At 58.3% G+C, this 82,003-nt stretch carries 74 protein-coding genes and 2 pseudogenes (1 of these 76 running past the window's edge); 51 read left to right on the top strand and 25 right to left on the bottom strand.

Features of this window, described 5'->3' with window-relative positions:
- Positions 1-272 (top strand): transposase (locus AD668_RS29285; protein ID WP_156322401.1); only part of this gene is annotated, 272 nt, incomplete at its 5' end.
- A gap of 31 nt (positions 273-303) precedes the next feature.
- Here the strand turns inward: AD668_RS29285 and AD668_RS27245 are convergent.
- Positions 304-1,071, bottom strand: coding sequence for a TerC family protein (locus AD668_RS27245; protein ID WP_053164117.1), 768 nt, complete (start codon positions 1,069-1,071; stop codon positions 304-306).
- An 85-nt stretch (positions 1,072-1,156) separates the two neighbouring features.
- Positions 1,157-2,464 (bottom strand): CitMHS family transporter, encoded by a 1,308-nt coding sequence (locus AD668_RS27240; RefSeq protein WP_053164115.1) that lies wholly within the window; start codon positions 2,462-2,464, stop codon positions 1,157-1,159.
- Positions 2,465-2,790: 326 nt separating this feature from the next.
- Between AD668_RS27240 and AD668_RS27235 the strand changes: the two genes are divergently transcribed.
- On the top strand, positions 2,791-3,192 hold the full coding sequence (locus AD668_RS27235; protein ID WP_053164114.1) for a GFA family protein: 402 nt from the start codon (positions 2,791-2,793) through the stop codon (positions 3,190-3,192).
- On the opposite strand, the gene AD668_RS27230 is transcribed toward AD668_RS27235, so the two are convergent.
- A complete protein-coding gene (locus AD668_RS27230) occupies positions 3,193-3,519 on the bottom strand; it encodes a DOPA 4,5-dioxygenase family protein (protein WP_053164113.1) in 327 nt (108 codons plus the stop codon).
- Between the two features lie 83 nt (positions 3,520-3,602).
- On the opposite strand from AD668_RS27230, the gene AD668_RS27225 reads away from it, so the two are divergent.
- Entirely contained in the window at positions 3,603-4,268 is a 666-nt protein-coding gene (locus AD668_RS27225; RefSeq protein ID WP_053164110.1) for an NAD(P)-dependent oxidoreductase, read from the top strand.
- Between the two features lie 33 nt (positions 4,269-4,301).
- Here the strand turns inward: AD668_RS27225 and AD668_RS27220 are convergent, their stop codons facing one another.
- On the bottom strand, positions 4,302-5,252 hold the full coding sequence (locus AD668_RS27220; RefSeq protein WP_053164108.1) for a LysR family transcriptional regulator: 951 nt from the start codon (positions 5,250-5,252) through the stop codon (positions 4,302-4,304).
- 114 nt (positions 5,253-5,366) lie between these two features.
- Here AD668_RS27220 and betC point away from each other — a divergent pair, with 114 nt between their 5' ends.
- From betC to AD668_RS27205, 3 genes are all read left to right on the top strand, one after another.
- Positions 5,367-6,881, top strand: coding sequence for a choline-sulfatase (gene betC / locus AD668_RS27215; RefSeq protein ID WP_053164106.1), 1,515 nt, complete (start codon positions 5,367-5,369; stop codon positions 6,879-6,881).
- Positions 6,882-6,897: 16 nt separating this feature from the next.
- Positions 6,898-7,818, top strand: a complete 921-nt coding sequence (choX, locus tag AD668_RS27210) for a choline ABC transporter substrate-binding protein (protein ID WP_053164104.1) — start codon at positions 6,898-6,900, stop codon at positions 7,816-7,818.
- 150 nt (positions 7,819-7,968) lie between these two features.
- On the top strand, positions 7,969-9,537 hold the full coding sequence (locus AD668_RS27205) for a SulP family inorganic anion transporter (RefSeq protein ID WP_053164102.1): 1,569 nt from the start codon (positions 7,969-7,971) through the stop codon (positions 9,535-9,537).
- Between the two features lie 81 nt (positions 9,538-9,618).
- Here AD668_RS27205 and aroE read toward each other — a convergent pair whose 3' ends face one another.
- Both aroE and hemF read right to left on the bottom strand, forming a co-directional pair.
- Positions 9,619-10,440: a shikimate dehydrogenase gene (gene aroE / locus AD668_RS27200; protein WP_053164100.1), complete on the bottom strand. Its 822-nt coding sequence runs from the start codon at positions 10,438-10,440 to the stop codon at positions 9,619-9,621.
- A gap of 80 nt (positions 10,441-10,520) precedes the next feature.
- Complete coding sequence (gene hemF / locus AD668_RS27195; protein ID WP_053164098.1) at positions 10,521-11,435, bottom strand: oxygen-dependent coproporphyrinogen oxidase; 915 nt, start codon at positions 11,433-11,435, stop codon at positions 10,521-10,523.
- A 163-nt stretch (positions 11,436-11,598) separates the two neighbouring features.
- On the opposite strand from hemF, the gene AD668_RS27190 reads away from it, so the two are divergent.
- Entirely contained in the window at positions 11,599-12,576 is a 978-nt protein-coding gene (locus AD668_RS27190; protein WP_053164097.1) for an NADPH:quinone reductase, read from the top strand.
- Between the two features lie 97 nt (positions 12,577-12,673).
- On the opposite strand, the gene AD668_RS27185 is transcribed toward AD668_RS27190, so the two are convergent.
- The 3 genes and pseudogenes from AD668_RS27185 to AD668_RS27175 form a co-directional block, all read right to left on the bottom strand.
- Positions 12,674-13,231, bottom strand: coding sequence for an L-threonylcarbamoyladenylate synthase (locus tag AD668_RS27185; RefSeq protein WP_053164096.1), 558 nt, complete (start codon positions 13,229-13,231; stop codon positions 12,674-12,676).
- Between the two features lie 54 nt (positions 13,232-13,285).
- Positions 13,286-14,392, bottom strand: coding sequence for a DNA-processing protein DprA (gene dprA / locus AD668_RS27180; RefSeq protein ID WP_053164094.1), 1,107 nt, complete (start codon positions 14,390-14,392; stop codon positions 13,286-13,288).
- Between the two features lie 81 nt (positions 14,393-14,473).
- Positions 14,474-15,229, bottom strand: a pseudogene (locus AD668_RS27175) (peptidoglycan-binding protein); the annotation flags it as partial.
- 254 nt (positions 15,230-15,483) lie between these two features.
- Between AD668_RS27175 and def the strand changes: the two are divergent.
- From def to AD668_RS27150, 5 genes are all read left to right on the top strand, one after another.
- A complete protein-coding gene (gene def, locus AD668_RS27170) occupies positions 15,484-15,990 on the top strand; it encodes a peptide deformylase (RefSeq protein WP_053164090.1) in 507 nt (168 codons plus the stop codon).
- A gap of 69 nt (positions 15,991-16,059) precedes the next feature.
- Positions 16,060-17,019 (top strand): methionyl-tRNA formyltransferase, encoded by a 960-nt coding sequence (gene fmt / locus AD668_RS27165; RefSeq protein ID WP_053164088.1) that lies wholly within the window; start codon positions 16,060-16,062, stop codon positions 17,017-17,019.
- Complete coding sequence (gene rsmB / locus AD668_RS27160; protein ID WP_053164086.1) at positions 17,016-18,326, top strand: 16S rRNA (cytosine(967)-C(5))-methyltransferase RsmB; 1,311 nt, start codon at positions 17,016-17,018, stop codon at positions 18,324-18,326. Before fmt ends, rsmB begins: the two co-directional genes overlap by 4 nt.
- 22 nt (positions 18,327-18,348) lie before the next feature.
- The gene (gene trkA / locus AD668_RS27155) at positions 18,349-19,725 is read left to right on the top strand and encodes a Trk system potassium transporter TrkA (RefSeq protein ID WP_053164084.1); all 1,377 of its coding nucleotides are present in this window, start codon (positions 18,349-18,351) and stop codon (positions 19,723-19,725) included.
- Positions 19,726-19,842: 117 nt separating this feature from the next.
- Positions 19,843-20,157, top strand: a complete 315-nt coding sequence (locus AD668_RS27150; RefSeq protein WP_053164082.1) for a tetratricopeptide repeat protein — start codon at positions 19,843-19,845, stop codon at positions 20,155-20,157.
- Here the strand turns inward: AD668_RS27150 and AD668_RS27145 are convergent, their stop codons facing one another.
- From AD668_RS27145 to tag, 3 genes are all read right to left on the bottom strand, one after another.
- A complete protein-coding gene (locus AD668_RS27145) occupies positions 20,158-20,397 on the bottom strand; it encodes a PilZ domain-containing protein (protein WP_053164080.1) in 240 nt (79 codons plus the stop codon). It lies immediately after the preceding gene.
- A 71-nt stretch (positions 20,398-20,468) separates the two neighbouring features.
- A complete protein-coding gene (locus AD668_RS27140; protein WP_053164079.1) occupies positions 20,469-21,356 on the bottom strand; it encodes a lysophospholipid acyltransferase in 888 nt (295 codons plus the stop codon).
- Positions 21,357-21,396: 40 nt separating this feature from the next.
- Positions 21,397-21,954, bottom strand: a complete 558-nt coding sequence (gene tag, locus AD668_RS27135; RefSeq protein ID WP_053164076.1) for a DNA-3-methyladenine glycosylase I — start codon at positions 21,952-21,954, stop codon at positions 21,397-21,399.
- An 81-nt stretch (positions 21,955-22,035) separates the two neighbouring features.
- Between tag and glyQ the strand changes: the two genes are divergently transcribed.
- The 4 genes from glyQ (at position 22,036) to AD668_RS27115 (ending at position 26,447) form a co-directional block, all read left to right on the top strand.
- The gene (gene glyQ, locus AD668_RS27130; RefSeq protein ID WP_008155694.1) at positions 22,036-22,989 is read left to right on the top strand and encodes a glycine--tRNA ligase subunit alpha; all 954 of its coding nucleotides are present in this window, start codon (positions 22,036-22,038) and stop codon (positions 22,987-22,989) included.
- Entirely contained in the window at positions 22,986-25,040 is a 2,055-nt protein-coding gene (gene glyS / locus AD668_RS27125; protein ID WP_053164074.1) for a glycine--tRNA ligase subunit beta, read from the top strand. The genes glyQ and glyS overlap by 4 nt, the downstream gene beginning before the upstream one ends.
- A 4-nt stretch (positions 25,041-25,044) precedes the next feature.
- Entirely contained in the window at positions 25,045-25,584 is a 540-nt protein-coding gene (gene gmhB / locus AD668_RS27120) for a D-glycero-beta-D-manno-heptose 1,7-bisphosphate 7-phosphatase (protein ID WP_172681868.1), read from the top strand.
- 83 nt (positions 25,585-25,667) lie between these two features.
- Complete coding sequence (locus AD668_RS27115; RefSeq protein ID WP_053164071.1) at positions 25,668-26,447, top strand: 1-acyl-sn-glycerol-3-phosphate acyltransferase; 780 nt, start codon at positions 25,668-25,670, stop codon at positions 26,445-26,447.
- Positions 26,448-26,755: 308 nt separating this feature from the next.
- Here AD668_RS27115 and gyrB read toward each other — a convergent pair whose 3' ends face one another.
- Genes gyrB through dnaA form a run of 4 tightly spaced genes read right to left on the bottom strand, consistent with a single transcriptional unit; the run spans position 26,756 to position 32,966 of the window.
- The gene (gene gyrB, locus AD668_RS27110) at positions 26,756-29,173 is read right to left on the bottom strand and encodes a DNA topoisomerase (ATP-hydrolyzing) subunit B (protein WP_007948108.1); all 2,418 of its coding nucleotides are present in this window, start codon (positions 29,171-29,173) and stop codon (positions 26,756-26,758) included.
- A gap of 5 nt (positions 29,174-29,178) precedes the next feature.
- A complete protein-coding gene (gene recF / locus AD668_RS27105) occupies positions 29,179-30,282 on the bottom strand; it encodes a DNA replication/repair protein RecF (RefSeq protein ID WP_053164069.1) in 1,104 nt (367 codons plus the stop codon).
- Between the two features lie 20 nt (positions 30,283-30,302).
- Positions 30,303-31,406 (bottom strand): DNA polymerase III subunit beta, encoded by a 1,104-nt coding sequence (gene dnaN, locus AD668_RS27100; protein WP_053164067.1) that lies wholly within the window; start codon positions 31,404-31,406, stop codon positions 30,303-30,305.
- A 36-nt stretch (positions 31,407-31,442) separates the two neighbouring features.
- Positions 31,443-32,966, bottom strand: a complete 1,524-nt coding sequence (gene dnaA / locus AD668_RS27095) for a chromosomal replication initiator protein DnaA (RefSeq protein WP_053164066.1) — start codon at positions 32,964-32,966, stop codon at positions 31,443-31,445.
- Positions 32,967-33,532: 566 nt separating this feature from the next.
- Here dnaA and rpmH point away from each other — a divergent pair.
- The 21 genes from rpmH to glmS all read left to right on the top strand — a co-directional run bounded on the left by rpmH (position 33,533) and on the right by glmS (position 53,793).
- Positions 33,533-33,667 (top strand): 50S ribosomal protein L34, encoded by a 135-nt coding sequence (gene rpmH / locus AD668_RS29280; RefSeq protein WP_003213577.1) that lies wholly within the window; start codon positions 33,533-33,535, stop codon positions 33,665-33,667.
- Positions 33,668-33,683: 16 nt separating this feature from the next.
- Complete coding sequence (gene rnpA, locus AD668_RS27090; protein ID WP_053164129.1) at positions 33,684-34,085, top strand: ribonuclease P protein component; 402 nt, start codon at positions 33,684-33,686, stop codon at positions 34,083-34,085.
- Entirely contained in the window at positions 34,078-34,323 is a 246-nt protein-coding gene (yidD, locus tag AD668_RS29275) for a membrane protein insertion efficiency factor YidD (RefSeq protein WP_010207715.1), read from the top strand. Before rnpA ends, yidD begins: the two co-directional genes overlap by 8 nt.
- A 2-nt stretch (positions 34,324-34,325) precedes the next feature.
- On the top strand, positions 34,326-36,005 hold the full coding sequence (gene yidC / locus AD668_RS27085; protein ID WP_053164063.1) for a membrane protein insertase YidC: 1,680 nt from the start codon (positions 34,326-34,328) through the stop codon (positions 36,003-36,005).
- 79 nt (positions 36,006-36,084) lie between these two features.
- The gene (mnmE, locus tag AD668_RS27080) at positions 36,085-37,455 is read left to right on the top strand and encodes a tRNA uridine-5-carboxymethylaminomethyl(34) synthesis GTPase MnmE (protein ID WP_053164061.1); all 1,371 of its coding nucleotides are present in this window, start codon (positions 36,085-36,087) and stop codon (positions 37,453-37,455) included.
- 552 nt (positions 37,456-38,007) lie between these two features.
- Entirely contained in the window at positions 38,008-39,906 is a 1,899-nt protein-coding gene (gene mnmG, locus AD668_RS27075) for a tRNA uridine-5-carboxymethylaminomethyl(34) synthesis enzyme MnmG (RefSeq protein WP_053164059.1), read from the top strand.
- Positions 39,903-40,547, top strand: a complete 645-nt coding sequence (gene rsmG, locus AD668_RS27070; protein WP_053164058.1) for a 16S rRNA (guanine(527)-N(7))-methyltransferase RsmG — start codon at positions 39,903-39,905, stop codon at positions 40,545-40,547. The genes mnmG and rsmG overlap by 4 nt, the downstream gene beginning before the upstream one ends.
- Before the next feature lie 18 nt (positions 40,548-40,565).
- Positions 40,566-41,363, top strand: a complete 798-nt coding sequence (locus AD668_RS27065) for a ParA family protein (RefSeq protein ID WP_053164056.1) — start codon at positions 40,566-40,568, stop codon at positions 41,361-41,363.
- Between the two features lie 9 nt (positions 41,364-41,372).
- Positions 41,373-42,245 (top strand): ParB/RepB/Spo0J family partition protein, encoded by an 873-nt coding sequence (locus AD668_RS27060; protein WP_053164053.1) that lies wholly within the window; start codon positions 41,373-41,375, stop codon positions 42,243-42,245.
- Positions 42,246-42,393: 148 nt separating this feature from the next.
- Entirely contained in the window at positions 42,394-42,801 is a 408-nt protein-coding gene (locus tag AD668_RS27055; protein ID WP_008045685.1) for a F0F1 ATP synthase subunit I, read from the top strand.
- A 16-nt stretch (positions 42,802-42,817) separates the two neighbouring features.
- Entirely contained in the window at positions 42,818-43,687 is an 870-nt protein-coding gene (gene atpB, locus AD668_RS27050) for a F0F1 ATP synthase subunit A (RefSeq protein WP_053164051.1), read from the top strand.
- 124 nt (positions 43,688-43,811) lie between these two features.
- Positions 43,812-44,069: a F0F1 ATP synthase subunit C gene (gene atpE, locus AD668_RS27045; RefSeq protein WP_003097235.1), complete on the top strand. Its 258-nt coding sequence runs from the start codon at positions 43,812-43,814 to the stop codon at positions 44,067-44,069.
- A 58-nt stretch (positions 44,070-44,127) separates the two neighbouring features.
- On the top strand, positions 44,128-44,598 hold the full coding sequence (locus AD668_RS27040; RefSeq protein WP_007934339.1) for a F0F1 ATP synthase subunit B: 471 nt from the start codon (positions 44,128-44,130) through the stop codon (positions 44,596-44,598).
- Positions 44,599-44,610: 12 nt separating this feature from the next.
- Positions 44,611-45,147, top strand: coding sequence for a F0F1 ATP synthase subunit delta (locus AD668_RS27035; RefSeq protein ID WP_008045680.1), 537 nt, complete (start codon positions 44,611-44,613; stop codon positions 45,145-45,147).
- 21 nt (positions 45,148-45,168) lie between these two features.
- Entirely contained in the window at positions 45,169-46,713 is a 1,545-nt protein-coding gene (atpA, locus tag AD668_RS27030; RefSeq protein ID WP_030132553.1) for a F0F1 ATP synthase subunit alpha, read from the top strand.
- A gap of 50 nt (positions 46,714-46,763) precedes the next feature.
- Complete coding sequence (gene atpG, locus AD668_RS27025) at positions 46,764-47,624, top strand: F0F1 ATP synthase subunit gamma (protein WP_008045673.1); 861 nt, start codon at positions 46,764-46,766, stop codon at positions 47,622-47,624.
- Between the two features lie 27 nt (positions 47,625-47,651).
- Positions 47,652-49,031 (top strand): F0F1 ATP synthase subunit beta, encoded by a 1,380-nt coding sequence (atpD, locus tag AD668_RS27020; RefSeq protein ID WP_008045671.1) that lies wholly within the window; start codon positions 47,652-47,654, stop codon positions 49,029-49,031.
- Between the two features lie 45 nt (positions 49,032-49,076).
- Positions 49,077-49,502 carry a F0F1 ATP synthase subunit epsilon gene (locus AD668_RS27015; protein ID WP_007969909.1) on the top strand — a complete coding sequence of 142 codons (426 nt, stop codon included), beginning with the start codon at positions 49,077-49,079 and terminating at the stop codon, positions 49,500-49,502.
- Between the two features lie 111 nt (positions 49,503-49,613).
- On the top strand, positions 49,614-50,981 hold the full coding sequence (gene glmU, locus AD668_RS27010; protein WP_053164049.1) for a bifunctional UDP-N-acetylglucosamine diphosphorylase/glucosamine-1-phosphate N-acetyltransferase GlmU: 1,368 nt from the start codon (positions 49,614-49,616) through the stop codon (positions 50,979-50,981).
- 201 nt (positions 50,982-51,182) lie between these two features.
- Positions 51,183-51,959: a DeoR/GlpR family DNA-binding transcription regulator gene (locus AD668_RS27005; RefSeq protein ID WP_053164047.1), complete on the top strand. Its 777-nt coding sequence runs from the start codon at positions 51,183-51,185 to the stop codon at positions 51,957-51,959.
- Between the two features lies 1 nt (position 51,960).
- Positions 51,961-53,793 (top strand): glutamine--fructose-6-phosphate transaminase (isomerizing), encoded by a 1,833-nt coding sequence (gene glmS, locus AD668_RS27000; RefSeq protein ID WP_053164045.1) that lies wholly within the window; start codon positions 51,961-51,963, stop codon positions 53,791-53,793.
- Positions 53,794-53,977: 184 nt separating this feature from the next.
- Here glmS and AD668_RS26995 read toward each other — a convergent pair whose 3' ends face one another.
- The 4 genes from AD668_RS26995 to AD668_RS26980 are packed head-to-tail and all read right to left on the bottom strand — an operon-like array spanning position 53,978 to position 58,791.
- Positions 53,978-55,015: a DUF2955 domain-containing protein gene (locus AD668_RS26995; RefSeq protein ID WP_053164043.1), complete on the bottom strand. Its 1,038-nt coding sequence runs from the start codon at positions 55,013-55,015 to the stop codon at positions 53,978-53,980.
- Entirely contained in the window at positions 55,005-56,123 is a 1,119-nt protein-coding gene (locus AD668_RS26990) for an HlyD family secretion protein (protein WP_053164041.1), read from the bottom strand. The genes AD668_RS26995 and AD668_RS26990 overlap by 11 nt, the downstream gene beginning before the upstream one ends.
- A complete protein-coding gene (locus tag AD668_RS26985) occupies positions 56,120-57,628 on the bottom strand; it encodes an efflux transporter outer membrane subunit (protein WP_053164038.1) in 1,509 nt (502 codons plus the stop codon). Before AD668_RS26985 ends, AD668_RS26990 begins: the two co-directional genes overlap by 4 nt.
- Before the next feature lie 14 nt (positions 57,629-57,642).
- The gene (locus tag AD668_RS26980) at positions 57,643-58,791 is read right to left on the bottom strand and encodes an AI-2E family transporter (RefSeq protein WP_053164036.1); all 1,149 of its coding nucleotides are present in this window, start codon (positions 58,789-58,791) and stop codon (positions 57,643-57,645) included.
- A 552-nt stretch (positions 58,792-59,343) separates the two neighbouring features.
- On the opposite strand from AD668_RS26980, the gene AD668_RS26975 reads away from it, so the two are divergent.
- The 5 genes from AD668_RS26975 to AD668_RS26955 all read left to right on the top strand — a co-directional run bounded on the left by AD668_RS26975 (position 59,344) and on the right by AD668_RS26955 (position 66,520).
- Positions 59,344-60,246 carry a LysR family transcriptional regulator gene (locus AD668_RS26975; RefSeq protein ID WP_053164034.1) on the top strand — a complete coding sequence of 301 codons (903 nt, stop codon included), beginning with the start codon at positions 59,344-59,346 and terminating at the stop codon, positions 60,244-60,246.
- A gap of 116 nt (positions 60,247-60,362) precedes the next feature.
- Positions 60,363-60,989, top strand: a complete 627-nt coding sequence (locus AD668_RS26970; RefSeq protein WP_053164032.1) for a glutathione S-transferase family protein — start codon at positions 60,363-60,365, stop codon at positions 60,987-60,989.
- 76 nt (positions 60,990-61,065) lie between these two features.
- Positions 61,066-63,096 carry a pyridoxamine 5'-phosphate oxidase family protein gene (locus tag AD668_RS26965; protein WP_053164029.1) on the top strand — a complete coding sequence of 677 codons (2,031 nt, stop codon included), beginning with the start codon at positions 61,066-61,068 and terminating at the stop codon, positions 63,094-63,096.
- Positions 63,097-63,207: 111 nt separating this feature from the next.
- The gene (locus tag AD668_RS26960) at positions 63,208-64,404 is read left to right on the top strand and encodes a DUF3142 domain-containing protein (RefSeq protein WP_053164027.1); all 1,197 of its coding nucleotides are present in this window, start codon (positions 63,208-63,210) and stop codon (positions 64,402-64,404) included.
- The gene (locus tag AD668_RS26955) at positions 64,391-66,520 is read left to right on the top strand and encodes a hypothetical protein (RefSeq protein WP_053164024.1); all 2,130 of its coding nucleotides are present in this window, start codon (positions 64,391-64,393) and stop codon (positions 66,518-66,520) included. Before AD668_RS26960 ends, AD668_RS26955 begins: the two co-directional genes overlap by 14 nt.
- Before the next feature lie 3 nt (positions 66,521-66,523).
- On the opposite strand, the gene AD668_RS26950 is transcribed toward AD668_RS26955, so the two are convergent.
- Entirely contained in the window at positions 66,524-67,150 is a 627-nt protein-coding gene (locus tag AD668_RS26950) for a LysE family translocator (RefSeq protein WP_053164022.1), read from the bottom strand.
- A gap of 145 nt (positions 67,151-67,295) precedes the next feature.
- On the opposite strand from AD668_RS26950, the gene AD668_RS26945 reads away from it, so the two are divergent.
- Positions 67,296-67,769: an Lrp/AsnC family transcriptional regulator gene (locus tag AD668_RS26945; protein ID WP_053164020.1), complete on the top strand. Its 474-nt coding sequence runs from the start codon at positions 67,296-67,298 to the stop codon at positions 67,767-67,769.
- 57 nt (positions 67,770-67,826) lie between these two features.
- On the opposite strand, the pseudogene lpdA reads toward AD668_RS26945, so the two are convergent.
- Positions 67,827-69,226 (bottom strand): annotated as a pseudogene (lpdA, locus tag AD668_RS26940) (dihydrolipoyl dehydrogenase).
- 213 nt (positions 69,227-69,439) lie between these two features.
- Between lpdA and hflK (AD668_RS26935) the strand changes: the two are divergent.
- The 5 genes from hflK (AD668_RS26935) (at position 69,440) to cfaB (ending at position 76,796) form a co-directional block, all read left to right on the top strand.
- Entirely contained in the window at positions 69,440-71,395 is a 1,956-nt protein-coding gene (gene hflK, locus AD668_RS26935) for a protease modulator HflK (RefSeq protein ID WP_053164127.1), read from the top strand.
- On the top strand, positions 71,392-72,426 hold the full coding sequence (hflC, locus tag AD668_RS26930; protein ID WP_053164018.1) for a protease modulator HflC: 1,035 nt from the start codon (positions 71,392-71,394) through the stop codon (positions 72,424-72,426). The genes hflK (AD668_RS26935) and hflC overlap by 4 nt, the downstream gene beginning before the upstream one ends.
- Positions 72,423-73,481 carry a protease modulator HflK gene (gene hflK / locus AD668_RS26925; protein ID WP_053164016.1) on the top strand — a complete coding sequence of 353 codons (1,059 nt, stop codon included), beginning with the start codon at positions 72,423-72,425 and terminating at the stop codon, positions 73,479-73,481. Before hflC ends, hflK (AD668_RS26925) begins: the two co-directional genes overlap by 4 nt.
- Positions 73,478-75,388, top strand: coding sequence for a heavy metal translocating P-type ATPase (locus AD668_RS26920; protein ID WP_053164014.1), 1,911 nt, complete (start codon positions 73,478-73,480; stop codon positions 75,386-75,388). The genes hflK (AD668_RS26925) and AD668_RS26920 overlap by 4 nt, the downstream gene beginning before the upstream one ends.
- 223 nt (positions 75,389-75,611) lie before the next feature.
- A complete protein-coding gene (gene cfaB / locus AD668_RS26915; protein WP_053164012.1) occupies positions 75,612-76,796 on the top strand; it encodes a C17 cyclopropane fatty acid synthase CfaB in 1,185 nt (394 codons plus the stop codon).
- On the opposite strand, the gene cls is transcribed toward cfaB, so the two are convergent.
- Positions 76,793-78,232 carry a cardiolipin synthase gene (gene cls / locus AD668_RS26910; protein WP_053164011.1) on the bottom strand — a complete coding sequence of 480 codons (1,440 nt, stop codon included), beginning with the start codon at positions 78,230-78,232 and terminating at the stop codon, positions 76,793-76,795. The two genes, cfaB and cls, sit on opposite strands and share 4 nt — an antisense overlap.
- Positions 78,233-78,366: 134 nt before the next feature.
- Between cls and AD668_RS26905 the strand changes: the two genes are divergently transcribed.
- Positions 78,367-78,888 (top strand): DUF3617 domain-containing protein, encoded by a 522-nt coding sequence (locus AD668_RS26905; protein WP_053164009.1) that lies wholly within the window; start codon positions 78,367-78,369, stop codon positions 78,886-78,888.
- 3 nt (positions 78,889-78,891) lie between these two features.
- Here the strand turns inward: AD668_RS26905 and folE2 are convergent, their stop codons facing one another.
- Positions 78,892-79,794, bottom strand: a complete 903-nt coding sequence (folE2, locus tag AD668_RS26900; protein ID WP_053164008.1) for a GTP cyclohydrolase FolE2 — start codon at positions 79,792-79,794, stop codon at positions 78,892-78,894.
- 90 nt (positions 79,795-79,884) lie between these two features.
- Between folE2 and zigA the strand changes: the two genes are divergently transcribed.
- On the top strand, positions 79,885-81,090 hold the full coding sequence (gene zigA / locus AD668_RS26895) for a zinc metallochaperone GTPase ZigA (protein ID WP_053164006.1): 1,206 nt from the start codon (positions 79,885-79,887) through the stop codon (positions 81,088-81,090).
- Here the strand turns inward: zigA and AD668_RS26890 are convergent, their stop codons facing one another.
- Positions 81,091-81,459 carry a hypothetical protein gene (locus tag AD668_RS26890; RefSeq protein ID WP_053164005.1) on the bottom strand — a complete coding sequence of 123 codons (369 nt, stop codon included), beginning with the start codon at positions 81,457-81,459 and terminating at the stop codon, positions 81,091-81,093. It lies immediately after the preceding gene.
- A 27-nt stretch (positions 81,460-81,486) separates the two neighbouring features.
- Here AD668_RS26890 and AD668_RS26885 point away from each other — a divergent pair, with 27 nt between their 5' ends.
- A protein-coding gene (locus AD668_RS26885; RefSeq protein ID WP_053164002.1) for a GTP-binding protein crosses the window boundary here: on the top strand, positions 81,487-82,003 show its 5' portion. The gene runs 455 nt beyond the window's last position; 517 of the gene's 972 nt are visible here — the first part of the coding sequence; it begins with the start codon at positions 81,487-81,489; the stop codon falls past the right edge of the window.

Raw genomic sequence — 82,003 nt, 5'->3', positions numbered from 1 at the left:
GGGTGAGGCAGTCAGGACAAAAGGATCAAAGGCGTCGGCTATCCAAGCGAGGGGACTCTGAGTTTCGGCGCCTGTTTCACAACAGTGCCATGGCCGCCAGCCGCTCGCCGGTCTGGAAACCGTACTACCAGAGCTACCTGGCCAGAGGCCTAAAAGGTACTCAAGCCTTGGTTATCCTGGCACGCAAGCTCGCCAGAGTGATGTTCGCGCTGATGAAAAACCAAAGTGAATACACGCCAAATTCTATGCTTGGGAGTTCCCCCCAAACATAGAATCTCCCACAGGGTGTTGCGTATTACCGGGTTATTGCCCCGGAATATCCTTGCGCAGCTTGACCGGCCCCTTCTGTTTGCGCTTTTTCGCGATGGACGAGCGCATCTTGATGTTGATCGCCTCAACCGCCAGCGAGAACGCCATGGCGAAGTAGACGTAGCCTTTTGGTACGTGCACGTCCAGGGACTCGGCAATCAGCACGGTACCGACGATCAACAGGAACGACAGCGCCAGCATTTTCAGCGACGGGTGCTTTTCAATGAATTCGCTGATTTTGCCCGAGGCGAGCATCATCACCAGCACCGCCACGATGATCGCCGCGACCATGACCGGAACATGGGAGACCATGCCGACAGCGGTAATCACCGAGTCCAGCGAGAACACGATGTCGATGATCGCGATCTGCACGATGGTGTAGAGGAAATTGCCGCCTTTGCCGCCAGGCGTTTCGTTGGTTTCGTCTTCACCTTCCAGCGCGTGGTACATCTCTTGCGAGCTCTTCCACAACAGGAACAGACCACCGAAGAACAGGATCAGGTCACGCCCGGAAATGCCCTGGCCGAACACTTCGAACAGGTCGGTCGTCAGGCGCATGACCCAGGTGATCGACAGCAGTAGCAGGATTCGCGTGATCATGGCCAGCGCCAGACCGAAAATCCGGGTGCGCGCCTGCAGGTGCTTGGGCATGCGGCTGACCAGGATCGAAATCATGATGATGTTATCGATACCCAGGACGATTTCCAGGGCAGTCAGGGTGAAGAAGGCAACCCAGAGTTCAGGGTTGTTCAGCCATTCCATGTGTATTCCTTTGAGCGATTGTTTAAACCACAACGGGCCCGGCTTCTTATCACGAAGCCTGGACCCGAAGTGGCGAGTCTTGGGCTTATAGAGTGCTGAACATCGGGAAAGTCCCCAACAGCAGTGCAGCAACCAGTATGCAGATACAAACCAGCACTGCCCACTTCAGGGTGAAGCGCTGGTGGTCACCGAAGTCGATGCCGGCCAAAGCCACCAACAGGTAAGTCGATGGTACCAGCGGGCTCAACAGGTGGACGGGCTGACCGACGATCGAGGCACGCGCCATTTCCACCGCGGTTATACCGTAATGGCTGGCGGCTTCGGCAAGTACCGGTAACACGCCGTAATAAAATGCATCGTTCGACATGAAGAACGTGAACGGCATGCTCACCAGCGCGGTAATCACCGCCAGGTACGGGCCGAGGAAGTCAGGAATCACCGCCAGCAGGCTTTTCGACATCGCATCGACCATGCCGGTGCCCGACAGGATACCGGTGAAGATGCCCGCAGCAAAGATCAGACCGACCACCGCCAGCACGCTGCCGGCGTGGGCCGCGACGCGCTCTTTCTGCATTTGCAGGCAAGGGTAGTTGACGATCATCGCGATACTGAACGCCACCATGAACAGTACCGGCAACGGCAACAGGCCGGCGATCAGGGTGCACATCAGACCCAGAGTCAAGGCGCCATTGAACCAGATCAGCTTCGGACGACGGGCATCCGGGAACTGCGACACGCTGATTTCGCTGTGGTCGACTTCATCGCCCACCAGGTGCAGTTCACCCAGGCGCGCACGCTCACGTTTGCCGTAGAAGTAGGCAATGGCCAGGATCGCCACCACACCAGCGGCCATGGCCGGGATCATCGGCACGAAGATGTCGGATGGGTCCACGTGCAGTGCACTGGCCGCACGGGCGGTCGGGCCACCCCATGGGGTCATGTTCATCACGCCACCGGCGAGGATGATCAGGCCGGCCATGATCCGCGGGCTCATGCCGATACGGCTGTAGAGCGGCAGCATGGCGGCCACGCAGATCATGTACGTGGTCGCGCCGTCACCATCAAGGGAAACGACGAGCGCCAGCACGGCGGTACCGACCGAAACCTTCAACGGGTCGCCCTTGACCATTTTGAGAATCTTGCGCACGGCCGGGTCAAACAGGCCGGAGTCGATCATCAGGGCGAAGTACAAGATGGCGAACATCAGCATCACACCGGTCGGTGCAAGCTTGGTGATGCCTTCGAGCATCATCGGGCCGATTTTCGGACCGAAGCCGCCGAACAGGGCGAAGATGATTGGAATCAGGATCAGGGCGATCAGCGCGGACAGGCGCTTGGTCATGATCAGGAACATGAACGTGATGACCATGGCGAAGCCAAGGAAAGTCAGCATGGGAATACTCCAGGCGTAGCGCGGCTAGGGAATGGGCGGTCCGGGCGAGATCAGCGCAGAACGGGAAGCACGAGACGTACGGGCGGAGTTGCAGCGAAGTGGCGGATAGAAGAGGACATCAGAATCACCATTGTTGTTGTTAAATGGGCTGTGCGAGCGATAAACGCTGGCATTGGCCGACCGGTCTGTTGCCGGTAGTGAGGGCGATCCTAATCTGGGAAGCTTTCAGCCAGCTTTCGGCGATGAAAGTGTTGGCTGCAAGTACGACCGGTCGTCGGGTCGGGACAGGAGGCGTTACGGCACTGATCACATCTGGAGGAATCAGCATGGTCGACACTCACACCGGCGGCTGCCACTGCGGACAGGTCCGCTATCAGTTCAGCGGGCCACTGCACGACATCGCCCATTGCCATTGCTCGATCTGCCGTCGGGTCAGCGGTGGCATCGTGACGACCTGGATCACCGTGCCCGCGTCGGCCTTTCAGTGGTTGGCCGGTACACCGTCGCAGTACGACTCTTCAGCCACCTGCGCACGATACTTCTGCGGCAATTGTGGGGCGCAATTGGCCTTGATCACTCACCTGAGCCCGGAGAGCATCGACGTCACCATCGCCACCCTCGATCATCCGGAACAGGGGCCGGCCGAGCGGCACATCTGGACCGACAGCCGCTTGCCGTGGCTGCATCTCGACGAACACTTGCCCGGCGAATCCGAAGAAACACTCTGATCAAAAAACAGACAGATTCAGCGGTCGCGTCGCACCCATCCAGATCGCGTGCTCGGTGTGGTCCAGCAGATCGTCGCCCGTGTCCGGGTGCAGGAACACCACCAACCCCTTGCGATTGAGCGCCAGCCACGGCAGCACCTCACCGATCAGTTGCGGACCGAACGCCAGTTGGCAGCTCCAGTCCGGGTGCGGGCCGACCGGGCGCTCGTGTACACGCCCCATCTTCAGCGGGAACAACTGCGCCGCCTGCTCACACAAGGTGCGCGCCTGAACGATCGTATTGGCGTCGAAATATACGTGAGCGTGATAACCCTTGATCTGCTGCATGGAAATCCCTCTGAAGCGAGTCGAACCCTCATCGTTTTCTGCGAGTCACACACCATATACGCAGTAAAGAATGGAGCTCAGCCATGAAAAATGCCGAAACCCCCGTCGTGAAAGTGGTGCTCTATGGTGCCATGAGTAGCCTGGGCAGTGCGCTGATGGCTGAAATGCTGCGCCGCCAGCATGAAGTGATTGCCATCCTCGATAACCTGACCGCGCTCGCACCGCGCCCCGGTTTGCGTACCAAGACCGGCGACCTGTTCGATGCACAACGGGTCAAGCAAAGTGTGGCAGGCAGTTCTGCCGTCGTCTGTCTGCTGGACGCACCAGGTTTGCCGTTCAACAGCGAATCCGTGGAAAAAACCATCGTACCCGGCCCCGTCGAGCAGGTACTCGCGGTGGACGCTTTGATTGACGGCATGCAGGCCGCGGGCATTTCACGGTTATTTCTCGTGGGCGATTTCGGCGTGCTGGACGATCCGGAATTCGAAGACCAACTGCAATTGCACGCCGCCGAAGAAATTCGCGAGGCACTGCAAAGCAGCCCTTTGCATTGGACCTTGGTGAACGCGCCGTGGGCGGTAGCAGGGCTCGGCATCGAACATTTCACCCACGTCAGCAGCAGCCTGGAACCTGGCCTGGCAGAAACCCTGGAGCGTCTGAACCGGGTAGCCGTGGGGATCGCCGATGAATTGCGGCTGAATCTGCACATTGGTGAACATGTGAATTTTGTGGCGGTTACGCAACGTTAAAGATCGTCCGCGCGCTCGGGCGATCTTTAACGTTCAAACAGCAATCGATGGAAATGACAACCCCGCCAACGACTCGGCACTACTGGCCTGCTCTGCCATCAACCAGTCCACGAACTGCTGAATCAATGCCCTGCGCCGTTTGCGCTGGGGCAGTACTACGTAATATCCAAGCCGAGACATCGCCGACTCTGCAATCGGTCGACACAACAACCCTTGCGCCAGCAAGTTATCCACAAGATGCCGCCAGCCGATGGCCACGCCTTGGCCACCGATCGCAGCCTGAATCAGCAAGGTGTAGTTATCGAAGCGCAATTGGCCAGGCGCTGGCGGCGATGTAATGCCCAGCTCGCGGAACACGCCGCTCCAGTCGAACCAGTTGCTGCTGTTCTCACCGCGCAGGTGCAGCAGTGGAAGCTCCAACAAGCACTGGGCAGGCAGGGGCGCTGGGCGATCAATCAACAACTGCGGGCTGCACACCGGAAATACTTCTTCACTGAACAGCCAATGACTTTCGCCTTGCTTGAAACGGCCATCGCCGAACAAGACCGCGACGTCGATATCCGTGCGCAGCATGTTGTGGCTGCGTTCACTGGTCACAAGACTCACGTCCACTTGAGGGTTGGCGGCATGAAAACGGTGCAGGCGCGGCATCAACCAGTAGGCCGCGAAGGCAAAATCGGTCGCGACTTGCAACACCTCATGCTGTTGTTGTGAGCTGATCGCACTCAATCCTGCTTCGATATTCTGCAAACCCAACTGAACTTGTTCGAACAGGATCATTCCGGCCTCCGTCAATTCGATGCCGCGATAAATGCGGTCGAACAACCGAGTTGCCAATTGCTCTTCCAGGCGCTTGATCTGCTGGCTGATGGCGGGCTGGGTAGTCCCAAGCTCATTGGCCGCAGCCGTGAAGCTGCGCTGACGGGCGGCCGCTTCAAAGGCGCGGAGCAAATCCAGAGACAGGTCACCGAGAGCCTCAAACATAAGCTGTGCTTATCCTAGTCATTGCCGCGCATGGGCTTTACCGCAAAAGGCATGGGTTACATCCTCGATCCCAGCACCTTCGCATAAACATCCACTATGGAATGCCGCGATCACATGAAGCGCAAGAACATTCTTTTCATCATGGCCGATCAAATGGCCGCGCCAATGTTGCCGTTTTACGGCCCTTCGCCCATCAAACTGCCTAATTTGAGTCGCCTCGCTGCCGAAGGCGTGGTGTTTGATTCTGCCTATTGCAACAGCCCGTTGTGCGCGCCATCGCGCTTCACCCTGGTCAGCGGCCAGTTGCCGAGCAAAATCGGCGCCTACGACAATGCAGCCGATTTCCCTGCCGATGTACCGACGTATGCCCACTACCTGCGTCGCCTCGGTTACCGCACTGCATTGTCTGGAAAGATGCACTTCTGCGGTCCCGACCAGTTGCACGGCTACGAAGAACGCCTGACCAGCGATATTTACCCGGCCGATTACGGGTGGGTGGTGAACTGGGATGCGCCGGATGTACGTCCGAGCTGGTACCACAACATGTCGTCGGTGCTGCAAGCGGGACCATGCGTGCGCACCAATCAACTGGATTTCGATGAAGAGGTAGTGTTCAAGGCCCAGCAGTATTTGTTCGATCACATTCGCGAGGAGGGCGATCAGCCGTTCTGCCTGACCGTATCGATGACCCACCCACACGACCCGTACACGATTCCCAAGGCCTTTTGGGATCTGTACGACGATGCTGATATCCCGCTGCCTTCAACGCCGGACCCGCATGACCTCGACCCGCATTCCCAGCGTTTGCTCAAGGTCTACGACCTGTGGGAGAAGCCGCTGCCTGTGGATAAGATCCGCGACGCTCGCCGAGCGTATTTCGGCGCGTGCAGCTATATCGACAGCAACGTCGGCAAACTTCTGCAAACCCTCGAAGAAACAGGGTTGATCAAGGACACTATCATCGTCTTTTCGGGCGATCACGGAGACATGCTCGGCGAACGCGGGCTTTGGTACAAAATGCACTGGTTCGAAATGGCCGCCCGGGTGCCCCTGTTGATCAGTGCGCCGGGACAGTTCGGTGCGGGTCGAGTCAGCGCCTCGGTATCCACTGCCGACTTGCTGCCAACCTTCGTCGAACTGGCGGGCGGCTCGCTGGAGCCTGACTTGCCACTCGATGGACGCTCACTCGTTGCGCACCTGCAAGGGCAGGGCGGTCACGACGAAGTGTTCGGCGAATACATGGCCGAAGGCACGATCAGCCCGCTGATGATGATCCGCCGTGGCGCCTACAAGTTCATCTACAGCGAAGACGACCCTTGCCTGCTTTTCGATGTACAAAATGACCCGCGTGAAATTGAAGAACTCAGCCAATCGCCACAACATCGCCAACTTTTCGAAGATTTTCTCACCGAAGCGCGGGCCAAGTGGGACATCCCGACGATCCACCAACAAGTACTCGCGAGCCAGCGGCGCCGGCGTTTCGTGGCCGACGCCCTGACCATCGGCAAGCTGAAGAGCTGGGATCACCAGCCCCAGGTGGACGCCAGTCAGCAATACATGCGCAACCATATCGACCTCGACGATCTGGAACGCAAAGCCCGTTATCCACAACCCTGCCAAAACCAATAACGTTAAGGGGAAGTCCATGCAAAGGTTATCCACAGTACTGACGGTAGGGCTCCTGGCCTTGGGCAGTGCATCGGCATTCGCCGATCAGGGTTGCGAGACGGTGAAGATGGCCGATCCGGGCTGGAGCGACATCGCCGCGACCAACGCCATCACCGGGTTTCTGCTGGACGGCATGGGCTACAAGGCCAAGGTTGACACTCTTGCGGTGCCGATCACCTTTGGCGGGTTGAAGGACGGCCAGGTTGATGTGTTCCTCGGTAACTGGATGCCGGCACAGCAGGGTTTCTACGACAAGTTCGTGGCGAGCGGCGACGTCACGCAACTGGCGAAAAACCTCGATGGCACAGAATTCACCCTCGCCGTCCCGGATTACGTGTGGGATGCGGGTGTGCATAGCTTTGCCGACCTGAACAAGTACGCGGATAAATTCGACAAGAAAATCTACGGCATCGGCTCCGGCGCGCCGGCGAACCTCTCTCTGCAAGAGATCATCAAGAACAACGATTTCGACATGGGCCAGTGGAAACTGGTCGAATCCAGCGAGCAGGCGATGCTGGCGGAAGTGTCCCGAGCGGTGAAAAAACAGAAGTTCGTGACCTTCCTCGGCTGGACTCCGCACCCGATGAACGTGCAGCTGAAAATGCATTATCTGAAGGGTGGCGAGAAATACTTCGGCGACACCGGCAGCGTCTACACCCTGACCCGCAAGGGTTACGCACAGGCCTGTCCGAATGTCGGCAAGTTGCTGACCAACCTGAGTTTCACTCAGGAAATGGAGAACAGCATCATGGCCGAGGTGGTGAACAAGAAAGTCAGCAACGCAGCTGCCGCAAAGGCATGGATCAAGGCCAATCCGGCGGTGCTGGATAAGTGGCTCGACGGGGTGAAAACCGCAGATGGCAAGGATGCGTTGCCAGCGGTCAAAGCCAAACTTTAGGGGTCAAGGACGCCATCACTAGCAGGCTCGCTTCTACAGGTCGGCGTGCTCCCTGTGGGAGCGAGCCTGCGCGCGATTCGATTTCACCCTTGCGCCATTGCGCCCGACATACCACCCTGACGCATTTGCAGTCATTCACCGAGAGGCTCCATGGCCCTGCCCAGCCGCCATTCACTCTTTCCCTTCCTCACTTGGTTGCCCCGGCAAACCCGCACCAGCGTTGGGCGTGACCTGATCGTCGGCCTCAGCGGTGCGATTCTCGCGTTACCACAATCCATTGCCTACGCCTTGATCGCCGGCCTCCCACCGGAATACGGCTTGTACGCCGCAATCATCCCGGTATTGATCGCCTGTCTGTGGGGCTCGTCGTGGCATTTAATCTGCGGTCCTACGGCGGCGATCTCCATTGTCCTGTACGCCAGCGTCAGTCCTCTGGCAGTTCCGACCTCACAGGACTACGTCACGCTGATCCTGCTACTGACATTCCTGGCCGGCGTTTTCCAATGGTTGCTGGGGCTGCTGCGCTTTGGCGCACTGGTCAATTTCGTTTCGCATTCGGTGGTGCTCGGTTTCACCCTGGGTGCAGCAGTGGTGATTGCCATCGGCCAATTGCCCAACCTCCTGGGGCTGGACTTGCCCAACCAGGCCACCGCGCTGGACAGCCTTATCCTGCTGTGCAAACACCTCGGCGAAGTCGACAAACCCTCGCTGGCTCTGGGGTTGGCGACGGTGATCGTGGGAGTGCTCCTGAAACTGTGGTTGCCGCGCTGGCCGACGCTGCTGATTACTTTGGTGCTGGGTGGATTGCTGGTCTGGCTCTGGCCGTCGAAACTGGGTCATGTGCAACTGGTCAGCGCCTTCACCGGCAAGCTACCGCCCTTCAGCCCGTTGCCACTGGACCTCGACCTGATCCTGCGCCTGCTGCCAAGTGCCGTGGCGGTGGGCATGCTGGGGTTGGTGACCAGCCTGTCGATTGCCCGTTCGATCTCCGCACGTTCTCAGCAGATACTCGACGCCAACCAGGAAGTCCGCGCCCAAGGCTTATCCAACATCGTCGGTGCGTTTTTTTCCGGATCGCTGTCAGCCGGCTCTTTCACCCGCTCGGGCTTGAGCTACGAAGCAGGAGCCTGCTCACCATTGGCGGGGATTTTTTCGGCGCTGTGGGTGGCGTTGTTTGCGATCTTTGGCGCCCAATTGATCGCGCATATCCCGATCCCGGCCATGGCCGGCAGCATTCTGTTGATCGCTTGGGGCCTGGTCGATCATCGCGGCATCCGCGCGTTATTGCGGGTCAGCCGCGCCGAGTTCATGGTGATGGTGCTCACCTGTCTCGCCACGTTGCTTTTGGAGTTGCAGACAGCCATTTACGCCGGCGTACTGGCGTCGCTGTTCGTCTACCTCAAGCGCACCTCACAACCGCGGGTGCAGCATTGGCGCGATGGCGAGGAAGACATCCTGCGGGTTGGCGGCTCGATCTTTTTCGGTGCCAGCCACTACCTGCAAGTTCGCCTGCAACGCATGCACGGCACGCGGGTGGTGATCGAGGCGCAGCAGATCAACTTCATCGATTATTCCGGCGTGGAAATGCTGCATCAGGAAGCGCGGCGATTGCTGCGCCAGGATCGCAGCCTGACCTTGCGCCGGGCGCGGCCGCAAGTGGTGGAAGAACTGAGAAAGCTGGAGGGCGCAGAGAAATGCCCGATCCGGTTTGAGGATTGAAAAGATCGCAGCCTGCGGCAGCTCCTACAGGATGGATGCAAATCCTGTGTAGGAGCTGCCGAAGGCTGCGATCTTTTGACGTTAAAGGGCCAACTGCCGGCGAAGTTCAGCCAACACCGGTGCCGTGTCCGGACGCATGCCGCGCCACAGGAAAAATGCTTCCGCCGCTTGCTCGGCGAGCATCCCCAGCCCATCCATCGCCACCGCAGCGCCATGTTCGCTGGCCCAACGGCAGAACGAGGTCGGGTCTTTTCCGTACATCATGTCGTAGCAAACGGTCTTGCCCGGTTCGATGAGGCTGCTGGCAATCGGCGGCACGTCGCCGGACAGGCTCGCGGACGTCGCGTTGATGATCACGTCCACCGACTCGCGCAACCAGTCAAAACCACTGGCCGATACCGGCCCCAGATCGGCGAACAGCTCGGCCAGCAACTCGGCTTTTTCCACCGTGCGGTTAGCGATGATCACCGATGCCGGCTGTTCGGCCAGCAACGGCTCCAATGCACCGCGCACCGCCCCACCAGCACCCAGCAACAGGATACGTTTGCCCTTGAGGCTCAGACCCAGGTTGACCGTCAGGTCCCGAACCAGCCCGGCACCATCGGTGTTGTCGCCCAACAGGCTGCCGTCCGCCAGTTTGCTCAGGGTATTCACCGCGCCGGCCCGCTGCGCCCGGGCGGTCAGGGCGTTGGCCAATCGATAGGCCTCTTCCTTGAACGGTACGGTCACATTCGCCCCGCGACCTTCGAGGAAAAAGGTGCGGGCGCAGGTGGAAAAGTCATCCAGTGGCGCCAGCAACGTGTTGTAGTCGAGTTTTTGCGCGGTTTGTTCGGCGAACAGGCGATGGATCAGCGGCGACTTGCTGTGGCCAATCGGGTTACCGAATACGACATAACGGTCCATCTACACACCCTCACCCGTAGGAGCTGCCGAAGGCTGCGATCTTGTTGGCAGCCCCGACGACGTAAGCCAAAACCTAAAAATCAGCCCTTGGCCAACCAATCGCGGTCTTGCAGGAAGTACTCGGTCAGGCGCGCTTCTTCGCTGCCAGGCTCGGCCTTCCAGTCATAACCCCAACGCACTTGCGGTGGCAGGGACATCAGGATCGACTCGGTACGCCCGCCCGATTGCAGGCCGAACAGCGTGCCGCGGTCGTAAACCAGGTTGAACTCGACATAGCGCCCACGACGGAATTCCTGAAACTCGCGCTGTTTTGCAGTGAACGCATCATTTTTACGGCGTTGCACGATCGGCAGGTAGGCGTCGATGTACGCATCGCCGATGGCACGCATGAAGGCGAAACTGGTGTCGAAGTCCCACTCGTTCAGGTCATCGAAAAACAGCCCGCCGATGCCGCGCGGTTCGTGGCGATGCTTGATGTGGAAGTAGCTGTCGCACCAGGCCTTGTAACGCGGATAGACATCCACACCGAATGGTGCGCAAGCCTGCTCGGCGATACGGTGCCAATGGATGCAGTCTTCTTCATTGCCATAGTACGGCGTCAGGTCGAAACCACCCCCGAACCACCAGACGGGCTCTTCACCTTCTTTTTCTGCAATGAAAAAACGCACGTTAGCGTGGGACGTCGGGACATGCGGGTTATGCGGATGAATCACCAGCGACACGCCCAGGGCCTCAAAGCCACGCCCAGCCAGTTCCGGGCGGTGGGCGCTGGCGGACGGTGGGAGACCGCTGCCGAAGACGTGGGAAAAGTTGACGCCGCCCTTTTCAATCACCGCGCCGTTTTCTATCACACGAGTGCGACCGCCACCGCCAGCAGGCCGGGTCCAGGCATCTTCAACGAAGCGCGTGCCACCGTCTTCGGCTTCCAGGGCAGCACAAATACGGTCTTGCAGGTCGAGCAGATAGGCCTTTACGGCCTCGGTGCGGGTCGTCATGTCATCACCTTGAATCGGGCAAAGCTACGCGGCGCTCCACTGGAGCTCGGCCTGCGCAAATGGGCGCGTAGCATAACACCGCAAGTTCCCCCTTCGCAGTTGACGAAGATCAAGCTTAGGAGTCCGATAGGGAGCTTGGTAAAACGACCTCAGGAGAGAGCAGATGGCAAAGCGTATCCAGTTCCGTGCCCATGGCGGTCCCGAAGTGCTCGAGTATGTGGATTACCAGCCTGCCGAGCCAGGTCCGAAGGAAGTGCGCGTGGCCAACAAGGCCATCGGTCTGAACTTCATCGACACCTATTACCGCAGCGGACTCTACCCGCCGCCATCCCTGCCATCGGGTTTGGGCTCGGAAGGCGCGGGTGTGGTCGATGCGATAGGCAGCGACGTGACCCGGTTCAAGGTCGGTGACCGCGTGGCCTACGGCAGCGGCCCGTTGGGCGCCTACAGCGAAGTTCACGTGTTGCCCGAGGCGAATCTGGTGAAACTGCCGGAGGCCATCAGTTTCGAACAAGCGGCGGGTGTGATGCTCAAGGGCCTGACGGTGCAATACCTGCTGCGTCAGACTTATGAACTCAAGGGTGGCGACACCATCCTGTTCCACGCGGCGGCCGGTGGTGTCGGCTCCCTGGCCTGCCAGTGGGCCAAGGCGTTGGGCGTGAAGCTGATCGGCACGGTGAGCTCGGCGCAGAAGGCCGCATTGGCCAAGGCTAACGGTGCTTGGGCGACCATCGACTACAGCCACGAAAACGTTGCACAACGTGTACTGGAATTGACCGACGGAAAGAAAGTCCCGGTGGTGTACGACGGTGTTGGCAAGGACACGTGGCTGACGTCGCTCGACAGCGTCGCGCCGCGAGGGCTGGTGGTGAGCTTCGGTAATGCTTCCGGCGCGGTAGACGGGGTGAACCTGGGGATTCTGGCGGGGAAGGGTTCGCTGTATGTAACCCGGCCTACCTTGGCCACTTATGCGAACAACGCCGAGAATCTGCAGCGCATGGCGGATGAATTGTTCGAGATGATCATCAGCGGCAAGTTGAAGGTGGATATCAGCCAGACGTATTCACTGGCGGATGCGGCGAAGGCGCAGACCGAGTTGTCAGCGCGACGTACGACCGGTTCGGTTGTTTTGCTGCCCTGACGGACGCCATCGCTAGCACGCTAGCCCCACATTGGATCTGTGGTGTTCACAAAACCAGCGTGGGAGCTAGCCTGCTAGCGATGGGCGCACCTCGGTCTTAATCCGGGCGCACAACGTGCCCGGTCGCCAGATCGCGAATCACACTCGGGTTCTTGCGCCCGCCCAGCATTCCGCCAAGCACCAGATCCACCTGACCACGAAAATACTGCTCGACGCGAATCCTCGTACGCGCCGCCGGACGCCCCTGCGGGTTGGCCGATGTCGACACCAACGGCCCGACCAGCGCACACAAATCCCGGATTTGAGGGTGATCGCTGACCCGCAGCGCCACCGTTTCATGCACGCCGGTGATCCAAGGCGGCAGCAGGTTCTGGTGCGGCACCAGCCAGGTGTTTGGCCCTGGCCAAGTGCTGGCCATGCGATCCATCCACAGCTCGGGGAAGTCTTCGAACAGGAAGTCGAACTGACGGATATTATCGGCGACCAGAATCAGCCCCTTGTCCACGGAGCGACCCTTAATCTCCAGCAATCGCTCCACCGCATCGAGGTCCCAGGGGTCGCAACCCAGACCCCAGACTGCTTCGGTTGGGTAGGCAATCACCGCCCCAGCGCGAACTGCTTGCGCGGCTTGTTGCACACGCCAACTGTTGACCATGAAAAACTCTCCAGAATAAGGCTCTGCGCAGTTTACCGATCTTGTTTATAAAACCTAGCTCACCCGTGCAAACCAGCGCCCGTTTTCACACACCGCACGCCCGTCCATTTCCAGCTCCGTCAACGCCGCCAGCACTTTCGGCAAGGCCCAACCACTGGCGTCGACCAGCGCTTCACTGGTCAGGGGCGCCGCATGCAATAACAGTAACAGCGGATCAGTCGTCGTAACCTCGCTTGTCTCTGTGAACAATGGTTGTTGCTGCCAGCCACGCAATGCTTCAAGGATGTGTTCGATGGTTTCAACCAAGACCGCGCCATCGCGGATCAACTGATGACAGCCACGGGCGCCGGGATGATGGATGGACCCGGGAATCGCAAACACCTCGCGTCCTTGTTCCGCCGCCAGCCTCGCAGTAATCAGCGAACCGCTGGCGACACTGGCCTCAACCACCAGAACACCGAGGGATAAACCGCTGATGATCCGGTTGCGTCGAGGGAAGTTACCGGCGCTTGGGCCGGTATCCAGCGCAAACTCTGAAAGCACTGCGCTGCCCGAGGCGATCATGGCGTCTGCCAGGCGCCGATTGCGCTGTGGATAAAACTTCTCAAGACCCGTGCCAAGCACACCGACCGTTTGCCCGCCGATATCGATCGCGGCCTGGTGTGCAGCGGCATCGACGCCCAGTGCCAGACCGCTGGTGATAACAAAGCCGGCGCCGGCGAGGCTGCGGGAAAACGCGCTGGCGGTGTCCATGCCCGGTCGCGATGCTCGTCGGCTGCCGACCATGGCCAGCTGCGGTTTTTCCAGAATGCCCGGATCGCCTGCGACGAATAACAGTGGTGGCGCATCGCTGATCTGCGCCAGCATCGCCGGGTAGTCCGGCTGGTCCCACATCAGCAAATGCTGGCCCGGACGCTCCAGCCAAGCCAATGCATGGCTGGCGCCATCACGAATTTCAGCACTACGCCTGGCCTCAGAACAAGCCATCGGCAAACCCAACGCACGCCAGGCACTGGCGGGCGCGCTGATGGCTTTGGATGCCGAACCGAAGGCCTCAAGCAACTTCTTGAAGCGCGCCGGACCGAGCTCCGGTAAACGGTGCAAACGCAAACGAGCTTCCAGTTCCGCAGGGGAAACCGGTGTGACAGGAGACAGCGACATGGATCATCCTTGATCGATTTGAGTTCCCGTCGATGCGGGAACAAGCTGTGGATAACTCTGTTGGTAACTTGTGAACCAAGCTTACGGATTTCGCACTTTGTCCATCACCGCCAGCGAGCGCGAAGCGTCAAGCACCAGCCCGTAACTGAGCTTGTCGTAGGTACGGAAAACCATCAGCAGACCAGCGCGTTCATCAGGAATTTTCAGCGGTTGACCCGTGATCCGGTCGCGCACGGTTTCACCGGTTTTCATGACTTCCAACACGTTGCCCTCGACCAAGCCATCGCGCTGCCCCTTGTTCAGCGTGACCACGTCCATCGCGCCGATTTGCGTCACACCGCGAGGCACATCAATGATCAAGCCAACAATCGGGGTACCGGGTGAACTGGGCTTGAACGCCGAATGGATCGAACGCTCCTCGCCGCTGAACAATCGATCGCCCACACGCACTTCCTGGGTGGTGCGTTGCAGGTCGAGCGTAGCCACCTCGCCTTCGATAGCTATCACCTCGCCACCACCGATGTCATCGGCATTGATGCCCAGAACCTCTTGGCTCTGCGGGTCGGCGTAAACCTTGCCCTGGCGGAAGATACCGTATACCGGTTGCGCGGGGTCGAAGTGGCCCCGAGCAAAGATTCGGTCGCCACTGCCGCTGAGCACGCGCTCGGCATCGCCGGCGACAATGTAGGGTGCCTTGTCGAAATCCTCGGCCTTGTCGACGATGCGGTTGCTTAACAAAAAGCTGTTGATCGATTTCAGCGCAACGCTCGGGAGGGCCTCGGTCTGCGGGCTGACACGCACCTGGGGCGACAACTTTATGGTGGGAATGTCTTGCCCGGGCAGCGCTTGCCCATGCGCGAAACCGCCCGAGACCAGAAGCAGCAGGGCGAGTAGTGATTTCCTCATGCGGTGAATCCCTTTATTATGTGCGTTCACGTGAAACGCCTGAGCCCAGCTGCTCGCTCCCGGCTTGCTTGTCAAAACTTGCTTGTCATCAGAAGGGAGCTACGTTTTACAACGGTAGCCTGCATTTCTTCGGACCCGCCAGGCCATCGACCCGACCTTACTTCACACGTGCAGTCATCAAGATTATGGCCATTTTAAACATCCTCGAATTTCCTGATCCGCGTCTGCGCACTATCGCCAAACCTGTGGCCGTAGTGGACGACGAAGTGCGTCAGTTGGTCGACGATATGTTTGAAACAATGTATGAAGCGCCAGGCATCGGCCTCGCCGCGACCCAGGTCAACGTGCACAAACGCATCGTCGTCATGGACCTCTCCGAAGACCGCACCGAACCTCGGGTGTTGATCAACCCTGAGTTCGAGTCCCTGACCGAGGAGATGGAGCAATACCAGGAAGGCTGTCTTTCGGTACCGGGCTTCTATGAAAACGTCGATCGCCCGCAAAGGATCAAGGTCAAGGCTCTGGACCGTGACGGCCAACCTTACGAACTGATCGCCGAAGGCCTGCTCGCCGTGTGCATCCAGCACGAATGCGACCACCTCAACGGCAAATTGTTCGTCGACTATCTGTCCACGCTCAAACGCGACCGCATCAAGAAGAAGCTGGAAAAACAGCATCGCCAAAACGCTTGATGCCCTCCTTCAAAGGCTTGCTGCGGCAAGCCTTTTTCTTTTCAAGATGCTTTGCAATAGAGAACACCCATGACTGAGCCACTGCGCATCGTCTTTGCCGGCACCCCGGAATTCGCCGCCGAACACCTCAAGGCCCTGCTCGACAGCCCTTACGAGATCGTCGCGGTCTACACCCAACCGGATCGCCCGGCTGGTCGTGGGCAAAAATTGATGCCGAGCCCGGTCAAGCAGTTGGCCCTGGAAAACAACATCCCGGTGTTGCAGCCCCCGACCCTGCGCAATGAAGATGCTCAGGCTGAACTGGCCGCATTGAAGCCGGACTTGATGGTGGTGGTCGCCTACGGCCTGATCCTGCCGCAAGTGGTGCTGGATATTCCGCGCCTGGGTTGCATCAACAGTCACGCCTCGCTGCTGCCACGCTGGCGCGGTGCGGCGCCGATCCAGCGCGCCGTGCAAGCAGGTGACGCCGAAAGCGGCGTGACCGTGATGCGCATGGAAGCCGGTCTCGACACCGGGCCGATGTTGCTCAAAGTCACCACGCCAATCAGCGCCGAAGACACGGGCGGCAGCCTCCACGATCGCCTGGCGGAAATGGGCCCACCGGCCGTGATCCAGGCCATTGCCGGTCTCGCCGCAGGCTCGCTGGAAGGGGAAGTGCAGGACGACAGCCTCGCCACCTACGCGCACAAATTGAACAAGGACGAAGCGCGTATCGACTGGACTCGCCCGGCAGTTGAGCTGGAACGTCTGGTCCGCGCCTTCAATCCATGGCCGATCACTCACAGCACCTTGAACGGCGAAGCCCTGAAAGTGCTGGCCGCGACCCTCGCCGAAGGCAAAGGCACGCCGGGTGAAATCATCAGCGCCAGCAAGGACGGCCTGATCGTCGCGTGCGGCGAGCAGGCCTTGTGCCTGACCCGACTGCAATTGCCCGGCGGCAAGGCGCTGAACTTCAGCGACCTGTTCAACAGCCGTCGCGAGAAATTCGCTACAGGTATCGTCCTCGGCCAAGCGGCGGACGCTCAATGAATCCGCGTCTGGCCGCCGCCAAGGCACTCGCCGCTGTCCTGAACGGAAAAGCCTCGCTCAACAGTTCGCTACCGACACAAATGGACAAGGTCGAGGACCGTGATCGCGGCTTCACCCAGGACCTGGCGTTCGGCACCGCACGCTGGCAGCCGCGCTTGTCGGCCCTGGCGGCCAAGCTGCTGCAGAAGCCGTTCAAGGCAGCCGATGCAGATGTCGAAGCGTTGCTGTTGGTCGGTCTCTATCAATTGCTCTACACCCGCGTCCCGGCGCACGCCGCCATCGGTGAAACCGTCGGTTGCGCCGACAAGCTGAAAAAGCCTTGGGCCAAGGCTTTGCTCAACGCTGTGCTGCGTAATGCTCAACGCGAAAGCGAAACAATTTTCGCCGAGCTGGAACGTGATCCAGTGGTGCGCACTGCTCATCCACGCTGGTTGCAGAAATCCTTGAAGGCGTTCTGGCCAGAGCAATGGGAAGCCATTTGCGCAGCCAACAACGCGCATCCGCCGATGATTTTGCGGGTCAACCGTCGCCATCACAGCCGTGATGCCTACCTCGGTTTACTGACCGAAGCCGGTATTGCCGCGACGCCGTGCGTTTATAGCCGCGACGGCATCGTGCTCGAAGCCGCCACCGATGTGCGCGGCCTGCCGGGTTTCGCCGACGGCTGGATCAGCGTGCAGGACGAAGCCGCGCAACTGGCTGCCGATCTGCTCGACCTGGCCCCAGGTCAACGGGTGCTCGACGCCTGCTGCGCTCCGGGCGGCAAGACCTGCCACATCCTCGAGGCCGAGCCAAAGCTGGCTGGCGTCGTCGCGGTGGACCTGGAAGCCAAACGTCTGGTGCGAGTGCGGGAAAACCTCGAACGCTTGAAGCTCAGCGCCGAACTGATCGCCGCCGACGGTCGCGACACTCAGGCGTGGTGGGATGGCAAGCCGTTCCAGCGCATCCTGCTGGACGCGCCGTGTTCGGCGACCGGCGTGATTCGTCGTCACCCGGACATCAAACTGACCCGCCAACCCGACGACATCGCCGCGCTTGCGGTGCTGCAAGGTGAACTGCTGGACGCGATGTGGATAACGTTGGAGGTGGGCGGCATTCTGCTCTACGCCACCTGTTCCACTTTGCCGACCGAGAACACCGAAGTCATCGAAGCGTTCCTCGCCCGCACACCGGGCGCCCGTGAGCTGGACCTGGCCACCACGGCCGGGATCAAACAGCCCCATGGGCGTCAGTTGCTGGCCCAGGAAGGCGGGCACGACGGGTTCTACTACGCCAAGCTGATCAAGATCGCCGCCGCACGCGGTTAAACGGATTCAATGGAGTGACTGGATGAAAATCATCATCCTCGGAGCAGGACAGGTCGGCGGTTCGCTGGCGGAACACCTGGCGAGCGAAGCGAATGACATCACCGTGGTCGACACCGATGGCGAACGCCTGCGCGACCTCGGCGATCGCCTGGACATCCGCACGGTTCAGGGCCGCGGATCGTTCCCGACCGTGCTGCGTCAGGCCGGTGCCGACGACGCGGACATGCTGGTCGCCGTGACCAGCAGCGACGAAACCAACATGGTCGCCTGCCAGGTCGCCCATACCCTGTTCCACACCCCGACCAAAATCGCTCGGGTGCGCGAAGCCGCGTACCTGACCCGCGAAGAGCAACTGTTCCAGAACGAAGCGATTCCGGTCGACGTGCTGATCAGCCCGGAACAAGTGGTTACCAACTACATCAAGCGCCTGATCCAGCACCCTGGTGCCTTGCAGGTGATCGACTTCGCCGAAGGCAAGGCGCAACTGGTGGCGGTACGGGCTTACTACGGCGGGCCGCTGGTGGGCCAGCAACTGCGGCAGTTGCGCGAGCACATGCCGAACGTCGAAACCCGCGTCGCTGCGATTTTCCGTCGCGACCGGCCGATCCTGCCCCAGGGCGACACGGTCATCGAAGCGGACGACGAGGTTTTTTTCATCGCCGCCAAAGCGAACATTCGTGCCGTGATGAGTGAAATGCGCCGTCTCGACGAGACCTACAAACGCATCGTTATCGCCGGTGGCGGGCAGATTGGTGAACGCCTGGCCGAGGCCATCGAGAGCCGCTATCAGGTGAAAATCATCGAGATGAACCCGGCGCGTTGCCGACATCTTTCGGATCATCTCGACAGTACCGTGGTGTTGCAGGGCAGTGCCTCGGACCGCGACCTGCTGATGGAAGAGAACATCGCCGACGCGGATCTGTTCCTGGCCCTGACCAACGACGACGAAGCCAACATCATGTCATCGCTGCTGGCCAAGCGCCTGGGGGCGAAGAAGGTGATGACCATCATCAACAACCCGGCCTACGTCGACCTGATCCAGGGCGGCGACATCGACATCGCCATCAGCCCGCAACTGGCGACCATTGGCACCTTGCTGGCCCACGTTCGCCGTGGAGACATCGTCAGCGTGCACTCACTGCGCCGGGGGGCGGCAGAAGCCATCGAGGCGATCGCCCATGGCGATGTGAAATCGAGCAAGGTGATCGGCAAGGCCATCGAAAATATCGGTTTACCGCCAGGTACCACGATCGGCGCGATCATCCGCGACGAAGAAGTGATCATCGCCCACGATGACACCGTGATCGAGGCGGGTGACCATGTGATTCTGTTCCTTGTGGATAAAAAGCATATTCGCGATGTGGAGAAGCTGTTCCATGTGGGGTTGAGTTTCTTCTGATCCCTTAGACCGCCTTCGCTGGCAAGCCAGCTCCTACATAGAATCGCGCATAACCTGTGGGAGCTGGCTTGCCAGCGAAGGCGATTTCGAAAACGACAACCATTCGGAAACTCCTCCATGATCGAATCCCTGGAAAAAATGCTCGCCAAGGGTGTGGATAACGCATTGCTGCGCTTCGGCCTGGGCAAGGGTTATCTGGATCTAGGGGAGAACGCCAAGGCTGCTGAACATTTCCAGCGCTGCGTCGAGCTCGACCCGAAGTATTCAGCGGCCTGGAAACTACTGGGTAAAGCCCATCTGGCGCTGGCGGACCATGCAGCAGCGCGCCGAGCCTGGGAGCAAGGCCTTGAGGCCGCTCGCGCCCATGGCGACAAGCAGGCAGAAAAGGAAATGATGGTGTTCCTGAAGAAGCTCGAGCGTCAGGCGCACTGATCAGAGATAACGCAAACCGATGCCTTCGGCATCCACTTGCACCACTTCCATGCGCACCCGCGGCGCACCTGTGGGCAAGTCCTGCACCTGACCGTAAACCACCGCCCCCCGGGGCAGGGCCGACAGTTGCGGATGCTTGACGTAAACGCCGGTGGTCGACAGGTTGCGCGTCTGCCCCAGGCAATCGCCAAAGCTTTCGTGACTAATCTTGATTCGGAACGACTTGCGGTGTTCGGACATCTTCTGCGCCCTTGAATGAACGGTTGTGGATAACCCCGACGCCAGGCTATCCACAGATCATGCCAATCGACTCAATACCAACGCTCTTCGCCCGGCGGACGTTTCTTGAAGCGCTTCATGCTCCACATGTACTGGCTCGGATACGCCCCGACATAACGCTCGACCACTTTACTCATGGCCGCGCAGGATTCCTTCGTATCGGTGCTGTACATGGCCTCGGGCGCGGCTTCCAGGATCACTTTGTAGCCAGAACCGTCCGGCAGGCGCAATGCATGCAGGAACACACCGACCGCTTTGCCGCCGGCAAGCATGTTGGGCACAAATTTGCTGGTCAGCGCCTGGGTCGCGAAGAACGGTACAAAGATCCCGGCGGATTCGGACGGTTCCGGGTCAGCGGGAATCCCCACTGCACCACCTTTGCGCACTTCCTTGATGACGCTGAGGATGCCTTCCTTGGTGGAAGCAGCGACCTTGTTGCCCAGCTGTACCCGCTGCTTTTGCAGCAATTCATCCACCGCCTTCAACTTCGGTGGACGATAGAAAATGATCGGTTTGCACTGGCTGCAATAGAAGTGGTTCAGCACTTCCCAATTGCCCAGGTGGCTGGTGATGCCAACCACACCTTTGCCGGAGGCGAGGGCGTCCTTCAATATGTCGAGGCCTTCGACCTCGCGCACCAGGTCGATGGAGCGCTGGGCCGGCCAGATCCAGGCGCAGGCACTTTCGGTCAGTGACTTGCCGATATCTTTGAGGCTCTGACCGACGAGGCGCTCACGCTCTGCCGGGTCCATGTCCGGAAAACACTTGGACAGGTTGATCCGCACCACGTCACGGGAACGGTTCGGGATTTTCCACATCATCCAGCCAATCGCCGAGCCGACGGCCTGCACCGCTCGCCACGGAAGCAGGGCAAAGAGCCGCAGAGCGCCTACCAGCAAGGCGCCTTTAAACTTATCCACAGGTCACTCCTGATCTTGTGCTGTGTACGAGGCGGCCATTCTAACCGCCGTTCGCCAACAGCGCGTAGCGGTCACAATCGCGCGTGTGGTCCATGACCATGCCTGAGGCCTGCATCAGCGCGTAGCAGATGGTCGGCCCGACGAACGTGAAACCGGCTTTTTTCAGGCCCTTGCTCATCTCCACGGCGGATGGCGTAACGGCCGGAACTTCGCTGCGATCCTTGAAATGATTGATCACCGGCACACCACCGACGAACGACCAGAGAAACGCTACAGGGTCCTCCAGCGCCAGCCAGGCTTGGGCATTGCGCCGGGCCGCATTGAGTTTGAGGCGGTTGCGGATGATGCCCCGATCGAGCATCAGTTCGTCGATTTCCGCGTCGCTCATCTGCGCCACGCGCTGGACATCAAAACCGAACATGACCTGGCGATAATGCTCGCGTTTACGCAGCACAGTGATCCAGGAAAGGCCGGCCTGGAACCCTTCGAGCAAAAGCAACTCGAACAAACCCTGCGCATCGCGTAGCGGCGTGCCCCACTCCTGATCGTGATAAGCCATGTACAGCGGATCTTCGGAACACCAAAAGCAGCGTGGCATAAGGCTCCAGGGGGCGTGCGCAGCAACGAATCGGGTATACTCCCGCTCTTTAAATCGCAGCCCAAGAAACAGGTGAATTTCGTGAGCCAGCCTACGCCAGCCGTGCGTACCTTCCAAGACTTGATCCTCGCCCTCCAGCAATACTGGGCCGAGCAAGGTTGCGTGGTACTTCAGCCCTACGATATGGAAGTAGGCGCCGGCACTTTCCACACAGCAACATTTCTGCGCGCCATTGGCCCGGAAACCTGGAACGCCGCCTATGTGCAGCCTAGCCGTCGCCCGACCGACGGGCGCTACGGCGAAAACCCGAACCGTCTTCAACACTACTACCAGTTCCAGGTCGTTCTGAAGCCGAACCCGGACAACTTCCAGGAACTGTATCTGGGCTCGCTCAAGCACGTCGGCCTGGACCCGCTGGTCCACGACATCCGCTTCGTCGAAGACAACTGGGAATCGCCGACCCTCGGCGCCTGGGGTCTGGGCTGGGAAGTCTGGCTCAACGGCATGGAAGTAACCCAGTTCACCTACTTCCAGCAAGCGGGCGGCATCGAGTGCTACCCGGTGACCGGCGAGATCACCTACGGTCTTGAGCGTCTGGCCATGTACCTGCAAGGCGTGGACTCGGTCTACGACCTGGTCTGGGCTGACGGCCCAATGGGCAAAGTGACCTACGGCGATGTGTTCCACCAGAACGAAGTGGAGCAGTCGACCTACAACTTCGAACACGCCAACGTCGAGAAGCTGTTCGAACTGTTCGATTTCTACGAAAGCGAAGCCAAGCGCCTGATCGAACTCGACCAGCCGCTGCCGTTGCCGAGCTACGAAATGGTGTTGAAGGCTTCCCATACCTTCAACCTGCTGGATGCACGCCGGGCGATTTCCGTGACCGCGCGTCAGCAATACATCCTGCGTGTACGCACCCTGGCGCGTTCCGTTGCGCAAGCCTACCTGCTGGCTCGCGCCAAGCTGGGCTTCCCGATGGCGACCCCGGACCTGCGTGACGAAGTACTGGCCAAGCTGGAGGCTGCACAATGAGTGCTCTGGATTTTCTGGTTGAACTGGGCACTGAAGAACTGCCACCCAAAGCCTTGAACACCTTGGCCGAGGCGTTCCTCGCCGGTATCGACAAGGGCCTGCAAGCTGCCGGCCTGAACTACGAGACCAAAACCGTTTATGCCGCGCCGCGCCGTCTGGCCGTGCTGATCACCGCACTGGCCACCCAGCAGCCGGATCGCAGCATCAACCTCGATGGCCCGCCACGTCAGGCCGCGTTCGATGCTGAAGGCAACCCGACCCAAGCGGCACTGGGCTTTGCCAAGAAGTGCGGCGTCGACCTGAGCGAAATCGATCAGAGCGGCCCGAAACTGCGCTACAGCCAAAGCATCGCCGGCAAGCCGACCGCGAGCCTGCTGCCGACCATCGTCGAAGATTCGCTGAACGACTTGCCGATCCCGAAACGCATGCGTTGGGGTGCGCGCAAAGAAGAATTCGTGCGTCCGACCCAATGGCTGGTGATGCTGCTCGGCGACCAGGTCATCGACTGCACCATCCTGGCCCAGAAGGCTGGCCGTGATTCCCGTGGTCACCGCTTCCATCATCCACAAAACGTGCGCATCGGTTCGCCGTCCAGCTACCTGGCCGACCTGCGTGCCGCCTACGTGCTGGCCGACGCCAACGAGCGTCGCGAGATCATCAGCAAGCGCACCGAAGAGCTGGCCACCCGTCAGGAAGGCACGGCAATCGTTCCGCCAGCCCTGCTCGACGAAGTGACCGCACTGGTTGAATGGCCGGTGCCGCTGGTGTGCTCGTTCGAGGAACGTTTCCTCGACGTGCCACAAGAAGCCCTGATCACCACCATGCAGGACAACCAGAAGTATTTCTGCCTGCTGGATGCCGAAGGCAAGTTGCTGCCACGTTTCATTACCGTGGCCAACATCGAGAGCAAAGACCCGCAGCAGATCATCGCCGGTAACGAGAAAGTGGTTCGCCCACGCCTGACCGACGCCGAGTTCTTCTTCAAGCAAGACAAGAAGCAGAAACTCGAAGACTTCAACCTGCGCCTGCAGAACGTGGTGTTCCAGGAAAAACTCGGTAGCGTCTATGACAAGGCCGAGCGCGTTTCCAGGCTCGCTGCGTTCATCGCTCAGCGCATTGGTGGCAACGCTGCATGGGCTGCCCGCGCAGGCCTGCTGTCCAAGTGCGACCTGTCGACCGAGATGGTCGGCGAGTTCCCGGAGATGCAAGGTGTCGCCGGTTACTACTACGCCCTCAACGATGGCGAGCCGGAAGATGTCGCGCTGGCGCTGAACGAGCAGTACATGCCCCGCGGTGCCGGCGCTGAACTGCCTGCCACGCTGACAGGTGCGGCCGTGGCCATTGCCGACAAGCTCGACACCCTGGTCGGCATCTTCGGCATCGGCATGCTGCCAACCGGCAGCAAAGACCCGTACGCACTGCGCCGTGCTGCGTTGGGCGTACTGCGTATCCTGATCGAGAAGCAACTGGACCTGGATCTGAACGACGCCGTGGCTTTCGCCGTGAACGCGTTCGGTACCAAGGTCAAGGCTGCCGGCCTTAACGACTCGGTACTGGAGTTCATCTTCGACCGTCTGCGTGCCCGTTACGAAGACGAAGGCGTGGATGTCGCGACCTACCTGTCGGTTCGCGCCCTGAAGCCGGGTTCGGCCCTGGACTTCGACCAGCGCGTACAAGCGGTGCAGGCCTTCCGCAAATTGCCGGAAGCCGCTGCATTGGCCGCCGTGAACAAGCGTGTATCGAACTTGCTGAGCAAGGTTGAAGGCTCCGTCCCGACCGTCGTGGAAGCCAAGTACTTCGATAACGCCAACGAGTTCTCCCTGTATTCGGCGATCCAGCAGGCCGACCAGGCGGTTCAGCCGATGGCTGCGGCACGCCAGTACAGCGAATCGCTGGCACGCCTGGCCGCCTTGCGCGAGCCGGTGGATGCTTTCTTCGAAGCAGTGATGGTCAACGCCGAAGACGCCAACGTCCGCGCCAACCGTTATGCGTTGCTGGCGCGTCTGCGTGGGCTGTTCCTTGGCGTCGCCGACATTTCGCTGCTGGGTTGAGGGATTGCTGTTGAAACTGCTGATTCTCGATCGGGACGGAGTGATCAATTACGACTCCGACGCTTACATCAAGTCGGTAGAGGAGTGGATTCCACTCCCCGGTTCGATCGAAGCCATCGCGCAGTTGAGCAAGGCCGGCTGGACGGTAGCGGTCGCTACCAACCAGTCGGGCATTGCTCGAGGCTATTACGACCTTGCCACCCTCGATGCCATGCACGAGCGCTTGCGCGCTCTGGTGGCAGAGCAGGGTGGTGAAGTCGGGCTGATCGTCTATTGCCCCCACGGGCCGGATGAAGGCTGCGATTGCCGCAAGCCGAAACCCGGGATGCTGAAAACCATCGCCGGGCATTACAACGTGTCGCTGACCAATCTTTGGTTCGTCGGCGACAGCCTTGGTGACCTGGAAGCCGCCAAAGCCGTCGATTCACAGCCAGTTTTGGTAAAGACCGGAAAAGGCGTAAAGACTCAGGGCTTGACCCTACCGGTTGGCACATTGATTTTTGACGATCTGGCGGCGATTGCCGCAGAACTTATCCACAATTAGAGTGCTTCTGAAATGCCTGATAAAGGATTGATCAGGAGTGCGCTTTATACAGGCGGGCAATTCCCGCAACGGTAACCGTCACCATGTCGATATTGCAGGCGATCAGAACCTTCCTCTTTTACCTGCTGCTGGGCACCAGCTCTTTGCTGTGGTGCAGCCTGAGTTTCTTTATTGCGCCTTTTCTGCCTTTCAAGGCGCGTTATCGCTTCATCAACGTGTATTGGTGCCGGTGCGCACTGTGGCTGAGCAAAGTCTTTCTGGGCATCCGCTACGAAATCAAAGGCGCCGAGAATGTCCCTGAACAGCCCTGCGTAATTCAGTCGAACCACCAGAGCACGTGGGAAACGTTTTTTCTTTCCGCCTACTTCTCACCGTTAAGCCAAGTGCTCAAGCGTGAATTGCTCTACGTGCCCTTCTTTGGATGGGCCATGGCGATGCTACGGCCGATCGCCATCGACCGCGACAACCCGAAAGCCGCACTCAAACATGTGGCGAAGAAGGGCGATGAACTGCTCAAAGACAACGTCTGGGTACTGATTTTCCCTGAAGGCACACGCGTTCCTTTCGGCACTATCGGTAAATTCTCCCGGGGTGGCACCGCATTGGCGGTCAATGCCAATCTTCCCGTACTGCCGATAGCACACAATGCCGGAAAATTCTGGCCGAAAACCGGTTGGGCCAAGAAGCCGGGGGTGATCACCGTAATCATCGGCGTTCCGATGTACGCCGAAGGTAGCGGCCCGCGAGCGATTGCCGAATTGAACGACCGTGTTCAAGCCTGGAACGAGCAAATGCAGCGGGAAATGGGATCGCTTCCGCCGGTCTCACAAGCGCCGTCCCCTAACGACTCGTTGGCTGTCTGAGATTTGTGGATAACCTGTGCACCGTTTCTTTGAAAATGGTTACTTATTAGTTTTAACTGCATGTTTTCATTACATATTTTATAAAACTAAAAAAACGATGAATCCGTGCATAAGTTTTTTTCGGACGCAAAAAAACCGGCTGATATAGCCGGTTTTTTTATGCCCGAACGACGGTAACAATTCGGTCTTACACAGGGCTCGTAAATCAACGCTGCCACGAAACTATTCGAGGCCCATTGGCGAAAAAATGCAGGCATAAAAAAAGGCCAACGCAAATGCATTGGCCTTTTCGTTGGTGCCGACCCGGATCAGAAGTCCAGGTTGGAAACCGCCAGGGCGTTGCTTTCGATGAAGTCACGGCGAGGTTCGACCGCATCACCCATCAGAGTGTTGAAGATCTGGTCCGCGCCAATGGCGTCTTCGATGGTCACTTTGAGCATCCGGCGCTGTGCTGGGTCCATGGTGGTTTCCCACAGCTGATCCGGGTTCATCTCGCCCAGACCTTTGTATCGCTGGATGGTGTGACGCTTGGTGCTTTCAGCCATCAGCCATTCAAGGGCTTCCTTGAACTCGGTGACCGGCTTCTTGCGCTCGCCACGCTGGATGTACGCGCCATCGTCGAGCAGGGTGCTCAGCTGAGCACCCAGGGAAACGACCGTTTTATAGTCGTTGCTGCCAAAGAAGTCGCGGTTGAAGGTGACGTAGTTCGACAGGCCGTGGGAGATCAGTTCGACCTCAGGCAGCCAGACGTTACGTTCACGGTCTTCACGAAGGCTGGCTTTGTACACCAGACCGGACTTCTCGACAGTGCGCAAGCGAACTTCGTATTGAGCCAGCCAATCCTGCATCGCTGCATGATCAGACAGCTGATCCATGCTCACCGCTGGCAGGTAGATGAAGTGCTCGGTCAACTCCTGAGGGTACAGGCGCGAGAGTCGCTTGAGGGTCTTCATCACCAGACGGAAGTCATTCACCAGGCGCTCAAGCGCTTCACCGGAGATGCCAGGGGCTTCTTCGTTCAGGTGCAGGCTTGCATCTTCCAGAGCCGACTGCGTCATGTACTCTTCCATGGCGTCGTCGTCTTTGATGTATTGCTCTTGCTTGCCTTTCTTCACTTTGTACAACGGCGGCTGAGCGATGTAGATGTAGCCACGCTCAATCAGCTCCGGCAACTGACGGAAGAAGAAGGTCAGCAGCAGGGTACGGATGTGCGAACCGTCGACGTCAGCATCGGTCATGATGATGATGTTGTGATAGCGCAACTTGTCGATGTTGTACTCGTCACGGCCGATGCCACAACCCAGCGCGGTGATCAAAGTGCCCACTTCCTGCGAAGAGATCATCTTGTCGAAGCGCGCCTTCTCGACGTTGAGAATCTTGCCCTTGAGCGGCAGGATGGCCTGGGTGCGACGGTTACGTCCCTGCTTGGCGGAACCGCCAGCAGAGTCACCTTCCACGAGGTACAGTTCGGACAGGGCAGGGTCTTTTTCCTGGCAGTCAGCCAGTTTGCCCGGCAGGCCAGCGATATCCAGTGCGCCTTTACGACGTGTCATCTCACGGGCTTTGCGCGCGGCTTCACGCGCACGTGCCGCATCGATCATCTTGCCAACGACCAGTTTGGCTTCGTTCGGGTTTTCCAGCAGGAAGTCGGAGAAGTACTTACCCATTTCCTGTTCAACCGCGGTCTTCACTTCGGAAGACACAAGCTTGTCTTTGGTCTGGGAGCTGAACTTCGGATCCGGTACTTTCACCGAAATGATCGCGGTCAAGCCTTCGCGGGCATCGTCACCGGTGGTCGCGACTTTGTGTTTCTTCGCCAGACCTTCGGCTTCGATGTAGGTGTTCAGGTTACGCGTCAGAGCGGAACGGAAACCCACCAGGTGAGTACCGCCATCGCGCTGCGGAATGTTGTTGGTGAAGCACAACAGGTTCTCGTTGAAGCTGTCGTTCCACTGCAAGGCGATTTCCACGCCGATGCCGTCTTCACGCTGAATGTTGAAGTGGAACACCTGGTTGACCGCTGTCTTGTTGGTGTTCAGGTATTCAACAAACGCACGGAGGCCGCCTTCATACTTGAACAGCTCTTCCTTGCCGCTGCGTTCATCCTTCAGGACGATGCCGACACCGGAGTTAAGGAAGGACAATTCACGAATCCGCTTGGCCAGGATGTCCCAGCTGAAGTGGATGTTCTTGAAGGTTTCAGCCGAAGGCTTGAAGTGAATCTGAGTGCCTGTGGTTTCGCTCTCGCCAACGATTTTCATCGGCTCTTGCGGAACACCGTGGACGTATGTTTGTTCCCAGATCTTGCCGCTACGGCGAACAGTCAGGATCAGTTCTTTGGACAGTGCGTTCACTACCGACACACCTACACCGTGCAGGCCGCCGGAGACTTTATAGGAGTTGTCGTCGAACTTACCGCCGGCGTGCAGCACAGTCATGATGACCTCGGCTGCCGAAACGCCTTCTTCTTTATGAACGTCTACCGGGATGCCACGGCCGTTGTCACGAACGGTGATGGACTCATCCGGGTGGATGATGATGCTGATGTCGTCGCAATGGCCGGCGAGCGCTTCGTCGATCGAGTTATCGACCACCTCGAACACCATGTGGTGCAGACCGCTGCCATCATCGGTGTCGCCAATATACATACCGGGACGTTTGCGTACGGCATCCAGGCCTTTCAGCACTTTAATGCTCGTTGAGTCGTACGTATTTTCTTCGCTCAATGCCTTCACTCCCGATGGTCGTGGGTCTGGGTGATACGGCCCTGTTCCACGTGGAACAGGGCGACTGGCGTTTCCGTCTGCCAGCCTTCCCTCAATAATTCGTGATCTACACAGGTGATAAATACCTGGCAGCGTAAGTCTTCCAGCAAGCGGCAAAGGGCGCGACGGTGGTGCTCGTCCAATTCGGACGGCAAGTCATCCACCAGATAAATACACTGCCCGCGACGGGCTTGGCTAACCAAGTGCCCTTGAGCAATCCGCAATGCACAGACCACCAACTTCTGCTGGCCTCGGGACAAGATGTCCGCGGCATTGTGTGCGCCTAATCTAAGGCGCAAATCAGCACGTTGTGGGCCGGCTTGGGTATGACCCATTTGCTGATCCCGTTGCAGGGAACCGGCGAGCACAGCGCTCAGCTCTCGGTCCTTGTCCCAACCCCGGTAATAGCTGAGCGTTAGGCCCTCAAGCTCAACCAACTCGCTCAGGGTTTGTTCAAAGACTGGTTTCAAGGCTTTGATATAAGCGCGACGGTATTCATCGATTTCAGCGCTGGCCTGACACAGTTCCCTATCCCAAACCGCTTGCGAAACGGCGTCAAGTGTACCATGCCGCAGCCAAGAGTTTCTCTGGCGCAGGGCCTTCTGCAAGCGCTGCCATGTGGACATGAAGCGGGGTTCCACGTGGAACACACCCCAATCGAGAAACTGGCGGCGAATCTTCGGCGCACCTTCGAGCAAGCGGAAGCTGTCAGGGTTGATCAGTTGTAGAGGCAGGATCTCGGCCAGTTGTGCGGCGCTCCGAGCATTCTGCCCGTCGATGCGGATTTGAAACTCGCCCTGACGGTCCCGCGAGATCCCCAAGGCACTCTGTCCACCCTCGGCGAGTTCGACCTGCCCAAATACCGTGCACGCCAACTGTTCGTACTGAATGACCGGCAATAAACGAGTGCTACGAAACGAACGGGCAAGCCCCAGCAGGTGTATGGCTTCCAGGACACTGGTTTTGCCGCTGCCGTTGGCGCCGTAAAGAATATTGATTCGGGGGGAGGGGGAGATGGTCACCGGGTGCAGATTGCGCACCGCGGTGACCGAGACGCGACTTAATGACATCTAGCTTTCGCTGAACATGGTTACAGACGCATCGGCATGACGACGTAGGCCGAATCGTCATTGTCGGACTCTTGCACCAGCGCACTGCTGTTGGAGTCGGACAGGATCAGACGAACCTGCTCAGTGGTCATCACGCCCAATACGTCGAGCAGATAGCTCACGTTGAAACCGATCTCAAGGGAACCGCCGTTGTATTCAACGCCCACTTCTTCTTCGGCCTCTTCCTGTTCCGGGTTGTTCGCCTGGATTTTCAACTGACCCGCCGCCAGTTGCAGACGGATACCGCGGTACTTCTCGTTGGACAGAATCGCGGTCCGGCTGAAGGCTTCACGCAGTGCTTGTCTATCGCCGAGAACCAGCTTGTCACCGCCCTTCGGCAGAACGCGCTCATAGTCTGGGAATTTACCGTCAACCAGTTTCGAGGTGAAGGTGAATTCGCCAGTGGTGGCGCGGATATGATGCTGGCCCAGCACGATGCTGACGTTGCCATCCGGCTCGGTGAGCAGACGCGCCAGTTCGAGGATACCCTTGCGCGGCACGATGACCTGGTGACGATCCGGCTGACCGATATCCGCCTGCATCGAGCACATGGCCAGACGGTGACCGTCGGTGGCCACCGCGCGGATCACGCCAGCGGAAACTTCCAGCAGCATGCCATTGAGGTAGTAACGCACATCCTGCTGGGCCATGGCGAAGCTGGTGCGTTCGATCAGACGGCGCAGTTTGCTTTGCTCAAGACTGCACGTCAGCGAACCAGGGCCTTCTTCTACCGTTGGGAAATCATTTGCCGGCAGGGTCGACAGGGTGAAACGGCTACGGCCGGCTTTCACCACAAGCTTTTGCTCATCGACCTTGATGTCGATCAGCGCATCGTTAGGCAGGCTCTTGCAGATGTCCATCAGCTTGCGCGCAGGCACGGTGATGGAGCCAGGATCTGCGGGTTCTTCGAGTTGAACACGACCGACCAGCTCGACTTCCAGGTCGGTACCGGTCAGCGACAATTGCTGGCCTTCGACAACCAGCAGCACGTTTGAGAGCACCGGCAAGGTCTGTCGGCGTTCGACGACGCCTGCGACCAGTTGCAGGGGTTTCAACAGGGCTTCGCGTTGAATGGTGAAATGCATGGTCTAGTCCCTTGCCTTAATAAGCTGCGCTGGTCATCAAGTGGTCAGCGTGCGCAGCAGGTTCTTGTAGTCCTCGCGGATGTCCGCGTCGGATTCCTTAAGTTCGTTGATCTTGCGGCAGGCGTGCAAAACCGTCGTGTGGTCTCGTCCGCCAAACACATCGCCAATTTCCGGCAGGCTGTGGTTGGTGAGTTCCTTGGACAACGCCATGGCGACCTGACGCGGACGGGCGACCGAACGCGAACGGCGCTTGGACAGCAAGTCGGAGATCTTGATCTTGTAGTACTCGGCGACGGTGCGCTGAATGTTATCCACAGAGACCAGTTTATCTTGTAGGGCCAAGAGGTCCTTCAGAGATTCGCGGATCAACTCGATGGTGATGTCGCGACCCATGAAGTGCGAGTGGGCGATCACCCGTTTCAGCGCGCCTTCCAGTTCACGTACGTTGGAACGAATGCGCTGGGCAATGAAGAACGCGGCGTCGTGAGGCAGTTCGACTTTGGCCTGGTCGGCCTTCTTCATCAGAATTGCTACGCGGGTTTCCAGCTCCGGCGGCTCGACAGCGACCGTCAGCCCCCAGCCGAAGCGGGATTTCAGGCGCTCTTCAAGGCCTTCGATTTCTTTCGGGTAGCGGTCACTGGTGAGAATGACCTGCTGACCACCTTCAAGCAGGGCGTTGAAGGTGTGGAAAAACTCTTCCTGGGAACGCTCCTTACGAGCGAAAAACTGAATGTCATCGATGAGCAAGGCATCCACCGAACGGTAGAAGCGCTTGAACTCGTTGATTGCGTTCAGTTGCAGGGCCTTGACCATGTCCGCGACGAAACGCTCGGAGTGCAGGTAAACAACCTTCGCGTTCGGGTTCTTCTTTAACAGGTGGTTACCCACAGCATGCATCAAGTGGGTTTTACCCAAGCCGACGCCGCCATAAAGGAAGAGCGGGTTGTAGCCATGCTTAGGGTTGTCTGCCACCTGCCAGGCTGCTGCCCGGGCCAGTTGGTTGGACTTGCCTTCAACGAAGTTTTCAAAGGTAAAGGTGCGGTTCAGATAGCTGGTGTGCTTGAGCGCTCCTTCCACCTGCACAGTTCGCTGTTCCGAACGGACCGGGGCCTGTTGCGAGCTGGCACCAGCCATCGGGTCAAAGCTGTCACGGGAAGGTTCTTCCTCGGTGACCTCAACGACTTTCTGAGCGGGCGCACGCTTCGTCGCAGCAGTAGGTGCAGGTGTCGGCGAATTGGCGGATACCTGGGCAGCCTGCGCCTGTGAAGCAGCAGCAGCCAGTGGAGCATTGGGCGCTGCGCGAGGTGCAGAACTGCGTTTACTGCCTATTAATAAGGAAAGCACTGGCGCCATGCCGTTGCCGTGCTCATCAAGCAGTTCAAGGACACGACCCAGGTACTTTTCGTTGACCCAGTCCAGCACGAAGCGATTCGGTGCGTAGACACGCAACTCGTCGCCTTCGGCTTCGACCTGTAGTGGACGGATCCAAGTGTTGAATTGTTGGGCAGGCAGCTCTTCGCGCAAAAGCTCCACGCACTGCTGCCAAAGTTCCACTGACACGGATATCCCCTAAGTTGAAAGCCGGTGAGGCAAAAACAAGCGGCCATTGTAGCGACCAGACGCCGACTTATCCACATGAAGGTGGCTCCTCATAAAGGAAGAGTCAGTGCTCCCTGCTCAAAAAAGACGACCAATGGTCTGTGCATAAGCCCTGTGGATAACCAGGCTTAAGATCTTTGCACAAGTGGGGGCGAAACTCGGTGGATAACCAGCCTGTGGATAACAGCCCGTTTCACACACAGGTTATCCGACAGCGCAGCACAGGCTGAACACTGTTTTCCACTGTAGTTGTCATTCTCTGTACATCATGGATAACAAGGCTTTGAATGAGTTATCCACAGCAGATGGGGTGCCTAGCTTTTATAAGCTTTACAGAAAAGCTTTAAATACTTTCCTTTCTTATTTTTATATCTACGTCACGGGCAAACGCTGAAAAACCGCTGGAGATCTATTTATAGGGAAACGTTGGTTGGAAATTGACCTAGAGGCTTGCTTTCTCTAGAATCCCCGGTCTCTTAAAACGGGGGCCATTCCGGCCCGTTGTGGACGAACCAGGTAACACGACAATGAAACGTACTTTCCAACCAAGCACTATCAAACGCGCTCGTACCCACGGTTTCCGTGCTCGCATGGCTACCAAGAACGGTCGTGCCGTTCTGTCGCGTCGTCGCGCCAAAGGTCGTGCGCGTCTGGCAGTTTGATAAGCCGGCACTGGAGGTGAGTCAGGACTTCAGTCGGGAAAAGCGCCTGCTTACCCCCCGGCATTTCAAGGCAGTCTTTGACTCCCCTACCGGCAAGGTTCCGGGGAAAAATCTCCTGCTCCTTGCGCGCAACAACGATCTTGATCACCCCCGTCTCGGGCTGGTTATCGGGAAAAAGAGCGTAAAGCTCTCCGTCGAGCGCAATCGCCTCAAACGTCTGATGCGCGAATCGTTTCGCCTGAACCAGGACTCACTGGTTGGATGGGACATAGTTATCGTCGCGCGCAAAGGTTTGGGTGACGTAGAAAACCCCGAATTGATTCAGCATTTCGGCAAACTCTGGAAGCGTCTGGCTCGCACCACGCCGGTACCAGCAGTCAAAACCGAAACTGTAGGGGTAGACAGTCCAGATGCGTAAACTGGCACTCGTTCCGATCCAGTTTTATCGCTATGCCATTAGTCCCCTGATGGCCAGTCACTGTCGCTTCTACCCCAGTTGTTCCTGCTACGCGTTGGAAGCCATTGAAAATCATGGCCTTCTGCGCGGTGGCTGGCTGACCTTTCGTCGTTTAGGTCGCTGTCATCCGTGGAATCCCGGTGGTTATGACCCGGTTCCACCTATCCCTACCTCCCGTTCTTCTTCGATGGCCGAGTAATCATGGATATCAAACGCACGATCCTGATCGTCGCCCTGGCAATCGTGTCCTACGTTATGGTTCTTAAATGGAACCAGGACTATGGCCAGGCTGCCCTGCCGACTCAGAATGTTGCTTCCAGTACGACTACATCCGGTTTGCCGGACACCGCCACTGGCAATAACGCTTCCGCCAGTGACGACATTCCGCGTGCCGCAAGTGATACCAGCGCACCTGCCGAAACGCCGGTGGCCGCCAGCAAGGACCTCATCCAGATCAAAACGGATGTACTGGAACTCGCTATCGACCCACAGGGTGGTGATGTTGCCCAGCTGATGCTGCCGCTTTACCCGCGTCGCCAGGATCATCCGGAAATTCCGTTCCAGCTGTTCGATAATGGCAGCGAACGTACTTATCTGGCACAAAGCGGTCTGATCGGCACCAATGGTCCGGATGCAAACCCGGCCGGTCGTCCGGTTTATTCCTCGGAGAAGAAGGTTTATCAACTGGCTGACGGTCAAGACCAATTGGTCGTGGACCTGAAGTTCAGCAAGGACGGCGTCAACTACATCAAACGTTTCACCCTGAAACGTGGCCTGTATGACGTAACCGTCTCCTATCTGGTCGACAACCAGAGCGCTCAGCCCTGGTCCGGTGCAATGTTCGCGCAACTCAAGCGTGATGCCAGCGCCGATCCATCTTCGACCACCGCCACTGGCACCGCCACTTACCTGGGCGCTGCCCTATGGACAAGTTCGGAGCCGTACAAGAAAGTGTCCATGAAGGACATGGACAAGGCCCCGTTGAAAGAAACCGTTACTGGCGGGTGGGTTGCCTGGTTGCAACACTACTTCGTCACCGCGTGGATTCCGGCCAAAGGCGATAACAACGTCGTCCAGACCCGTAAAGACAGCAAAGGCAACTACATCATCGGTTACACCGGTCCTTCTTTGACCGTTGCACCGGGTGCCAAGGCTGAAACCAGCGCTGTTCTTTATGCCGGTCCAAAAAGCCAGGCTGTGCTAAAAGAGTTGTCCCCAGGCCTTGAGCTGACTGTCGACTACGGCATTCTCTGGTTCATCGCTCAACCGATCTTCTGGTTGCTGCAACATATCCACGCCATTGTGGGTAACTGGGGCTGGTCGATCATCTTCCTGACCATGCTGATCAAAGGGATTTTCTTCCCGCTGTCGGCTGCCAGCTACAAATCCATGGCGCGCATGCGTGCAGTAGCACCGAAACTGGCCGCGCTGAAAGAGCAACATGGCGATGACCGGCAGAAAATGTCGCAGGCCATGATGGAGCTGTACAAAAAAGAGAAGATCAATCCGCTGGGTGGCTGCTTGCCAATCCTCGTGCAGATGCCGGTTTTCCTCTCGCTGTACTGGGTTCTGCTGGAAAGCGTTGAAATGCGCCAAGCGCCGTTCATGCTGTGGATTACTGACCTGTCGATCAAGGATCCGTTCTTCATTCTGCCGATCATCATGGGTGCAACCATGTTCATCCAGCAGCAGCTGAACCCGACTCCACCGGATCCGATGCAGGCCAAGGTGATGAAGCTGATGCCAATCATCTTCACCTTCTTCTTCCTGTGGTTCCCGGCTGGTCTGGTGCTGTACTGGGTAGTGAACAACTGCCTGTCGATTGCCCAACAGTGGTACATCACACGTAAAATCGAAGCAGCCGCTAAAGCAGCTGCCTGATTTACACTGTGGATAACCACTCAAAACGCCCCCTAGTGGGGCGTTTTGCTATCTGTCACTTTTGTCTGGATACCGGTTTATGAGCGTTCCTCGTGAAACCATCGCCGCTGTCGCGACTGCCCAAGGTCGTGGTGGTGTCGGCATCGTCCGAATTTCCGGGCCGTTGGCCAGCGTAGCGGCCAAGGCCTTCAGTGGTCGCGAACTCAAGCCGCGATACGCCCATTACGGCCCTTTTCTCAGTGAAAACGACGAGGTGCTTGACCAGGGCATCGCGCTGTATTTTCCGGGACCGAACTCGTTCACTGGCGAAGATGTGCTGGAACTTCAGGGCCATGGCGGCCCGATTGTTCTCGATATGTTGCTCAAGCGTTGCCTGGAATTGGGTTGCCGTCTGGCCCGGCCCGGTGAATTCAGTGAGCGAGCCTTCCTGAATGACAAGCTCGACCTTGCCCAGGCCGAAGCCATCGCCGACTTGATCGAAGCCAGTTCTGCACAGGCTGCGCGCAATGCGCTGCGCTCACTGCAGGGAGCGTTCTCGACACGTGTGCATAACCTCACCGAACAACTGATCGGTCTGCGCATCTACGTCGAGGCTGCGATCGACTTCCCCGAAGAAGAAATCGACTTCCTTGCCGATGGCCATGTCCTGAGCATGCTCGATAAAGTACGCGACGAGTTATCCACCGTGATGCGTGAAGCCGGACAGGGCGCCTTGCTGCGTGACGGTATGACGGTAGTGATTGCCGGTCGTCCGAATGCCGGTAAATCCAGTCTGCTCAATGCCCTGGCCGGTCGCGAAGCGGCGATCGTGACAGAAATTGCGGGCACTACCCGGGATGTACTTCGAGAACATATCCACATCGATGGCATGCCGTTGCACGTCGTCGATACCGCCGGTCTGCGCGATACCGATGATCATGTAGAAAAAATCGGCGTAGAACGGGCATTGAAAGCGATCAGTGAGGCGGACCGAGTGCTGCTGGTCGTCGATGCCACCGCTCCAGAGGCACTTGATCCTTTTGCATTGTGGCCGGAGTTTCTAGAAGTCCGTCCAGATCCCGCGAAAGTCACCCTGATCCGCAACAAGGCAGACCTTACGGGCGAAGCCATCGCCCTGGAAGTCAGCGAGGACGGGCACGTGACGATCAGCCTCAGCGCAAAGGCGGGCGGTGATGGCCTTGATCTATTGCGTGATCACCTCAAGGCCTGCATGGGTTACGAACAGACGTCGGAAAGCAGCTTCAGCGCACGCAGGCGTCACCTGGACGCATTGCGTCATGCCAGTGCCGCCCTCGAGCATGGTCGCGCTCAGCTGACTCTGGCCGGTGCCGGCGAGTTGCTGGCAGAGGATTTGCGACAGGCTCAGCATGCCCTGGGGGAAATTACCGGCGCATTCAGCTCCGATGATCTGTTGGGAAGGATTTTTTCCAGCTTCTGCATCGGTAAATAACGCCCTTCGTTGTCCACAGACAGGCCATTCGAGCCTGTCTGCTTTCTCCTTTTCTTGATCAAACACCGAGTGCCGAGCGGATTCTTTTTGCTTGAGCGGCATTTATGTGCCCGGATTTTGATCATTCCGGCGCTTTTCTGTGGATTAAGCCCTGTGAATAACTGCAGTTAAGGTCGGTTGATAACAGGGCTCGAAAACTGAACATAACCCGCTCTGTGGATAACCAACCCTTTCATCCACAGGCTTACACCGGTTATCCAAGGGCCTCATTGGCACATGAACACAGGGTTTTGAACCTCTGTACACATTGAAAATAAAGGCCTGTATCAATCTATCCACAGAAAGTAGGCCGCATAGAAATAAACATAAAAACAAAGATTTAATAAATTTCTTTCTTTTTAATTTCTATAACCGCGACTTTTCCACAGCTGGTTAAATTTTGTGCAAAGGGTTCTTTAGGAAGTGCGAAGTCCCTATACTTGTCGACCAGGTCCAAAAACCTGAGCTCAAACTATTCCTGAATTACCTACTTAAGCAGGCACGAGGTGCGTGGTGGATTTCCCTTCCCGTTTTGAAGTGATCGTCATCGGCGGCGGTCATGCCGGTACCGAGGCAGCACTGGCCTCAGCACGTATGGGGGTCAAAACCCTGTTGCTGACGCATAACGTGGAAACCCTCGGTGCCATGAGTTGCAATCCGGCCATCGGGGGGATCGGCAAAAGCCACCTGGTCAAGGAAATCGACGCCCTCGGCGGCGCGATGGCCATGGCTACCGATAAAGGCGGTATCCAGTTTCGCGTGTTGAACAGCCGCAAAGGTCCGGCTGTGCGAGCAACCCGCGCACAGGCAGACCGTATTCTGTACAAGGCCGCTGTCCGCGAGATCCTGGAAAATCAGCCGAACCTGTGGATATTTCAACAGGCCGCAGACGACCTGATCGTCGAGCAGGAGCAAGTCCGGGGCGTTGTCACGCAAATGGGTCTGCGTTTCTTCGCTGATTCCGTGGTGTTGACCACCGGCACGTTCCTCGGTGGACTTATCCACATCGGTTTGCAGAATTTTTCCGGCGGTCGCGCCGGTGATCCGCCATCGATCGCGCTGGCTCACCGTCTGCGTGAACTGCCATTGCGTGTGGGCCGTTTGAAAACCGGTACTCCGCCGCGTATCGACGGGCGGTCTGTGGATTTCTCGGTGATGTCCGAACAACCGGGTGATACGCCGATCCCGGTGATGTCGTTCATGGGGTCCAAAGAGCAGCATCCGAAGCAAGTCAGCTGCTGGATTACACACACCAACGCTCGCACTCACGAAATCATTGCCGCGAACCTCGATCGTTCGCCGATGTATTCCGCTGCCGGTGAGATCGAAGGGATCGGTCCGCGTTATTGCCCCTCGATCGAAGACAAGATCCATCGCTTCGCTGACAAGGAAAGCCATCAGGTGTTTATCGAACCGGAAGGTTTGACCACCCATGAGCTGTACCCGAACGGAATATCCACAAGCTTGCCGTTTGACGTGCAATTGCAGATCGTGCAATCGATCCGCGGGATGGAAAACGCACACATCGTGCGTCCGGGCTACGCCATCGAGTACGACTACTTCGATCCGCGAGACCTGAAGTACAGCCTGGAAACCAAAGTCATCGGCGGTTTGTTCTTCGCCGGGCAAATCAACGGTACGACCGGTTACGAAGAAGCCGGTGCCCAGGGTTTGCTTGCCGGGACCAACGCTGCACTGCGTGCCCAAGGCAAAGACGCCTGGTGCCCGCGTCGCGATGAAGCGTACATCGGCGTATTGGTCGACGACCTGATCACCCTTGGTACTCAAGAGCCGTACCGGATGTTCACCTCCCGGGCCGAGTACCGTCTGATCCTGCGGGAAGACAACGCCGACCTGCGCTTGACTGAAAAAGGTCGCGAACTGGGTCTGGTGGATGACGTGCGCTGGGCCGCGTTCTGCAAAAAACGCGAGAGCATCGAGTTGGAAGAGCAGCGCCTGAAAAGCACCTGGGTCCGCCCGGGCACCGAACAGGGCGATGCCATTGCCGAAAAATTCGGCACGCCTCTGACCCACGAATACAACCTGCTCAATCTCTTGAGTCGCCCGGAAATCGACTACGCTGGTTTGATCGCCGTGACCGGTGGGGGCGCAGAAGATCCACAGGTTGCCGAGCAGGTCGAAATCAAGACCAAGTACGCCGGCTACATCGATCGTCAACAGGATGAAATCGCCCGCCTGCGCGCCAGCGAGGACACCAGACTGCCTGTGGATATCGATTACACGAATATTTCCGGTCTCTCCAAAGAGATCCAGAGCAAACTCGGTGCGACACGTCCGGAGACTTTGGGCCAGGCCTCGCGTATCCCGGGCGTAACGCCGGCAGCCATTTCGCTGTTGATGATTCATTTGAAAAAACGCGGCGCGGGCCGTCAGTTGGAGCAAAGCGCTTGAGTTCGTTGGTCACTTCGCAACACGCAGAAGAGTTATCCACAGGTGCTCGCCAGCTTGGTGTCACGCTGACAGAAACCCAGCATGCGCAATTGCTGGCTTATCTGGCCCTGTTGATCAAATGGAACAAGGCCTACAACCTCACCGCCGTGCGTGATCCGGACGAAATGGTGTCCCGTCATTTGCTCGATAGTCTGAGTGTGATGTCGTTCATCGAAAACGGCCGCTGGCTCGACGTTGGCAGTGGCGGTGGCATGCCAGGCATTCCGCTGGCGATCCTGTTTCCCGAGTCCCAGGTGACCTGCCTGGACAGCAACGGCAAGAAAACCCGCTTCCTGACCCAGGTCAAACTCGAACTGAAACTCGATAACCTGCAAGTTATCCACAGTCGCGTCGAAGCCTTCCAGCCTGAATTGCCATTCAACGGGATTATTTCCCGGGCCTTCAGCAGCATGGAAAACTTCAGCAACTGGACTCGCCACCTTGGCGACACCGAAACACGTTGGCTGGCAATGAAGGGCGTTCATCCCGCCGATGAGCTGGTAGCATTGCCGGCAGACTTCCACCTCGATAGCGAACACGCCCTGGCCGTACCCGGTTGCCAAGGCCAACGCCATTTGCTGATACTGCGCCGCACGGCATGATTGGGAACACAAGCAAGAATGGCTAAGGTATTCGCGATAGCGAACCAGAAGGGTGGTGTGGGCAAGACCACCACCTGTATCAACCTCGCAGCATCCCTGGTCGCGACCAAGCGCCGGGTGCTGTTGATCGATCTCGATCCACAAGGCAACGCCACCATGGGTAGCGGTGTGGATAAACATGGTCTCGAAAACTCGGTCTACGACCTTCTGATCGGCGAATGTGATCTGGCTCAGGCCATGCACTACTCCGAGCACGGTGGTTACCAGCTGTTGCCGGCCAACCGAGACCTGACAGCGGCCGAAGTGGTTCTGCTGGAAATGCAGATGAAGGAAAGTCGCCTGCGCAGTGCGCTGGCGCCGATCCGGGAAAACTACGATTACATTTTGATCGACTGCCCTCCGTCGCTGTCGATGCTGACGCTGAACGCGTTGGTCGCCGCCGACGGGGTCATCATCCCCATGCAGTGCGAGTACTTCGCGCTCGAAGGCTTGAGCGACCTTGTGGATAACATCAAGCGTATTGCCGAGCTGCTGAACCCGAACCTCAAGGTCGAAGGTTTGCTGCGCACGATGTACGACCCGCGCCTGAGCCTGATGAACGACGTGTCCGCGCAGCTCAAGGAACACTTCGGCGAGCAGCTCTACGACACCGTTATCCCACGCAACATTCGTCTGGCCGAAGCCCCGAGCTACGGTATGCCGGCGCTCGCGTATGACAAAGCATCGCGCGGCGCCATTGCCTATCTGGCTTTGGCAGGCGAGATGGTTCGCCGCCAACGCAAAAACTCACGCATCGCCGCCGCTCAGGCAACTTAAGGAATCCCCATGGCCGTCAAGAAACGAGGTCTCGGACGTGGACTGGATGCACTGCTGAGTGGTCCGACAGTCAGCTCGCTGGAAGAACAGGCGGCGCAAGCCGATCACCGTGAGCTGCAACACCTGCCACTGGACTTGCTCCAGCGCGGCAAGTATCAACCGCGTCGTGATATGGATCCCCAGGCACTTGAAGAGCTGGCTCAGTCGATCAAGGCGCAAGGCGTTATGCAACCGATCGTGGTTCGCCCGATCGGTGGCGGTCGTTTCGAGATCATCGCCGGTGAGCGCCGCTGGCGTGCCAGCCAGCAGGCCGGGCAGGAAACTATTCCGGCGATGGTGCGCGATGTGCCGGACGAAACTGCTATCGCCATCGCGCTGATTGAAAACATCCAGCGTGAAGATCTCAATCCGATCGAGGAAGCGGTGGCGTTGCAGCGTCTGCAACAGGAATTCCAGCTGACACAGCAGCAGGTGGCCGAAGCAGTGGGCAAGTCCCGGGTCACTGTGGCGAATCTGTTGCGCCTGATTTCGTTACCGGAAGTCATCAAGACCATGTTGTCCCATGGTGACCTGGAAATGGGGCATGCCCGTGCTTTGCTCGGGTTACCTGAAAATCAACAGGTTGAAGGGGCGCGACATGTTGTCGCACGCGGGCTCACCGTGCGCCAGACTGAGGCACTCGTTCGCCAGTGGTTGAGTGGCAAACCGGAGCCTGTTGAACCCACAAAACCGGACCCCGATATCGCCCGTCTCGAACAGCGTCTGGCCGAGCGCCTAGGCTCTGCGGTGCAGATTCGCCACGGAAAGAAGGGTAAAGGTCAGCTGGTGATTGGTTACAACTCTTTGGACGAGCTCCAGGGTGTACTCGCACATATTCGCTGAAACATTTACTCATGTAGCGCGCAGTCGGAAATCACTACCTGACAGTTGAATAGGGGCTGAACCGCCCCTATACTCTGCGCGCATTTTGTCGGCACAAATTATGCCAAGTTATTGCATTTCGGCAGCCGACCATTGGAGAGTAAAAGTGATGGAAACCCGCACGCCAAACCGCTTGCCCTTCCATCGTCTGGCAGTTTTTCCGGTGTTAATGGCTCAATTTGTCGTGTTGCTGATCGCTGCTTTGGCGCTCTGGTACCGATATGGAGTCGTTGCCGGGTACTCGGGACTCTGCGGAGGCCTGATAGCCTTGCTGCCCAATGTTTATTTCGCTCACAGGGCATTTCGGTTTTCCGGCGCCCGAGCAGCCCAGTCCATCGTCCGGTCATTTTATGCCGGCGAGGCAGGCAAACTGATTTTGACGGCAGTGCTGTTTGCACTGGTGTTTGCAGGTGTGAAGCCACTGGCGCCGATTGCAGTATTCGGTGCCTTCGTGCTGACTCAGTCGGTCAGCTGGTTCGCTCCCCTGCTGATGAGAACAAGACTTTCGAGACCTTAGGGCGTTTGAGGCAACCATGGCAGAAACAACCGCTTCGGGCTATATCCAGCACCACTTGCAGAACCTGACCTTCGGTCAGCACCCTACCGGCGGCTGGGGCTTTGCCCACACCGCAGCAGAAGCCAAGGAAATGGGCTTCTGGGCTTTCCACGTCGATACCCTCGGCTGGTCGGTCGCATTGGGTCTGATCTTCGTTCTTCTTTTCCGCATGGCGGCGAAGAAAGCGACCTCCGGTCAGCCAGGTGCTTTGCAGAACTTCGTTGAAGTATTGGTCGAATTCGTCGATGGCAGCGTGAAAGACAGCTTCCATGGCCGTAGCCCGGTGATTGCACCGCTGGCACTGACCATCTTCGTCTGGGTGTTCCTGATGAACGCCGTCGACCTGGTACCGGTCGACTGGATTCCTCAGCTGGCCATCCTGATCTCCGGCGATGCACACATCCCGTTCCGCGCCGTGTCGACTACCGACCCGAACGCGACTCTGGGCATGGCCATCTCGGTCTTCGCGCTGATCATTTTCTATAGCATCAAGGTCAAGGGCATCGGCGGCTTCATCGGCGAACTGACCCTGCACCCGTTCGGCAGCAAGAACATCTTCGTTCAGGCCCTGCTGATCCCGGTGAACTTCCTGCTGGAATTCGTGACCCTGATCGCCAAGCCGATCTCCCTGGCTCTGCGTCTGTTCGGCAACATGTACGCCGGCGAGCTGGTCTTCATTCTGATTGCTGTGATGTTCGGCAGCGGTCTGCTCTGGCTTAGTGGCCTGGGCGTTGTTCTGCAGTGGGCGTGGGCTGTATTCCACATCCTGATCATCACCCTGCAGGCGTTCATCTTCATGATGTTGACCATCGTTTACCTGTCGATGGCACACGAAGAAAACCATTAAGACCAGTCTCGACTAGTCTGATGTCCTTCCCGGTAAAACGGGAAGGGGCTCTATCTGAAACGATTTGTTTTACCGCTTTAATCTAAAAAACCTAAACCATACGACGTAAAAGTCGGGAGGAAAGATGGAAACTGTAGTTGGTCTAACCGCTATCGCTGTTGCACTGTTGATCGGCCTGGGCGCACTGGGTACCGCAATTGGTTTCGGCCTGCTGGGCGGCAAGTTCCTGGAAGGCGCAGCGCGTCAGCCAGAAATGGTTCCAATGCTGCAAGTTAAAATGTTCATCGTTGCCGGTCTGCTCGACGCCGTAACCATGATCGGTGTTGGTATCGCTCTGTTCTTCACCTTTGCGAACCCGTTCGTTGGTCAAATCGCTGGCTAATTACTCGGATCTTCCGGGTAATTTGGTGTGATGGACAACGTAACTGCGAGGTGTTGGCGTGAACATTAATGCGACCCTGATTGGCCAGTCCGTTGCGTTCCTGATTTTTGTACTGTTCTGCATGAAGTTCGTATGGCCTCCGGTCATTGCGGCACTGCACGAACGTCAAAAGAAGATCGCTGATGGTCTGGACGCTGCCAGCCGTGCAGCTCGCGACCTGGAGTTGGCCCAAGAGAAAGCGGGTCAGCAACTGCGCGAAGCGAAAGCTCAGGCAGCTGAAATCATCGAGCAAGCCAAGAAACGCGGTAACCAGATTGTCGAAGAGGCTGTTGAAAAAGCCCGTGTCGACGCTGACCGTGTGAAGGTTCAGGCTCAAGCCGAGATCGAACAGGAACTGAACAGTGTCAAAGACGCGCTGCGTGCCCAAGTGGGCTTGCTGGCAGTCGGCGGCGCCGAGAAGATCCTGGGTGCCACAATCGATCAAAACGCGCACGCAGAGCTGGTTAACCAACTGGCTGCTGAAATCTAAGCGAGGGCGATCATGGCAGAACTGACCACGTTGGCCCGACCTTACGCTAAGGCGGCCTTCGAGCACGCTCAGGCCCACCAGCAACTGGCCAATTGGTCAGCCATGCTCGGCCTGGCTGCAGCGGTGTCGGAAGACGACACCATGCAGCGCGTGCTCAAGGCCCCGCGACTGACGAGCGCAGAAAAGGCCGCCACGTTTATTGACGTGTGCGGCGACAAGTTTGATGCCAAGGCACAGAACTTCATCCACGTCGTTGCCGAAAACGACCGTCTCCCGCTGTTGCCGGAGATTGCCGCTCTTTTCGACCTGTACAAGGCCGAGCAAGAGAAGTCGGTAGACGTTGAAGTCACCAGTGCTTTTGCATTGAACCAAGAACAGCAAGACAAACTCGCCAAGGTTCTCAGTGCACGACTCAACCGGGAAGTGCGCCTGCAAGTTGCGGAGGACGCTGCCCTTATTGGTGGTGTCGTCATCCGCGCCGGCGACCTGGTTATCGATGGCTCGATTCGCGGCAAAATCGCGAAACTTGCCGAAGCATTGAAATCTTGAGTTTGAAGGGGCAGCAGAGCAATGCAGCAACTCAATCCTTCCGAAATAAGTGAAATTATCAAGGGCCGCATCGACAAGCTCGATGTGACCTCCCAAGCCCGTAACGAAGGCACTGTCGTCAGCGTATCTGACGGTATCGTGCGGATTCACGGTCTGGCCGACGTAATGTACGGCGAGATGATCGAGTTTCCGGGCGGCGTCTTCGGTATGGCACTCAACCTGGAGCAAGACTCCGTAGGTGCCGTTGTATTGGGCGCATACCAGTCTTTGGCTGAAGGCATGAGCGCCAAGTGCACCGGCCGCATCCTGGAAGTTCCGGTTGGTAAGGAACTGCTGGGTCGCGTAGTCGACGCACTGGGTAACCCTGTTGACGGCAAAGGTCCACTGGGCAACACCGAGACCGACGCGGTCGAGAAAGTTGCTCCAGGCGTGATCTGGCGTAAGTCGGTAGACCAGCCTGTACAGACTGGCTACAAGGCTGTCGATGCCATGATCCCTGTCGGCCGTGGCCAGCGTGAGCTGATCATCGGTGACCGTCAGATCGGTAAAACCGCTCTGGCGATCGACGCGATCATCAACCAGAAGAACAGCGGCATTTTCTGCGTCTACGTAGCAATCGGTCAGAAACAATCGACCATCGCCAACGTGGTTCGCAAGCTGGAAGAAAACGGCGCCCTGGCCAACACGATCATCGTGGCTGCCAGTGCTTCGGAATCTCCTGCGCTGCAATTCCTGGCACCGTACTCCGGTTGCACCATGGGTGAATTCTTCCGCGACCGCGGTGAAGACGCGCTGATCGTTTATGACGATCTGTCCAAGCAAGCAGTGGCTTACCGCCAGATTTCCCTGCTGCTGCGCCGTCCACCAGGCCGTGAAGCTTACCCAGGCGACGTGTTCTATCTCCACTCCCGTCTGCTGGAGCGCGCATCCCGCGTTTCGGAAGAATACGTAGAGAAGTTCACCAACGGCGCAGTGACCGGCAAAACCGGTTCCCTGACCGCACTGCCGATCATCGAAACCCAGGCTGGCGACGTTTCCGCGTTCGTTCCGACCAACGTGATTTCCATCACCGACGGTCAGATCTTCCTGGAATCGGCCATGTTCAACTCGGGCATCCGCCCTGCAGTGAACGCCGGTGTTTCGGTATCCCGTGTGGGTGGTGCCGCTCAGACCAAGATCATCAAGAAGCTCTCCGGTGGTATCCGTACCGCTCTGGCTCAGTACCGTGAACTGGCGGCATTCGCCCAGTTCGCTTCTGACCTGGACGAAGCGACCCGTAAGCAACTTGAGCATGGTCAGCGCGTTACCGAGCTGATGAAGCAGAAGCAATACGCACCAATGTCGATCGCTGACATGGCGCTGTCGCTGTATGCCGCTGAGCGTGGGTTCCTGACTGACGTTGAAATCGCCAAGATCGGCAGCTTCGAGCAAGCGCTGATTGCTTTCTTCAACCGCGATCACGCCGATTTGATGGCGAAGATCAACGTGAAAGGTGACTTCAATGACGAAATCGACGCTGGCATGAAAGCCGGTATCGAGAAGTTCAAGGCCACCCAAACCTGGTAAGCCGCAGCGGGAGCCGCAAGGCTCCCGCTTGCTAACCTGATAGGTGTTACATGGCAGGCGCAAAAGAGATTCGCAGTAAGATTGCGAGCATCAAAAGCACGCAAAAGATTACCAGCGCCATGGAAAAAGTGGCGGTCAGCAAAATGCGCAAGGCACAAATGCGCATGGCTGCTAGCCGTCCTTATGCGGAGCGTATCCGCCAGGTAATTGGGCATCTGGCCAACGCCAACCCGGAATACCGCCACCCGTTCATGATCGACCGCGAAATCAAGCGTGTTGGTTATGTCGTAGTGAGCAGTGACCGTGGTTTGTGCGGCGGCTTGAACACCAACCTGTTCAAGGCCCTGGTCAAGGACATGGCGGTAAACCGCGAAAACGGCGTCGAGATCGATCTGTGTGTCGTTGGTAGCAAGGGTGCGGCCTTTTTCCGCAACTTCGGCGGTAACGTCGTTGCAGCTATCAGCCACCTGGGTGAAGAGCCGTCGATCAATGATCTGATCGGCAGCGTCAAGGTGATGCTGGATGCCTACCTGGACGGCCGTATTGACCGCCTGTCCGTGGTGTCCAACAAGTTCATCAACACCATGACGCAACAGCCTACCGTGGAGCAATTGATTCCACTGGTGGCAACCCCGGATCAAGACCTCAAGCACCACTGGGACTATCTCTACGAACCGGATGCCAAGGAGCTGCTGGACGGCTTGATGGTCCGTTACGTGGAGTCGCAGGTCTACCAGGCGGTGGTCGAGAACAACGCGGCTGAACAAGCTGCGCGGATGATCGCGATGAAGAACGCTACCGACAACGCCGGTGATTTGATCAGCGATTTGCAGCTGGTCTACAACAAGGCGCGTCAGGCTGCGATCACCCAAGAGATCTCGGAAATCGTCGGCGGCGCTGCCGCGGTTTAACGGTTCAAATATTCAGAGGATCCAGCTATGAGTAGCGGACGTATCGTTCAAATCATCGGCGCCGTTATCGACGTGGAATTTCCACGCGACAGCGTACCGAGCATCTACAACGCGCTGACAGTTCAAAGCGCGGCCGGGACCACTCTGGAAGTTCAGCAGCAGCTGGGCGACGGCGTGGTTCGTACCATTGCGATGGGTTCCACCGAAGGCTTGAAGCGCGGTCTGGACGTTGTCGACTCCGGCGCAGCCATTTCCGTACCGGTCGGTAAAGCGACTCTGGGCCGGATCATGGACGTTCTGGGCAACCCGATCGACGAAGCAGGTCCTATCGCTACTGAAGAGCGTTGGGGCATTCACCGTCCAGCGCCTTCGTTCGCTGAACAGGCAGGCGGCAACGACCTGCTGGAAACCGGCATCAAGGTTATCGACCTGGTTTGCCCGTTTGCCAAAGGCGGTAAAGTCGGTCTGTTTGGTGGTGCCGGTGTAGGCAAAACCGTAAACATGATGGAACTGATCCGTAACATCGCCATCGAGCACAGCGGTTATTCCGTGTTCGCCGGTGTGGGTGAGCGTACTCGTGAGGGTAACGACTTCTACCACGAGATGAAGGATTCCAACGTTCTGGACAAAGTGGCACTGGTTTACGGTCAGATGAACGAGCCGCCGGGTAACCGTCTGCGCGTAGCACTGACCGGCCTGACCATGGCCGAGAAGTTCCGTGACGAAGGTAACGACGTTCTGCTGTTCGTCGACAACATCTACCGTTACACCTTGGCCGGTACTGAAGTATCCGCACTGCTGGGCCGTATGCCTTCCGCAGTAGGCTACCAGCCGACCCTGGCTGAAGAGATGGGCGTTCTGCAAGAACGTATCACTTCGACCAAGGAAGGTTCGATCACTTCGATCCAAGCGGTATACGTACCTGCGGATGACTTGACCGACCCGTCGCCAGCGACCACCTTCGCCCACTTGGACGCTACCGTCGTTCTGTCCCGTGACATCGCTTCCCTGGGTATCTACCCAGCGGTCGATCCACTCGACTCGACTTCGCGCCAGCTGGACCCGAACGTAATCGGCCAGGACCACTACGACACCGCTCGCGGCGTTCAGTACGTTCTGCAGCGTTACAAAGAACTGAAGGACATCATTGCGATCCTGGGTATGGACGAGCTGTCGGAAGCCGACAAGCAGTTGGTAAACCGTGCTCGTAAGATCCAGCGCTTCTTGTCGCAGCCGTTCTTCGTGGCTGAAGTCTTCACCGGTGCATCGGGTAAATACGTTTCCCTGAAAGACACCATTGCTGGCTTCAAAGGCATCCTCAACGGTGACTACGACCACCTGCCAGAACAAGCGTTCTACATGGTTGGCGGCATCGAAGAAGCGATCGAAAAAGCCAAGAAACTGTAATCCCGGCGCCCGGCAACGGGCGCTAATTTAGGTTGAGGCAATCAGATGGCTATGACAGTCCATTGCGATATCGTCAGCGCGGAAGGGGAAATCTTTTCCGGTCTGGTCGAGATGGTGATTGCGCACGGTGCACTGGGTGATCTTGGTATCGCTCTGGGTCACGCGCCGCTGATCACTAATCTGAAGCCAGGGCCGATCCGCCTGGTCAAGCAGGGCGGGGAAGAGGAGGTGTATTACATCTCCGGTGGTTTCCTCGAGGTTCAGCCGAACATGGTCAAGGTTCTTGCCGACACCGTGCAACGTGCTGCCGACCTGGATGAAGCCTCCGCTCAGGAAGCCGTCAAGGCAGCCGAGAAGGCCTTGCATGAACGTGGCGCAGAGTTCGATTACGGTTCTGCTGCCGCACGTCTGGCCGAGGCCGCAGCTCAGCTGCGCACCGTCCAGCAGATCCGCAAGAAGTTCGGCCACTAAGGCGGCGCTTGTTGTGTGATTGATTAAAAAGGGTAGCCTCGGCTACCCTTTTTTCTTTTCCGATTTTTAACCCGGTCGCAGTCGCTGACCACCCAGGATTGGTAGCCAGTCATGTCTCTCGAAATCGTTATCCTCGCTGCGGGCCAAGGCACGCGCATGCGCTCGGCTTTGCCGAAAGTGTTGCACCCGATTGCCGGTAACTCGATGCTTGGCCATGTTATCCACAGCGCTCGGCAACTTGATCCACAGCGCATTCATGTAGTGATCGGTCATGGCGCCGATGCAGTTCGTGAGCGACTGGCGGCAGATGACTTGAACTTCGTTCTGCAGGACAAGCAATTGGGCACCGGACATGCCGTGGCCCAGGCTGTTCCTTTTATCAAAGCGGATACCGTTCTGGTTCTTTACGGTGACGTGCCGTTGATTGAAGTGGAAACCCTGCAACGTCTGCTCAAACATGTCGTACCGGGCCAGATGGGTCTACTGACCGTTGAACTGGATGACGCGACCGGTTATGGCCGCATTGTTCGCGACGCTGACGGCAAGGTCGCTGCCATCGTCGAGCATAAGGACGCAACCGAAGCTCAACGCGCCATCAATGAAGGCAACACGGGTATCCTCGCGGTACCTGCCGATCGCCTCGCTGACTGGACGGGCCGTCTGTCGAACAACAACGTCCAGGGCGAGTATTACCTGACCGACGTGATCGAAATGGCGGTCCAGGATGGTCTGGCGGTGGCTACCGAACAACCCCACGACGCGATGGAAGTGCAGGGCGCCAACGACCGAAAGCAGCTGTCCGAACTGGAACGGCATTATCAACTGCGCGCCGGCCGCCGTTTGATGGCTCAAGGTGTAACGCTGCGTGACCCTGCACGTTTCGATGTTCGTGGTGACGTGACCGTTGGTCGTGATGTGTTGATCGACATCAACGTGATCCTCGAAGGCAAAGTGATTATCGAAGACGACGTGGTCATCGGCCCGAACTGTGTGATCAAGGACAGCACCCTGCGCAAAGGCGTGGTCATCAAGGCCAACAGCCATATCGATGGTGCGATTCTGGGCGAAGGCAGCGATGCCGGCCCGTTTGCACGGCTGCGTCCGGGCACCGTACTCGACGCACGGGCCCATGTGGGTAACTTCGTTGAACTGAAGAACGCACACTTGGGCGAAGGCGCCAAGGCCGGCCATTTGTCCTATCTGGGCGATGCCGAGGTGGGCGCGCGCACCAACATCGGCGCCGGCACCATTACCTGCAACTACGATGGCGTGAACAAGTGGAAAACCGTGTTGGGCGAAGATGTATTCATCGGCTCCAACAACTCGTTGGTGGCTCCTGTGGATATCCTTGACGGTGCGACCACAGCGGCTGGTTCAACCATTACGTCGACTGTGGATAAATCCCAGTTGGCGGTAGGACGTGCGCGGCAGAAGAACATTGACGGCTGGAAGCGGCCAGAGAAGATCAAGAAACCATAAGTTATCCACAGAGCTTGTGTAGGAACGAGCTACTCGCGATGAGTTGGGAGGCGATGCATTTTCCAGAACAATGCGGTCCCTCGCGAGCAAGCTCACTCCCACAAGTTATCCACAGATCTTTTTGTCGCCTCGACCTTGACGAAGTTTCATCAATAGGCTTTTATTACTTTCGTTATCTTTCGAATCGAAACTTATCAAGCCATGTCGAAGCGCAACACACCCCAGCGTCGCCATAATATCCTCGCCTTGCTCAATGAGCAGGGCGAAGTCAGTGTGGACGAGTTGGCCAAGCGTTTCGAAACGTCAGAAGTTACGATTCGCAAGGATCTGGCGGCACTTGAAACCAACGGCCTGTTGCTTCGTCGGTATGGCGGTGCGATCCCCATGCCTCAGGAACTGGTCGCGGACCTTGGTCAGCCGGTTTCAAAATACAAACAAGCCATTGCCCGCGCTGCCGTTGAGCGCATCCGCGAACATGCGCGCATCATCATCGACAGTGGCAGTACCACCGCCTCAATGATCCCCGAACTCGGCCAACAGCCAGGCCTCGTGGTGATGACCAACTCCCTGCACGTCGCCAACGCCTTGAGCGAACTTGAGCACGAACCCGTGCTGTTGATGACCGGTGGCACTTGGGACCCGCATTCCGAGTCCTTTCAGGGGCAGGTGGCCGAGCAGGTACTACGCTCTTACGACTTTGACCAGTTGTTCATTGGTGCTGATGGCATTGATCTGGTCCGCGGTACAACGACCTTCAATGAATTACTTGGGCTCAGTCGGGTTATGGCTGAAGTTGCCCGCGAAGTGGTCGTGATGGTCGAGGCCGACAAGATCGGTCGCAAGATTCCCAATCTGGAACTGCCCTGGAGCAGCGTCCATACCCTAATTACCGATGATCGCCTGCCAATCGAGGCACGGGATCAGATTCAGGCCCGTGGCATCACGTTGATTTGCGCGTCTGTCAGTCAGGAGAAATAGCATGTGTGGAATTGTTGGTGCTGTCGCAGAACGTAATATCACCGCCATCCTGGTCGAAGGCCTGAAGCGCCTGGAATACCGTGGGTATGACAGCGCCGGCGTGGCGGTCTACACCAACGACGGAAAACTCGAGCGCTTGCGCCGTCCGGGCAAGGTCAGCGAACTCGATCAGGCGTTGGCCGAAGAAGCGCTCGTTGGTCGCCTTGGTATTGCTCATACGCGCTGGGCCACCCACGGTGCGCCGTGCGAGCGCAATGCGCACCCGCATTTCTCGGGTGATCTGGCTGTGGTGCACAACGGCATCATCGAAAACCATGAAGCCTTGCGCGAACAACTCAAGGCTTTGGGTTATGTCTTTACATCGGAAACCGACACCGAAGTTATCGCTCACCTGTTGAATCACAAGCTCAAAGACCTGCGCGACCTGACCGTAGCCCTCAAGGCAACCGTCAAGGAACTGCATGGCGCGTACGGCCTGGCGGTCATCAGCGCACAACAACCGGATCGCCTGGTTGCAGCGCGTAGCGGTAGCCCGCTGGTGATCGGTTTGGGCATGGGCGAGAACTTCCTAGCGTCCGACCAGTTGGCCCTGCGTCAGGTTACTGACCGCTTCATGTACCTGGAAGAAGGCGATATCGCCGAAATCCATCGCGACAGCGTGCAGATCTGGGACGTAACCGGCCAAGCGGTCGAGCGCCAGACTGTGCAATACAGCGACGGCGCCGAAGCTGCCGATAAAGGCGAGTTCCGTCACTACATGCTCAAGGAAATTCACGAGCAACCGGCCGTGGTGCAGCGCACCCTGGAAGGTCGCCTGAGCCAGAATCAAGTCTTGGTGCAGGCGTTCGGTCCACAGGCGGCCGAGTTGTTCGCCAAAGTGCGCAATGTACAGATCGTGGCCTGCGGCACCAGCTATCACGCCGGTATGGTTGCCCGTTACTGGCTTGAAGAGCTGGCTGGCATCCCGTGCCAGGTCGAAGTGGCCAGCGAGTTCCGCTATCGCAAGGTGGTGGTGCAGGCGGACACCCTGTTCGTGACCATTTCCCAGTCCGGCGAAACCGCCGACACCCTCGCAGCGCTGCGTAACGCCAAGGAACTGGGCTACCTCGCCAGCCTGGCCATCTGCAACGTGGGTATCAGTTCGCTGGTGCGTGAGTCCGACCTGACCTTACTGACCCAGGCCGGTCGTGAAATTGGCGTGGCGTCGACCAAAGCCTTCACCACTCAACTGGTTGGCCTGCTGTTGCTGACGCTGTCCCTGGGCCAGGTTCGCGGCACACTGGCCAAAGGTGTCGAAGCTACATTGGTCGAAGAGCTGCGTCGCTTGCCGACTCGCCTTGGCGAGGCATTGGCGATGGACAGCATCGTGGAAAAAGTTGCCGAACTGTTCGCCGAGAAGAACCACACGCTGTTCCTCGGTCGTGGCGCGCAGTTCCCGGTCGCGATGGAAGGGGCGCTCAAGCTCAAGGAGATTTCCTACATCCACGCTGAAGCCTATCCGGCCGGTGAGCTGAAACACGGCCCGTTGGCGCTTGTGGATAACGACATGCCGGTAGTAACCGTAGCGCCAAACAACGAGCTGCTGGAGAAGCTGAAGTCCAACCTCCAGGAAGTCCGCGCCCGTGGTGGCCAGCTTGTCGTCTTCGCTGACGAGAAGGCCGGGATGACCAATGGTGACGGCACTCACGTGGTACAGATGCCGCACATCCACGACATCCTGTCGCCGATCCTCTACACCATCCCGCTGCAGTTGCTGTCGTACTACGTGGCCGTGCTCAAAGGCACCGACGTTGACCAGCCGCGCAACCTGGCGAAGTCGGTGACTGTGGAATAGTTATCCACAGGCGAAAACCCCCGTTTCCGGGAGTGGTGTTCATATTCTTGTAGGAGCGAGCTTGCTCGCGATGAACTTGAGAGCGACACAAGTTATCCAGAAGGATAGCGTCATCGTTCACGACCATCGCGAGCAAGCTCGCTCCTACAGGGGATCGGACAGCATTATTGGGAGCGGGGGTTTTTCACTTCTCAGCAAGCCCGCCAGCCTGACGCCGCATCCGCCGCGTATCAAGCAAATAGACCATCGCGCAGGCATACAGGGTAACCAGAATGAACAAGCCCATGCGGATGGCGAAGGCGGTATAGACATCCTTGCCCGCTGCACTGTCCTGCACCGATTGGCCCAGCAGAATGATCAGCGTCGCCAGACTGTTGAGCCAGAAACTCGGCGGTTGCCGCGTGACGGCCAGTCCATAGAGCTTGCGAGCCACCACTAAACCGAACAGCAGCATCCACAGAAAATACATCCACAAGTTGACGAACAGGCTCAGCGCGCACCAGAACAGGATCGCCATCAGGCCACCCAGCAGGGTTGAGCCGAGCAGTTCCTGGCCGGCGTTGCGGGCGTTGGTCGCGCAGCTTTGCTGGCCGAGACCGACGGCCTTCATGATGATCGGCATAAAGCTGGCCGGGTCGACCATGGCCAACAGAAAGGCCGGGAGCACCACTAATGTGGCGCGCAGTGCCAGCCAACCGCTTTCGGTGGGTGTGAGGGTCGGTTCAGGTTTGGCGGCGGGGGCACTGGCGGGGTCTGGAAAGAGCCAATGGCAGATCGTCAGCGTCGTGACGGCCAGGAATAGTCCCTTGACCAAGGCGACGATCACTTCCAACGCCAGGTTGAATTCAGCAGTCCCTGACGAACTGATCAACGTCAGACCCACTACCAGAAAAGTCGCCACCAGCGGGTTTCCGCCACGCAAGCCATAACCGAACGCCATGAACAGGCAGAGCCCGACCAGCAACACTCCACCGACCGGGTAATACCGCAGCAGGGGTATGAGGAGCAGGCCGCTCCCGGTGGTCAACATGAGTATCAGGATCAGGCCCAGGCTGGCCTTGAACGGCAATGGCCGGTTCATTGCTGCCAGCATCATCATCGCCAGCATCGGGGCGAGGAAGGGGATGGGCAGGGCCAGTCCATAACTCGCCGCCAGGCACAGCGCCGTGCCGAAACCAAGGCGCAGGGCACGCTGTGCACGGGGCGAGCGTTCAATAGGCATAGGACAGCCAGCTCATGAATCGCAGGAACAGGCGGCCCAGCCAATTCAACGGACCGTTGTCGCTCGGGAATGCCATGACTTCTGCCTGGCCACCGGCGCGGATGCCCTGCGGGCCGGTCAACTCACCGGGGTCGAATTCAATGATGACCGGAAACCGCTGGGCCGGGCGCAGCCAATCGCGGCTGTTCTCCACTGTCGGCAGGCTACCGGGCGGAGTGGTCGAGCCTGTATCGACGCCATAGCCGACGCTGCGGACATGGCCTTTGAAAATTTGCCCTGGCAGGGAGTCGAGGACGATCGACACCGGTGTGCCCGGCTTGACGTCGCCCAGGTTGTTTTCGGTCATGTCGGCGCTGACCCAGACATCGTGGATCGCGATCAGGGTCATCACCGGGGCGCCAGCGGCGGCGAATTGGCCGACATCAGTACGCAGATCTGTGATCAAGCCGGCCGAGCGGGCGTGGATCCTGGTATTGCTCAGGTCCAGTTCGGCTTTCTCCAGGTTGCTGGCGGCGCTGAGCAACTGGGCGTTTTCGTCTTCGCTACCACCCTGTGTTTCTCGCGCGCGTTGCACTTCGGCCTTGGCGGCGGCGACCTGGCTAGTGGATTCTGTCAATGTGGCGCGGGAAATTTCCAGACGACGAAGGGAAATGGTGCCAGGATCTTCGCTGTACAGGCGTTCGAGCCGCTGGATGTCCTGGCGAGCCTTGAGCTCGTTGGCTTGGGCTGCGCGCAAGGAGGCTTGCTTGGAGTCAACGCCTGCGGTGTTGGCGCCTACCTGCCGCCGAGTCGTCTCGAGGTCGGAGCGGGCGCGATCAACCGCGATCTGGTACTGCTGCGGATTGACTTCAAACAGCAATTCGCCGGCCTTGACGTCCTTATTGTTGCGAACGTGCACCTTGGTCACCCGGCCGGACACTTCCGCCGCCACCGGCACCACAAAAGCCTGCACCCGGGCCTGCTGCGTATAGGGCGTGTAGCGATCGGCCAACAGATACCAGATCAGGCTCAGGAGGATCAGCAGCACCACCCAGTTGACCGCTTTTTTGGCCGGGTCTGCAGCGGGCGCCGTGGTGTTCACGTCGGCCGATTGTGAGCTGTCAGTCATGGGGTAGCTTCCTTCGGTTCGTCGAGCAGATCGCCCCAATCGGTTCGTTGCTGCATCTGTTGGCGGGTCGCTGAATCAATCATTGGCTGGTCGCTGTACCAGCCACCGCCCAATGCCTTGTAGAGGGCAATCAAGTTGTTCACGGCGGTGCCACGGTTGACCAGATAGATATCTTGCTGGGCGAACAAGGCGCGCTGGGCATCGAGCACGCGTTGGAAATCCGAGTAGCCTTCGCGGTATTGGGCATTGGCCAGAGTCACCGAACGGTCGGCGGCGATCGATGCTTCGGCGAGGATACGGTCGCGCTCCAGCGCCTTGATCAGACCAGTCGCGGCATCGTCAGCCTCGCGCGCGGCCTGGCGTACGCTGTCCTGATAAACGACGATCAACTGCTGCAGGCGTGCGTCCTGCACGCGAACATTGTTGGTGATTCGGCCATGGTCGAAGATATCCCAGCGAAAGCTCGGCCCCCCCACCAGGTCGAGGGTATCGGAAGCGCCCTTGAGTGAACTGGTGGACCAGACGATGCTGCCCAGCAGGCTGATCGAGGGGTACAGGTCGGCTTCGGCAACACCGATCAGCGCCGACTGTGCCGCCACTTGTAACTCGGCTGCGCGAACGTCCGGGCGTCGTACCAGCAAGTTGGCGGGGACATCCTGCAAGATGGCCGTGCCAAGCAGCGGCACCAGTCCGGTGTTGTTGTTCAGTTCAGGGAATGCGCCGGGTGGACGGCCGACCAGGGTGGACAAGGCATTGCGAAAACTTGCCACCTGGCTCTCGAAATCGGGAATGGTACTCAGAGTGCCCAGGTACTGCGTCTTGGCCTGTTGCAGGTCGAGCTCGGCTTCGGCCCCGCTTTTGAACAAGCGCTCGGTGATCTCATAGCTGCGTTTTTGCAGTTTGGCGTTGCTGCGGGCGATGTTCAGGCGCGCTTCGGCGGTGCGCAAGGCGTAGTAGGTTTGCGCCAATTGCGCGTGCAACAGCACCAGGACGTTTTCATAGTTGGCCTGGGCGGCAAACCAGGATGCGTCGGCTGACTCGATGGCACGACTGAAACGGCCCCAGAAATCCAGCTCCCAGCCGATATCAAAACCGGCGCTGTGTTGCCAGAAATTCGTGTCCTGAGGGTTCGTTCCCCCTGATTGATTGCGATCCAGATACAGGCTGTCGGCGCTGGCCTGTTGCAGTTGCGGAAAGCGACCGCTCTGGGCGATACCCAGTTGTGCGCGGGATTCCATCACCCGCAGACCCGCAACCCGCAGGTCGGCGTTGTGGGCATCCGCTTCGGCAATCAACTGGTTCAGCACCGGGTCGGCAAACACCTGCCACCATTGACGGCTGTCAGGTTGCGCGTGCTTTTGGTTGGCGAGCTCCAGGGCCGGGGTGTTCCAGTGTTCCACCCACGGCTGGGCCGGCGACTGAAAGTCCGGGCCCAGCTGTACGCAGCCACCGAGGACGGCGGTGCCACACAGGAGCAACCGATTGATGCGAGCAAGGCAAGGCATCAAAGGCAAACTCCTCAGACCGGATGTTGATCTTTCATTGCCTCGATTTGCGGTGTCTCGGTCTCGGTCTCGGTCACAGCCTCGACCTCGACCTGGGGTTTGTCATCGACCCATTGCCAGAACAGTTGGTAGCCCACCGCCAGTGCAACCGGCCCGATGAACAAACCGATAAAGCCACCACTGACCATACCGCCCAGTGCGCCAATCAGAATCACCGGCATGGGCACATCGACGCCACGTCCCAGCATCAACGGCTTGAGAACGTTGTCGGCCATCCCGGCGATCAGGCTATAGATACAAAATATGATCGTGCCCAGGGTCGTACCTTCGACGGCGAAGACATAAGCGATCACCGGAATGGTCACCAGCAGCACCGGCAATTGCATGATCCCCATCAACAGGGCAACCATGGCCAGCAACCCGGCCCCGGGTACACCCATGAGCACGAAGCCCACACCCACCGCCAACATCTGGATGAATGCGATACCTACTACACCCTGAGCGACCGCACGGATGGTAGCGGTGCACAGTTCGGTGATGCGCGGGCCACGTTCCGGTCCGGAAAGACGCGAGGTGATGGCCAGGGCGCTACGTTCACCGTTTTCGCCGTAGGCCATCAGTACACCGGCAATGATCAGGGCGGCGATGAACAACAGAAAACCTACGCCCACATCCGCCAATTTGCCCAGCAGGCCCAGGCCGATGGATTTGATGTAAGGCATCAGCTTCATCAGTACGCTGCCCATGTCCGTGGCAGCCTGCATCCAGTAGGTATACAGCGGCTTGCCAATGAGCGGCAGGGACGCGATTTTCTCGCTTGGCAGGGGGATTTGTAAGGTATCGGACTTCAGGATCACCAGCGCACCTTCGACCGACTCACTGATTGAAGTGCCCAGCAAGTAGATCGGCACCATCAGCAAGCCCACGGCGACCACCACGATCAGTGTGGCAGCGCGGCCATCCTTGTTGCCCAGCTTGCCCTTGACCATGTTATGCAGGGGATACAGGGTAATCGCCAGGATCAGTGCCCAGAGCATGAGGTTGAGGAAGGGGTTGAAGATCTGGAAGCAGAACAGCACCAGTACGGCGATTAACCCGGCGCGAATCAGTACATCCAGCAAGCCACCGGACAGTGCCCTAGCGGAAATGTTTGTGCGCAACATTGTCGAACTCCTCGCGGTGTCACAGGCTTAGCCATCTAGTTGAACTTTCGACACATCCCTGACCAATCAACCGGAAAGCAAAAGGATGTACATCCGTCCAGACATTAACGACCAAGAGGGTTGGATTTCATGTAAGGAAACTAAAAAATGGCACCTACTGAAGTTCAATAGGTCTAAGGCTGTTTTTTAGTATAGGACCAGTCTTGTTTTCTGCCTGTCGACAAGCAGAAATCATGATTCCCGTGTCTGCGATGCTGACCTGGCTGGTTTTTCTTCCGGGCCGAAGGCCAGCCAACGGGCAATTTCGGATGATTGCGAAAGGCATACCCGCCTGCAAGAAAATCACCCTCAATAATTATCAAAAATCCCCTGTTAGTTTTTCCCTGGTACTTTTTGGCCCTTGGAAATCCCGGTTGTCGTTGTCGACTGGCTGGGAGCTCAGGTAGCTCGTTGATTTATTTAATGGTTGTATGGCCAACTGTGTCGTTGAGCACTGTCTGAAAAAATCCAACTGCGGTTGCACTTTTTTATCCGGAACCAGGACACACATCCATGGACCGTTTCCAGGAAATGCAGATATTCGCGACCGTCGCCCAGATGCAGGGTTTTTCGGCGGCAGCGCGGCATCTTGGCCTGTCGGCTGCCAGCGTTACACGGGCGGTGGCGGCTCTGGAGAAACGCATCGGCACCCAATTGCTCACGCGCACCACGCGCAGTGTGTATCTGAGCGAGGCAGGTCAGCGCTACCTAGAGGACTGTAGGAGAATTCTCAGCGAAGTACAGGAAGCGGAAGATTCGGCAGCAGGCAGCCATGCTCAGCCCCGTGGGCAATTGACGATTACCGCGCCGGTATTATTTGGCGAGTTGTTTGTAACACCGCTGATGGTGAATTTCCTGACGCAGTTCCCTGAAGTTTTAATCAACGCCGTGCTGGTTGACCGCGTGGTGAGTATGGTCGACGAGGGCATCGACGTCGCTGTGCGCATAGGTGAACTACCCGATAGCAGCCAGCACGCGATCCGGGTGGGTGAAGTGCGGCGGGTGATCTGTGCTTCGCCACGGTTTCTGAACCGCCATGGGCGGCCCGAACACCCGCAAGCGCTGGCACAAATTCCAATGATTGCGACATCGGCTATCGGCCAACTCAGGAGTTGGCCGTTTCTTGACCAGGGTGAGCTGGTGAGTGTCCGGTCGGAACCGCGACTGATCGTCACGGCGAATCAGGCAGCCATTACGGCGGCATGCCTGGGGCTTGGATGCACGCGAGTATTGTCTTATCAGGTCGCAGGCAAAGTGGCAGCCGGTGAGCTGGAAATTATCCTGGCCGAGTTCGAGCTTCCACCATTACCCATTCATGTGATCTATCAGGGCGGGCGCAAAGCCTCGGCCCGGGTGCGCAGCTTTGTCGACTTTGCGGTGAAGGCGCTACGAGAACATCCCGCCTTGCAGCGTTGAGTTATTTCACTGAGCGAAATAATGGATTGCGTTTGATGGTGATTCTGTTGATTCGGTTGTGGGTAGAAGATACGGCTCATCTTCCCTGAACCGCACCACTCAACCGAGGTGTCGCCATGCAAGCCATCAAACTCTACAACTTCCCACGTTCGGGTCACGCCCACCGTGTCGAGCTGATGCTCTCCTTATTAAAGTTGCCGACCGATCTGATCTTTGTCGACCTGGCCAAGGGTGAACACAAGCAACCGGAGTTCCTGGCGCTCAATGCGTTTGGCCAGGTGCCGGTGATTGATGACCAAGGCGTGGTGCTGGCCGATTCCAACGCAATTCTGGTTTACCTGGCGCAAAAGTACGGCAACGGCCGCTGGTTGCCAGCCGACCCGGTCGGTGCCGCCAAGGTGCAGCGCTGGTTATCGACGGCAGCCGGCCCGATTGCCTTCGGCCCTGCCCGGGCCAGGCTGATCACGGTCTTCGGTGCGCCGTACAATGCTGAGGAAGTGATCGCTTACGCCCACTCCGTGCTCAAAGTCATCGATCAAGAACTGGCCGATTCAACTTATCTGGCCGGCAGTGAACCGACCATTGCCGATGTTGCGGCCTACAGCTACATCGCCCATGCCCCTGAGGGCAATGTCTCCCTCGACAACTACGCCGACATCCGGGCCTGGCTGGCCCGCATTGAAGCGCTGCCGGGGTTTGTCGGTATGCCGCGCACAGTCGCCGGTCTGCAAAAAACCGCCTGATACTGCTAACACTGAACATGTGGCGAGGGAACAAGCTCCCTCGCCACAACCTCCACGCTGCAGGGGAGAAACCGTTATGGACCGTTCACCATGGCATGCCGGCGAGAAACAATTGCAGGCGCACGTGGGTGTAGCTGAACGAATGGAGACGTTCGGGCGTAAGGTGATTCGCAACGAAATGCCGGATCAGCACCGCACCTTCTATCAGCAATTGCCGTTCATGTTGTACGGCGCGGTCGATGCACAGGGTGATCCGTGGGCCAGCGTGCTTGAAGGTGTACCCGGTTTCGCCCAATCACCTGAGCCCGGTCTACTGCAGTTCAGCACCCTGCCGGCGGCGGATGACCCGGCGCAACTCAACGAGGGCGCGGCAATCGGTTTGCTGGGCATCGAGCTGCACACCCGGCGCCGTAACCGTATCAACGGTCACGTTCGTTTGATGAAGGCGGGCGGCTTTGGGGTGACGGTGGATCAGTCGTTCGGCAATTGCCCCCAGTACATTCAGTTGCGGCAGTTTCGATCAGTGCCGTTGGCGGACCCTTCGACGCGAGTCCCACAACATTTCAACGCGCTGGATGACGCCGCCAAAGCCATGATCGCCGAGGCCGACACCTTCTTTGTCGCCAGTTACGTCGAGGTTGACGGCGAACGTTCGGTAGACGTTTCTCACCGGGGTGGTCAGGGCGGGTTCGTACAAGTGGAGGGCAATCGCCTGACCATTCCCGACTTCGCTGGCAACCTGCATTTCAATACCTTGGGCAATCTGCTGCTCAATCCCCGAGCCGGCCTGCTGTTTATTGATTTCAATACCGGTGACTTGCTGCACCTCATCGGACGAACAGAGATCATCCTCGAAGGTCCGCAGATCGAGGCGTTTCAAGGGGCCGAGCGGCTGTGGACGTTCGAGGTCGAGCAAGTGGTGCGGCGCCCTGGCGCCCTGGCGCTGCGTTGGCGCTTCGACGGCATGTCGCCCACCAGTTTGCTGACCGGGACATGGGAACAAGCCACGGCACGATTGCAGGCCAAGGCTTTGGGCGATCAATGGCGGCCCTTGCGTGTGGCGCGTATCGAAGTGGAAAGCCATAACATCCGTTCAATTTATCTGGAGCCTGCTGACGGTGCCGGGTTGCCGTTGTTCCAGGCTGGGCAGCATTTGCCATTGCGCTTCAACATTGACGGTGATGTACATATCCGTACCTACAGCCTGTCGAGCGCTCCGTCCGATGACTTTTTCCGTATCAGCGTGAAACGTGACGGGCGAGTGTCCACGCATTTGCATGAACACCTTCGTGTCGGCGATGTGCTGGAGGCGCGGGCGCCACAAGGGCATTTCACCGTGGCGCCCCACGAGCGACGGCCATTGGTCTTGCTGGCGGCCGGCGTGGGCATTACGCCGCTGCTGTCGATGCTGCGTGAGGTGGTTTATCAGGGGTTGCGCACTCGCCGTATCCGGCCGACGTGGTTTATCCAGAGCTCGCGAACGCTGGCCGATCAGCCTTTTCGCAGGGAGCTGGACCGCTTGCTCGACGATGCGGGTGAGGCGGTGCGAGTCTCGCGTCTGATCAGCCAGCCAGAACCGCAAGCATTGGAGGGGGCCGATTTCGATCTGACCGGGCGTATCGACATCACGCTCCTCAAGGACTTGCTTGAAGTCGAGGATTACGACCAGGTGGATTTTGTCCTCTGCGGCCCCGGAAGTTTTACCCAGGCGTTGTACGACGGTTTGCGTGAGATGGACATCCGCGACGCGCGGATCCACGCCGAAACCTTCGGTCCTTCGACGTTGCGCCGCCAGCCAGACTCCGATGCAGTGGTCATCGAACAACCTCCGGCCGCCACCACCTCGGTGCCGGTGGTGTTCCAGCGTTCGGCCAAGGAAGCACGTTGGCAACCCGATGGTGGCAGCCTGCTGGAGTTGGCGGAAAGTCGAGGCTTGCGCCCGGAATTCAGCTGCCGAGGCGGTTCCTGCGGGACCTGCAAAACGCGCTTGATCAGCGGCCAGGTGAATTATCCACAGCCACCCGCGGACGTGCCTGATGAAGGACATGTGCTGATTTGCTGTGCGATTCCGGCGCAGGGAACGCAGCCGCTGGTGCTCGATATCTAAAGGATCATGGCAGGCGAACATTGCCCCCACAGCATTGAATAAGTAGGGTAGTGCGCAATACGAAAAGGGCCGTGACAGGCCCTTTCTGCTTTTCAGGGACAGGCGTTTTTCATGGTTCTTCTCACTCGCGCGATCGTCCTGTTAACGACGCTGGCGCTGCTCACCGGTTGCGAACGACAGGACACACCACCGCTGGATCAGCAACTTTACGTTTGGCAACGGCAATGGACACCGGCCCATGGTGCAGCCCTTAGCGACAGCCGTGCAGACTTTTCGACCTTGCGGGTGCTGGCGTTGCAAGCCTTCCCCAAGGTTGGCTGGAACCGGGCGCGAATTGATCCGGTATTGCTCAAGCAGGATGGTAGGCCGCTGATTGCGGTGATTCGTCTCGACGGGCAACTGCCCTCGTTGAATCAAGATGAAGTCACCGCACAAGTTCAGCAGCTGTTAGTCGATTGGCAGGCACAAGGGCTGACAGTCTCTGGTGTCGAAATCGACCACGATGCAGGTAACTCTCGGCTACGGAGTTATCGTCAGTTTCTTACGCGATTGCGCGCCGCTCTGCCGGCATCTTTGCCGCTGAGCATCACGGCTTTACCCGCCTGGCTCGACAGCCCCGAACTGCCTGCGCTGTTATCCGCAGTCGACAGCAGCGTGCTGCAAGTCCATGCGGTCAGTGATCCGCGCCTTGGCTTGTTCGACGCCGATCAGGCTCGAAAATGGGCGAATGCCTGGAGTCGTGTCTCGACAAAGCCCTTTTATCTGGCGCTGCCGGCCTATGGCGTTGCGTTGCTGTCGGGAGCCAGCGGCGCGCCTATTGTCGAAAGTGAAGTCACCCTTGATCGTGAGGGACAGCGCCGTGAATTGCTCGCCGATCCGCAGCAGCTGAGTGCACTCGGGGCCACGTTGCGCGCTGATCCACCCAAACATCTGGCAGGCCTGATTTGGTTTCGTCTGCCGTTGGCCAACGACCGTCGTGCGTGGAGTCTCACGACGTTGCGGGCGGTCGCCAGAGGCGATGTCCTGAATAGTCAGCTGACGTTGAAACTCTCGGCCGACAAAGGTCTCTATGACATCGCGATCACCAATCTGGGCAACCTCGACAGCCCTTGGCCAGAGCGCTTGACGCTGGCGGTGCAAGGTTGCGATGGCGCCGATGCGCTGGCCGGTTATGCATTGCAACAGAGTCCGGATCTGCTTACCTTCACCCGCCTGCGCGACGGTCGAATCCCGGCCGGCGGGCAGCGCGCCATTGGTTGGGCTCGCTGCGCACACATTGATCAAGGAGGTTCGAATGTTTCCCCGTAACTGGCCGCGTCATTTGCTTTGCCTGAGCCTCAGCTTGCCGCTGGGTTCGGCGCTGGCCTGCGGCCCTGATTTTCCCATGCGCTTGCTGGACAACCGCGAGCAGTCGCTGGCGGAGTTGCCGGAAGGCAATTTCAGTTTCGAGGTGAGCCGCCTCGGGCAGGCGATCGCTGGGCTCAAGCACGCGACGGCCGCCACATTGGGCCCCGGCGATGGCTATGGCGAAACCTCTGGTTATTCCGAGCAGCGGGATCTGGCCGAGCAAACGGGTTTGACGGCTGAACAGCAGATTTTGGTCAAACAGTTGCGTGGATTGACCGATGCTCGCCAAGTTGAAGTGCAAGGCGCGAGCCTGCCCGCCGAGTTCAAGCTCTATCTGGCCGGCGCTGTGGCATTCGGCGCGGGTGACCATGTCATGGCGGCCGAGTACTTCCAGAAAGTGCTGGCACTGCCTGCCGATCAACGCGCATTGCGCAGCACTTGGGCAGCCTACTCACTGGGGCGGGCAATGTTTGCCATGAGTTCCGAAGCCGGCGCGAGCCCTGATCGGCTGGAACAATCGCGCAAAGCGTTCGAGCGGACACGACAACTGAGCATCGATGGCTTCAGTGATCCTTTGGAACTGGGCATCGCCAGCCTCGGCGAAGAAGCCCGGGTGGTGCGCGCCGCTGGCGACTGGAACCGCGCCATCGAACTGTATGCCGCGCAAAACCTGCATGGATCGGCGGTGGGCTACACCTCCCTGAAGCTGTTGATGGCCGACTTGGCGGCCATGCCTGAAGATCAATTGACTGAATTGCTCAAGGGCAAACCGGTGCAGCAATTGGTGACGGCGTCGCTGATCAGCCGGTTGGGCTGGTCATTCGGTGATCAAGCGCCAAACGAACAGAAAATGATCAAGCTGCTGCAAAACAGCACCCGTGGCAGCCTCGATAATGCCGATCGATTGGCGGCGATGAATTATCAACAGGGCGACTACGTCAGCGCCAAAGCTTTCCTCGAACACGCCGGGGACGGCGGTTTGGCGTGGTGGCTACGGGCAAAACTGGCGCTGCGCGAGGGCGATAAATCTTCCGCCGCCGGGGCCTACGCCAAGGCTGCCCAGGCCTTCCCGCAGAATGAATCCTGGGGCGAACGACGCACGCCAGACTTCGATTACGAAACGCTGCAGCCTAAATGCCGGGTCGAGGGCGAGAGCGCGATTCTGGCGCTGCAACGCGGCGATTACCTGCAAGCCTTCGATCAGCTCTATCGCAGTCAAAGTAACTATTGGTTCGACGCGGCCACGGTGGCCGAGCGTGTGTTGACCCTTGAAGAACTCAAACACTACGTCGACACCCAAGTCCCGGCACCACCACCGCTTACTCAGCAGGAGCGCGATAACTATGTGCCCTTGCCGGTTGCAGCGAGCCTGCGCAATTTGCTTGGGCGGCGATTGTTGCGCGAGGGGCATTACGACGAAGCGCCGGCGTACTTCGATAACGTCGATTTACAGAACAAGGCCAAGTCCTACGCCATGTTGCGCAAGGAAGCGGACGCTGCCTGGTGGCCAACGACTCGAGCCGCCGCGCTGTTTAACTCGGCCGGTGTCGCGCGTGCGTTTGGAATGGAAATCCTCGGCTATGAAATGGCCCCGGATTACGCCACATTCGACGGCAACTTCAGCCTGGCAAGCTCTGAACTCAAGGTCGGGCCATTGATCGCTGAGGGCGAAGTCAAGCGTCAGCAGGCCAGCGTTGCTGAGCCCAATGAGCGTTACCACTATCGATTTGTGGCCACGGCATTGGCCGGTCGAGCGGCTGACAATTTGCCTCACACCAGCCAAGCCTTTGCGGCCGTGCTGTGCGCAGCAGCCGGTTGGAACACTAGCGTTGAAGAGGAACGTGCTTTCTACCAGCGCTACGTCAAAGAAGGGCCGTACGTGGATTGGGCGTTCCATTTCGGTCATCAGTGCCCGTATCCCGACTTTCAAAATGCCGACAAGCGCTACGTGACCCAAGTTACCGATGCCGTGCGATCAACTCTGCGGCCTTACAAAAAACCGCTGCAGTATGGTGGAGTGGTTGTGGTGACGGCGGCGGCATTATTTTTGATCAATCGCCGCCGCAAGGCGCAATAAGGCTCATGCCTGTTGAACAAAGGTCAGCCGCACAGCGAAACCGATCAACAGGCTGCCGAACAACCACTGCTGCAAACGTTGGGCTGAAGGACTGCGTTGCAGCCAACGGCCCAGCGCGGTACCAACGAGTGCGTAGGCACTGTCGAACAGCAAACCGACGCCGACCAGCACCACACCCAGGGTCGCAAATTGCTCAAGCACCGGCCCGGCCTGTGGATAAATAAACTGCGGCAGCAACACTGAGCAAAACAGCAAAGCCTTGGGGTTGAGCAGATTGGTCAGCAAACCGCGACGAATCGCTGTGCTCCAGCGTGATTGTTCGCTCGTGAGCTGATCGGTCAGGCTCGGCAACATCGTGGTCCTCAAACACTGAATGCCGAGCCACAGCAGATACGCGGCCCCCGCCAGACGCACCACATCGAAGGTCCACGGCGCGGCTTTGAACAATGCCGCCAGGCCCAGGGCCGCCAACGCCACGTGACAACCCCTGGCGATGGCCAGACCGACAGCCGTGGCCAGCGCTGCGCCCTTGCCCTGGCGAGCTCCGGTTTGCAACAGCAGGATCATGTCAGGTCCCGGCAATAGGTAGACCACCGCCAGCGCCATGAAAAACAGCCCAATTCCTGCCATGTCGTACCCCATTCGTTGTCGATTCGGTAGGGCCAGTCTAGGACGCAGAGGCGGGGCAGGTGCTTGCGTAGTTCGCTTCTATTGGGTTCTTGATTGGCATAATCTGCTGGTTAATTCAGCTGTAACCATCAGGATCTGCCAAATCATGAAACTGGACGCCTACGACCGTAAAATTCTCGCCGCACTGCAACGGGACGGGCGCTTGAGCAATGTGCAATTGGCCGACGAGATCGGATTGTCCGCGTCACCCTGTTTACGTCGGGTGCGAATGCTCGAGGAGGCCGGGGTGATTCGCGGTTACCAGGCCAATCTCGATCGCGACGAAGTGGGCCTTGGGCTGACAGTGTTTGTCGGGGTCAAGGTCGAGCGTCATAACGACGAACAGGCAGAAGCGTTTCGCCTGGCGGTAACGGCGTTGCCGGAAGTGGTCTCGGCGTTTCTGGTGTCGGGGGAGTCGGATTTCCTGCTGCAAGTGGTGGTGCCGGACCTGCGTGCGTATGACCGTTTTCTCACTGGAAGTTTGCTGAAGCTGCCGGGTGTGAGCGACATTCGCAGCAACTTTGCGATCCACACGGTGAAATCGCCGGGGGCGTTGCCGTTGGAGCATTTGCCAACCTGAAAGCAAAAAAATCGCAGCCATCGTAGGCACTGCCGAAGGCTGCGATCGTTTGATCTTTTACATCTGCGTCGCCATCCCCTCGACATTCATCGCCGCCTGACGCAACGCCTCCGAGCGCGTTGGATGAGGATGGCAAGTCAGGGCAATGTCCTCGGCCGAGGCGCTGAATTCCATGGCAACGCAATACTCGCCAATCATTTCACTGACGCTCGGGCCTACCAGATGCACGCCGAGAATTTCGTCGGTGCGCTCGTCGGCCAGCACTTTGGCGAAGCCTTCGGTCTCGTGGTTGATCTTCGCCCGGCTGTTGGCGGTGAAGGGAAACTTGCCGACCTTGTAGGCGCGACCTTCAGCCTTGAGCTGCTCTTCGGTCTTGCCGACGCTGGCCAGTTCCGGCCTGGTGTAGATCACGTTGGGGATCAGGTCGTAGTTGACCTCGCCAGCCTTGCCAACGATCTGCTCGACGCAGGCCATGGCTTCGTCCTCAGCCTTGTGCGCGAGCATCGGCCCGGACGTCACATCGCCAATTACCCACACTCCCGCTGCTTCGGTTCGGTGGCCCTTGTTGGCGAGCATGCCGCGTTTGTCCGTGACGAGACCGACGTTTTCCAGGCCCAGCCCCTGTGTGTAAGGTCGGCGACCGATGGCGACCAGCACGTAATCCGCCTCCAGCAGCTCGGCAGTGCCGCCAGCGGCGGGTTCGACGCTGAGCTGGACACCGGTGGCGGATGAAGTGGCGCTGGTCACTTTCGAACTCAGCTTGAATTTGATGCCTTGCTTGCTCAGTGAACGTTGCAGCGTTTTGCCCGCTTCGCCGTCAACACCGGGGCAGATTCGGTCGAGGAATTCGACCACCGTCACTTCTGCGCCAAGGCGTCGCCACACTGAACCCAGCTCCAGGCCGATTACCCCGGCGCCGATCACCACCAGATGTTTGGGGACTTCGCTGAGCGAGAGCGCGCCGGTTGAATCGAGGATGCGCTGGTTGTCGATGTCTACGCCGGGCAGGGGAGTGGGTTCGGAACCGGTCGCGATGATGATGTCTTTGGCGCTCAGTTCGGTTTTGCCACCCGCACTGTCGGTCACGATGACTTTGCCTGGACCGTCGATATGGCCCCAACCCTTGATCCAGTCGACCTTGTTTTTGCGAAACAGAAACTCGATGCCCTTGGTCAGCCCGGTCACGCTTTCATCTTTTTGCTTCATCATCTGGGCGAGGTTCAGGCTGGGTTTACCTCGATTCCAAGATTGGCGAACTCAGAACCCATAGCCGCATCGTAAAGTTCAGAGGCATGCAGTAACGCCTTGGAAGGCATGCAACCGACGTTCAGGCACGTGCCGCCGAGGGTGTCACGTCCTTCCACGCAGGCCGCTTTCAAACCCAGTTGCCCGGCGCGGATCGCCGCGTTGTAACCGCCGGGACCACCGCCGAGTATCACGATGTCATAAGTGCTCATGGATATTCTCCTGGTTTGAAAGTCGGGATGGGTAAAAGTAGTTCGCGAGTAAAATTACGAGCGTAATATGTGCGTTCCTCGGCATTTCGGTCAAGGCTTCAGGCAATCGACAGCTTGAGCGATTTTAGATAGCGCATTTGAATACAGAAATTTCACGCGTTTCGTTATACCGTAACGAATTGCCATGTGAGCAAAGACCAACGCTGGGGTGATATGCAAGTCGATCTCGATGTGGATGAGGCACCGCTCGCCGGATTGCCGCGCTTTCAACAGGCTCTCTTTCAGGGACGACGTTTGCGCCAGTTTGCAATGGGCGCCGGGGTGCTTGCAGCGACAGGCTTGTTGCTGGCGTTTTTTGCAGGACTGTTTGCACCGCAATCGCTTTGGCCTGCGTTGCTGGTCAACCAGAGTGCCGCTTTCCTGGTGTTGATTGCGGGATTGCAATCGGCCAGGTGGGTGACGCAATGGCGCGGACGGGCGATTAATCCGGAGGTTGCGGTGATCGTCGTCAACGAAGCCACCGCAACGTCAGATTGGTATGAGCACTTGCTCGATCGGATCAGTCAGCGATGGCTGCATGTTGTCAGGCAAATCGGTGCACCCACGTTGTGGCTGGGCGGGTGGGCACTGCTGACGCTAGTGGCGATCAATCAAGTGTGGAGCCTCGCTTTGCCGCCCGCCGCTTTAGGAATGGCGGCGACCGTTGGCGCAGCGATTTCGTTGCTGTTGGCCTTCGGGTTACTGGTGCTGGAGCGCCACCTTGCACAGGAAAACACCGCGCAATGGCCCGAAGCTGATTCTTTGGCGCAGCTGACACGCGTCGCGATTATCAGCCTGGTGCTCGGCGCCGTCTGCTTGTTGTTCGCCAACGAGACTGCGGTTTGGCCTGCTCGCCTGGCGGTATTGATCGGTCTTTTACCGGGGCTGGTGGCCGCCGAGTTGCTGTTACGTGCGGTGTTGTCCTTGTTCAGCCCGCGTCGCGAGCGTCTTGAGCCCGAGCTGCTGGCGCGCAGTTTTATCGCTGATATGCTCTGCTGGCCGCCACAACCCTTGCTGGCGTTACAGCACGAACTGCATAACCGTTTCGGCATCGATCTACGCCAGATCTGGGCCTTCACCTACATACGTCGGGCGTTCGTGCCGATACTGGCGGTGGTGGCAATCATCGGTTGGGCTCTGACCGGCATTCACGAAATTCCGTTGCAGGCACGCGGCATCTACGAGCGATTCGGTAAGCCGGTTGAAGTTTTCGGCCCAGGCTTACACGCGGGTTTACCGTGGCCATTGGGGCGGGTTTTGAGTGTCGAAAACGGAGTTGTTCATGAGCTGGCCACCAGCGTCGGTGAAGCGTCGGCCACTCAACTTTACCCGGCTGAAGGTCCGGCACCTGCCATCGCCAATCGTTTGTGGGATGCCAGCCATGTGAACGATAAGTCACAGGTGATTGCCAGCAGCCGTGGCGACAGGCAGAGCTTCCAGGTCGTCAACATGGATGTGCGCTTCGTGTATCGCATCGGGCTAACCGATCAAGCGGCGTTGGCGGCAACTTACAACAGTGCTGACGTGCCGACGCTGATTCGCAGTACCGCCAGCCGAATTCTGGTTCACGATTTTGCTTCGCGCACCCTTGATGGATTGCTCGGCGAGGACAGGGTAGGGCTCGCCGAAGAGATCGGCCGCGCCGTGCAGGCTGACTTGCAAACACTCGACAGTGGCGTAGAGATTCTCGCCACCGTGGTCGAGGCCATTCATCCACCGGCCGGCGCGGCCAACGCGTATCACGGTGTACAAGCGGCGCAGATCGGCGCACAGGCTTTGATTGCCCGTGAGCGCGGCGCGGCGGCAGAAGCGACCCATCAGGCACAACTGCAAGCCAGCATCGTTCGCGATCAGGCGACAGCCAGCGCGGGTGAGATCAACGCTAACGCCCAAGCGGCAGACCTGAAGTTCAGGGCCGAACAGCAGGCCTATGCAAGCGCTGGCCAGGCCTTCGTTCTGGAGCAATATCTGAGTCAATTGTCCCAAGGCCTGGCCAATGCCAGGTTGCTGATTCTCGATCATCGTCTGGGTGGTAGCAGCAATGCACCGACCATCGATCTCCGTACGTTTATACCGCCGGTTGACCCTGCGTCGTCGCGCAAAACCGCTCAGCCAGGAGCTGCCAATTGAGCCAGTCCCACACTCACGATCACGATGAGCACACCGGTCACGGCCATGCTGGTCATCACCACCACGGTCATCACCATCATCATGGTGATCCCCAGGAAGCGGGGCCGTTCCCCTGGCGGCGCATGGGTTGGGCTGCGTTGCTGGTGGCATTTGCTGTCGCGGCTGCGAGCCTGGTGCAAGTGCGATCGGGCGAAGCCACGGTGATCACGCGTTTCGGCAATCCATCGCGGGTACTGCTGGAACCGGGGCTCGGCTGGCGTTGGCCTGCACCATTCGAAGCAGCGATTCCGGTGGACCTGCGACTGCGCACCACCTCTAGCGGTTTGCAGGATGTCGGCACGCGAGACGGTTTGCGCATCATCGTTCAGGCCTATGTGGCCTGGCAGGTGCAGGGTGATCCGGACAATGTGCAACGCTTCATGCGTGCGGTGCAAAACCAGCCGGATGAAGCGGCTCGGCAGATTCGTACGTTTGTTGGTTCGGCACTGGAAACGACCGCGAGCAGTTTTGATCTGGCGAATCTGGTGAATACCGATGCGAATCAAGTGCACATTGCCGAGTTCGAGGCGCAGTTGCGTCAGCAGATCGATCAGCAGTTGCTCACCACTTATGGGGTGCGTGTGCTGCAAGTTGGCATTGAGCGATTGACCTTGCCGTCGGTGACACTCACTGCGACAGTCGACCGAATGCGCGCCGAGCGTGAAACCATCGCCACGGAACGGACTGCAATCGGTAAACGTGAAGCTGCACAAATTCGTTCCGCTGCCGAGCGTGATGCGCGAATTGTGCAAGCTGATGCCACGGTGAAAGCCGCCGACATCGAAGCGCAATCTCGAGTTGAGGCCGCGCAAATCTATGGTCGTGCCTACGCCGGATCGCCGCAGCTCTACAACTTACTGCGTTCGCTCGACACCTTGGGCACCGTCGTGACGCCGGGAACAAAATTGATTTTGCGCACCGATGCTGCACCGTTTCGAGTGTTGGTTGACGGTCCGCCGAGCCTTGAAACCAAACCCGGATCGCAGCCATGAGTTTGGTTCCACGTGGAACAAATGAGCTGAGTAGCCCATGGATTCAGGCCGGTCGGTTGGCGTTTCTTGCCCTGTACGCGGTGACCGTTCTAGCAGCATTGGCATGGGTGTTTTCCAATGTGCGGCAAATCGACCCGCAGAATCGCGCGGTGGTTTTGCACTTCGGTGCGCTGGATCGAATCCAGAATGCAGGGTTGTTATTGGCTTGGCCGAGGCCGTTTGAACAAGTGATTTTGCTGCCGGCCGCGGATCGCGTGATCGAGCGTCGAGTGGAAAACCTGCTGCGAAGTGACGCCGCTTTACAAGCTGATCGCGTGGCGAGTTTCGCTACACCGATCAGCGATGCATTGGCCGGTTCCGGTTACCTGCTGACGGGTGATGCCGGCGTGGTGCAACTTGATGTGCGGGTGTTCTACAAAGTCACCGAGCCTTATGCCTTCGTGCTTCAGAGCGAACATGTGTTGCCGGCGCTGGATCGACTGGTCACTCGAAGCGCCGTAGCGCTCACCGCTGCGCGTGATCTGGACACCATCCTCGTCGCTCGTCCGGAGTTGATCGGCGCTGACAGCCAAGCGGCTGAACGGCGCGAACGCTTGCGGGGTGATCTGGTGCAAGGGATCAATCGGCGTTTGGCGGAACTCACTGCGACGGGGCAGGGGTTGGGAATCGAAGTGGCGCGAGTCGATGTACAGTCGAGCCTTCCCGGTCCCGCGGTCAACGCGTTCAACGCGGTTTTGACGGCCAGCCAGCAAGCCGACAAAGCCGTGGCCAATGCGCGCACCGAAGCGGAGAAGCTCACTCAGTCAGCGAACGAGCAAGCGGACCGCACGCTGCAAGTCGCCCATGCGCAGGCGAGCGAACGGCTGGCAAAAGCGTCTGCCGACACGGCCACGGTGTTGAGTCTGGCCAAGGCGCAACAGCAACGCATCGACCCACAAATGCTCCTGCGCATTTACCGGGAGCGTATGCCGAAAATTCTCGGCCAAGCCGGATCGGTAACGACGATCGACCCTAAAGACGATTCCCGCCTGATCATTCAGGGAGCTGCACAATGACCGTTAAAACCGCTGCCGCACCGAGCCTGTTGTCGTCGGCAGAACAACGCAGCGCTGCGCGCCAGTTAAGCCTGGCCATGCTCGCAATGGGCTTTTTGGCGCTCGGTTTGATCTGGCGCTGGCTGTCCCCGGAGCAGACCGGCGTCAGTCAGTTACTGTTGGGTTTTGCTTCGCTGTTGGTCGCCGTTCCGGTCATGCGCTCGGCTTGGTACAGCTTGCGGTATCCGAGCCTGCACGGCATCACCGATCAATTGATCGCCCTGGCGATGCTTGGGGCATGGGCCACCGGCGATCTGCTGACCGCGGCTTTGCTGCCGATCATCATGATCTTCGGGCACGTCCTGGAAGAACGCAGTGTCATCGGTTCCCAGGAAGCGATTCACGCCTTGGGTAAATTGACCCGCAGTCATGCGCGCAAGGTTCGGGCGGATGGCTCCGTTATCGAAGTCGACAACGGTACGCTCAAGCCTGGGGATCTGGTTGAAGTTCGTGCCGGAGATCGGGTGCCTGCAGATGGTCGAGTGTTGTCCGGACAGGCGAGTCTGGACACTGCATCCATTACCGGTGAGTCGGTACCGATGGAGGCGGGTGTCGGCATGTCGGTGTTCGGCGGTGCTATCAACCTGGATGGTTTGCTGCGCATCGAAGTGACCCGCACCGGCCACGAATCGACCCTTGGCAAAGTCATTGCGTTGATGCAAAACGCCGAGCGTTCCAAGCCGCCGATTACGCGTTTGCTCGAACGTTACGCCGGCAGCTACATGGTGTTGGTTTTGTTGCTGGCGGCAGTGACCTGGTTCGTCACCAGCAATGCCCAGGCGATGCTGGCGGTGTTGGTGGCGGCGTGTCCTTGTGCGTTGGTGTTGTCGGCACCCGCCACCGCGATTGCCGGGGTGGCAGTGGCGGCGCGACACGGGATTCTGATCCGCAGCTCGGCGTTTCTTGAGGAGTTGGCAGACCTTACGTCGTTGGTTGTCGACAAGACCGGCACCCTGACCTTTGGCACGTTGCGACTGCAATCCATCGACAGCCCTCTGCAGGATCACGGTCATCTGTTGAAGCTCGCGGCGAGCCTCGGCTCGGCCAGCAGCCACCCGGTCAGTCGTGCCTTGGCAGGGTTGGTTTCCCAGGAGCATTTCCTGTTGCTTTCGGACATTCATGAGCGCCAAGGCCTGGGGGTGGTGGCGATGACCGGGCAAGGCGAAGCCGCACTCGGCCGTCCGGAATTGTTCAGTCAGTTGGGCATCATCACTTCTGCCGTTCCGGACCACGATGGCCCGATAGCCGGACTGGCGCTCAACGGTGAGTTTCTCGCCTGGCTGTTGCTCGCCGACAGCGTTAAGCCCGAAGCCCGGTTTGCGCTGAGTGAATTGCGTGGCCTTGGGTTGGGTCGACAGCTGTTGCTGACTGGGGACCGTCAAAGCGTCGCGCAAACGCTTGCCCGCGATGTCGGTATCAGTGATGTCGAAGCGCAGGCGTTGCCCGAAGACAAACTGAACCGCGTGCTCAAGGAAATCGACAGCGGTTTCCGGCCGATGGTGGTCGGTGATGGCATCAACGATTCGCTCGCTCTCAAGGCTGGCGTGGTCGGTGTGGCAATGGGCGCTGGTGGTGCAGACATTGCGTTGGCCTCGGCGGACATCGTCTTGATCGGCAGCGATTTGCGCCGTCTTGGCACCTGTGTACGGTTGAGCCGTCAATGTCGCCGGACGTTGCAAGTCAACGTCATCATTGGCCTGGGCTGGACACTGGCGATTGTAGCCTTTGCTGCCTTTGGCTGGCTCGGCGCTGCCGGGGCAATGGTGGCGGCATTGCTGCATAACCTCAGTACGTTGCTGGTGTTGGGGAATGCCGGGCGTTTGCTCAGGTTTCAGGAGCCCTTGCTCAAGCTAAAGGAAGAAGTCTGAGTTTCCTCTGGGATTGGCCTGAACCCCCACGCTAAAGGCTTATACGTTTTTTAGAACTGTGGCGCCGGTTCGTAGTCATTTGTAATAAGGGCGCACCATTTCGTGTTCACGGCGGCGGAATTGGCGTCGTGAATCCATGGAAAACGGCTATGGATTCGATAGGCCGCTATTTTTCCAACATGGTCTACCCTCTGATCAGACGTCTGAAACAAGGGGAATATCCATGCTCGCGCATCTTCCACCGGCCTTACAGAATCTGCAGTTACCGCTTCGTCTGCGACTCTGGGATGGCCATGAATTTAATCTGGGGCCGGCGCCCAGCGTGACGATTGTGGTCAAGGACCCACAAATGGTTACCCAGTTCACCCATCCCAGCCTGGACTCGTTAGGCGCAGCGTTTGTCGAAGGAAAGCTGGAACTGGAAGGTTCCATCAGCGATGTGATCCGCGTCTGTGATGAATGGAGCCAGGCGCTGCTTGACGAGGCTGATGACAACCAGCCTGTGCGCACCCTCCACGACAAGGAAACCGACGCCAAGGCAATTTCTTACCACTACGACCTGTCCAATGCGTTTTATCAGCTGTGGCTCGACAGCGACATGGCCTATTCGTGCGCCTATTTCGAGACCGGCAGCGAAACCCTTGAGCAAGCCCAGCAAGCCAAATTCCGTCACCTGTGCCGCAAACTGCGTTTGCAGCCTGGCGAGTATTTGCTGGATGTCGGTTGTGGTTGGGGAGGATTGGCACGTTTTGCGGCCCGAGAGTTTGGCGCGAAAGTGTTCGGCATAACCCTCAGTAAAGAGCAATTAGCCTTGGCCCGTGAACGCGTAAAAGAGGAAGGGCTGGAGGACTTGATCGAGTTGCAGTTGCTGGACTATCGCGATCTGCCGCAGGACGGTCGTTTCGACAAAGTGGTCAGCGTCGGCATGTTTGAACACGTGGGTCATGCCAATCTGGCCGAGTACTGCAAGACGCTGTTCGGTGCGGTAAAAGAGGGCGGTCTGGTAATGAACCATGGCATCACCGCCAAACACATTGATGGCCGTCCCGTCGGACGCGGTGCCGGTGAGTTCATCGAGAAGTATGTGTTCCCCAACGGTGAGCTCCCGCATCTGGCGATGATCTCTGCCGAGATCAGCGATGTCGGGCTGGAAATCGTCGATGTCGAGAGCCTGCGCCTGCACTATGCGCGAACGCTGGATCATTGGAGCGAGCGCCTCGAAGACAACCTTGAAGCGGCGTCCAGGCTGGTGCCTGGCCAAGTGTTGCGGATCTGGCGCCTGTATCTGGCGGGATGTGCTTACGCCTTTGCCAGAGGCTGGATCAACCTGCACCAGATTCTCGCGGTGAAAGCCCACGCCGATGGCAGTCATGAACTGCCATGGACCCGGGACGACATCTACATTTAGAGGATCGGTGAAATAAGCCGGGCGACCCGCATGCCGAGGTGTTGCAGTCGACGGGTCTCCCGGCTTTCTTCTTTGGCGATTTCGTGGGCATTGGCGAAATCATCGCTGAGCATCTGATCCACCTCGGCGGCAAACGCGCGGTCAACCGTCAGCAGCATCACTTCGAAGTTCAACCGGAACGAGCGGTTATCCATGTTGGCACTGCCAATGGCGCTGATTTCACTGTCGATCAATACCACTTTCTGATGCAAGAACCCGGGCTCGTAGCGGAACACCCGCACACCCGCACTCACCGCTTCAAAGGCATAGAGACTGGAAGCGGCGTAGACCACGTGATGGTCGGCTCGGGAAGGCAGCAGAATCCGCACATCCACACCACGCAGCACTGCCAATCGCAGTGCCGCGAACACGGCTTCATCGGGGATGAAGTAGGGGGTGGTGATCCACACTCGTTCCGTCGCCGCGTGGATGGCGTCGACGAAGAATAAGGAACAGGTCTCGTAAGCGTCCGCCGGGCCGCTGGCGAGCAATTGGCACAGCACGCCGTCTTCTGGATAAACCTGCGGCAGAATCAGCGGCGGTAACGCACGTGCGGCCCAGAACCAATCTTCGGCAAAGGATTCCTGCATGCAGGCCACAACGGGTCCACGGACCCGCACATGGGTATCGCGCCAGGGCGCCAAGGGTGGTTTTTCTCCCATGTACTCATCGCCAACGTTGTGCCCGCCGACGAATCCGAGGAAGCCGTCCACAACGACGATCTTGCGATGGTTGCGGAAGTTCACTTGAAAGCGATTGAGCCAGCCGCTGCGGGTAGCGAAGGCTTTGACCTGGACACCGCCATCGCGCAACGCCTGTACATAACTGCGAGGCAGAGAGTGGCTACCGATTCGGTCGTACAGCAGGTAAACCGCAACGCCTTCGGCCGCTTTCTTTAGCAGCAACTTTTGCAGGCGTTGGCCGAGGCGGTCATCGTGGATGATGAAGAACTGTACCAGTACGGCCTGTTTCGCTTGATCGATGGCTTTGAAAATGGCGTCGAAGGTTGCCTGCCCGTTGATCAGCAGGCGCACCTCGTTGTTGGCCAGGCACGGCATATGGCCCAGCTTCGGCATCGCTCTTAATGAGTCGTATGCGGTGGACGCACGGGCGGTGAGCGCCTCCTCTACCCAAGGGCGCCAGTTGAGCTCAGAGATGGCCTTGCGCATTTCCTCGTTGGCTTGGCGCCTTGCCTTGATATATGCGTCGAAAGAACTGCGACCGAATATCAGATACGGAATGAGCATCAGGTAGGGCATGAAAAAAAGTGACAGCGCCCACGCAATCGAGCCTTGCGCGGTTCGAACGGTCAACACGGCGTGTATCGCGGCGATCATGCCCAGCGTATGCAGCAGGGCGATGGTATAGCCGAAAATATGCGGTCCGAAGTAATCCATAGTGGGGCAGCCTTGCTCCTGAAGATTCAGTGCTTAACAGACCATGTTCTGTGCAGAATGTCGCTATTTAATTGGCCTATGAACCGACGCCTTTGGTTGACGTCTAACGGCCACTACTGATCAGGAGTTACTTGATGAACGTTCGTCTACTGGGTTTGGCCATGGCGCTTGGTTTGGCACTTCCTGTGGCCGCTCAGGCACAGATGCTGCAACCGGGTTTATGGGAATTGACTACAAGCAACATGAAGGTCGATGAGCAGAACATGCCTGATCTGCAACTGCTCCTCGGTCAGATTCAAAATCAGATCACCCCTGAGCAACGCGCACAGTTGGAGAAACAGGGCATCACTATGGGTGGCAAAGGTATTCGGGCGTGCCTGACTCCCGAGCAGGTCAAGACCGACAACATTCCACTGACGGATCCGCAATCGGGATGCAAACAGGAGATTACCGAGCGTACGGGTAACCAGTGGAAGTTCCGCTTCAGCTGCCCGAGGGCGCAGGGAGCAGGCGTCGCCACGTTCTTGAGTGATCGTGAGTTCACCACCAAGGTCAATGGCACTTTCAATGCCACCGGTCTTCAGCAGAAGGGCAGTCTTGAGTCTCGCGCCGTATGGTTAGGGCAAGATTGCGGGACGGTCAAACCGCGCGCTTAAAAGCTATGTCGTTCCCCAGTTGAAAAGACTCTCGGCAACGGCGTCGTGAGCATGAAGACTTTCAGCGTGAATAACACGAATATGAAAAGCCTTGATGCCTGGGGAACGTTTCAATGCCTGATTCAAGCGCCGTGCAGCATCTTCGCAGAACATCAAATTCTGACCATTGGCCAAGGCAAATGCTTGCTCGTCGGCGCGTTTTACCGCGGTTTGAACGGCAGTGCCCAAGGCTGTTTCTGCGTTGTTGATGAGCGCAACCAATGGCAGGTCTTTCAGGCGCTCGTCGAATCTCAAGCGCAATTGCGCCGTGCTTCGTTGACTGTGGGGCGTTGCAACGATGCCCTTGGTCGAGCCCAGCCACGCCAGAATCTCCGTGTGTTGCAAGGAGCGGTTGGCGAAGTCCCGGGCGAATTGTTGCTGAATCAACTGACGTGAAAGGGCCGCTGAACAGGGGCAAGTTGCGGAATAAAGCAGCTCGGTTTTTAGTTCCACGTGGAACATATCGTTCTTTAAGCGAGCTTCGATGCTGACCGGGTAGCTTTTCCAGCCTTCCAAAGGGCTAAGCATCGCGGTTCTTTTCAACAGTAGATCCGTGCGTATTTTCAAGTAAGCGCGATTGGCCAATCCCTTATGGCTGTCTAGAAAATGGCGCAGAACCTGAAGTATTAAATCTGGAGAAAGGGTTTCTCGTTCGAGCAACTCAAGCGCCAGATATAGCCGGGACATGTGTATGCCCCGCGCATTTCCATCATCCAGGCTCACGCCTGCATCGGCTTTTGCACTCAGCCGTTGGCCATCAAAAATAACAGGAAGAGCAATGCCACACATCCCGACCCATTCCAGTGGGATGGGGTGATGGGAGGGGGACGCCTGCGCGGCAATATCCGGCAAAGTCAGCGCATTCATGAGCAAGGTCCATCGCAGAGGTTGTTTTTACTATGTTATAGTATAACAATGCAGTTCGACGATACCTTTTCTTAAGCGAGGACAACGCTGATGTCAAACCGCCTGCCCGTAACCGTCCTCTCCGGCTTTTTAGGTGCCGGAAAAAGTACACTTCTTAATTACATACTACGTAATCGCGAAAATTTGCGGGTCGCTGTGATTGTTAATGACATGAGTGAAATCAACATCGATGGCAGTGAAGTCCAACGGGACGTCAGCCTCAATCGTGCTGAAGAAAAACTCGTCGAAATGAGCAATGGCTGCATTTGCTGCACGCTGCGCGAAGACTTGCTGGAGGAAGTCAGCAAGCTCGCCAGGGACGGCCGCTTTGATTACCTGTTGATCGAATCCACAGGCATTTCCGAACCGCTGCCGGTGGCGGAAACCTTCACGTTTCGCGATGAAACCGGGCAGAGCCTCGCCGATATCGCCCGGCTCGATACGATGGTCACGGTCGTCGACGGCATGAACTTTTTGCGCGACTACCAGGCAGCAGAAAGCCTGGCCTCCCGTGGCGAAACACTTGGCGAAGCGGACGAGCGCTCAATTACCGACCTGCTGATCGAACAAATTGAATTCGCCGATGTGATCCTCGTGAGCAAGATCGATCTGATCAGTCGCTGCGAGCGCGAGGAACTGATCGCCATACTTGAGCGACTCAACGCTCAGGCGGCCATCATTCCGATGGTGATGGGTGAGATTCCCTTGGAGAAAATCCTCAACACCGGCCGCTTCGACTTCGAAAAAGCGGCCCAGGCGCCGGGCTGGTTGCAGGAAATGCGTGGCGAACATGTACCGGAAACCGAAGAGTACGGCATTGCCTCCAGCGTTTACCGTGCGCGCCGACCGTTCCATCCCCAGCGTTTTTTCAGCTTCATTGACGGGGAATGGATTAACGGCAAATTGCTGCGCTCCAAAGGGTTTTTCTGGTTGGCGAGCAAACACATGGACGCGGGTAGCTGGTCCCAGGCCGGAGGAATGATGCGTTACGGTTTCGCCGGGCGCTGGTGGCGTTTCGTACCGAAGAACCAATGGCCACAAGACGCGGAAAGTACGGCCGCAATCATGGAGAACTGGAGCGCTGCTGCCGGAGATTGCCGGCAGGAACTGGTCTTCATCGGTCAAAACATCGACTTCGTACAACTGAATGCCGAGCTTGATGATTGCCTGCTGACGGATGATGAAATGGCGCTGGGCGTCGAGGGCTGGAGTGTGTTTGCGGACCCGTTTGGCCCTTGGTATGAAGAGGCCGCCTGATTATCGGTCTGCACGTTGAGGCGTGAGCCAGGTGCCCTGGCTCTGAGCCTCGCAATAAGGCTTCAAATACGCCGCGTCGCTGGCAACGCCGTAATAGTGAATATCCTGCCGGTAAGGCATATTGGCGACTTGAGCGTTGCTGCAAACACCGAAGGCGCCACCCGGGCATTGATCGACGTATTCCACTGAGACCTTCTGCCCGGGCAGGGTCGGCTGGCAGAAGCCATCGGCGAACAGTTTTTCCGGGATATTGCGATTCTGCTGGCAGACTTTCACATCAAGGCGTTCAGCCTGACTGTGAATCACGCAGGCCTGGGCCAGTGCTTCACCGCAGGCAAGCGCCCACAGCAACGAAAAAATCCACCGCATCCATTACCTCCTTAGAAAACACCGACCATGTTGCAGAACATTCCCACGCACGTCATTGCTGGCCCGTTGGGCGCCGGCAAGACCAGCCTGATCAAGCACCTGCTGGCTCAACGGCCGATCGATGAGCGGTGGGCGGTGTTGATCAACGAGTTCGGCCAGATCGGCCTCGACGCGGCGCTGCTGACCTCGCAGAGCGATGGTATCGCTCTGGGAGAAGTGGCCGGCGGTTGCGTGTGTTGCGTCAACGGCGCGCCGTTTCAGATCGGCCTTGGGCGCCTTTTGCGCAAGGCGCAACCGGATCGCCTGTTCATCGAGCCCTCCGGGCTGGGGCATCCGGCGCAATTGCTCAGGCAACTGAGCGAGGCACCGTGGCAAGGGGTGTTGGCTGTTCAGCCCAGCGTGTTGGTGCTGGATGCCCAAGCGCTCGCGGATGGTAAGCCACTGCCTGTGACACAACAGGAGGCGCTGAACGGCGCCGGATTGTTGTTGCTGAACAAGTCTGAGCATCTCGACGAAGAACACCGCACGCAGATTGCCGCTCGAC

Source organism: Pseudomonas sp. P1.8 (assembly GCF_001269805.1).
In the GTDB taxonomy this organism is placed as follows: domain Bacteria; phylum Pseudomonadota; class Gammaproteobacteria; order Pseudomonadales; family Pseudomonadaceae; genus Aquipseudomonas.
This window is presented reverse-complemented; position numbering and strand designations above follow the sequence as displayed.

Bases quoted from the DNA above. Each gene is read 5' to 3' on its own strand.
- AD668_RS26975 (WP_053164034.1), top strand. From the start codon at position 59,344: ATGGACCGTTTCCAGGAAATGCAGATATTCGCGACCGTCGCCCAGATG.
- hemF (WP_053164098.1), bottom strand. From the start codon at position 11,435: ATGACGACCCGCACCGAGGCCGTAAAGGCCTATCTGCTCGACCTGCAA.
- rsmB (WP_053164086.1), top strand. From the start codon at position 17,016: ATGAATCCGCGTCTGGCCGCCGCCAAGGCACTCGCCGCTGTCCTGAAC.
- AD668_RS27015 (WP_007969909.1), top strand. From the start codon at position 49,077: ATGGCTATGACAGTCCATTGCGATATCGTCAGCGCGGAAGGGGAAATC.
- dprA (WP_053164094.1), bottom strand. From the start codon at position 14,392: ATGTCGCTGTCTCCTGTCACACCGGTTTCCCCTGCGGAACTGGAAGCT.
- AD668_RS26945 (WP_053164020.1), top strand. From the start codon at position 67,296: ATGAAACTGGACGCCTACGACCGTAAAATTCTCGCCGCACTGCAACGG.
- AD668_RS26995 (WP_053164043.1), bottom strand. From the start codon at position 55,015: ATGCCTATTGAACGCTCGCCCCGTGCACAGCGTGCCCTGCGCCTTGGT.
- glmU (WP_053164049.1), top strand. From the start codon at position 49,614: ATGTCTCTCGAAATCGTTATCCTCGCTGCGGGCCAAGGCACGCGCATG.
- hflK (WP_053164127.1), top strand. From the start codon at position 69,440: ATGCAAGTCGATCTCGATGTGGATGAGGCACCGCTCGCCGGATTGCCG.
- AD668_RS26965 (WP_053164029.1), top strand. From the start codon at position 61,066: ATGGACCGTTCACCATGGCATGCCGGCGAGAAACAATTGCAGGCGCAC.
- AD668_RS26980 (WP_053164036.1), bottom strand. From the start codon at position 58,791: ATGTTGCGCACAAACATTTCCGCTAGGGCACTGTCCGGTGGCTTGCTG.
- AD668_RS26920 (WP_053164014.1), top strand. From the start codon at position 73,478: ATGACCGTTAAAACCGCTGCCGCACCGAGCCTGTTGTCGTCGGCAGAA.
- AD668_RS27035 (WP_008045680.1), top strand. From the start codon at position 44,611: ATGGCAGAACTGACCACGTTGGCCCGACCTTACGCTAAGGCGGCCTTC.
- atpA (WP_030132553.1), top strand. From the start codon at position 45,169: ATGCAGCAACTCAATCCTTCCGAAATAAGTGAAATTATCAAGGGCCGC.
- AD668_RS27150 (WP_053164082.1), top strand. From the start codon at position 19,843: ATGATCGAATCCCTGGAAAAAATGCTCGCCAAGGGTGTGGATAACGCA.
- AD668_RS26890 (WP_053164005.1), bottom strand. From the start codon at position 81,459: ATGCGGTGGATTTTTTCGTTGCTGTGGGCGCTTGCCTGCGGTGAAGCA.
- glmS (WP_053164045.1), top strand. From the start codon at position 51,961: ATGTGTGGAATTGTTGGTGCTGTCGCAGAACGTAATATCACCGCCATC.
- AD668_RS27145 (WP_053164080.1), bottom strand. From the start codon at position 20,397: ATGTCCGAACACCGCAAGTCGTTCCGAATCAAGATTAGTCACGAAAGC.
- AD668_RS26960 (WP_053164027.1), top strand. From the start codon at position 63,208: ATGGTTCTTCTCACTCGCGCGATCGTCCTGTTAACGACGCTGGCGCTG.
- atpG (WP_008045673.1), top strand. From the start codon at position 46,764: ATGGCAGGCGCAAAAGAGATTCGCAGTAAGATTGCGAGCATCAAAAGC.
- cfaB (WP_053164012.1), top strand. From the start codon at position 75,612: ATGCTCGCGCATCTTCCACCGGCCTTACAGAATCTGCAGTTACCGCTT.
- AD668_RS27060 (WP_053164053.1), top strand. From the start codon at position 41,373: ATGGCCGTCAAGAAACGAGGTCTCGGACGTGGACTGGATGCACTGCTG.
- betC (WP_053164106.1), top strand. From the start codon at position 5,367: ATGAAGCGCAAGAACATTCTTTTCATCATGGCCGATCAAATGGCCGCG.
- tag (WP_053164076.1), bottom strand. From the start codon at position 21,954: ATGCCACGCTGCTTTTGGTGTTCCGAAGATCCGCTGTACATGGCTTAT.
- zigA (WP_053164006.1), top strand. From the start codon at position 79,885: ATGTCAAACCGCCTGCCCGTAACCGTCCTCTCCGGCTTTTTAGGTGCC.
- choX (WP_053164104.1), top strand. From the start codon at position 6,898: ATGCAAAGGTTATCCACAGTACTGACGGTAGGGCTCCTGGCCTTGGGC.
- rpmH (WP_003213577.1), top strand. From the start codon at position 33,533: ATGAAACGTACTTTCCAACCAAGCACTATCAAACGCGCTCGTACCCAC.
- trkA (WP_053164084.1), top strand. From the start codon at position 18,349: ATGAAAATCATCATCCTCGGAGCAGGACAGGTCGGCGGTTCGCTGGCG.
- glyS (WP_053164074.1), top strand. From the start codon at position 22,986: ATGAGTGCTCTGGATTTTCTGGTTGAACTGGGCACTGAAGAACTGCCA.
- AD668_RS27190 (WP_053164097.1), top strand. From the start codon at position 11,599: ATGGCAAAGCGTATCCAGTTCCGTGCCCATGGCGGTCCCGAAGTGCTC.
- hflK (WP_053164016.1), top strand. From the start codon at position 72,423: ATGAGTTTGGTTCCACGTGGAACAAATGAGCTGAGTAGCCCATGGATT.
- AD668_RS26955 (WP_053164024.1), top strand. From the start codon at position 64,391: ATGTTTCCCCGTAACTGGCCGCGTCATTTGCTTTGCCTGAGCCTCAGC.
- recF (WP_053164069.1), bottom strand. From the start codon at position 30,282: ATGTCATTAAGTCGCGTCTCGGTCACCGCGGTGCGCAATCTGCACCCG.
- cls (WP_053164011.1), bottom strand. From the start codon at position 78,232: ATGGATTACTTCGGACCGCATATTTTCGGCTATACCATCGCCCTGCTG.
- AD668_RS27245 (WP_053164117.1), bottom strand. From the start codon at position 1,071: ATGGAATGGCTGAACAACCCTGAACTCTGGGTTGCCTTCTTCACCCTG.
- AD668_RS26990 (WP_053164041.1), bottom strand. From the start codon at position 56,123: ATGACTGACAGCTCACAATCGGCCGACGTGAACACCACGGCGCCCGCT.
- AD668_RS27205 (WP_053164102.1), top strand. From the start codon at position 7,969: ATGGCCCTGCCCAGCCGCCATTCACTCTTTCCCTTCCTCACTTGGTTG.
- AD668_RS27220 (WP_053164108.1), bottom strand. From the start codon at position 5,252: ATGTTTGAGGCTCTCGGTGACCTGTCTCTGGATTTGCTCCGCGCCTTT.
- AD668_RS26985 (WP_053164038.1), bottom strand. From the start codon at position 57,628: ATGCCTTGCCTTGCTCGCATCAATCGGTTGCTCCTGTGTGGCACCGCC.
- aroE (WP_053164100.1), bottom strand. From the start codon at position 10,440: ATGGACCGTTATGTCGTATTCGGTAACCCGATTGGCCACAGCAAGTCG.
- AD668_RS27185 (WP_053164096.1), bottom strand. From the start codon at position 13,231: ATGGTCAACAGTTGGCGTGTGCAACAAGCCGCGCAAGCAGTTCGCGCT.
- AD668_RS27115 (WP_053164071.1), top strand. From the start codon at position 25,668: ATGTCGATATTGCAGGCGATCAGAACCTTCCTCTTTTACCTGCTGCTG.
- fmt (WP_053164088.1), top strand. From the start codon at position 16,060: ATGACTGAGCCACTGCGCATCGTCTTTGCCGGCACCCCGGAATTCGCC.
- atpB (WP_053164051.1), top strand. From the start codon at position 42,818: ATGGCAGAAACAACCGCTTCGGGCTATATCCAGCACCACTTGCAGAAC.
- AD668_RS27225 (WP_053164110.1), top strand. From the start codon at position 3,603: ATGAAAAATGCCGAAACCCCCGTCGTGAAAGTGGTGCTCTATGGTGCC.
- AD668_RS26905 (WP_053164009.1), top strand. From the start codon at position 78,367: ATGAACGTTCGTCTACTGGGTTTGGCCATGGCGCTTGGTTTGGCACTT.
- yidD (WP_010207715.1), top strand. From the start codon at position 34,078: ATGCGTAAACTGGCACTCGTTCCGATCCAGTTTTATCGCTATGCCATT.
- yidC (WP_053164063.1), top strand. From the start codon at position 34,326: ATGGATATCAAACGCACGATCCTGATCGTCGCCCTGGCAATCGTGTCC.
- AD668_RS26950 (WP_053164022.1), bottom strand. From the start codon at position 67,150: ATGGCAGGAATTGGGCTGTTTTTCATGGCGCTGGCGGTGGTCTACCTA.
- mnmE (WP_053164061.1), top strand. From the start codon at position 36,085: ATGAGCGTTCCTCGTGAAACCATCGCCGCTGTCGCGACTGCCCAAGGT.
- AD668_RS27240 (WP_053164115.1), bottom strand. From the start codon at position 2,464: ATGCTGACTTTCCTTGGCTTCGCCATGGTCATCACGTTCATGTTCCTG.
- atpD (WP_008045671.1), top strand. From the start codon at position 47,652: ATGAGTAGCGGACGTATCGTTCAAATCATCGGCGCCGTTATCGACGTG.
- AD668_RS27005 (WP_053164047.1), top strand. From the start codon at position 51,183: ATGTCGAAGCGCAACACACCCCAGCGTCGCCATAATATCCTCGCCTTG.
- AD668_RS27065 (WP_053164056.1), top strand. From the start codon at position 40,566: ATGGCTAAGGTATTCGCGATAGCGAACCAGAAGGGTGGTGTGGGCAAG.
- def (WP_053164090.1), top strand. From the start codon at position 15,484: ATGGCCATTTTAAACATCCTCGAATTTCCTGATCCGCGTCTGCGCACT.
- folE2 (WP_053164008.1), bottom strand. From the start codon at position 79,794: ATGAATGCGCTGACTTTGCCGGATATTGCCGCGCAGGCGTCCCCCTCC.
- AD668_RS27055 (WP_008045685.1), top strand. From the start codon at position 42,394: ATGGAAACCCGCACGCCAAACCGCTTGCCCTTCCATCGTCTGGCAGTT.
- AD668_RS27235 (WP_053164114.1), top strand. From the start codon at position 2,791: ATGGTCGACACTCACACCGGCGGCTGCCACTGCGGACAGGTCCGCTAT.
- AD668_RS27230 (WP_053164113.1), bottom strand. From the start codon at position 3,519: ATGCAGCAGATCAAGGGTTATCACGCTCACGTATATTTCGACGCCAAT.
- dnaN (WP_053164067.1), bottom strand. From the start codon at position 31,406: ATGCATTTCACCATTCAACGCGAAGCCCTGTTGAAACCCCTGCAACTG.
- atpE (WP_003097235.1), top strand. From the start codon at position 43,812: ATGGAAACTGTAGTTGGTCTAACCGCTATCGCTGTTGCACTGTTGATC.
- AD668_RS26970 (WP_053164032.1), top strand. From the start codon at position 60,363: ATGCAAGCCATCAAACTCTACAACTTCCCACGTTCGGGTCACGCCCAC.